Genomic DNA, 115343 nt, shown 5'->3' with positions numbered 1-115343 from the left:
TGTCGCGTACCGAGCGTCTGCAGCACATCGTCTCGCTGGAAGAAAAGGCCGCAAAGCTCGCCCCCAAGATGGTCGTGCCGATGATGCTGTTCATTCTCCCGGCCATTGTCGTGATTGCCGCGGGGCCGGCCGTGCTCCAACTACTGGACGTTATCGCCAAAACCAAATGAAGACCGACTTCTATCTTCGCCGCCTTCCCGTGCTTGCCGGCGCGGTGCTCATCGCGCTCGTCGCGAGCGGCTGCACGACCACTGCCACGACCTCGCATCAGGTGTCCGGCATGCGCTCCGTTTCGCAGGACGGCGCTCCCGGTGCGATGAGCGAATTGCGTATCGCCGAATCCGCGCTCGAATCCGGCAACATGGACATGGCGACCACGATCTACGAAAAGATCCTGCGGGCGAATCCGCGTTCGGTCGAAGCCATGACCGGCCTTGGCAACACGCTCTACTCGGTGGGCGACTTTACGCGCGCCGGCGTCTATTACAGCAAGGCGGCAGCCATCGACGGAAACGCCCCCGCGCCGCTCATCGGCATGGCGCGCGTGGCGATTCATCAGCGCCGTTTCGACGACGCCATCGCGACGTATCGGCATGTGCTCGCCGAAAGCCCGGACGATCCGCTTGCGGCCGCCGGTCTCGGCGCCGCGTACGACATGAAGGGCGACCACGCGACGGCGCAAGCCGTGCTGCGCGATGCGCTCAAGCGCAATCCCGGCGATACCTCGCTTTCCGTGAACCTGGGCACGTCGCTCATCATGGCGGGCAAGCCGCGCGATGGCGCGAACGTGCTGCTCGACGTGACGCGCTTTCCCGCCGCGCCGCCGCAAGCCCGCCAGGATCTCGCGCTTGCTTACGGTCTGCTCGGCAACGATGACGCCGCCGCCGAAATCCTGAGCCGCGATTTGCCGAAGGCGTCGGTGCAGGACAACCTGCGCTTCTACGAACTGCAGCGCCAGCGTATCGGCGCTTCGGGCACTTCGGGCGCGTCGGCCACCAGCGGCTCCAACGCAAGCGTGGCGCCCGTCGCTGCGCCGGCGGTGGCCGCCGTGAGCCTTAGATGAGCGCCGTGCTTCATGCCCGGGCACACCGCAACGTGTCGCGCTTCTTGCGCGATGACGGCGGCAGCTCGCTGATCGAGTTCGCGATACTCGCGCCGCTCTCGTTCATCCTCATTCTGGCGACGATCGAATTCGGTCTCGACATGATGGTGGACGCCACCGTGCAGATCGCCGCGCAGCAAGCGTCGCGCGCCGGGCTCACGACCAGCGCGCCGGCGAGCGGAACGCGCGATCAGCAGGCGCAGAACCTCATCAACAACATGCTCGGCGGCTGGACCAACATCGGCGCGACGATAACGATCAATACGCTGACCTACGGGACTTACAGCAACGTGGGCACGAGCAACTACCAGAGCAGCATGGGCAATTTCGGCGATGTCGTGTCCTACAACATCACCTTGACCATGCCGCCCATCACCGGCATTCCCCGTATCTTCGGCGTCAACCAGTTGACGTTCCAGCGCAATTACATCGTGCAGAACGAAAAATGACCCACGCTCGCTCATCCGCTTCCGGGGCCGCCAGCGCGTCGCGCCGCCGCGGCTTTCTCTCCCGCCTGTGGCGCTCGAAGCGCGGCAGCGTCACGATCGAGTTCGTGATCATCTTCCCGTTGATGGCGCTGATCCTGACCGGCTTCGTCGAAGCGTACATGTATCTGCGCGCGGTGAGCGTGCTGGAACATGCGACCTTCACACTCGCCGATTCGCTCGGTCAGATGCCGCGCGTCATCAACGACAATTCCACCAGCAACGCCAATAACCTCGGTTCGCTGTGGTCGGCGGCCACGCTGCTCGCCGCACCCAATACGATCAACGGGCAGGGCGCGGTCATCATCACCTCGGTGTGCGACACCAATGCCACGACCTGCGTCTTGCCGCCGGGCAAGCCGGGGACGGATCCCGGCAAGGCCGTCGTTCACTGGCGCGCATCGGCGCCGTGGAACTTGTCGGGCCTGACGACCAAGGTGTCGAGCACCGCGCCGTTGCCGTCGACCTGGCCGTTTCGCGCGGGCGACTCGGCGATCATCGTCGAGATCTACTACCAGTTCAACCCGTTTGCCATGACCTCCGCATTCTGGAAGAACTCGGTCGGCACGCAGACGCTTTATCAACGCATCTACGTGCGCTCGCGAACCGGCCAGCCGCTCGACCTGGCGAGCTCCTGATGAAACGCCGACTCTTTCCGACACGCCGCGGCGCTTCCTTCTGCGCGACGCCCGCGCTGCGCGCGCCGTTCTTCGCCAACTTCGGTGGTCCCGCCGCACCCCGCACGCTCGCTCAACTCGTGCGTGGCGACGAGGGCGCGCTGACCGTGCTGTTCGCCGTGACCGCGAGCATGATGATCGGCACGCTGTGCACGGCGATCGACACCATCGACTATGCGCAGACGCAGGGCCGCATGCAGATGGCGCTCGACGTGGCGACGCTTTCGGCCGGTGCCGACCTCTCGCACTATGCAATGACAACGAGCGCGGACCTCGCTGCATGGCAGGCCGACGCGCGCGCCTATTACAACGCGAACATGCCGACGGGCTACATGTCGCTCACCATGCCCGACCAGAATTTCGCGGCGTCGGTGAGCGGGACGCCAGCCACCGGGCAGGTCATCAAGCTGTCGGCATCGGGTTCGGTGCCGCTCTACGCGCCGACCTTCCTCAACACCAAGTCGACATCGTCGAGTGGATCGGGTTCGGGCTCCGGAAGTTCGGGCAGCACCTTGCCCAGCACGCAAACTATCTCGGCGAGCAATACGGCGTTGCGCGTGCCCAAGAGCACGCTCGAACTCGCGTTGATTCTCGACAACACGGGCTCGATGGCTTCCGCCGCCGCCAAGGGCGGCAAGACGAGCAAGCTGAGCGGCCTTCAGGATGCCGCCAACTCGCTCGTGGCGAATATCCTTGGCGTGCAGGGCAACGACTCGTATATCGGGCTCGTGCCGTTCACGACGATGGTGAACGTCGGCTCGGCACTCAGTTCGAGCGGAACCTGGATGACGCAGACCACGAGCAAGCAGTTCGCCTACAACCCCACCAACATGTCGATGTCGAAGTGGGGTGGATGCGCGGTCGAGCCACGCGACACGGCCGGCAACGTCTATCCGAAGGCTTACGCGCCGAAGGATTCGCCGGGCTTCACGCCCTGGTATTTCAACGTGCCGTCTACTGGCTTCACGGTCCAGACTTACGACAACAACTGTAATCTGCAGAAGAACGGCACGACGGTCGTGAAGGGCGTGCCGCTCAGCTACGCGTATTACTACGCATCGCCGGGGCTTTGCCAGTCGAAGACGCCGACCACGGTGCCGACCAACTTCATGGCGCAGTATCCGTATTCGGGTACGGTCACTTATGACCAGAATGGCAGCGACTACGACAGCCGGCCATGCTCCATCCAGCCTGCCGTGTTCCTGACGCAAGACCAGAACGCGCTGACGACGGCCATCAACAACATGGTGGCCAATGGCTCGACTCTGATTCCGACAGGTCTGCTGTGGGGCTGGCGCATGCTTTCATCGGACTGGTCCAAGTCGGTGGCGGGCAGCAACAACGGCTGGATTTCGAACGACGGCACGCTGCCGCGTCCGGAAACGACGCAAGGGTTGCAGCGTGTCGCTATCGTTCTGACCGACGGCGAGAACGATCCCGGCGATCCGTCGGGGACCATGCCGCAGCCGTTCTTCAATCAGCTCGCGCTCGGCAATCAGACGCTCAAGTCGCCGACGGTGTACGACTCCACGGGTAACGCGCTGAACGGTTTGGTGTCCAGCCCGGACGACGTCAATACGTTCCAGCTCGGTATCTGTCAGGCAATGAAGAACAGCGGCATCATCATCTACGCGATCACTTTCGGCACCTACGGGACGGACTCGGCGAGCGTGGCTGCGCAAAACACGATGCAATCCTGCGCGACGAGCGGCAACTACTATCACGCACCCGACAACGCAACGCTCAATCAGATCTTCCAGCAGATCGCGGGCAACCTGGGTGTATTGCGTCTTACTCAGTAAGGGAAAGCGGCAGGCGGGCACGTGCGTTGCTTGCCTCTCCCGGTGCAAGTCAACTTCCCAAGGAGTACCGACATGCCCGAAAAGAAAACCGTCGAAAGCGCCACCAAGGCGAAGCGCGCAGGCAAGTCCGCCAGCACCCAGGCGGGCAATTTCGTGAAAGAACAGATCGATCACATCCGCGAGGGCAAGCATGGCGCGAAGTCCGCGAAGCAGGCCATCGCCATCGGTCTATCCGAAGCCCGCCGCTCCGGCGTAAAGGTCAAGACGCCGAAGAAGGCCACCACGTCCGAGGCCACGCGCAAGAAAGCCGCACAAGACACGAAAGCCGCGCATCGCACGAGAAAGAGTCCGAGCACGGAGTCGAAGGCAAAGCGTTCCGCGACGTCCACGCGCGTGCTGAAGCGCGAAAGCACGAAGGCGGCATCGCACAAGTCGCTGTCGCGGCAGGCGCATGCAAGCGCAAGCCGGCGCTCGGCGGCGGATCGCTCGGCTGCCGCGAAGAAGGGCTGGGCAACGCGGCGCAAGAACGCCAGCGCTGCATCGAAGGGTTCATCTGCGCGTCACTCGGCACGTTGATCCGCCGCGCGCGGGAGCATTCGCGCGAACGATACGGCCATCATCGCGAGTTCTTGCGCCGCGGGCGTGAGCGGCACGCCCGCTCTTCGAAGCAGGCAGACGGGCGTCGGCGCGGCGCGTTCGGCAATCGGGATCACGGTGATGTGTTCCCGAAAAAACGGATGCGCCACGAGGCTCGCCGGTTCGAGCGCGAGGTAGTCGCTTGCGGTAATGCAATGAAGCGTGTCGAAGACCGCTTCGGTGGTTACCGCGACGTCGGGCGGCGTGAGCCGGGCCGTATCGAATAGCGCGGACAGCTTGTTGCCCGCGTGACGCGTGCTCACCCACTCGGCATTGCAGAGACTCGAAAGCTTGCGCGCGCGTGCAAGCGGATGCCCCTTCCGCGCGATCACCGCGACATTGGAATCGAAAAGCCGTGTCGTCTCCATATCATGGATGTCCGCGTCGGGCGCAATGAGTGCGAGGGCAAAATCGAGCCGTCCCTCGCGCACCCATGACGTCAGCACGCGCGACGTCGCGCTCGTCAAATGCACATCGATACGCGGACAGCGCTCTCTAAAGCTCGCGAGCAGCGCGGGAAACAGCCGCATGGTCGCATCGGCTGCCAGACCAAGCGCAACGCTGCCGGTTAATTCGCCGCGCATCTGACGCATCTCTTCTTCGGTCTTCGCACATTCGCCGAGTATTAGATCGGCGCGCACACGCAGGCGTTCGCCGGCGCTCGTCAGCCGCACGCCACGTACATCGCGTTCGAAAAGCGGCCCGCCCGCTAGCGCTTCCAGCTTGCGTAACTGCTGAGTGATGCCGCTCTGCGCAATTGTCAGACGCCGCGCGGCCGCGCGCAGGCTGCCCGCCTCTGCAACGGCCACGAAGATTCGCAATTGGGTCAGCGTCAATTCCATCGGCGATCTCGAAAAGTGATCATGATAATTAAAATGCCTCTTTTTTAAGGGCGCTTTGTCCGCTTAGCATGAGCGCTCCAATCCCGAAAATATCCCGCCGACCCATGTTCAAAACGTTCATGCTCAGCAGCGCTCTTGCCGCCACGCTTGCGATGTCTCCGTTCGTTGCAAGCGCGAAGGACGCCGATACCTTGCGCCTGGGCATCGACCCTGGTTATCCGCCGATGGATGTGAAGACGCCCGACGGCCATGTCGCGGGCTTCGACGTCGATCTCGGCGATGAAATCTGCCGCCGCATCGCGATGCGCTGCCAGTGGGTCGAGCTGGAATTCTCCGGGATGATTCCGGCGCTGCAAGCGCGCAAGATCGACGGGATCATGTCGTCGATGGCGATCACCGACAAGCGCATGAAGCAGATTGCATTTTCGACGAAGCTGTTCCAGTTCCGCTCACGTCTGATCGCAAGGAGCGGAGCGTCGCTCGCGCCGAGCGCGCAGGGTCTCGCCGGCAAGCACGTCGGCGTGCAAAGCGGCAGTCAGTTCGAGACCTACGCCATGAAGAACTGGCAGCCGGGCGGCGTGGAAATCGTTGCGTATCAGAGTCAGGAGGGTGTGTTCAACGATCTCGTCGCGGGCCGGCTCGATGCCGCGTTGCTCGGCTCCGTCGAAGCGGAGCACGGCTTCCTGAAGACCGCGCGCGGCGCGGGCTTCGCGTTCGTCGGCGCGCCGCTTTCCATGGGCGATCACGGCGTGGGCATGGGCATGCGCCAGGACGATGCCGCGCTGAAGACGAAGGTCGACAAGGCCGTGACCGACATGCGCGCGGACGGCACGTATCAGAAGATCGCGCACAAGTACTTCGACTTCGACGTCTACGGCGACTGAGCCCATCTTTCACGGACTTTTTCATTGATGCAAACACGACACACGCCGCTCGTTTCCACGACGCTCGGTACGGCGCGCGAACTCGTCAGCTTTCATTTCGGTGCGGAACGAAGCGGCGAGAAGGTCTACATCCAGGCCTCGCTGCATGCCGACGAAACCCCCGCGATGCTCACGGCGTGGCAGCTGAAGAAGCGTCTGCTGCAACTCGAAGGGGAAGGGCGCTTGCGTGGCGAGATCGTCCTCGTGCCGGTGGCGAATCCTGTCGGCTTGTCGCAGCATGTGCTCGGGCAATTCCTTGGCCGCTTCGATGCGAATAGCGGCCACAACTTCAACCGCGGTTTTCCGATGCCGCCTGCGCAGGCGTTGATCGAACGTATCGGCATGGCGTGGTCGAGCAGCGACGCCGCATACAACGCGCGCCTCTTGCGTCGCGCCGTGCGGGACATGCTCGGCGAAATGCGCGCGAAGAACGAGTTCGAGTCGCTGCGGCTGACGCTGCTGACGCTCGCATCCGATGCCGACATCGTGCTCGATCTGCATTGTTCGCTCGAAGCCACGATGCATCTCTACACGAGCCCGGCAAGCTGGCCCGCGCTGGAACCGCTTGCACATTATCTCGGCGCGAACGGCGTGCTGCTCGCAACGGATTCGGGCGGGCAGTCGTTCGACGAAATCCACGCGCTCTTGTGGAACGAAGTCCGTGCGTTGCTCGGCGGCGACGTGCCGCTCGGTGCGCCGAACATCGCGGCGACGGTGGAGCATCGCGGGCAGCGCGACGTGAGCTACGAGACGGCGCAACACGATGCGGATGCCATCGTTGACTTTCTGATCGCGCGCGGCGTGATCGAAGGCGAGGCGCGCGCGTTGCCGCCGCTCGTACTCGGCGCGACGCCGCTTGCGGGCAGCGAGCAATTGATTGCGCCGGTGAGCGGCATCGTCGTGTATCGCGCGTCGGTCGGGGCGAGGTTGAACGCTGGCGACGCGGTGTTCGATATCGTCGATCCACTGACGGATGCCGTGACCACGGTCGCGACGAAAAACGATGGCGTGTTTTATATGCGGCGTGCGATCCGTTTCGCGCAGGCCGGTGCACCGATGGGGCGGGTGACGGGGCAGACGGCTTTCAGGACGGGGGTGTTGATCGGGGCGTGAGTGGGTTAGGGCAAGAGCGTGTGGTTGACGTGCCTCGCCCAATCCGGAAATTCGCCGCGATAAAGAAGATGCAGGCCTTCGCTGAATGTCGCGGCTTCGAGACCTTTCACTGATGCCAGTAGCGATAGTGCAGACGCCGTATAAAACGACACATGGCCGTTGCGAGGCATGCAATACCACCACTGTCCGATATCATCGCGCAAAGTGCTTTGAGGAACGAACAGCGTACTGATGAGCATTGCGCCGTTGCCGTCGATAAGGCTTGCCAGTGTATCGACGAGTCTAAGCGGCTCGACGTGATGCTCGAAGACTTCGAATGCAAGCACGACGCCGTATCGGTCGATCAGTGACGTATGGTCGGACGCTTCGCCAAAGGGATCGTACGAGCGTATTCGTTCGAACCCGCGAAGCCGAAGTGGCTGTTCGAGAATCCCTGTCCGGCGCCGTAATCGAGAAGCTTTTCCTGCGCGAGGCCGGGAAAAAACTCGGCGATCATCTGTGCGTTGGCATTTGGCCGCGCGAAGGTGTAGTCAAGATCTTGCCGTTCGTAAGCCGCGTTATAGATGTGTTCGCTGAAGTCGTTCGGCGTCCAGTCGTCGAAGGCGGGCGCGTGGATAAATCCGCATTGCTCGCAACGATAGTAGTAGATCGATGTGCCGAAATACGGATCGACTTTATATCCATCCAGATGATCCGCGCCACCGCGCGAGAAGTCGGTGAGTCCACACAGGGCGCTCGGTTTCGCGCAGCATTTGCATGTCGAGTAAGGCGCAGCCTTATTCATGCCGTCGAACAGCATCGTCGTACCAGATGAAAGCGGGCGCGCATTTCAACATGCCGCGAATGGGCACATAACGGCAAGCGGCTGCGGACTCGAAGCCCGCAGCCCAAAGCTTCTTACCGCGCGTCACTCACCGTCTGATTCAACGTCTGCCCCGCGATCACCGTGTTCTTCAACACGATGTCATGCACGTTGTACGCATAGATCGGCCCGGGCGTTGCCGCCGTCGCCGGTCCGGCCGCAACGGGCGTGCCGAAATCGCAATCGGTGATGGTCACCCCGGTGATGGCCGGAATGGCCGGCACCGGCGCGGGGCCGTTGTAATCGAACGCGACCGGTCCTTGCGCGACGATCGCCTGAAAACACGATCCCGTCGCGCCGTTCGCCGTGACGTTGCTCGCCTTCACGTTGGAAATGTTCACGTTCTGCACGAGGGCGGGACGCGTGCGGATGGCGTCTTTCGACGGCTGATAATCGCAATCGAAGGTGATGATGCCGCCCTGCGCCGCCGATGGATTCGCCGCGCTGGCCGTCGCCACGCCGAGCGGCACGGTCGCGTTGATCGGACTGCCCGCGAGCAGGCTGCTGCCGTAACCGGACGGCGTGAGGCTGACGCCGTTGGGCAAGGTCACGTTATCGACGTAGAAGTCCTTCACGAAGCCGCCGCGATTCATGTTCGTCTTCACGCGAATCGCAATGTTCAGCGAGTTGGTCGCCCAGAACTTGTTGAGCATCTGCAGATTGCGCGCATAGATTTTCTGCACGCCGCCGCCCATTTCGCTGCCGAGCGTGATGCCGCCGTGGCCGCTGTTCATCGTGCAGTTTTGAATGACGTGGTTTTGCGCCGGGCCGTATTGCGTGTCGAGATCCTTGCCCGACTTGATGGCGATGCAGTCGTCGCCCGTGTTGAACACGACGCTTTCGCACAGGACCATGTCGCAGGCGTCGGGGTCGAAGCCATCGTTGTTCGGACCGATGCTGTCCACCGTCACGCTGCGCATCACCACGTTCTTGCAGTCGGTCGGATGATGCTGCCAGAACGGCGTATTGATGGTGCGGTAGCTCTCCATCAACACGTTCGTGCAACCGATGAACTCCACCATGCAAGGCCGCAGATAATGCCCGAGACCGAAGATGCGCTTCTCGATGGCGACACCCGCCTCGGACAGCGCGGGCAGATAGTTCTGGTCCTGCTGCCACGGCGTGGCGGGGTTGGTGAGTTCGGCGTAGAGCGCATCGGAGATGCCGGGCGCGGCGGTTTTGAGATCGACGTTCTTCGAGTTGCTCGACGCTTGTGACGGCGTCGACGAACTGACGCAGCCATACACGCCGTTATTGCCCTTCCACGTCCACCAGCTCGTCGCGGTGTTGCCGCTGCCGGCAAAGGGCGTCATTGCCTGGCCATTGAGCACGGACGTGTCGCCTTCGCCCGTGAGCGCGACGTTGGTCTGATTGCGCGCATAGACGGGCGGGCCGTAGTTGAGGCAATCGTTTGCCTGCCAGCGGCTGTAAAACAACTTGCCGTTCGGACCGCAGTCGATCGGGCCGTCTTTCGCGTAATCGGCCGGGTTCGGGCTGAAGAAGATTTCGCAGTTCGCGCTCAGATGAAAGTCGACGTTCGATTGCAGCACGATCGGCCCCGCGCAATACCAGTTGCCCGCTGGCACGACGACGCGTCCGCCGCCCGCCGCGCTGCACGCCGCGATGGCCGCGAAAAAGGCGGGACGCGAATCGAACGAGCCGGGCGCTTGCGTCTGATCGGCGCCGCTGCTCAGGGGCGACTTCGTGGCATCCGTATAAGGATTCGCCGCCGCCACGACAGCGCATGGCTTCGCGCCGTAATCGGTGACGAGGAACTGACGGCTCGGCACCATCGACGTCGATACCCCCTTGAGCGCATTGACGATTTGCGTGGCGGAGCCGGACGGCCCCCAGATCGCGTCTTGCACGGTGGCCGGGGCCGAATCGTCATGACCGCCGCAGGCGCTAAGAAGGCTCATTGCGCTGATTCCGCCGAAAAGTGGGGCGCTTGCCGAGACGCCCGCGAGTTTGACGAAAGAACGTCGTGATAGCGAACCTGCTGACGGTTTTGGGGATTTCATTTGTTGTCTCCTGGATCCGGTCGGGGCCGGTTTTGTGGATTCGGTGAAGTCTTCGTACAACGGTTAACCGGATGCTTGCGCTGCAGCAAATGGATCAAGACGAAGCTTCGGGAAATCGTTTTCCTGACTTACGATATCGAAGTTGTCAGGCATTGGTCAAGTAAAGTCAGGCAGCGTCGGGTTGGGACTTTCCCGCATAGTGCGCAACCCACCCCGGCGCCGACGACGTTCGCCAATGACACTAAGATGTTTGCTCGCAGGCCGAACGCAACCGAACAGCGACCCGCTCTCTTCGTTGATCGCCGGGCGAGAACCTTGCGATACTACCCAACACACCGGCTGACACTTCCGCGACGTTTGGCAGCAAATACTGTATGCGTGTACAGTACTGTTCGCTGCAAGAGGCGCGTTTCGAGCAATCGACGCGCCGCTGCAAGCGGCTCGTGACAGCCGTCCAACTCATTGAACCGGTTGAAAAATTGGCATCGAACAACGCAATCCGCATCCGCGGCGCTCGGCAACACAATCTCAAGAATCTCGATCTCGACCTGCACACCGGCCAGATGACGGTTGTCACCGGCCCTTCCGGTTCGGGTAAATCTAGTCTCGTGTTCGACACGCTTTATGCCGAAGGCCAGCGGCGCTATGTCGAAACCTTCAGCGCCTACGCCCGGCAGTTTCTCGATCGCATGGACCGGCCGCAGGTGGATCGCGTGGATGGAGTGCCGCCCGCCATCGCCATCGACCAGACGAACCCGGTGCGCAGCTCGCGCTCGACCGTCGGCACGATGACCGAACTGAACGATCACCTGAAGCTGTTCTACGCCCGCGCCGCCGAACTGTTCGACAAGAAGTCCGCGCTGCGCGTGCGTCATGACACGCCGGAAACCATTTACGCCGAATTGCTCGAGCGCACGCGCACGGACGACCCGCGTCTCGCGATCACGTTCCCGGTCGAATTGCCGGACAGCGCAAGCGATGACGAAGTTGCTCAATGGCTTTCCGCGAGCGGCTATACGCGCGTTCAGGCGAAACGTCACATCGAAACCGAAAGCGGCAAGCGCCAGTTGCTCGACGTCGTCGCGGACCGTTTTCGCCTGCACAACACCGAACGCTCGCGCGCGCTCGAAGCGATCGAAAGCGCGCTCTTGCGCGGCACCGGTCGCGTGAATGTGTACATGCTGAAGGACGAAGGCGAGCCGGAAATCTGGCGCTTCTCGACCGGTCTGCATAGCCCCGAAAGCGATCTGCGTTACGCGGATCCGCAGCCCGCGCTGTTCTCGTTCAATTCGGCCTACGGCGCGTGCGAAGCGTGCCGTGGTTTCGGCCGCGTGATCGGCGTGGATTTCGGCCTCGTCATTCCCGATGAAAAGAAGACGCTGCGCGAGGGCGCGGTCAAGACGCTGCAAACGCCCGCGTGGAAAGAAAATCAGGACGATCTCGTGCGCTACGGCGCGAAGGCGGGCATTCGTCTCGGCGTGCCATGGAACGAACTCACGCAGAAGGAACGCGACTGGGTCATCCACGGATCGCCCGACTGGACCGGCAAGTGGCAGAACCAGTGGTACGGCGTGCAGCGCTTCTTCGACTATCTAGAGTCGAAGGCGTACAAGATGCATATCCGCGTGCTGCTCTCGAAGTACCGCAGCTATACGACGTGCCCGACATGCGACGGCGCGCGTCTGAAGACCGAATCCATGCTGTGGCGTCTCGGCACGAAGGAGCAGGCCGATGCCGTGCTCGCGCCGGCCAGTCGCTTCATGCCGAAGGGCGTCGACTGGACACGCGAGCAACTCGAAGCGCTGCCCGGTCTCACCGTGCACGATCTCATGCTGATGCCGATAGAGCGCATCCGCCGCTTCTTCGATTCGCTCACGCTGCCCTCGACCTTGCTCGATGAAGCACTCAAGCTCTTGCACGCCGAGGTGCGCACGCGTCTGAAGTATCTCTGCGATGTCGGGCTCGGCTATCTCACGCTGGATCGGCAGAGCCGCACGCTGTCGGGCGGCGAAGTGCAGCGTATCAATCTGACGACCGCACTCGGCACCTCGCTCGTCAATACGCTTTTCGTGCTGGATGAACCGAGCATCGGGCTGCATCCGCGCGATTTGAACCGCATCGTCGAGGCCATGCATCGTCTGCGCGATGCGGGCAATACGCTCGTCGTCGTGGAGCACGATCCATCGGTGATGCTTGCGGCGGATCGTCTCATCGACATGGGTCCGGGGCCGGGTGAACGCGGCGGGCAGATCGTCTATGACGGCACGCCGGGCGATATCGAGTCGAGCGACACGCTCACCGGCGCCTATCTCGGCGGCCGCAAGCAAGTGGCGCACGCGTCGAACTGGAATCGTCGCGCGACCGACGCGAAGACGCCGCGTCTCGTGCTCGAAGGCGCGAGCGATCACAACCTGCAAGACGTCACGGTCGAGATTCCCTTGCAACGTCTCGTCTGCGTGACAGGCGTATCGGGTTCGGGCAAATCGACCTTGATTCAGGACGTGCTCGCGCCCGCGCTCATGCGTCACTTCGGCAAGGCGACCGAGACGCCGGGCGCGTTTCGCGCGTTGAAGGGCGCGGAGCAACTGAGCGATGTGGTCTTCGTCGATCAATCGCCTATCGGCCGCACGGCGCGCTCGAATCCGGCGAGTTACGTCGGCGCGTTCGACGAGTTGCGCAAGCTCTTTGCGAAAGCGCCGCTTGCCGCACAGCGCGGCTATAGCGCAAGCATGTTCAGCTTCAATTCCGGCGATGGCCGCTGCCCGACTTGCGGTGGCTCGGGCTTCGAACACGTCGAGATGCAGTTTCTGAGCGACGTCTATCTGCGGTGTCCCGATTGCGACGGCAGGCGTTATCGCGCGGAAATCCTCGATGTGAAGATCGAGCGCGGCGGCCGCCATCTGAGCGTGGCGGACGTGCTCGAACTCACGGTGAGCGAAGCCGTCGAGCTGTTTGCGAATGATGCGGAAGTATTGCGCGTGTTGCAGCCTATCGTCGATGTCGGCCTCGAATACGTGAAGCTCGGTCAGCCGGTGCCCACGCTTTCGGGCGGCGAAGCGCAGCGCCTGAAACTCGCGGGTTTTCTGGCGGAAACCGCGTCGCCCGCGAGCAAGAGCGAAGCGAAGCACGGCCGCCTCTTCATGTTCGACGAGCCCACCACGGGCCTGCATTTCGACGACATCGCCAAGCTCATGCGTGCGCTCGGCCGTTTGCTCGAACGCGGGCATTCGTTGATCGTCATCGAACACAATCTCGACGTGATTCGCGCGGCCGACTGGATCATCGATCTCGGTCCGGAAGGTGGCGACGGCGGCGGTCAGGTGGTATGTGTCGGCACGCCGGATGAAGTGGCCGCGTGCGAGCATTCGCACACGGGTCGCGCGCTCGTCGATTATGAAGAAGCGATGACGCCCGGCGCCGCCGACAAGCGCGCGGGCGTGCCGCTGCAACTAGCCGCGGAAGTGGCAAGCGCGCGCCGTGCTCTGCAGGGCGAGGACGTGGTGCGTATCGTGAATGCGCGCGAACACAACCTGAAGTCGCTCGATGTCGATATCCCGCACAACAAATTTAACGTGGTCACGGGCGTGTCGGGCTCGGGCAAATCGACGCTCGCCTTCGACATTCTTTTCCACGAAGGTCAGCGTCGTTATCTCGAATCGCTCAATGCGTATGCGCGTTCCATCGTGCAGCCCGCTGGCCGGCCGGAAGTCGATGCGGTCTATGGCATTCCGCCGACCGTGGCAATCGAACAGCGTCTTTCGCGCGGCGGCCGCAAGAGCACGGTCGCGACCACGTCGGAAGTCTGGCACTTCCTTCGGCTGCTCTATGTGAAGCTCGGCATACAGCACTGCGTCAACGACGGCACGCCGGTGCAGGCGCAAAGTTCGGAGTCGATAGCCGCGCAGATTTTGCGCGACTACAAGGGTCAGCACGTCGGCCTGCTCGCGCCGCTCGTCGTGAATCGCAAGGGTGTCTACACCGATCTCGCGAAATGGGCAAAGGCGCGCGGCAACTCGCATCTGCGTGTGGATGGCGAATTCCTCTCCGTCGATCCGTGGCCGAAGCTCGATCGTTTCCGCGAACATACGATCGAACTGCCCGTGGCGGACCTCGTGGTATCGGCGGATAACGAAGCGGAACTGCGCCGCCTGCTGGACGATGCGCTCGAACTCGGCAAGGGCGTGATGCATTTGTGCGCGCCGCTCGACGATCTGCACGGCGCGTTGTCCAATGGCAAGAAGCGCGGCAAGGAAGAGACCATCGTGTTCTCGACCAAACGCGCATGTCCCAGTTGCGGCACGAGTTACCCTGAACTCGATCCGCGTATGTTTTCGTACAACAGCAAGCACGGTTGGTGCAACACATGCGTGGGCACGGGCGTGAAACTCACGCGCGAACAGCGCGCCGCATTCGACGATACAGTCTTCGCGCAGGACGATCGCGGCCGCGAACAGAGCATCGGTTCGGTGGATCAGGAACCGGACGATGTCGTCGATCAACCGTGTCCCGAGTGCGAAGGCACGCGTCTGAACGACGTGGCGCGCGCCGTCACGTTCGGCAATTATCCGATCACGGAGGTCGGTCGCTGGACCGTGACGGACACGCGCGAATGGATCGCGGCGCTCAAGCTGCAAGGCCGCGATGCGGACATCGCGCGCGATGTCATCAGCGAGATCGAAGGGCGTCTGCAATTTCTCGAGGAAGTGGGCCTCGGTTATCTGAGTCTGGATCGCGCCGCGCCCACGCTGTCGGGCGGCGAAGCGCAGCGCATCCGGCTCGCGGCGCAGCTTGGCAGCAACCTGCAAGGCGTGTGTTACGTGCTCGATGAACCGACCATCGGACTGCATCCGCGTGACAATCTGATCCTGCTGTCCGCGCTCAAGAAGCTCAACGACAAGGGCAATACGCTCGTCGTCGTCGAGCACGACGAGGACACCATTCGCCGCGCGGATCACATCATCGATATCGGGCCGGGCGCGGGCAAGCGCGGCGGCACGGTGGTCGCGCAGGGCACGGTGTCGGACCTCGCCGCGCACAAGGACTCGCTCACGGGTCAGATGCTCGCGAACCCGATCGTGCATCCGTTGCAGCCGCGTCGCGAAGTGCGCGCGGCCGCGGGCAAGCGGCCCGCCGTGCCCGAGCAATGGCTCACGGTCGAAAAGGCGACGCTGCACAATCTGCGCAACGTGACGGCGAGCGTGCCGCTCAATCGTCTGGTCGCCATCACGGGCGTTTCCGGTTCGGGCAAGTCCACGCTCGCACGCGACGTGCTGATGACCAACCTGCTCGATGCCGTCGGCCGCTCGGTGCTTTCGTCGCCCGCCGTGCGGCGCGCGCGCCGCGCCGTGCAGACCGATGCACCCGCGAAGTCGCGCGCTTCCGTGCTCGCACGCGAAGCGCCGCGCCCCAAGTTCGATGTCGTGCACGCGTGGCAAGGCTGCGCGGGCGTGACCGGCTTCGAGTCGATCGATCGCGTGCTGGAAGTGGATCAGACGCCCATCGGCAAGACGCCGCGTTCGTGTCCGGCTACGTATATCGGCATGTGGGACACCATCCGCAAGCTTTTCGCCGATACGCTCGAAGCCCGCGCGCGCGGCTACACGCCATCGCGTTTCTCGTTCAACACCGGCGACGGACGCTGCCCGGCGTGCGAAGGCCAGGGCGTGCGCACTATCGCCATGAGCTTCTTGCCGGACGTAAAGGTGCCGTGCGATGTTTGCCACGGCCAGCGCTTCAATCCGGAGACGCTTGCGGTGACTTGGCGCGGCAAGAATATCGGCGAAGTGCTGACCATGGAGATCGACGAAGCCGTGGAGTTCTTCGCGTCGATGAACAGCATTGCGCATCCGTTGCAGTTGATGAAGGACGTGGGCCTCGGTTATCTCACGCTCGGCCAGCCGTCGCCGACGCTCTCGGGCGGCGAGGCGCAGCGCATCAAACTCGTCACCGAGTTGTCGAAGGTGCGCGACGACATCACGCGGCGTGGCCAGAAGCCGCCGCACACGCTCTACGTGCTCGACGAACCGACGGTCGGTCTGCATATGGCCGATGTCGCCAAGCTGATTCGCGTGCTGCATCGGCTGGTGGATGGCGGGCATAGCGTGATCGTCATCGAGCACGATCTCGATGTGATCGCCGAAGCGGACTGGGTGCTCGATCTCGGACCCGAAGGCGGCGTGAACGGCGGCACGATCGTCGCGGCGGCGGACCCGGAAACGCTGGCGAGCCATCCGCGCAGTCACACCGGAACGGCGCTGCGGCCCGTGCTCGGTCGAACGCGCGCGACGGAAGACGCGGCCTGAAAATCGCGATCTGGCGCGGGCTTGCAGTCAAGCCCGCGCCGTCGCATTGGGTGGAGCAATCATGTCTCAAGCCATTTCGGATCTGAACACGCTGCTCGCTTCGATGCGTCCCGAGCTTCAGCCCGGCGTCTATGTGTTCGCGTCCCTGCCGCACGATGCGGTGGTGAGCGGCGCGGGCATCGTCGCCACGTTCCGTGAACGCGAAGGCATGACCGTCGTGATGGAGGAAGCGGCGGCGCAAGCGGCGAACATCGCGCCGTTGTTTCGCGCCGCGTGGATCACGCTCACGGTGCATTCGGACCTCGCCGCAGTCGGGCTGACGGCTGCGTTCGCGCGGGCGCTCGGCGACGCGGGCATCAGTTGCAATGTGCTTGCGGCGGCTTATCACGATCACATCTTCGTGCCGGTGGAGCATGCCGGGCGCGCAATCGACACCCTCTTAGCCTTGCAGCGAAGTGCTGATAAGCTTGCGCCCTCGTCAAACCCGCCAACTCGATAGCACAGCATGGATACGCAGGATAAAACCGTCGCGCTCAAGCGCATGAAGTGGTTCGCAGCCGCGCTGCTCGTCGCGGCGGGCGCGCTTTTCGCGCTCGCCAAAAGTCAGCACGATGCCGGCGCGTGGGCGTGGGTCTCGTCGTTCGCGGAAGCCGCGATGGTCGGCGCGCTCGCGGACTGGTTCGCGGTTGTCGCGCTGTTCCGGCATCCGCTCGGCGTACCGATTCCGCATACCGCCATCCTTCCCGCGAACAAGGCGCGGGTGGCGGACAACCTCGCCGCATTCGTGCGCGACCGCTTTCTCGGCACCGATGCGCTCGTCGCGCGCGTCAACGCCTTCGACCCGGCAAGCCGCCTGTCGCTCTGGCTCGCCGAGCCCAAGAACGCCGCGTTGCTCGGCAACAAGGCAGTGACGGCGGTCGGTCAGTTGCTGTCCCTGATCGACGACGAGCGTGTCAAGTCGATGCTCCACGAAGCCATCCGCCGCCGCGCCGAGCAATTCGATCTCGCGGGCGCGGCGGGCGAAGTACTGTCGACGCTGACGGAAGATCGCCGTCATCAGTTGCTGCTCGACGAAGGCCTGAAGCAGATGGCCGCGTGGCTCGACAAGCCCGAAGTGCAGGAGATGCTGGCGGCGCGCATCGTCGGCGTGGCGGGCGAGGAGTATCCGAAGCTCATCGGCATGCTGGGTTTCGTCGGACTGAACGCGGAGGAACTCGGCGCGAAGTTCGCGGCAGGTCTCGTGCGCGGCGCGAATCAATGGCTGCACGATGTCAGCGAGGACCCGGAACACGAGCGTCGCAAGGCTTTCGACGAAGCCGTCGCGCGCTTCATCGAGCGTCTGAGGAGCGATCCGGCGTTCAAGTCGCGTATCGACGACCACAAACGCGAGTGGCTCGCGCGGCCGGAGTTGCGCGGCTACGTGAGCGGCCTTTGGGACGAGTTCATCGGCTGGCTCGACGCCGATCTCAAGCGCCCGGACTCGACGCTGCACGGGCGCGTCGTGGCGGTGGCCGGCAGCTTTGCGCAGGCGCTGGGCGGCGATCCGGCCTTGCGCGATTCGATCAACGAACACATGCGCGACGCGCTGAAAGCGCTTGCGCCGGAGTTGCGCGAGGGGATCGCGAAACACATCGCCGCGACCGTCAAGCAATGGGACGACGCCACGCTCGTGCGCGATGTCGAGCTGAATATCGGCCGCGATCTGCAGTTCATTCGCGTGAACGGCACGCTCGTGGGCGGCGCGGTCGGGCTGCTGATTCATGCGGTAACGGTTCTTACGGCCTGACGCTTTATCGCCGCTCCACGCTCAGACGCCCGGCGGAGCGCCTGCCGCCGGCGTCATCGATGGTCACGGACAAGCCGGAAGTGAGCGCTATTTCCAGCAACGCGTTGCGGTTCGCGTCGGCGTTCGCGGCGGTCCGCACGCGCCACTCCATGCCGTCGGGTGTCTGGAGCACGTAGCTCGGCTGGTCGCCGGCGCAGTTGGCATCGATCAAGCGCGTGACATTGCCCGTTTTCGTGCCGGCATGGCGTTCGTCACCACAATGAAAACTGGGACTGCCCGCGCGCGGCAGGCCGACCGCGACGCCTGTTACGACGGAATTGACGTCTGCGGTGATACTGACCGGCAACCCCCACGCCAGCGCGCGGACCAACATGTGGTGGCGGTGAGGGCAGATCTTCGCGTTCATTTGCACGCAATATTGGCGGCCGTCCCACGCGCGCAAAAGGTAATTGACTCGATCGAGCGTGTCGTAATCGATTATGCGAGTGAGAAAGCCGGTACGCGTTTCGGTCAGCCTGAGACTGAAACAGATCAGCGGCGGCGTTTCTTCGGCGAGATAAGTGCCGATTGAAAGGCCGGTGACATAATGGTATTCATTGCCATATACGGTAAGTGGCAGGCCGGCACCCACTGCCATTATCATTAACCCGAGTTTTTCAGCGTCCGGTCGCCGTTCCAGACGAGCGTGATAACGCGCGCCGTCCACGCTTTTTAGAACGATGCCGAGCGTGTCGCAGGTTTCGGTATCGATTATCTCTTCGATGAAACCTGTACGCGGAGTATTGCCGAGCGGCTCGGCCGTGCACTCGATATTCGGACCGAAGCGCCGTGAGCCGATCGAAACACCCGTGACGTAATAATCCGCGCTGGCGCGAATAGTCACCGGCAAGCCCGATCTGAACGCCATGAGCATCAGCATATGGCGATTGCGGTTATCATCCGGCGTCATTTGCGCGCAATAATGCGAACCGTCGGGGCAGCGCAGAATATAGCCGAAGGTTCCGAGGCTGTCGGCATCGTCTATCTGCACGATGAGTCCGGTCCTGACGTCGTTCAGCAGGTTCCATTTGAAGAGCGAGGTCTCGGATAACCGCGTGTGTTTCAAGCCTACGGAAACAACGTCAATAAATCGTTGGCAATTAGCATTGATCGATACCGGCAAGCCAAGCGCCATTGAAAGCTGCAGTAATGCGTTTCGGTAGGGGTGATCGAGTTTATTCAATAACGCGCAATAATGTGTGTTCTCGCGGGTTTTAAGCACGTAGGTAACGCAATCCGAATCCGCATTATCGATCGACCGAATAATCGAGCCGCTTCGGGTGTCCATGAGAAAAGACTCGGCCTGCCCATTGATCAGCGCATTTCTTGGTTTTCGGAATCGCATGACTGCCTCGAGAGCGGGCGGTTGTGAAATGATCGGCTTTTGGAAGCGCAAACGGGAAGCTAAACCAAATAAGCGTGTAGACGCGTCACCGCAATTTCATTGCGATGCCGTATCGGCTAGAACGAAGGTTTCTAAAAAGAGTAGAAAGTGACACGAATTTAGATAAACAAATTTTCGGCGTCAATTATGGTTTCGCCTTTTTTCGGGGGGTGTGCATGGGTGGGTATTCATTTGCAAATGCACTTGAAGACAAGTTGGATATCACTCGACTGTAATCCTGCTTTTTCGCATCTATCGCGTTTAAAAGACGCCGGACAAAGCACGCAGTCGCGAAGAATCAGCGCTGCAGCATTGCGCGAGCCGGGAGAGAATGCGAACTTGCACGCGCCAGCGGCCCTTCCGGAAGCTCATGCCCAATTCAAACACCGAACTCATCGAGCGGTTCTACCGCGCCTTTCAGGAGCGCGACGCCGAGGGGATGGCCGCGTGTTACGCGCCCGACATCCGCTTTCAGGACCCCGCGTTCGGCCTGCTGCACGGCCGTGAGGTCGGCGACATGTGGCGCATGTTGCTCGGCCGCGCGGCGGATTTCTCGCTGACGGTGGATGAAATCCGCTCGATCGGGCAGACCGCGAGCGCCGTCGTCATCGCGCGTTATACCTATTCGGCCACGGGCCGGCCGGTCGTCAATCGCATCGAGTCGCGCTTTGCTATCCGCGATGGCTTCATCGTCGAGCACATCGACACCTTCGATCTCTGGCGCTGGAGCCGTCAGGCGCTCGGCGCGAGCGGTTTGCTGCTCGGCTGGACACCGCGAATGCGCGCGACGATCCAGAAGAAGGCGCGGCGCGCGCTCAGCGATTATCGGAACAAGGCGGCGACATGACGCGTATCGAAGCGAATCGGGACGCGCCTTTCGATGCCGCGCGCCTGGAAGACGAATGGCTCGAACCGGATGCCTTCGGCGGCTTCGCGTCGGGCACCGTCGGCACGTTACGCACGCGGCGCTATCAGGCGTTGCTGCTCGCCGCCACCGCGCCGCCCGCCGGGCGCGTCGTGCTGGTGAATGGCGTCGAGGCATGGCTCGATGTAAACGGAAAGCGCCACGCGCTCACGATGCAACGCTACGCGCCCGACGTGCTGTACCCGGACATCTCCGCCAGCCTCCGCTCCTTCGATACTTCGCCGTGGCCCACGTGGCGCTTTCGCATTGGCGACGAAACGGTGGCGAGCGCGGAAGTGTTCGTCGTGAAGGACAGCGGCGAGACGGTGCTGCGCTGGCGGCTCGAAACGCCCGTGCCGAAAGCCACGCTCGAAGTGCGGCCGCTTCTTTCGGGCCGCGACTATCACGCGCTGCATCACGAGAACGGCGCGTTTTCCTTCGATGCAACCGTCGATGTGGAGCGTGTGCATTGGCGTCCGTACGCCGATCTGCCGGCTATCGGCGCGACGTCGAACGGGGCTTATCGGCACGCGCCGGACTGGTATCGCAACTTTAGCTATGCGCGTGAGCGCGACCGCGGTCTCGATTTCACCGAAGACCTCGCCGCACCCGGCGTCTTCAGCTTCGATCTCGTACGCGGCGATGCGGTGCTGATCTTTCATGCCGACACCGGCCGCGAACAGGCGCACGAGGGCAATGCGGTAGCGCTTGCCACCCGACTCGCCACGCGAGAGAGCCAAAGGCGCGCCGCGTTCGGCTCGCGGCTCGCGCGTTCCGCCGACGCGTATATCGTGGATCGCAACGTTGGCAAGACGGTCATCGCGGGCTATCCGTGGTTCACCGACTGGGGCCGCGACACCTTCATCTCGATGCGCGGTCTTCTGCTCGCGGCGGGCCGTTTCGCCGATGCCGAATCGATTCTGCTCGAATGGGCCGATACGCTCTCGGACGGCATGCTGCCCAACCGCTTCCCGGACGGCGGCGGCATGCCCGAATACAACTCGGTCGATGCCTCGCTGTGGTTCGCCGTGGCGGTGCACGATTACCTGGCGACGGGCCACGCCAGCGCCGCGACCGCGAGCCGCCTGCAACACGCGGTCGATTCCATTCTCGAAGGCTATACGCGCGGCACGCGCTTTGGCATCGCGGCGGACGCGGACGGTCTGTTGCGCGCGGGCGTCCCGGGCGTTCAGCTCACGTGGATGGACGCGAAGGCGGGCGACTGGGTGGTGACGCCGCGCATCGGCAAACCGGTGGAAGTCGAGGCGCTGTGGTTCAACGCGCTGTCGATAGCAAGCGCGTGGAATGCGCGCTGGACCGCGCCGCGCGACGCTGCGCGCGCGGCTTTCCTCGCACGCTTCGTCGATCCCGACACACGCGCGCTGTACGATGTCGTCGATGCCGATCACGAAGCTGGCAAGCTCGATCGTTCGATCCGCCCGAATCAGATCTTTGCGCTGGGCGGTCTGCCTTTCGCGCTCGTCGATGGCGACATCGCTCAAGCCGTGCTCGCGCAAGTGGAAACCCAACTGCTGACACCACTCGGCTTGCGCACGCTCGCGCCGGCCGACCCGGCGTATCGTCCGCGTTATGCGGGTGGCGTGCTGGAACGCGACGGCGCCTATCATCAGGGAACCGTGTGGCCCTGGCTCATCGGGCCGTTCATCGAGGCGTGGATTCGTGTGCATGGCGCAGCGGGCGCGCGCGAGCGCTTCATCGCGCCGCTCGAAGCGCATCTGGACCGGTACGGTCTCGATCATCTGTCCGAAGTCGCCGACGGCGATGCACCCCATACGCCTGGCGGCACACCGTTCCAGGCGTGGTCGCTCGGCGAATTGCTGCGCATAGAAAAGCTTCTGACCGAAACACGCTAAATTACGAGTCTTGCCCGCGGCATCGAACGCCGCTCATCAGGAGAAATATCCATGCCGAAATCGCGCGCCGTCAATCAGATCGACACCGTCGAAGGCTCGCGTCTGCATTCGAGCGATTGCCCGCGCTGGCAACGCTGGGGACCGTATCTGAGCGAACGGCAATGGGGCACGGTGCGCGAGGATTACAGCGATAACGGCACCGCGTGGGATTACTTTCCGCACGATCACGCGCGCAGCCGGGCGTATCGCTGGGGCGAGGACGGCATCGCCGGATTCGGCGACGACAAGCTCAACTGGTGCGTCTCGCTCGCCTTGTGGAACGGCGCCGATCCGATCATCAAGGAACGGCTTTTCGGGCTCACCAACGAGCAGGGCAATCATGGCGAGGATGTGAAGGAGTTGTACTTTTACATCGACGGCACGCCGACGCACTCGTACATGCGCATGCTCTACAAGTATCCGCATGCGGCGTTTCCTTATTCCGATCTCATCGAGGAAAACGCGCGGCGCGGCGCGGACAAGCCCGAATACGAAGTGCTCGATACCGGCGTGTTCGACGATGGCCGCTACTTCGACGTGCAGGTGGAATACGCGAAGCACACGGCGGACGACATCGTCATGCGCGTGAAAGTGGAGAATCGCGCGGACTGCGCCGCTACCATCGACGTCATGCCGCAAATGTGGGCGCGCAATACGTGGTCGTGGAAGAAAGTGTCCGATAAACCCTCGCTGAAACTTCAGACGGTGAACGGCGTGACCTATGTCGCGGCGGAACACGGCGGACACGAACAGATGGTACTCACGGCATGGTCGCCGGATACGCCCGATGTCGAATGGCTCTTCTGCGAGAACGAGACCAACGTCAAGCGTCTTTTCAACATGGAGGGTCCGGGTCCGTTCAAGGATGGCGTGAACGACTACATCGTCCAAAAGGACGAACACGCGATTCGCCGCGACACCGGCACGCGCGCGACGGCTCGCGCGCATCTCGAGATCGCGCCATTCGGGACGGCGACAGTGTTCATGCGCTGGCGTCCCGAATCCGCGCCCGACACCGTGCCGCTCGATGCCGACGCGCTCTTCGCGCGCCGTATCGCGGAAGCCGACGAGTTCTACGGCGCGTTGCAGCACGACATCACCGACGCCGATCAGCGGCTCGTGCAACGTCAGGCGCTCGCCGGCATGCTGTGGTCGAAGCAGTATTACCAATTCGACGTTACGCGCTGGCTCGACGGCGATCCGCTGCAGCCTACGCCGCCGCAATCGCGCCGTCGCGGGCGCAATGCGGAGTGGCGGCATCTGTGCAACGCGGACATCGTGTCGATGCCCGACAAGTGGGAATATCCGTGGTACGCGTCGTGGGATCTCGCGTTCCATGCGGCCGCCTTCGCATTGATCGATCCGGAGTTCGCCAAACGCCAGATGCTGCTGCTCGTGAAGGACCGTTATCAGCATCCGAATGGCCAGTTGCCCGCCTACGAATGGGCTTTCGGCGACGCCAATCCGCCCGTGCACGCGTGGGCGACGTGGCGCGTCTACGAGATCGACCGCGCGATCACCGGCAAGGGCGACCGCGACTTCCTGGAACTCGTGTTCCACAAGCTGCTGCTCAACTTCTCGTGGTGGGTCAACCGCAAGGACGCCGACGACCGCAACATCTTCCAGGGCGGCTTTCTCGGGCTGGATAACGTCGGCATCTTCGATCGCTCGTCGCCGCTGCCGACAGGCGGTCATATCGATCAGGCCGATGGCACCGCATGGATGGCCGCGTACGCGCTCGACCTCATGCGTATCGCGCTCGAACTGGCCTACGCGAACAAGGTGTTCGTGGATATCGCGGTGAAGTTCTTCGAGCACTTCCTGTATATCGCGGAAGCCGTGAGCTGCGAGGACGACTGCGACACGGGTTTGTGGGACGGCGAGGACGAGTTCTTCTACGACAAGCTGCGTCTGCCGGACGGCTCGAATGTACCGATGCGCGTACGGTCCATCGTCGGGCTCATTCCCATGTTCGCCGTGCACGTGCTCGAACCGAACGTGCACAAGGCGCTGCCGGGACTGCGCGACCGGCTGCACTGGTTCCTCGAACATCGGCCGGATCTCGCGCGGCTCGTGTCGCGCTGGAATATCGCGGGGCAGGGCAATAGCGTGCTGCTGTCGCTGTTGCGCGGGCATCGCATGAAGGCGCTGCTCAGACGCATGCTCGACGAAAGCGAGTTTCTTTCCGACCACGGCGTGCGCGCGCTGTCGCGGGTGCATCGCGACAATCCGTTCGTGTTCTATCACAACGGTGACAGCTTCTCGGTGCAGTATCTGCCGGCCGAGTCGAACTCGCGCGTGTTTGGCGGCAACTCGAACTGGCGCGGGCCGATCTGGATGCCGGTGAACTATCTGCTCATCGCGTCGCTGCACGAATTTCATCGCTATTACGGCGATGATTTCCGCGTAGAATACCCGACCGGCTCGGGACAAAAGTTTTCGCTGAAACAGATCGCCGACGAACTCGCGCGCCGTCTGACCACGCTCTTCTTGCTCGACAAGAACGGCGAACGTCCGGTGATGGCGGCGTATCCGCAACTCCAGGCGGACTCGCGTTCGCGCGATCTCGTGTTGTTCCACGAATACTTTCACGGCGACAACGGACGCGGCGTGGGCGCATCGCATCAGACCGGCTGGAGCGGGCTCGTCGCGTTGCTGTTGCAGCCCTTGGCGATGGGACCGTCAGGCGTCGTGCCGCTCGCCGGCGAAACCGATGCCGAGGTGCAGGAGTTTGCCGGCGCCAAGTAACGGTCCGTCATCGTCGCTAAAAGTCAACCTCTGCCATCCGGCTGATAGTTAGGAAAAGTCGTATATCGCTTGCGTCTCCATCTGCGTAAGTTTGCGAAAACGCAAACTTGAGGACGGTTTGGAGATAAAAATGAAACAAACTACGCAAGGATATTCTGTCAGCGGCTACCAGACCGAATGGGGCGCCGCAACCCGCCAACGGACCGAGAATCAGGACAGTCCGCCCTACAAAATGGTCGTGGTGGTGTTCGCGGCGGCCATGCTGGGCGGCGCTTATGTGTCGGCCACGCTGCAAAGCATCGCGCTCGGCTGGATGGCGGGCGTCGGCATTCTGGGCGCGCTCGGCGCCGTCATTCACCGCTGGTGCACGGGTCCCGATGCGCTGGAGCGCCGCCTGAACGCACGCGCCCGCGCGCGTCACAACGCGGTGGCCCGGTGCGGCATCAACTTCGATCTCAAGCAGCAGCGCTCTGGCGGATTTCGTTCGCGGAACTCAGCAACACGGGAATGGACTTCGAAGTCGGCGTCCCGGCACCATCAGCAGTGGACGACAACGGCACTAGCGGGTTGGTCTCAGGATAGTATGCGCCCAGGCATCCACGAGGAATGTCGTACGCAACGAGGGTGAAGCCGTCCACCTGGCGCACGACATCGTCATCCCAGACACTCGTGATATCCACGAGGTCGCCCGGTTCGAAGCCGAGCATGTCGATATCCTCGCGGTTCGCAAAGAGCACACGCCGCTGTCCGTACACGCCACGATAGCGGTCGTCGAGTCCGTAGATCGTCGTGTTGTACTGATCGTGCGAGCGCGTGGTCATGAGCGTCATCAGGCGCGCGCCATGCAGGGCGCGGGCGCGGTGAATCGGCGTATCGACGGCAATGGGGTGCACGATGAACTGCGCCTTGCCGCTCGGCGTCTTCCAGACGCGCTCGCGTGAAGCCACGCCCAGATGAAAGCCGCCGGGTTGCTTCAACCGCTCGTTATAGCGCTCGAAGCCCTCGACCACTTTTTCTATACCGTCGCGAATCAGCGCGTAGTCGTTCGCGTGCGCGAGCCAGTCCACCTTGCCCGAACCGAGCGTCGCATGCGCCATGCGCGCGACGATCGCCACCTCGGAAAGCAGATTCGGCGAAGCGGGCTTGTTCATGCCATACGAGATGTGGACCATGCTCATCGAGTCTTCCACGCTCACGCCTTGCGCCACGCCGTTCTGCATGTCGATCTCGGTACGGCCGAGCGTCGGCAGAATGAGCGCGTCGCGGCCATGCACGAGATGGCTGCGATTCAGCTTGGTCGTGATATGCACGGTGAGGTCGCACGAACGCATTGCTTCCCAGGTGCGCGGCGTGTCGGGCGTGGCGATCGAAAAATTGCCGCCCAGCCCGATGAACATCTTCACGCGGCCTTCGAGCATCGCGTGAATGGATTCGACCACGTCGTAACCGTGCTCGCGCGGCGGCTCGAAGTCGTATGCCGCGCCGAGCTTGTCGAGAAACGCCTGCGTCGGCTTTTCCTCGATACCCACCGTGCGATCTCCCTGCACGTTCGAATGGCCGCGCACCGGGCAAAGCCCCGCGCCGCGCCGGCCGATATTGCCGCGCATCATCATCAGGTTGGACAGCAACTGCACGATCGGCACTGAATTCTTGTGCTGCGTGAGGCCCATGCCCCATGTCGAGATGACGGCGCGGCCTTGCGCGTAGATATCGGCGAGCTTCAAGATTTCGTCGATGGCCACGCCCGATTCCGCGACGATCATCTCCCAGTTCTCGGCGCGCAAGTCGGCGGCGAAGCTGTCGAAGCCAACCGTGTGTTGCGCGATGAAATCGACATCGAGCACGCGGGCCTGGCCATTGGCGAGCGCGGCATCGTCGAGTTCGATCACGCGTTTCGCCACGCCCTTGATGAGCGCGAAGTCGCCACCCACTTTCGGGCGGATGAATACGGAGCTGATCTTCACGCCCTTGGGCGAAAGCATGTCGAGTGTGTGCTGCGGGCTCGCGAACCGTTCGAGGCCGCGTTCTTTCAGCGGATTGATCGACACGATGGTCGCGCCGCGTTTCGCGCAGTCGCGCAACTCGCCGAGCATGCGCGGATGGTTGGTCGCCGGATTCTGGCCGAAGAGCAGCAGTGTGTCGGCGTGTTCGAAGTCGTCGAGCGTCACCGTGCCCTTGCCGACGCCCACGGTATGCGGCAGGCCACGGCTCGTTGCCTCGTGGCACATGTTCGAGCAGTCGGGGAAATTGTTCGTGCCGACCATCCGCACGAAGAGCTGGTAAAGGAAAGCGGCTTCGTTGCTTGCGCGGCCGGACGTATAGAACGCGGCCTTGTCCGGATGGTCCAGCTTGTTGATGTGCGATGCGATCAACTCGAACGCCGCGTCCCATTCTATCGGCACATAACGGTCGCGCTTGGCGTCGTAGACAAGCGGGTCGGTTAGGCGGCCATGCTGTTCGAGTTCGTAGTCCGACTGCGCCATCAGCGAAGTCACCGTGTGCTCCTCGAAGAACACGGGCGTGACGCGCTTCGCCGTGGCTTCGGCGGCAACCGCCTTGACGCCGTTTTCGCAGAATTCAAATGTCGATGCATGCGCCCGGTCCGGCCACGCGCACCCGGGGCAGTCGAAGCCATCCGGCTGATTCTGCTTGAAGAGCGTCCGGTAATTGCCGCCCGCGACCTTCTCCTTGACGAGATTGATAGCCACCTGTTTGAGCGCGCCCCAGCCTGCGGCGGGGTGCGTGTACGGTTCGATGCGAGCTTCGGGCTTCTTCATGGTGTGGCGTGTCGACGCACAGGACGATTCGATACGTCGATCCTACTGTTTACCAAATGGCGCGCGGCGCACAGAAAACGTGAAATAGAAGGGATACAGTTGGTAGACTGAACGCCCTCCTTGTTTCGACACGACCGCCGCCGTGACCCTCTACGAAAAGCTCGCCGATGAGATCGAAGCCGCCGTGCGCCGTGGCGTGTTCGCGCCGGGCGAGCGCATTGCGTCGGTGCGGCAGGCGAGCCAGCAGCACGGCGTGAGCATCAAGACCGTGCTGCATGCCTATGCGTTGCTCGAAGGCCGCGGCGTGCTGGAAACGCGTCCGCAATCCGGCTATTTCGTGCGCGCCAGACCCAAGGCCGAAACGCCGCGTGACGAGACGAAGCGCCGCGCGCGTCCCGTGGCGGTGGCTTCCGAAGTGGACGTGAGCCGGCTCGTGCTCGCCACGCTGCGCAGCATCCGCGCGCACGACGCCGTGCCGTTCGGCTCGCCGTATCCCGATCCCGAGCCGTTCCCCTGGCGGCGCATCAACCAGTACGCAAACGCCATCGCGCGGCGGCACACGAGCTGGAATCTCATCGACGATCTGCCGCCCGGCAACCCCGAGCTCATCCGCCAGATCGCGCGGCGCTACGCGGAGAACGGCGTGAGCGTGGACCCGGCCGAAATCGTGATTACGGTCGGCGCGACCGAAGCGATCAATCTGAGTTTGCAGGCGGTCGCGAAGCCGGGCGATACCGTGGCCGTCGAGTCGCCAACGTATTACGCGATGCTGCACGCCATCGAGCGGCTCGGCATGCGCGCAATCGAGGTGCCGACGCATGCCGTCGATGGCATCGACATCAAGGCGCTGGCGCAGATCATCGGCAAAAGAAAGATTGCTGCTTGCATGGTGATGCCGAATTTTCAGAACCCGCTCGGCTTTCTGATGCCGGATGCGCGCAAGCGGCAACTCGTCGAATTGCTGAGCGAGCACGAGATACCGGTGATCGAAAACGACGTGTATCACGAGCTCTATTTCGGCGATGCGCGGCCTACGACACTCAAAAGTTTCGATACCAAGGGGCTCGTGCTTCACTGCGCGTCGTTTTCGAAGAGTCTCACGGCGTCGTATCGAATCGGCTGGGCGATGCCGGGACGTTTCCGCGCGCAAGTCGAGAAGCTCAAGTTCCTCAACACGCTGACCACGCCTTCGGTGCCGCAAGTCGCCGTCGCCGATTATCTTCGTCAGGACGGTTACGACCGGCATCTGCGCGGCGTGCGCAAGCTCTATCAGCAACAGGCGCGCATCATGCGTGCGATGGTCGAGCGCTTCTTTCCGGCGGGCACGCACACGTCCGCGCCACAGGGCGGTTATGTGCTTTGGGTCGAATTGCCGGAGCGCGTCGATTCGATGCAGCTTTATCGCGCGGCGCTCGAATGCGGTATCACGGTCGGGCCGGGCTATATGTTCTCGACGCGCAATGCCTTCAGCCACTTCATTCGCCTGAACTACAGCTATCCGTGGACCGCGCAGAGCGAGGCGGCGTTGCAGCGTTTGGGCGAACTCGTCGGCGAAATCGATCGGCGCGCGGCACGAGACGACATAGAGAAGGAGACATAGATGAGCGATGACATCGATCCCATACTCGTCGCCGTTCTGGCGCAACTCTGGCGCGCGCGTCGGGAGAGCCCGGAGAAACCGCGGTCGCTTGCGAAGTTGGCGAAGCAGTCCGATTTGCCGATGAGCGCGTTGCGGCGGCAGCTTACCGGGCTCGCGGATGCGGGGCTGATCGAGATGACGATCACGGAAGAGGGCGCGGGAAGTGCGTGGTTGAGCGCCGAAGGGGTGACGTTATGTGCGGCGGTGTTTGGGGCGGAAGGGTGAGGCGAACGCGGCGCTGGCCTTGTGAAAGCATCAAAATCCATTCATCCTAGGTAGCCACGCTCAATCGGTGCTTCACCTTGGACATCCACATCACCCTGCACGGCCGTCACGACCTCACGGGCCAGATCTACGGCCAGTTGCGCGCGGGCATCATCGAAGGGCGGCTTGCCGCTCATGCGCGCCTGCCGTCCACGCGCGATCTCGCCGCGCAGCTCGGCGTGTCTCGCAAGACGACGCTCGATGTATTCGATCGCCTGATCGCCGAAGGTTTTCTTCGCACTCGCGCCGGCGATGGGACCTTCGTCGCCGATGGCCTCACGCGTCTGCCCGCCGCCCGCGCCGAGCCGACCTCGGCGCGGGCCCGCGCCACCGGCATCTGGCGCAAGATGCCCGAACGCATGTCGATGCCCATGCCGCCCGCCGACATCACGCTCGACTGCGATTTCAAGGGCGGCGTGACCGACAAGACGCTTTTCCCCTTCGATGCCTGGCGCCGCTGCGTCAACCAGGCGCTGCGCACGCAGGCGCGCACGGGCGGCGGCGTGGCGTCGTATCGCGATCCGGCCGGCGAGCAGGAGCTACGGCTCGGCATTGCGCGCTATCTGGCGTTCAGCCGCGCGGTGGTGTGCAACTGGCAGGACGTCCTCGTGACGCAAGGCGCCCAGCAGGCGCTCGATCTGCTCGCGCGCGTGGTGGTCCAGCCGGGCGATGTCGTCGCGATGGAAGAGCCGGGTTATCCGCCTGCGCGCGCCATCTTCTCGGCGCTGCACGCGCGCATTGCGCACGTTCCCGTCGATGAGCACGGGATCGTCGTGGACAAGTTGCCGCGCAATACACGGCTCGTCTACGTGACGCCGTCGCATCAGTTTCCGCTCGGCATGCCGATGAGTCTCGCGCGCCGGATCGAACTGCTCGAATGGGCAGCCAAACGCGGCGCGGTGATCGTCGAGGATGACTACGACGGCGAGTTTCGCTTCGAAGGGCGGCCGGTCGAGTCGCTGAAGAGCCTGGATCATGCAGGGTTGGTCGCGTATGTCGGCACGTTCTCGAAGACGCTTTTTCCGGATTTAAGGATTGGCTACGTGGTGCCGCCCGCGACGCTTTCCGAGCCGCTCTGGAACGCGCGGCAAGTTTGCGATCTGCACGGCTGCATGCTCACGCAGACAGCGCTCGGCGCCTTCATGCTGGATGGCGAATATGCGAAACATTTGCGCCGCATGCACAAGGCGTATGCGCAACGCCGTGCCGCGTTGATCGCGCATCTGACTGGCGCTCTTGCGCACTGGTTCGAGCCGATGCCATCGACGGCCGGCATCCATCTGGTCGCGCGGCTTTTAGAGCCGTGGCAGGAAGCGCGCGTGGTCGCGGCGGCGCGCGAGGCGCAAGTGGGGTTGTACGGCATCGCGCCGTTTTATGCGGGCAAGCCGCTCTTGCAAGGCGTGTTGCTTGGATATGGCGGGACGAGCGTCCCGGCTATCGAGCGTGGGTTGAAGCGGCTGGCGGGGGTTATGGCGGCGATGGGGGCGTAGGCGCTTGTTTGCGTATCGCGCGACGCGCTGTCGTCATGCAGACAACAGCGCGTGCGTTCACGTCATTGATCGCACAGCAACAACACCTTCTCCTGCGCGGTGCAACTTGCTTTCTTCATTTTTGGCGCGGCGCCATCCGTCGAACGCGCCAATACGGTCTGCGCGCCGCCTTGCGATTGCTGCGCGAGCGCCGCGCGCTTGGCGATGCACGACCGCAAATGCTTTTCAACCGGCGGATAGTATTTCCAGCCCTTCGTCAGCGGCGGCAGTTCGAGATGCACCTGTTTCCACTTCGGATGCCCGCTCGCCTGCAGCGTATCGAAGTTCGTGCAGAGCGAATCGGCGAATTTCGACATCGCGCCGACGGTGCCGCGCAGACCATAGTCATACGTCACGAGGAACGCCTTGACGGTGAGCGTCGGCGTGTCCTCCTGAATCCAGTTCGGATAGCTCGATGTGCGGATCGTCGCCGGGAAATACGTTTGCTTGGCGCGCGCGGTTTCAGGCGCGGCCGGGTCCAGACGCAACAGCTTGATCTGCTGCAGCAGTTCCGGATTCATGTCCTGGAAGAGCTTGGCAGGCTGTCCCGCGACGATCACCGCGACGTCGATCTTGCGCACGATCAGCTTCGCGAGCGCGTCCTCGTTGCTATAGTGCTGCGCGTTCTGATCGGCGATAGGTTCGCCGAACATCAGCCGATACAGCGTCGCCGACGACTGCGCCGTGCCGCTTCCGAGCAGCCCGACGCTAATGTTCTTGTCCTTGATTTCCTGGATGTACTTGAGCGGCGAATCCGAACGCACGACGAAGTAAATCTCTTCGTCGTAAAGCGGCATGATGAGGCGCAGCGGCTTGATGATATTGCCGGCATCGGCGTTACCGGACGCGGCCATATCGACGTAAGCCTGATACACGTCCGACTGAACGAGTGCGAATTTCACGCCGGGTTCATAGCGCATGCGCTGCACGTTTTCCGCAGATCCCTTGGAAGAAAGCACTTCCAGCTCCATGCCGGCTGGGTCGGCCACGTACTTGGACAGGTCCTGACCGATCTGAATATACGTGCCGCGATCCGGCCCGGTAGTGATTTTGTAGGGCACGGCGTCGGCGGCGAAACTCGTCCCCGTGACGCTTGCGAGACCAATTACGGCAAGGAGGGCAAGCGCGCCTCGCGCGGCGTTCCGCATGATTTTCGTGGAGAACATGATTGACCCTCGATTCTTGAGTTGGACGGGTGCTGTGGAACACGCGCGATGCGAGAGCGTCGCATCGTGCGAAATCGGTTATGCGTTTCTGCGCGCGGGCTAGTTCTAGCCGATGCAGTTTGTTCTGGCGACTCTTTCCGTTCGCGAGATGCCGGGTTCTTTCCGGGCACGCTGTGCCAAAAAAGCTTTGTCTCCGTGAATGCTTTTTTCCTGATTTGCTTCGTTCTTTGGATGCTTGTTTCTTGCTCGCACACCCGCCGATTTGCGTCGTCTCTTCCGTCGAGTCTCGTCTCCCGAGACATCGCCGCTGTGGAAGCGATTTGATATTCGAGACCTCGCTCCTTCAAAGGTGCTTCGTTTCCCGAGTCGGGCTTCCTCAGATTCGCGTCGTTACCCGAGACTTTTCTATTTCTGAAGCGCTCTCTTTGGAGCCGCTTCAATTTCGCAAGACGCTTTGCTTGCGTGGTTGCCTTTCACCCGCAGAGCGCCGAATTATCAGTCAATGCGCTCTTCCATGTTTCTATCTCCCCATCTTCACGGCGCCGACTTCGAAGCCCCGCCGCCGCTCGTCCAACCGTATTGCTTGATGGCGCGTTCCAGTTCTTCGGTCTTGTCCGCGTCCATATGCGCCGATACGTTCGATGCGCCAAACGACGCGGCAGCGCGCGGGCTTGCTGCGGGCGGGCTGATCGCGGGCGCGGCGGCGAGTTGAGCTTGCGGCGTGGTATTGCGCACGGCGACAGGCGTCGCGCCAGTCGCCGTCGATGACGTCGATGCATGCGGTGCGGCACCCGACGCCGACGGCGCAACATACATCCCGTTGGACGTGCCGCCGCGATTGGACGTCGCATCGTACATGCCGTTATTCGATGCGCCGCCGCCCGTCGCGGTCGCTCCGCGATTCTGCGGCGCGACGTACATCTCATCGCTTGCGTTGGCGTGATTGGCGGAAGAGGCATCGTACAGGCCGGTCGACGCGGTATTGCGCGTCGCGCCGGTTTGAGGTGCGGGCCGCGTGTTGGCTGCCATGGCGGCGGGCGCGGTGCGACTCGTCCCCGGAGGCGGCGCAGCGGTGGCTGGCGCCGTGCGCGTCGCCGTGGTCGTCACGGGCGCGGGCGTCAGCACAGCAACCGAAGGAGCGGCCGTGCCTGCAACAGCGGAAGGCGCGGGCGTCGTGGAAGAAGGCACGGCAGGCGCTGTCGTCGCTGCCGTTGTCCTTGCGGCAGGCAAGGCATTGCCGGAAGTCGCGGGTGCCACCGTCGCCGTCGCAGCGGACGGTGCGAACATCTTCGCGGCAGGCAATTCAACGGCCGAAGTCGCAGGCGCATTGGCCGGGGCAACGTTAGCCGTAGCAGCAGGCCCAACCGTCGCCGCGGTAATGGCATTCGTAGCCGCCTGAGCCCGCGCGATCTTCTCCGCGCGCGAATCAGTCGATGCATCCCGCGCTTCGTCGATGGCATCCCGCCGTGCCGCCGCTGCCGTTCCGCGCTGCGCGGCGTGCCGCTCAACCACGGTCTTCGGCGCGATGGTCACGGTCTTGACCGGCGGCGTCGCAACTTCCACGTTCGCAGTGGTCGCAGGCTTGCCGACGTTGGCGGCAACCACGCTGGCAGGCGCGGCGGGCGCCGGGGCAGCAGCCGTCACCGCCGATGGCAGCGGCTTCTTCGCGCCCGCAGGCGTCGCGACCATCCAGCCCGCGTGCGAGATGACGCGTTCTAGCATCGCTTGCGACTCGCCGTTGCCTCCATCGATAGCGAGCGCTTCGCCCGCGTTCTGCTGCACACACGACCATGCCGAAGTCCGCTCGCAGGCCCGCGCCAGTTGCAGCGCGGCGTCGCGTTGCAACTCGCGCTTCGCGAGTTCGTCTTTCATCGAATCGTAGTCGGGGCGCGTCTGCAATGACGCGGGAACGGTCTTGAGGCGCGCGCGCGCCAGCGTCAGGTCGTGCTGATCCAGCGCAAGGCGCACGCTGCGCAGCGTATCGCCGGAAACGGACGCACGGGCATCGGCCGAGGCATTGCCCGCGCCTGTCGCCACATTGGGGTTCACGTTCGGCGCGGTACCCGGCACGAGCGAGCTGAATCTGGAATCGATCGCGCCGGAGACACTGTGATCGGCGGACGGCGAGGCGTCGTCATCGTTCGAATCGCCGTATTGCAGATAAGCGGCCGCGCCGAGCGCGAGCACGACCGAACAAACGCCCGCGATGACCGTCTTGCGCTTCGACCAGGATTCGGAGCCGGGCAGCGCGTCGGGATCGCGGCCGGTGTTCGCATAAGCGCTGCGCGCGGATTCCTCCAGGCGCTTCGCCCGATGCTCCGCCGCCTTTTGCGCGATACGTTCGCTCGCGCGTTTCGGGTCCCAACCCGCGGGCCAGCCGCGTTCGGTTGCGGGCTCCTCCGGCAGCGCGCCGGAAGGGGAGGCGCCGGCGCCAGCCGATGCGGCGGCGGGAGCCGTTGCCGAGGTCGACATCGACGGAAGCGGTTTGGAAAGCGTCTGCTCGAACATGTTGACGCGCGGCCGTTCTTGCGGTGCGGCGGCCTGGCGCGGTTGAGCGGACGCGGCGTTACGATCCGCGCCGCAGTTTGGACAACTGTCGGCGTTTTTGCGCATCGTGCTGCCGCAACGCTGGCAGACGACGGAGAACATGGATGCAGGAAACGTCAGACGCGTGGTCATGCTTTTAAGCCCTCGAAGGACATGTGCGATAACGTGGCCGCTTGAGTGCCTATACTGGCTTCGGACCGCTCGCAATCGCGCGCGCGAAGTCCTGCGGCAACAATCCTTCGTATCGTTTGTCGGGCGCGAATGAATGTCGAATGAACATCGACTGCGTGCGTCCGAAAAACGAAAGTCCGAATATCGTTGAAGCGAGTTCGGACGTCAATCGCGTTTCGCACCTACCTCGGGCCGCCTGAATTTAAGCGACTACATCATCGCGCCGGCGGCACGCGAAACTCCGTGCTCCCAGCGCGCCTCGTAACCGCGCCTTTCGATGGCGCTGGCCCTCGTGTCGATACGAAAACGCGGCAGGGACTGGTGCGCCCGCGTTGCCGTTTCAGGGCTTCGCGGCCAAGCGCCACGCATCGCTCTCTCACAATGTTTTTGACATTCTGGGCGCGCGGCGGCGGTTTCGTGACGCCAATCCTTAGCCTATAACCGACAAGGGCGAACGACCGCGCGATAACCCACTGATGCAAAAGCAGTTAGGGCGCGAAATGAAACCCGTTCGCACGTTGCATGGCGGATACGAACTGCCTCGCGCGCGGGCGCGAACGTTTGCGCCGTGCGTGAGCGAAAGTGCGGACAATTTAGCCATCCGAAGCAATTCGCGATAAGCGGAAGGCCGCGACGCGAACCCGGAAGTTCAGCGCCGCGGCCTCGATTTGCAGCTTATGCGACCGGCTTATTCAGCCAGTTGCAACTTGCCGTCGATACGGCGATTCAGACCCAGCGGATTCTCGGTCTTCAGCGCGTCGGGCAGAAGCGCATCCGGCAGGTCCTGATAGCTCACCGGACGCAGGAAGCGGTTGATCGCGAGGCTGCCGACCGAGGTCGAACGGCCATCCGCCGTGGACGGATACGGGCCGCCGTGAACCATCGCGTGGCCCACTTCGACGCCCGTGCCAAAACCGTTCACCAGAATGCGGCCCGTGCGGCGTTCGAGCGCCGGGAGGAAGTCGCGCGCTTCGGCGTAATCGGCTTCGTCGATATGCAGCGCCGACGTCAACTGGCCTTCGAGCGATTCGATCAGGTCCAGCATCGTCTTCTGATCCGGGCAGCGCACCACCAGCGACGACGCGCCGAAAATCTCTTCCTGCAGCGCGTGGTTCTTGAGGAAGTTCGCAGCCGTGGTCGAGAACAGCGCCGACTGGCCTTGATTGTCGCTCTTCGCTTCGACGCCGCGCGCGAGCGTCTTCACGTCCGCCTGGCTCGAAGCCTTGTCGATCGCGCCTTCGTACGCCTTGTGGATGCCCGGCGTGAGCATGGTCTGCGCAGCCGTCTCCGTCAGCGCCGCCGATGCCGCCGCGATGAACTTGTCCAGGTCAGGACTATCGACGGCGAGGATCAGGCCGGGGTTCGTGCAGAACTGGCCCGCGCCGAGCACGAGCGATTGCACGAATGCCTTCGCGATGGCTTCGCCGCGGTTCTTGAGCGCGGCCGGGAACAACACGACCGGGTTGATGCTGCTCATTTCCGCATAGACGGGAATGGGTTCCTTACGCTCGGCGGCGAGCTTCATCAGCGCCGTACCGCCTCCGCGCGAGCCCGTGAAGCCTGCTGCCTTGATGCGGTTGTCCTTGACGAGGCCCTGGCCGATGTCACGACCGCTGTCGAACAGCAGCGAGAACGTGCCTTCGGGCATGCCGCAGTCCTTCACGGCCTTTTGCACCGCGCGGCCGACGAGTTCCGCCGTGCCTGGATGCGCCGAGTGCGCCTTGACGATCACCGGGCAGCCCGCGGCGAGCGCGGAAGCCGTATCGCCGCCCGCGACCGAGAACGCCAGCGGGAAGTTGCTCGCGCCGAACACGGCGACCGGGCCGACGCCGATGTGACGCAGACGCAGATCGACGCGCGGCAGCGGCTTGCGTTCGGGTTGCGCCGGGTCGATGCGCACGCCGAGATAGTCGCCGTTACGCACCACTTCCGCGAACATACGCAGTTGACCGACCGTGCGGCCGCGTTCGCCCTCGATCCGTCCGCGCGGCAATCCGCTTTCGATGATGCAGCGCTCGACCAGATCGTCGCCGATGTCGAGGATATTTTGCGCGATGGTTTCGAGGAATTTCGCGCGCGCTTCGGGCGCGGTTTCGCGATATACGTCGAACGCGGCCCAGGCGAGGGCGGCTGCGCGGTCGAGATCGGCGAGCGTGGCGCCTCCGAATGCCGGTTCGATGGCCGCGCCCGTCGACGCGTTGACGGCCTTGATCGAGCCGTTGCTGCCGAAAATGGATTGCTGGCCGATGAGCAGATTGCCTGTGAGTTGCATGGTGTCTCGTCCTTGACTTGAGTGAGTCGTAGCGACTGCGGCGGATGCGAGCGTCGCGCTGCGCCGACTATACGGCGCGAGAGGCGCCGCTGTATAGTGAATCCTTTCCATCGAGTGATCGCTTTCTGGAATCACCCCGCCTTTTTCTTCCGCATCGTTTGTCGCATGAAAAACACCCTGGATGTCCTGATGTCGCGGCTGCGCATGAAGCAATTGCAGTTGCTGATCGCGCTCGACGACCATAAATCGCTGCATAAAGCATCGAGCGCCATGGCGATAACCCAGTCCGCCGCTTCCAAGGCGCTCGCTGAACTCGAATCGATGCTGGAAGCGCCCTTGTTCGAGCGCGCCAAGAGCGGGGTGATTCCCAACCCGTTCGGCCGCGCCGTGGTGCGCTATGCGCGACTGTTGGCCGCCGATCTGAGCGCGCTCTGCCAGGAAGTCGCGCAGATACGCGCGGGCACGGGCGGGCGGCTGACGGTCGGCACGATCATGGGCGCGGTGCCGGGCGTGGTCGCGCCGATCGTCGGCGAGATGCACGCGAAGCATCCGGACCTTGCCATCGAAATTGTCGAGGACACCAGCGCGCGCATGCTCGGCATGCTGGACGACGGCCATGTCGATCTCGTGATCGGCCGCGCAAGCGTGTCGGACCAGCCGACAAAGTACCACTATCAGCCGCTCGCCGACGAACCGCTTGCCATTGTCGTGGGACAGGACCATCCGCGCGTGGCGGGACGCGAAGTCGGGCTCGCGGAACTGGCGGGTCATCGCTGGGTGACGTACCCGAGTTATCTGCCGATGAGCGCGCTGCTCGAACGCGAACTCGACCTCGCCGGCTTGCCGATGCCGGCGAACCCCATCTCCACCGCGTCGCCGCTCGTGACGGTCACGCTTTTGCAGCAGAGCGCGGATATGGTGGCGATATTGCCGGCGAGCGTCGCGAAACTTTTCGAGCGCTACGGCATGTTGCGCATCTTGCCGATCCGCATGAAATCGAAGTCGCAGACGTATGGCATCGTGACGAGAAAGGGAGGCGCGCTGTCGCCGGCCGCGCGCCAGTTCGTGCAGATGCTGCGTGAAAAAGGTCGCCCGCATTGAGGCGTGCGTCGCGCCCGTCCACCTTGTCAATTAGCGAATGCGTTAGCAATTTTGCCCGTTTACGATAGTCGGGTACTCGAACTTTTTGCCTGAAGCTGGGCCTATACTGGCGTGGCATCGCGGCCTTCGAGCTTCGCGCTCCACGGCGGTTTCACCCCAGCACTTCCTTACCAGCACTTCCATACGAGCACCACGCGCCGCACGAGCGGCAACTGGGCGTTGCAATCGAGGAATCGCAGATGGCCGAAACGGCAGCCAACGGCTTGGACGGTCTCGTGGCTTCGTTGCGCGAGCAGCGGACCGCGCTGACTGAAAAATGGATGAAGCTCGTGTTCGGGGATCAGGAAGTCGAACACTCGGATCAGCTCACGTACCGGCAACTGGCGGACCACTTGCCGGAAGTCTTCGAGGAAATCTGCGTCGTGCTCGAATCGCGTAATTTGCGCGATCAGGAAGGCGTCATCGAACAAAACGCGCGGCAGCACGGGCAATGGCGTTGGCAGCAAGGGTATCGCATCGACGAACTGGTGCGCGAGCTCGACCTGTTCCGCCAGATTTTGCTTCAGGCGATTGGCGATTACGCCGCCGCGCACACGGATCTCTCGCGCACGGACGAAGAACACGCGCGGCTCATGACAGATGAAGTGGTGAGCTTCGTCACGCTGGCCTCGATTCGTGAAGCGGTGGGCGAGCGCGATCGCAAGATCGACGAATACACCGGCATGCTGGAGCGCGCGAATTACGAGCTCACGCTGCGTCAGAAGCTGATCAGCGAACTTTACGAAACGCGCATGCAGGTGACGCGCCGCGTCGCGCACGATCTGCGCAATTTCCTCAACGTATTCTCGACGGCGTTGCAACTGCTCGGCCGCTCGCCCGCGAAACGCGAGACGGCGCTTGGGCTCGCCAACCGGCAAGTGTCCGACATGGCGAGTCTCGTCGATGAAATGGTCGAATATTCGAAGGTCCTCGGCGACGATTCGCTGTTGACAGTCGAAGCGTTCGATCTCGTCGGTCTCTTCGACGAACTAATGCAGTTAAACCGCGTCGGCACCGAAGCAAAGGGCCTGAAGCTCGTTGGGCATCTGGAACCGACGCTCGGCACGGTGACATCGAACCGGCTGAAGGTGAAGCAGGTCGCGATCAACTTGCTCTCGAACGCGATTAAATACACGTCGGCGGGCGAAATCGTGTTGACGATCGACGCCGTGGCGGACGACCGCTGGCGCTTGCGCGTGACGGACACAGGTTCGGGCATCGGTACGGCGGATCAGGAGCGCGTGTTCGAGGAATTCGAGCGCGCGGCCGAGGACGATATTCCCGGCACGGGGCTTGGGCTTGCCATCGTGAAGGAACTGTCGCGTGCGCTCGAGGGCGAGTTGCGTTTCCAGTCGGTGAAAGGACATGGAAGCGTGTTCGAAGTGATCTTTCCGCTGGTGCTCGAGCCGAAAGCGAAGTCGGCAAGCTGAGGGTGGGGCGGTTTTCGGCGTGAGCGGGTTTTTGCTCATGAGCGTCATCCCAACCTCGCCCACTCCTTGCCACAGCCGTCTATTTCGGCAGCGCGCTGGAAAAGCGAGCCGAATTGACGCGTGCTTCAAGCGCCAATTCCACCGCAAGCGCAATACAAAAAAAGGCGAACGAGCAGCGCCCGTTTGCCTTTCTCCTTCGCCGCAAGGCAAGCTTTACGCGGCCACCGTCTCTTCTTCCTCGACCGACGCGCGAATCAGATGATCGAACGCGCCAAGCGATGCCTTCGCGCCTTCGCCGACCGCGATCACGATCTGCTTGAACGGTACCGTCGTCACGTCGCCGGCAGCGAATACGCCGGGGATCGAGGTCGCGCCCTTCGCATCGACGATGATCTCGCCATGCTTCGACAGCTCGATCGTGCCCTTCAGCCATTCGGTGTTCGGCACGAGACCGATCTGCACGAACACGCCTTCGAGTTCCACGCGGTGCGAGACGCCCGTTGCCCGGTCCGTGTAGTTCAGGCCGTCGACCTTCTTGCCGTCGCCGGTGATTTCCGTGGTCTGCGCGCTCGTGACGATGGTCACGTTCGACAGGCTGCGCAGCTTCTTTTGCAACACGGCATCGGCGCGCAACTCGTTGCCGAATTCGATCAGCGTCACCGCCGCAACGACACCCGCGAGGTCGATGGCCGCTTCGACGCCGGAATTGCCGCCGCCGATGACCGCCACGCGCTTGCCCTTGAAGAGCGGGCCGTCGCAGTGCGGGCAGTAGGCCACGCCGCGTCCGCGATATTCACGCTCGCCCGGCACGTTGATTTCGCGCCAGCGCGCGCCCGTCGCCAGAATGATGGTCTTTGCCTTCAGGACCGCGCCGCTTGCCAGATGCACTTCGTTGATGCGGCCCGGGATCAGCTTGTCGGCGCGCTGCACGTCCATCACGTCGACTTCGTAGCTCTTGACGTGCTGTTCGAGCGCCGTCGCGAACTTCGGTCCTTCCGTTTCCTGCACGGAGATGAAGTTTTCGATAGCCATCGTGTCCAGCACCTGGCCGCCGAAGCGCTCGGCGACCACGCCGGTCGCAATGCCCTTGCGCGCCGCGTAGATCGCCGCTGCCGCGCCTGCAGGACCGCCGCCGACGATCAGCACGTCGAATACCGGCTTGGTTTCCAGTTGCTTCGCGGCACGCGCGGCTGAGCCCGTATCCAGCTTGGCGAGAATTTCCTTCACGCTGCTGCGGCCCTGGCCGAAGCTGTCGCCGTTCAGGAACATCGTCGGCACGGCCATGATCTGCCGGTCTTCGACTTCCTTCTGGAACAGCGCGCCGTCGATCGCCACGTGCTTGATACGCGGATTGATGATCGCCATCACGTTCAGCGCCTGCACGACTTCCGGGCAGTTCTGGCACGACAGCGAGAAATACGTTTCGAACCGGTAATCGCCGTCGAGCGCGCGAATCTGCTCGATGGTTTCGTCGTCGAGTTTGATCGGATGGCCGCCGGTTTGCAGCAGCGCCAGCACGAGCGACGTGAATTCGTGACCCATCGGGATGCCAGCGAAGTGAATGCCCGCCGCCTTGCCCGGCTCGCCGATGGTGAACGACGGACGGCGTGCCGCAACGTCCTCTTTCTCGACGACGCTGATCCGCGGGGACAGCGTAGCGATTTCGTCGAGCAGGCCTTTCAGCTCACGCGATTTGTCGCTGTCGTCGAGAAAGGCGACGAGCTCGATGGGCCGCGTGACTTTTTCCAGATAGGCTTTCAACTGAGTCTTGAGATTGGCGTCCAGCATGGCGTGTGTCGTTCCCTGACGAGAGTTTTTGGAATCTTTGGACGTACTCCGTCCAAGCGCCGCCATAAAGCGGCGCCGAAACAGAATGCGTGGGTACAAACTGGGGGTGCAAGGCGCGCAGCGGGCCTGCCGCGCGCCTCGTCAGTCTCTGGAGAACCCGAGACTCAGATCTTGCCGATGAGGTCGAGCGACGGGCTCAGCGTTTCAGCGCCCGGCGTCCACTTGGCGGGGCAAACTTCGCCCGGATGCGATGCGACGTATTGCGCGGCTTGCACCTTGCGCAGCAGTTCGCCGGCGTCACGGCCGATGCCGTTGTCGTGCACTTCGCACAGCTTGATCTCGCCTTCCGGGTTGACCACGAACGTGCCACGCAGCGCCAGGCCTTCTTCTTCGATCAGCACGTCGAAGTTGCGCGAGATGGCGAGCGTCGGATCGGCAATCATCGGATACTTGATCTTTTGGATCGTGTCCGACGTGTCGTGCCATGCCTTGTGCGTGAAGTGCGTGTCGGTCGAAACGCTGTAGATTTCAACGCCCAGCTTCTTGAATTCTTCGTAGCGGTCAGCCAGATCGCCGAGTTCCGTCGGGCACACGAAGGTGAAGTCGGCCGGGTAGAACACGAACACGGACCACTTGCCCTTCAGGCTTTCTTCGGTAACGGTGACGAAATCACCCTTGTGATAGGCGGTTGCTTTGAACGGCTTGACTTGGGTGTTGATGATCGGCATTGATCGGTTCCCTTTAAGTGTGTGTTGAAGAAGTGAACGAAGTATGAACTAAAACTATCAAACCTTGGAAGTGGATTGATTTTATCATTGTAATTGATCTGGACTATCACGTTGATTCGTCGCATCGGGTGCGGGGTTTGCGATGCCGCCAAGATCGATCACGAACCCAGGAGGCACCATGAAAATCGGCATCATTGGAGCGGGAAATATCGGGCAAGTTCTGGCGTTGCGCTTCGGCGAACGCGGCCACGAGGTGCGCATCGCCAATTCGCGCGGGCCGGACACTCTCGGCGAAGTCGAACGCGCGACTGGCGCGCAAGCCGTCGAGGCGCGCGAGGCCGTGCAGGGCGCGGATCTCGTCGTCGTGACCATTCCAGAGTCGAAGGTGCCGCTTCTCCCGAAGGATTTGTTCGCGGGCGCACCGGCGAGTCTCATCGTGATAGATACCGGGAATTACTATCCGCGGCAGCGCGACGGTCGAATCGACGGAATCGAAAACGGTCTGCCGGAAAGCCGCTGGGTGGAAGAGAAGATCGGCCGGCCGGTCATCAAGGCGTTCAACAATATCTACGCGGCGCATCTGCGCAACCACGGCAAGCCGGCGGGAACAGCGGGTCGCATTGCGCTGCCCGTGGCGGGCGACGACCACAAGGCGAAGAAAGTCGTCATGCAACTGGTCGATGAAATTGGCTTCGATCCCGTCGATGCCGGCGAAATCGACGATTCCTGGCGTCAGCAACCCGCCACGCCCGTCTACACGGCGGACCTCGACGCGGCGGGCGTTCGCCACGCGCTGCACGAGGCCAGCCCGCTGCGCAAACCCGAGTGGCGCGCGACAGATGAAAGCCCGGGAGACTTCGACAATCCACGCTAACGGCCGAATACGCGCGCCATGCGACAATCTGCAAACTTTCACGATGCGCTTTAACATGACGTGCCGGGCTCCCGCGCTCGACTCCGACAGCGCGAACGCCCGCATCAAGACTTGCAGATTGCCCTATGAAAACCGCATCTCCCGCGTTTGACCAGTTGAAACCTCGCCCCGGCTTTGGCGAATGCCCCGAATGCGACGACGTCGAACTGGCCGCCACGGCCACCATTCCGACACGCTACGGCACGTTCGCGTCGTATGTGTATCGCGTGAAGGAAACGGATGTCGAGCACATCGCTTTCGTCATGGGCGACGTGAGCAACGGCGAATCCGTGCTTACGCGCCTGCATTCCGAATGCGTGACGGGCGACGTCTTCGGCTCGTACCGGTGCGATTGCGGCGAGCAGCTCGATCTCGCGCTGCGCTATATCGCCGCCGAGAATCGCGGAATTCTGCTGTACTTGCGCGGACACGAGGGACGCGGCATTGGGCTCGCCAACAAGATCCGCGCTTACGCGTTGCAGGAGCAGGGTCTCGATACGGTCGATGCCAACCTGCATCTCGGCCTGCCCGACGACGCCCGCGAGTACGATTCCGCCGCCGCCATCCTGCGCTCGATGGACGTCAAATCAGTGCGCCTGATGAGCAACAATCCGTCGAAGTTCGACACGCTGCTCAGGCACGACATCCCCGTGAAGGAACGCGTCGCGCTCGCCATCCCCATGCGCGAGGAAAACGAACGCTACATCAAGACGAAGCAGGCGCGCTTCGGACATTACTTCGACGAGAACGAATAAGCGCGTCTTCCGCGATCTAGCTTGCGTCGTGGAAGATCACGCCTAGCATGTGGCGCCGCCCGGAGCGTAGGCGGCTCACGCCATGCCGCATGTTCACGCGATACGGCCCGCGCGATCCCTGCACCGGCCGCTGGTGTACAGCGAAGAACGCCGCGTCGCCTTGCGCGAGCGGTACGACTTCGGCGCGCGATTGCATGCGCGGACGCTGTTCCGTCATCACGAATTCGCCGCCGGTGAAGTCTTGTTCGGGCGCAGAAAGTAGAACTGCCATCTGGATCGGAAAAACGTGTTCGCCGTACAGATCCTGATGCAGACAGTTGTAGTCGCCGGGAACGTAGCGTAGGAGAAGCGGCGTCGGCCGCGTCTGTCCGGCGTGACGACAACGCTCGATGAACTCTCCATGCACCGGTGGAAAGCGCGTTTCGATCCCCATTACCTCGTGCCATTTATTCGCAATGGGCGCGAGATGCGGATACACCGTGCTGCGCACCGTTTGCAGCGTCTCGGGCAACGGATACGCGAAGTATTTGTACTCGCCGCGCCCGAACGAGTAACGTTCCATCACGATACGGCTGCGAAAGATTGCGTCGTCGTCGTACAGCGCGGCGAGCGTCACGCACTCCTCACGCGAAAAAAGGCCCGGCGCAATGGCCGAGCCTTGGGAATCGAGTTGATGCTCGATATCCGTCCAGTCGAGTGCATCGACGCGCGCGTTGATGTCTCTGTCAGGCACCTTCATCTGCAGTTCTCCGGATTGGCGTGATTGCCGCACAGTGTGCGTCCTGAACCGCGCTCACGCACTCCGGGAATTGCTGCGCAATTCAATGCGCGGTCGCGACTTCGGTGATGCGGTTCTGCAAGGCTTCCTTACGCGCTTCGATCTTCTTGCCGAGCGCGATGAGATCGACACTCTTCGTCTTGCGGATTTCCGGAAACAGCTCGGTTTCTTCTTCTTCCACGTGATGCTTGACGTTCTCCGACAGTACCTTGAAGGTCGCGTCGAAACCTTCGTCGCCGGCCTTGATCTGCGAAAACTTTTCGATCAGCGTCTTGACCAGAAAGTGTTCGACGTAGGCTTCGTCGACATCGATTTTCTCGTCCGTGCCGAGTGCGGTGCGGGCGGCGGGATAAAGCAACTCTTCCTCGACGATCGAATGGATCGACAACAACTCGCACGCGCGCTGAACCAGTGTGGTCTTGCGTTCGAGATCGTCTTTTTCGGCGCGTTCGAAGGCGTCGAATAGCTGCTCGACAGCGCGATGGTCGGCTTCGAGAATGGCAAGTGCGTCTTGCGGATGCTGTGCTTGCGCGGCGGTCATATCGTTTCTCCTGTGGGGGCGGGGCGAAACCTTTGGGGCGTCTGTTGCGCCTTGGGGGTGCCTTCGGGTCGCTTTTAGTTGCCTCTGGGCAGGTTGTCTAGAGCAAACCCGGTGCCCGCGCTCGAAGCAGGCAAAGATAAGGTTGGCATGGCTTTAAGCGGATAGGAGCGCGTCATGCCGGCTCGCGTGTTGCGCGAACAAAACCGGAGCGCGGAGCGACTTGAATGAACGTCCGCTTCAACGCCGCATCATGCCGACGACGAAAGCGCCGACAGGTCCCGCTCGCGCATGACATTGATCCGCCACCACGCCGGCAACAGACGCCGCACTTCCGAGCGCGCAAAGCGGTCGTCGATAAGGTAGAGCACGCCACGGTCTTGCGGCCCGCGAATTACGCGTCCGGCCGCCTGCACGACCTTTTGCAAGCCCGGAAAAAGATAAGCGTAGTCATAGCCGGCGCCGAAAGCGTCCTGCATCCGCACTTTCATCTGCTCATTGACAGGATTGAGTTGCGGCAGGCCGAGCGTCGCGACGAATGCGCCAATGAGCCGCGTGCCCGGCAGATCGATCGCCTCGCCAAACGCGCCGCCCAGCACCGCAAAACCGACGCCGCGTCCATCCGGAACGAAGCGCGCGAGAAAGTCGTGCTGCGCGGCTTCGCTCATCGCGCGTGACTGCTGCCAACTCGGAATTCCGGGATGACGTACCGCGAATTCCGTCGCGACTTGCGCCAGATATTCGAAGCTGCTGAAAAAGCTCAGATAGTTGCCTTCCGCGCGACCGTACTGCGCCGCGATCATGTCGGCGATGCGCGCAACGGATTGCAGGCGGTCGCGATAGCGCGTCGAGACATCGGCGATGGCGCGTACATCGAGTTGATCCGCTGAGAACGGCGACTCCACGTCGATGAACGCGCTCGTTTCCGGCAAGCCGAGCGTGTCGGCGTAGAAGTGCGTGGGCGTGAGCGTCGCGGAAAACAACGCGACGCTGTGGGCGCTCGCGAAACGCCCGGCGAGATGCGGCGCGGGAATCACGTTGCGCAGGTACAGCACGACATTGCGCTTCTTCGCCGACGCGTGGCCAGCAAGCGATATATCGAAGATCGAATGCGAACCAAAGCGCTCCGCGATGCGCGTGAAGTGCACGGCATCGAAATAAAAGCGCATGGTGTCGGGCGAGAAGAGGTCGGCTTGCTCGCCGAGCATTTCCGTCATCAGCGAAACCGCCTGGCCGAGCGCGGTCAGCAACTGGGCGGGCGGTTCGGCGAGCGGCGCGTAGTCGATGCCCGCGGTTTCCTGTTCGCGGCTCGTGTCGCCGAAGGTTCGGGCGACGCGCGCAAGCGTTTTTTTCAGAAGCGGCGGCGCGGCGCGGCGCATTGCATCGAACGAGGCGCGATCGAGCGATGCGGAATACATGCCGCGCGCCCGATCGATCAGGTTGTGCGCTTCATCGACGAGTACCGACACGCGCCAGCGGTTCGTTTCAGCTAGGGCGAAAAGCATTGCGCTGGTGTCGAAGTAATAGTTGTAGTCGCCGACGATGACATCGGCCCAGCGCGAGAGCTCCTGGCTCAGATAGTACGGACAGACTTCGTGGTGTCGCGCGACTTCGGCTGTCGACGCGCGGTCCAGGCGTGCACGCGCGAGGGCATCGGCGCGCGCGGCGGGAAGGCGGTCGTAGAAGCCGCGCGCGAGCGGGCACGAATCGCCGTGACACGCGCGGTCGGGATATTCGCAGGCTTTGTCGCGGGCGACGAGTTCGATTACACGTAAGGGAAAGGGCGCGGCGATTGCTTTGGCTTTTGCCGTTGCCGCGTCCGCTGGCGCCGCTGTTTTTTCCGCCGCCCCGACAATCGTTCCGAGCGCATCGAGCGCAAGCTGCCGCCCCGCGCTTTTCGCCGTGAGAAAGTAGATCTTGTCCAACTGCTGCTTCGGCCAAGCCTTGAGCAGCGGAAACAACGTGCCGACCGTCTTGCCAATACCCGTCGGCGCCTGCGCGAGCAAACATCGGCTCGATGCGGCCGCGCGATAGACCGCCTCGGCAAGGGCCCGCTGCCCAGGCCGAAACTCCGTGTGCGGAAACACCAGCGCGGTAAGCGACGCCTCGCGCGCCGCACGGTGCCGCATCTCCTGTTCGGCCCACGCGATGAACCGCGTGCATTGATCCTCGAAATGCGCCTTTAGCGCCAGCGCGGTTTGCGTCTCCACGAGCACGCTTTCAGTCTGTTCGACGATATCGAAATAAACGAGCGCGACTTCGATCTCATCGAGACCGAGCTTCTTGCACATGAGATGCGCATACACGCGCGCCTGCGCCCAATGCAGATGTCGATGATTCTGCGGCATCGATTCCAGCTTGCCGCGATACGTTTTGACCTCTTCCAGCCGATTGCGCACCGGATCGAAACCATCCGCGCGGCCGCGCACGCGCAACGGACCGAAATCTTCGGCGAGCGAAATTTCCTTGAGATAACCAGCTGGCCGCCGGCTTGCAACCGTCACATGTCCCGCGATGCCTTCCTGCGCGCTTGGCGCTGGCGTGAAGCGCAAATCGAGATCGCCCTGTTTCGCCGTGAATTCGCAAAGCGCGCGCACAGCGACGGTGTAAGCAGGATCGCCGCACGCCGGATTGGCGGCCGAGTCGGAGGCTGTATGCATGTACAGTAGTCTAGCATCGCCGTCGTTCGCGGCAACACATGCGTTGCTGCCTTTAAGGCATGAAATGTCGTGGCGATTGGCATTTCGCTAGAATGAACGACATCTCAATATTGCCGCGCGCAACCGAAACAATGCATGCAATCGACACATCCGCAATCAAAGGCTGGCACGCGCATATTTATTTCGATGCCGCGAGCCGCGACGCGGCCTGGGCAATCCGGGAAGTCATCTCGACGCACTTTGCGGCGGACCTTAAAACCGGCAAGCTTATGTTGGGACGCTTTCATGAACGTCCGGTCGGACCGCACCCGATGTGGTCGTTTCAACTCGGCTTTGGTCGCGAAGATCTCGTGCCGATTTTCGAATGGCTCACCTTGAATCACGGCGCGCTCGATGTTTTCATGCATCCGAATACCGAGGACGAATTGCGCGATCATCGCGATTCCGCGGTGTGGATTGGCCGATCGCATGAATTGCGGCTGGAAGGCTGGAAATAAATGAAAAAAGGGCGGAGTGGTCCGCCCTTTCTCGTTGCTTGGAAACGCTCAAGTCTTTTTGACGCTCGTTCCCTTCGACGATACAACCCGCACTGCGCCCTGCGTCGCCACGCTCGCATCGGTTTCTGCCGCTTCCACCACCTGACGCGCGGACTTTCTCGCCGCTTCGTAAGCCGAATTTGCAGATTCCGTTGCGGCGTCGATAGCCGACTTCCACGCATTCACCACCGCTTCGCTGCCGGCTGGCGCGTTGCTCGCAAGCGTGCTGACAAGCGCCTGCGCGTTGCGCTGCGACTTCTCCAACTGGTCCTGCGCCGCTTCCACATAAACGCCGCGCACGCCTGCCGCGATTTCGTGGAAGCTCTGCCAGTAAGCCGCGACGCGTTGAGCGCTGGCCTGCGATTGCTGGCTTTGCAAAGCAAAGAACTCTTTCGGATCGCGTACGGAAAACACACGAGCAACGAAGTTCTGATGTTCATCCAGCGCCGTCTTGAACGTGCGCGTGTTCAGGTCGATTAGTTTCTCGAAACCTTCCACGGCTCGTGTAGCGAGACCGAAGCTGGCGTCGAATCCTGCTTTCTGTGACGCGATGAGGTTTTCAGGCGCAAGACTGCTCATGCTGGACTCCATTGGACATTGCGTTTTGAAAGACGATCGATTTGTGCGGTGCAGCGAACGCTCTATTGTAGGGATAGCGCGAGGCGTGTCAATTGCCTTTTTTATTAACCGATGGCGATTTGAATTCGTATCCGAAGAAAGTCAAGTTTCAATCGCGTCTGATTATCTCGCCGATTTTGAACTAGGCGGATAATACGAACGGACCACTTAATCGCGGGAAAACAAGAACGAACGGGCGTGCTTAAGATATCTCCCGTATGCCTGCTCAAGGTAAACCACGAGTAACAACCCGCGCATAACGTTGTTTCCCCTACTTGACGCTCTGAGGCTATCTTGAAAAAATCTCGCACTGCAACAAACGGCGTCCGCGCGTGAACATCGAATGGACTTTTTTCGTGTCACCGTCGCGTCACCGTGATTATCTAGCATGCGAACTTGCGCTAAAGAGCCGGCGCTGAACGGCATTAGTTATAAATCGAGAGAACGGACAGAAAATGGGGCGACATTCCCAAACCATCGGACACCTTGAACGTAGTCACGAAGATAACGCGCTGCGCCGCGCCATTGCCGCGCGGCTCGATCGGGCGATGCAGAAAGCCAACGTCAGTTCCGCCAAGGCCGCGGACTGGCTCGACGTAACCGAGCACGACGTGCATTTCTGGCGGCGCGGCATCACGGTGCCGCCGCTGCATGCGTTCAACCGTATTGCCAGGCAACTGGACATCGACGTGCACTGGCTTTGCACAGGCCAGGCGCAGCAAATACAGCAAGCGCAAGTCGCGGGCTAAGCGTTTAGGGCGTCGAATCCGGCAACACTGCCGGTTTGCGCCCATGCATGAGCACGGTTCCAATACCGCTCGCGGCGATCACGCACATGCCGATAGCCATCCATCGGTCAGGCACCTGACCGAATAACACCCAGCTGAAAAAGGCCGCGAAAGCAAGTTGGGAATAGGAGAAGGGCGTCAGCACCGACAGTGCCGCGCGCCTGAGCGCCTGCAACATCAAAAGCTGGCCGATGGTCGCCATCGTTGCCATGAGCGCGACGAGCAGCCAGCTTTTCCATTCCACGAGCGCTAGTTCCGGCAGCATTTGCGACTGATCCATCCACATCAACGTGCACAGCACGATGGTTGCGACGAGCGCCGTCAGAAAGTTGGTGGTGACGGCGTCATCGACGCGCGACAGATGGCTCGATACTACCTGAAAGCACGCAAACGTCGTGGCCGCACCGATCGGAAAGACAACGGTCCACGTGAATTGGCTGCCACCCGGCCGCACCACCAGCAACATGCCGATGAACCCGAGCACGACCATTGCCCATTTGCTGCGCGGGACATGGTCCTTGAGCACGAGTGCGGCGAGCAGGGTGGAGATGAGCGGCGCGAGCATCGCAAGGGATGTCGTCACGGGAAGCGGCAGATGCCGCAAGCCAGCGAAAGTACACGCCGAGTTGGTGAGCAGCAGTAAAGCGCGAACGATCTGCAGCTTCAGGCTGTCGGTGCGAAAGAGCTTGAGCGTGCCGAGCCGCGCTTGCCACACGCCGAGCACGATCATCTGGAATAGATAGCGCACCCAAAGAAGCGCCAGTATGGGAACCGCCGTGCCGATGACCTTGACGGTGGAATCGCTCGCGGCGAAGGTAGCGGTCGTCAAGACCATGATCGCGATGCCGGCTACCGTGTTATCGGTATCAATGCGGAAACGCGCTTTGCCCTCAATGGTTGCCATGGGTGTCCGTTGTTCGCCTGATCGCGGCGCACCTCGAAAAAGGCTGCGCTCCGTCGGGCGGTCTCTTATGGATGACGGCGTTTTAAGCCGTTGCTTCCATTTTGCGGACGTCGACCGCTCGTGGCAAGCCGACAGTAATCTTCTTTTCCGTCGTGTTGTGCTCAGGTCACGGCGCGTCGACAATTGAACTAGACGGTTCGAACAAAGCACGCGCGCACTTTTTCGCGACGCGAAGGCGCTCGGTGCGCGTGGCCGTCGTTTCTCAAAAGTCTCGCCGATATGTCTCGAAATCGAATCTGGTCCGTCTATAAACTCATCCAGCAAAGTTCAAGAAAGCGAACCGCTGAATTTCGGCAATCTCGAATTGTCCGGTCGCCGCGTCTCTTATTCTGAGGGTGAAGCTTTATTGAGTTAGCTCCGAAAAAAATGGATGGCGTTTTTGAGAATCAGATTAGATCAATCCTAGCTCTGCCTGCTTATTATTCTCTCAACGCCACGCACCTTGAACGACGCAAGCAGCAACTTGTCGATGGCCGCGTCAAGCGTCAGACATTCATTATTCGTTTCCCGGAGTTCCTTCATGCAGAAAGCTATTTCCCTCAGCGCCGCACTCTTCTCGATGATGGTCGCCCTTGCGTCGATGAACGCCAACGCCGCCGACGGCACGATCACCATCAACGGCGCGGTGTCGGATACGACCTGCTCGATCAATGGCACGGCTGCCGGTTCGTCGGCAAACGTGACGGCTACGTTGCCGACCGTTTCCGCAAGCGCGCTTGCGTCGGCTGGCGCCACGGCGGGCGTTTCCAAGCTCGGCGACATCCAGTTGCAATTGACCGGCTGCACGGGCTCGGCTACCAAGGCAGTGGCGCACTTCGAGAACGGTTCCACCGTTGACCAAAGCAGCGGCAATCTGATCAATCAGGCGCTGACGCAGCCGGCGACCAACGTGCAAGTGCGTCTTTTGAACTCGCAAATGCAGCCGATCAATATCCTCACCAACGCCAATAACGATGTCGCGGTCAACGGCGCATCGATCTCGGCCGGCGCGGGCAACCTCAACTACTTCGCGCAGTACTATGCGACGGGTCAGGCTCAGCCGGGCGCGGTCAACACGATGGTCCAGTACTCCATTCAGTATCAGTAAAGCCATCGATGCAGGGTCCGGGCGCGCGACACGTTTTGATTCGGCAAGCGTCCGGTTGCAGTGAATGACATCAACCGTCGAGTGATGGCCGCAATGAAATCGATGAAACGATCGCTCGCCATGGCAGGTCTCCTTGCCGCGATGGTCGCGGGCTCCGCGCACGCCAGTGTGACAATCGGCGCGACGCGCGTGGTGTATCCGCTGGATCAGCGTGAAGTCACCGTGAAGCTGAACAACGACAGCTCGCACCCGGCGCTCGTGCAGGTCTGGATGGATAGCGGCAACGCCGACACCAAGCCCGCCGACAGCAAGACGCCCTTCGTGATCACGCCACCCATCTTTCGGATGGATGCGGGCAAGTCGCAGACATTGCGCGTCATGTATGGCGGCGAAGCGTTGCCGCAGGATCGCGAGTCGGTGTTCTGGCTCAACGTGCTCGACGTGCCGCCCAAGGCGGAGGTGAAAGCCGATGTCAACACGCTGCAACTGGCGTATCGCACGCGCATCAAGATGTTCGTGCGCCCGGCGAAGCTGTCCGGCAAGCCCGAGGATTCACCGCGCATGCTCAAGTGGAAAGTAGTGCCCGCGCGGCAAGGCGGTGGCGACGCGCTCTCCATTACGAATCCGAGCGCATATCACGTTTCGTTCAGCGAGATCGGCGTGACGTCGAACGGACGCACCTTCAAGAATGAAACCGGCGGCATGGTTCCGCCGCGTGGCGATGCAGTCATCCCCGTGCCGAAGATGAGCGACGTGCATGGCGGCAAGATCCATTACATCGCCATCAGCGATTACGGCGGCGCCATCGAAGGCGATGCCGAACTCGCGCCTTGATCGGAAGCCCATTCGGGCAGACCTCCAGCGACCTATCGCAACGTCTCGAAATTTACAGCGCGCATCTTGTTCGATGCGCGCTTTTCTTTTGTTTACATGGTGTTTCGCGTCTCAAAAATAGAACTCGTCCTAGCTACTTTCATCTCGTTAATTCGTAGCATCGGTGGATCGGCAAATGTCTCGCGCCTCATGCACCAGGCTATCTCCATGCAATCGTCGCAATCATGTCAGCAGCGGATTTCCAACGGCTTTACAGCATCTTCGTTCGTGCTGCGACCGGTTGCGGCGATCGTGTTATGCGCCTTTGGCATGGCTGCCTGGATGCATCCGGTAAGCGCGCTCGCGAACGAACCGAAGAAGGCAGCCGAATTCGATACGACCTTCCTGCAAATGGATTCGACAAGCGGCGTCGACGTCGCGCGTTTCTCGCGCGGTAACGTGGTATCGCCGGGCGCGTATGCAGTCGACATCGTGGTCAACGGCAACCGTGTCGCGCGCGAGGACGTGCGCTTCAATGCCTCGCATGTTGGGGAAAACGCGACGCCGTGCCTCACGCGCAAGATGCTCGAAGTCTATGGTCTGGACTTCACGAAGCTCGCAGCCGATCATGCCGCCGACACTGCATCGGCCGATGCGAATGCATGCGTCGAGCTGACCTCGCTCGTACCCGATGCCTCCGTCAGCTTCGACTTCGCCGAGCAGACGCTAACGTTGTCGATCCCGCAAAAGTATCTGCGCAATGCGGCTCGCGGCTATGTGTCGCCCGAATTGTGGGACAACGGCGTGAACGCCGGCTTTCTCAGCTACAACGCCAATGCGTACCGCAGCGACAGCGGCGGCATGCACGCCACGCAGGAATACCTCGGCCTCAACGCGGGCGTGAACATCGGCGGATGGCACTTTCGGCATCAATCGTCGATCACGTCCGGCACAGGCCAGGCGACCCAGTTCGACGACATCGCGACCTATGTCCAGCACGACGTGCCGAAGTTCAAGGCGCAAGCGACGCTCGGCGACGCGCAGACCACCGGCGAGGTGTTCGACAGCATTGCGTTTCGCGGCGCGCAGATCGCCACCGACGACCGCATGTTGCCTGAATCGCTGCGCGGCTATGCGCCTGTGGTGCGCGGCACGGCGGAATCGAATGCGCGCGTGACGGTGCGTCAGAACGGCCAGGTGATCTATGAGACGAGCGTGTCGCCGGGACCGTTCGAGATTCGCGATCTGTACGCCACCGGTTACGGCGGCAATCTGGACGTCACCGTTACCGAAGCCGATGGCCGCGCGAAACATTTCGAAGTGCCGTACGCATCGGTGGCACAGTCGCTGCGCGCGGGCACGACGCGCTTCGCCGTCACAGCCGGTCAGTTGCGCGATGAGTCGTTGCACACGAAACCGGGCTTTGCGCAATTCACGTTGCAACGCGGGCTGACCAATCAGGTCACGCTGTACGGCGGCGCGATTGCATCGGAAGGCTATGTCGCGGCTAATTTCGGCGCCGCGCTCAACACGAAGTTCGGCGCTTTCGCGACCGACATTACTTCCGCGCGCACGCAAGTCCCGGGCGCTTCCATGCAGAAAGGGCGCAGTCTGCACGTGGGCTACAACAAGTTTATCGATCCGACCGGCACCAACGTCACCTTTGGCGCGTATCGCTACTCGGACGCGGGCTATCTCAATCTGAGCGATGCCGCCCGCGTCCGCGACGAAGCCATGTTCGGCGGCACGCCCACCGATCGTAACCGCGGCCGCCTGCAGGTGAGCATCAATCAGCCGTTGAAGGATCACGGTTCGGTGTTTCTGACGACATCGGCGCAAAGCTACTGGAATCGGCCGGGGCGCGATGTGTTCTATCAGGCGGGTTACTCGAACAGTTTCAAGTACGGCACTTACAGCATTACGGCGGGCCGCTCGACCGACGCGGACGGCACGCCTTCGAACCAGATCATGGTCAGCACGACGATCCCGCTCGGTCATTCGCAACACTCGCCACAACTGACGACGAATCTGAGCGCGAGCAACGGCTCGGCTAGCGTGCAGACGAGTCTAAGCGGCAACGCGGGCGCCGAGAATCAGTATTCATACAACGTCTACGGCTCAGGCGGTCAGAGCGCGAGTTCATCGGCGAACATGAACGCTGGCGCGAGCGGCGCGTATCACGGCGCGCATGGACAGGTCACGGCATCCGCGAGTGCGGGAGCCAATTCTTCGCAGGTGTCGGCGGGCGTGAGCGGTTCGATCGTCGCGCACCCCGGCGGCGTGACGTTTTCGCAGACGGTCGGCGACACGTTCGGAATCGTCGAGGCAAAGGGCGCGGAAGGCGCGAGCGTGTCGAGCGCGAGTGGCGTGAAGGTCGATTCGCATGGCTACGCGGTCGTGCCGTATCTCACGCCGTACGACATGAACAGCGTCGATATCGATCCGAAGGGCACGTCGACCGATGTCGAGTTTGCATCGACATCCGAGAAGTCGGCGCCGCATCTCGGTTCCATCGTCATGTTGAAATACAAGACGGTGACGGGACGCGCAGCGCTGATTCGCGCGCCGCGTCTGAACGGCGATGCGTTGCCATTCGGCGCGGAAGTCGTGGATGGCGAAGGCCGCGTCGCGGGCGTCGTCGCGCAGGACAGCCGCATTTTCGCGCGCGGTATTGACGAGAAAGGCACGCTCGTAGTGAAGTGGGGCGATCACGCGGGCGAACAATGCAGCGTCGATTATTCGTTGCCTGCGAAGAGCGGCAAGGCGGACACGGGGTATGCATCGATCGAAGCGCATTGCTTGCCACGCACGGTGATGGCGGCAAACGCGTTCTGAAATGAACGTGCAGATTGAAGGAGCTTGCAACTGCGACCGGGCCTCCGAGAGTCCGGCGCGCCTGAAAGCCCGAGCCGTTTGAAGTTGCCAACCCGAACCCGTCTTAATTTCAATTCGCACCTTTGCACGCGGGCATTTACCGCCTAGAGTTAAAGTAGATTCTCAACTCTCTGGGAGGTGGGCATGAGAACCGGACCAAGGCAAATGGTGCGCTTGCTGGCGACGCTCCGGCATGCCGCGCACTGCAGGGCGTTACGCGCGGCGGCCGCGCACGAAGCTCAAGGTCGGGAAGAAGCCGATAAAGAGGCCAAGGAGGCCGAAGACAAAGAGCGCAATGCGGTCGCGCCGGATTCCTCGAAACTCCATCGGCGAATACATTGATTTGGTTCAGACGCGCGCCGCGTTTCGATAGGGCGAAAAGCGCCAATGGCCCGCCGGGTCTTTCACCGCGACGGCCCCATGTTCGTGCAGAACTTCGCTGACCGAAGCAGGTTTGATGTCATCCGAGATGCGGATCACAAGTAGCGTGCGCTCGCGCATTTCGGGCAATCGCGGCACATCATCGATCTTTCTCGCCGCAGGCTCGTTCGGCACGAAGCGGTTGTGCGCGCCGACTACACCCTGATGTTCACCGTGCGCGACGTATTCCGCGTCGTCTTCACTGTGGGCAGGAAGCGGGAAGGCACCGATTTCAACGTCGTCGTGGCCTGAACGATATAAGTGCGTATCGTCGCGGCTCAGTCCCGCAAGTTGCAAGGCGCGCAGTGCTTCGTGCCCATCACGATAACAAGCGAACACACCAACTATGACTTGATTCATCGTCGCTTCCTCCAAAGGCATGCGGTTGAGCAAGCCTCAAGCAACTGATTGTTGGACATGCAATGCCGCATTTGATTCGAATTCGATTTGCCGGCGTGCACGAGACTCATTCTTCATATGAAGTCAGCAATGGGCATTCCCGCATGACAAATCGAAAGCCTCACGGGCGGGCATACTCGGGACCGTCCGGGTTGCGACCCTAAGCGTCATCGCATAAAGTGTGTGGGCTTTGAGAGCGGTACTCATGCGTCACGCGACGCGCCCTTGACGAGGTTTGATGATGGCGAATGCCCGCGTATGCATGCTTCTGCTGTGCGCGATTGCTGCTGGTCCGGTTTGCGCGGCGTCTTGTTATAGCGATGGCGACGTCGTGACGCTCGAAGGCACGGCCGCACGCCAGGCGCCACGACAAGCCGAAGCCGACGCCAAGCCGGCATGGGTGCTTACGCTCGCGCGCCCCATATGCGTGCTGGGCCAGGCTTCGGGACAAGCCGCGCCACAACAGTCGAATGTATCGACGGTGCAGGTCATCGACGCCATACCGACGGAGAATGCACGCATCCGTCTAACCGGCAAGCTCGTTACCGGCAATGTGAGCGCCTATTACGCGGTGCCGACCGCCATCTGGGTGCTGAAAGAACGCGTGATATCCAACGGCGAGTGAAGCGCCTCAAGCGGCTTTTGCGAGGCAGCGCGAATATTCGGCGACGACGAACTGCAACGGCAGGTTGTCGAGCTTGCGTTCTTCGGCAAAGCGCACGATGGCATCGAGTTGCTGGCCGGTGCATCGAAATGCCTGGCGGCGCGGCGCGCAATACGTCTTATTGTTCGTGGTCATGGCAATCCTCTTTCCTGGTTTCTTGAACCTGGACCTTCCCCCGACAGGGGCAGGTCGTCCGACGGTTTAACCGTGGGTGCGCCTGCTCTTTGGTCGCTACGCGTATTTAGCCGCAGCGCCGCCTGGACCACCGCCTGTTGGCGCACATAGTCATCGATGGTCGTTGTGTCTAGCGCAAACGGTGGGCCCGAGCAGTTACGCTGGGTGGGTTTGCGCACAGAGAAAGCGCGCTGAAGGGAAGAGAGAGGGTTGCCTTGCCGTAAGCTGCAACATGGCGGGCGGCGCCGGTTCGCCGCCCGCGGACCTTCGTTTAGCCGTGTTGCTCGACGGGCGTAACATCGAGTTCGAGTTTCTGCGTGTTGCGCAGTACCGATACCTTGACCGCTTTGTCGATACGCGACGCATCGAGCGTGCGTTGAAGTCCATCGACGCTATCGACGCCGACATCGTCCACCGCGACGATCCGGTCGCCCACCTGCAAACCGCCGAGCGCAGCCGGGCTGCCCTTGACGATCTCCATCACATGCACGCCGCTCGTCACCGTCAGCGCGAAGAAGCGTTGCACGCGCCGCGAGATGGGCGTCGTCGTCCCCGCCACGCCGATATAAGCGCGCCGCACGCGGCCATGCGCGAAGATCTGCATGATCGCCCACTTGGCCGTATCGATTGCGGTGGCAAAGGAAATGGCCTGCGCGCCGGAAATGATCGCCGTGTTGACGCCGATCACCTGTCCCGCCGAATTGATGAGTGGTCCGCCCGAATTGCCGGGGTTGAGCGCCGCGTCCGTCTGAATGACGTCGTAGATCATGCGGCCTGAAGTGGAGCGCAACGAACGCCCGAGCGCGGATACCACGCCCGTGGTGACGGTCTGCGCAAGCCCGAGCGGATTGCCGACCGCGATGGCGATCTGCCCGACGCGCAAGCTGCCCGAATCGCCGAGCTCGACATGCGGCAGCGGCTCCGGCGAACCGATACGCAGCACCGCGAGATCGCTGCCCGGATCATCGCCGACGAGATCGGCGTGAAAGCGGCCGCCATCGGCGAGCGTGACGGTGATCCGCGTCGCGCCATGCACGACGTGGCTATTGGTCAGCAAATAGCCATCCGGCGTGAAGATGAAGCCCGAACCGGTACCGCCGGCCACGCGCCGCGCGCCGTTATGGTCGATATCGCGCTCGACCGAAATGAAAACCACCGCCTGCTGCACGCGTTCGAGCGCGCCGATCACGGTGCGCGAATAGGCATCGAGCAGAGCGGTATCGTCGAGCGTCAGGGCGTTCGGCGAAGGTGTGGCGTCCTGCGCACCGCGCGCAAGATCGTCGATGAATTGAGGTCGGCTTCCCATTGCTGGACTCCAGATGAACGTCTGGAAGCGGACATGCGGGGCAAGCCCGCGCTTTTCAAGATGGCGTTGCTCAGGGCGCGCGCGTGGCTCGTGCAAGCAAGGCCATCGGGCCGAGCGATTCGACGATCAGGCGCTGTGCGTCGTCGCGCACGAATAGCGAGCCCGCGAAGCCGAGCGCGTTCACCGCGACGCCTTCGACGTGCGACACGCCGCGCGGCACGACGAGCATCCAGCGCCGCGTGACGAGCAGGTTGTAAGGCGCCGATTGATGCGTGCTGCCGGCGACATCGAGCGCTTTCACGCCGATGGCATCGAGTAGTTCGAGATAGATTTCGTGGATGCGTGCCGGCCCGGTTTGAACACCGAGGTCGAGCCACGCGGCGGCATGCATAAAACCAAGACCCGGCGCACGAAAGACGCCTTCGCCGCGCGCCGCTTCGATGAGTGCTTCGATTGGCAACGCGTGACCATCGAGCGGAAGCGGCACCATCTGCAGATGCTTATGCGGCTGACTCGATCCCGCGACCGAGCCGCCGTTATAGAAACCCAGGCCATCGAACTGCGCAAGGCATGCAAAGAGCGCGGCGAAGTCGTCGGCGCAAAGCAGCGCTTCCTGAGGTTCGAACGCGCTCGTCACGACGAGCAGATGATGCGCGAGCACGTTGAATTTATTGAGCAAGAGAAAGTGCCGCTCGCCTATATCGCCGACGAAGAGCGCTTCCTCGCACGGCGAAAAGGGATCGCGCCACGGGCCTGCGGCATCGGCGATGGATTTTGCGGCGAGCTTCGACTGTTCTTCCTTGCGGGCGAGATTCGCGACTTGCCGGACGAGAAAGCGCACGCCGCCGTCTTCAATGACGTGCTGCACGGTATCGAAGGAACGCAACGCGCCGCATGACAGTGCTTGAGCGGTGCGCGCCACGACGGTTTGCCAAGAAGGCGCATTTGAAGGAAAGAGAGTTTTCATTGGCACTTGGAAGTCGCTTCGATGATTTTCTAATTGCCTGTTAGCAGTTGAATAGAACGCTTTATGCAAATAGGCAGTTAAACATTCTTGAAGGCAATTAAAATAAAAAAACTCGAATTGTTAGGATTATTCGGCGTGTATTTTTGCTGTTTTACTCTATAAAATTTCCTTACCTTGTTCACCAACATTCGAACTGAGTTCACAACTCAAGTTGAATGTGGGGGCAAGTAGGGGTTCATCTATTTCAGAAGATATCGGATCACTTTGGTGCTCCGTAATTTTCGAGTGGGTGATTAATTTTAATCTTGTGTTTTGAAGAGGTATACAAATGCAAAAGATCGATCGCGCCATGCTCGTTCAGGCCAACATCGCTGGCGGTGCCGCCAAGGGTGGGGCTGATTCGTCGTCGAGCACCTCGGTGACTATCAACATTAGCGCCGGCCAATAAGTACTGAGCCTGGCGAGACCAATGCCGCAAATTGTTGCAATAGCGGGACAATCTGCACATTGATCAAGTCGGCTTCATTCATCTCGTAATTCAGTTTTATTCATCCTGTATCAAGGAATCATCATGCAAAAGATCGATCGCGCAGCACTCGTGTACTCCAACATCGCCGGCGGCGACGCTAAGGGTTCGACGTCGTCCAGTTCGACCTCGACGGTCAACATCACGATCACGGCATAAGCGTTAACGCTTACTGCTTCTGATTGTGACGCAGCAAGGGCTGCGCTGTAAGCGCGCCCTTGCTGTAATGATTCAACTTCACGGTTACCACCTGCGCGGTACTACTCGCGCCACGCCTCACCCTTGCCGAATTCAAATCGTTCAAGCGTAGCCGCGTGCATTTCAATGCTGTACCCCGGCTTTTGAGGCGGCATATATCGGCCGTTTTTGATTACGACAGGATCAAGAAAATGCTCATGCAAATGATCGACATATTCGAGCACCCGGTTAGAAAGCGAAGCCGACACGCAGATGTAATCGAAGATCGAAATATGCTGCACGTATTCGCAGAGGCCGACACCACCTGCATGCGGACAAACCGGCACCCCGGCCTTCGCGGCCATCAGCAGCACCACGAGCACTTCGTTCAGGCCGCCTAGCCGGCAACTGTCGATCTGGCAGAAGTCGATAGCCTGCGCTTGCAACAACTGCTTGAAGATCACGCGGTTCTGACAATGTTCGCCGGTTGCAACGCCAATCGGCGCGACACGGCGACGAATGGCGGCGTGACCGAGCACGTCGTCGGGGCTGGTCGGTTCTTCGATCCACCACGGGTCGAACTCCGCGAGCCGGCGCATGTTCGCAATGGCTTCATCCACTTCCCAGACCTGATTGGCATCCATCATCAGTTTGCGGTGCGGACCAATCTCCTCACGGAGAATGCGCGCGCGTCGAATGTCTTCGTCGATACTGCCACCCACTTTCTGCTTGAAGTGAGTCCAACCTTCGGCAACGCCTTCGCGTGCCAAACGGCGAATCTTGTCGTCGTCGTAACCGAGCCATCCTGCGGACGTGGTGTACGCCGGAAATCCCTGCGCGAGCATTTCCTGTTCGCGTTGGCCTCGCGTTTCTTGATTGCGCTTGAGCAAGGCGAGCGCTTCGGAAGGCGTGATCGCGTCGGTGACATAGCGGAAGTCGAGGCATCGCACGAGTTCTTCCGGGCTCATGTCCGCGAGCAGCTTCCACACCGGCTTCTTTTCCGACTTGGCCCACAAGTCCCAGACGGCATTGACCACCGCCGCGGTCGCGAGATGAATAGCGCCCTTGTCCGGACCGATCCAGCGAAGTTGGCTATCGCCCGTGAAGGTTCGCCAGAAGCCGCCCATGTCCGCGGCGATGTCTTCGAGCCGCTTGCCGACGACGAGCGGCGCCAGCGCATGCACCGCCGCGACGACGATTTCCGTGCCGCGTCCGATGGTGAAGGTGAGGCCATGACCGGCTAAGTCCGGCGTATCGGTTTCGAGGATCACATAGGCGGCCGAATAGTCGGGCGCGGCGTTCATCGCGTCGGAGCCGTCGAGCGAGCGCGAGGTGGGAAAGCGAATGTCTCGTACCGTGAGATTCTTGATCGTGGTCATGCGTGTCTCCTCAAAAGTTGTTGTGACGGCCAACGGAGCGTTCGCGCGGGAAGCTAGGCGTATGCCGAAGCCACCCGGTCCGCTAGCATGTTAGAGGCAAATCGCGCGCGACGTGAGAAGGCCGCGTTACAGCAAAGGACGAATCGGTCTCGGGCGGCGCGTGCGCGAGTTCAAAAATCCCGATGCGCTAAGATCAACGCCTAGGCTTCATCCGCAAACTCCGCCGCCCGGCGAAAGCAAACGACCGTTCACAATCCCGAGGAAAAATCCCTGATGCTGCGCCGTGTCGTCTTCAATCAGAAAGGTGGCGTAGGCAAGTCCACCATCGTCTGCAATCTGGCAGCCATCAGCGCATCACGCGGTCTGCGCACGCTCGTGATCGACCTCGATCCGCAAGGCAACGCGAGCCAATACTTGCTTGGCGCCGACGCCAAGGATGCCAGCCCGAATCTGGCGACGTTTTTCGAATCCGCGCTCAGTTACAGCTTTCGCGAGCCGACCTTCGACTCGTTCGTCCACTCGACGCCGTTCGAAAATCTCGACATCGTGCCGTCGCATCCGAACCTGGACGCGCTGCAGAGCAAGCTCGAGTCGCGCTACAAGATCTACAAGTTGCGCGATGCGCTCAAAGGGCTCGAAAACTACGACGCCGTTTATATCGACACGCCGCCCGCGCTGAACTTCTTCACGCGCTCGGCGCTGATCGCCGTGGACCGCTGCCTCATTCCCTTTGATTGCGACGACTTCTCGCGCCGCGCGCTGTATTCCGTGCTCGAAAACGTGCAGGAGATCAAGCACGACCACAATCCGGAACTGATGGTGGAAGGCATCGTGATCAATCAGTTTCAGCCGCGCGCCAGCCTGCCGCAACAACTCGTGGACGAATTGCGCGGCGAAAATCTGCCGGTGCTGGATTCGCACTTGTCGCTCTCGGTGAAGATTCGCGAGAGCCACCAGCACGCGCGGCCCATGATCTATTTCGAACCGCGTCACAAGCTCGCGCAGGAGTATCTGGCGTTGCATACGGAGTTAAGCGGTTAGGATCATGTCCATTCGGCTTCGTCGTCGCCGGATTGAGGCAGCGTCAGTCCCGATGCCGGCAACGGTAACGCCGTCTTGTAGCGCACCTGCTTGAGCGCGAAGCTCGAACGGATGTTGGCCACGCCCGGCATCTTCGTCAGGCGTTCGAGAATGAAGCGTTCGAGCGCGGCCACGTCGGGCAAGACGACGCGCAAGAGATAGTCGGCGTCGCCCGTCATCAGATAGCACTCCATCACCTCCGGCCGCTCGCTGATTGCCTGCTCGAAGCGCGCGAGCGCGTCCTTTATTTGCTTTTCCAGACTCACCTGAATGAACACGTTGATGCTGAGGCCGAGCGCTTCCGGGCTCAACAACGTGACGTGCTGGCGAAACAGCCCGGCCTTTTCCAGCGCGCGGACGCGGTTGAAGCACGGCGTGGCCGAAAGATTAACCGCGCGCGCCAGTTCCGCGTTCGTGATGCGCGCGTTTTGCTGCAACTGATTCAATATGCCGATATCGATACGATCCAGCCGCTGCCGTGTCTGCGAACTCATGGTCGAAATATTCCGTTATTGAGCGCTTTCGAAGAATATCTACACTACAGGAAAGCGCGAAGCCAGCCAAATGAGACGCACATTTTGCGAAGCACTGGATATGCTGTGTGAAACCTCTCTTTGCGCACGCAACGACCCTGGAGTCGCGCCATGACCGATTTATCGAGCGGAACCAACCAGCTTCTTTCTCTTGCCAAGGGCCGTGAAGACACGGACCCCGACGAAACCGCCGAATGGCTGGACGCGCTCGATGCCGTCGTCAAGCACGTGGGAAAGGAGCGGGCGCAGTATCTCTTCGACCGGCTCGCCGAACATGCGCGGTCGGTCGGCGTGGAGTCGGCGCGGGCGCGGGCCACGCCGTATCGCAATACCATTGCGCTCGCGCAGCAGCCGCAGTATCCCGGCAACCTGGATGTCGAGGAACGCCTTGCCGCCGTGCTGCGCTGGAACGCGCTCGCCATGGTGGTTCGCGCCAACCGCGCTTATGGCGAACTCGGCGGGCATATCGCGAGTTATGCGTCGGCGGCGGATCTGTTCGAAGTCGGCTTCAATCATTTCTTCCGCGCGGCGGATGCGCAAAACGGCGGCGATCTCGTTTATTTTCAGCCGCATTCGTCGCCGGGCGTTTATGCGCGCGCCTATCTCGAAGGCTTTCTCAGCGAAGACCATTTGCGCCATTACCGGCAAGAGATCGCGGGGCCGGGCTTGTGCTCGTATCCGCATCCGTGGCTGATGCCCGACTTCTGGCAATTTCCCACGGGCTCCATGGGCATCGGTCCGATCAACTCGATCTACCAAGCGCGTTTCATGCGCTACCTGCAGAACCGCAATCTGCTGCAAACGGAAGGCCGCAAGGTCTGGGGCTTTTTCGGCGATGGCGAAATGGACGAGCCCGAGTCGATCGGCGCGCTGTCGCTCGCGGCGCGCGAGCAGCTCGACAACCTCGTCTTCGTCATCAATTGCAATCTGCAGCGGCTCGATGGACCGGTCCGCAGTAACGGCCGTATCGTCGATGAACTCGAAGCGCAATTCACGGGCGCGGGCTGGAACGTCATCAAGGTGCTGTGGGGATCGGACTGGGACGCGCTCTTCGAACGCGACCGCACCGGCGCCTTGCTGCGCGCCTTCGCCCATACCGTCGACGGCCAGTTCCAGACTTTCTCCGCCAACGACGGCCGTTACAACCGCGAACGCTTCTTCGGGCAGAACCCGGAACTCGCGTCACTCGTCGCGCATATGTCGGACGAGGACATCGACCGCTTGCGGCGCGGCGGTCACGATGTCCGCAAACTCCACGCGGCCTACGCCAAAGCGCTCGCGCACAAAGGTCAGCCGACCGTGATTCTCGCCAAGACGATGAAGGGCTTTGGCATGGGAACGGTCGGTCAGGGCCGCATGACGACGCATCAGCAGAAGAAGCTCGATCTCGAGGAGTTGAAGGCGTTTCGCGACCGCTTTCGGCTGCCTTTGTCCGATGCCGACGTCGAGCACGTCAAGTTCTACAAGCCCGCCGACGATGCGCCGGAAATGCGCTATCTCCACGAACGCCGTAAAGCGCTCGGCGGTTACTTGCCGCGCCGGCGCGCACGCGCGACGCAGGCGCTCACGCCACCCGCGTTGAACACCTGGGCGCAGTTCGCGGTCGATGCCAAGGGCAAGGAAATGTCCACGACAATGGCCTTCGTGCGCATGCTCGGAAGCCTCATGAAAGACGCCGCGATCGGCCCGCGCGTGGTTCCGGTGGTCGCCGACGAAGCGCGCACGTTCGGCATGGCGAACCTTTTCAGGCAGGTTGGCATCTATTCGCCGCTCGGGCAGTTGTACGAGCCGGAAGACATGGGCTCGATGCTTTATTACCGCGAAGACACGCGCGGGCAGATTCTCGAGGAAGGCATTTCGGAGGCGGGCGCGATCTCGTCATGGATCGCGGCGGCGACGTCCTACAGCGTGCACGATCTGCCGATGCTGCCGTTCTACATCTACTACTCGATGTTCGGTTTTCAGCGCATTGGCGACATCATCTTCGCCGCGGCGGATCAGCGTTCGCGCGGCTTTCTCATCGGCGCGACGGCGGGGCGCACGACGCTCGGCGGCGAAGGCTTGCAGCATCAGGACGGTACGAGCCATCTGAGCGCATCGACCATTCCGAACTGCCGCGCCTACGATCCCGCGTTCGCCTACGAAGTCGCCGCGATCGTCGATGAAGGCATGCAGGAAATGATGGTCCGGCAAAACGACGTCTTCTATTACGTCACCGTGACGAACGAAAACTACGCGCAACCGTCCGCGCCCAACGGCGCGCTCGACGACGCGACGCGCGACGGCATCTTGCGCGGCATGTATTGCATCGGCGGTAAAGAAAGCGCGGCGCAGGTCCAGTTGCTGGGCTCAGGCGCGATCCTCAACGAAGCCATCGCCGCGCGCGCCATGCTCAAGGACGACTGGAACATAGAAGCCGCCGTGTGGAGCGTGACGAGCTATACCGAGTTGCACCGCGATGGCGCGTCGGCCGAGCGCATCGCGCGCCTTTCCGATGTCGAGGACAACGCGCTCGAGCCCTACGTCACGCGCGCGCTCGCGGCATCCAATGGACCCGTGATCGCGGCCACCGATTACGTGCGCGCCGTGCCAGAACTCATCCGTGCTTACGTGCCGCGCCGTTACGCGACGCTCGGCACGGACGGCTTCGGCCGCAGCGATACGCGCCAGGCGTTGCGCGCGTTCTTCGAAGTGGACCGCGTGGCTATCGTGATCGCGGCGCTCAAGGCGCTTGCCGATGACGGAACCGTCGACCGCTCCGTGCTTGCACAGGCGCGTGCGAAGTACGAACTTAGTGCGGAAGTGAGCGATGCGCCCTGGTTACGTTGAGCGCGCGGCGGCAAGCAGGGCGCGCACTTCGTCGTCGCTGGTTTGATCGAAATCGGCGTAGAACTGGCCGACGCCCAAAAAGTGCGGCGGACGCAGCACACACACGAAGTCGTCGACGGCCTCCTCGAAACGCGCTTCCGATCTCAGTGGCGCGACGGGCAACGCCGCCACGATGCGTGCGGGCCGTGCGGCGCCCGCATGACGTAACGACAGCGCCGCCGCTTTCATGGTCGCGCCGGTGGCAAGGCCGTCATCCACGATGATCGCCACGCGTCCATTCATATCGAGCGGCGGCCGTTCGCCGCGATAAAGCGTCTCGCGCCGCTCGAGTTCGGCGCGCTCCTGGGCGATCACGCCGTCGAGCGCGTCTTCGGTGACGCCGGCGGCGGCGACTATGCGTTCGTCGAGATAGAAGGCATTGCCGGACGCGATGGCGCCCATCGCGAGTTCGGGCTGCACGGGCACGCCGAGCTTGCGCACGACCAGCACGTCGAGTGCGGCGCGCAAGGCATCCGCGACTTCGAAGGCGACCGGCACGCCGCCGCGAGGCAGCGCGAGCACGGTGACATCGTCGCGGTCGGCATAGTCGCGAAGATACGCGGCCAGTACACGGCCTGCGTCGCGACGGCTTTTGAAGACGGAATCCATGGCAATGGGTGCTGCGGGCTGCTTACTTGTCGTTCTAGCATAGTCGTTAAAACCGCTTGCGTAGCCCGTCAAACGCGTGCCGATGTGATAAAACTCAAGGCGGAGCCGGGCGCATGAGCGCGTGTTCCAAAGGGACAGCAGGACAGCAAACTTTCCGGGCCGCGAATATGACCAACGATTCCGATTACGCCGCGCGACAGCAATCGATCATCGAGGAACTCAAGGTTTCGCCGTCGTTCGATGAAGCCGCCGAAACCGAATTCCGCATCGCGTTTCTCGCCGACTATCTGGAAGCGCAGAAGCTCAAGACCTATGTGCTCGGCATCAGCGGCGGCGTGGATTCGTCGACGGCGGGGCGTCTTGCGCAACTCGCGGTCGAACGCTTGCGCGCGCGCGGCGCCAATGCGCGTTTCATCGCCATGCGCCTTCCTTACGGTGAGCAGCGCGACGAAGCCGACGCCCAGCGCGCGCTTGCGTTCATCCGGCCCGACGAGACGCTCGTGGTCAACGTAAAGCCCGCAGCCGACGCCATGCTCGCTTCGCTCAACCTCTCGGGCGCGCGCTACATGGACGAGAAGCACGAGGACTTCGTGCTCGGCAACATCAAGGCGCGCCAGCGGATGATCGCGCAATACGCGGTGGCGAGCGCGCGCGTGGGCGTGGTGATCGGCACGGATCACGCGGCGGAGTCCGTGATGGGCTTCTTTACCAAATACGGCGATGGCGGCGCGGATGTCCTGCCGCTTTACGGCCTCGACAAACGCCGCGTGCGCGCGCTTGCCAGATCGCTTGGCGCAAGCGATGAAATCGCCATGAAGGTGCCGACCGCCGATCTCGAAACGCTCACGCCGCAAAAGCCCGACGAAGACAGCTACGGCATCTCTTACGAAGACATCGACGACTTCCTCGAAGGCAAGCGCGTATCCGACGAAGTCTACAAGACCATCTATCGCTTTCACGACGCGACGCATCACAAACGCGTACTGCCAATAACACCTCAGGACGACTGGCGCAAGGGCGCGCTTCGCCACGCCTGAACCGCGTTCGCTTGGACGGCGGGCGCGCACCGGTTACGATATACCCGTCGATTTCATCGCAGGGCGAAACGCTTGAACTCAACAGAGACCGCGACATTCGATCTGCCGCTACCCACGCGTAACTTCGCCCTGACGCGCCGGGTGCTGATGCTCGTGCTGGCCGGCTCGGTCGTCATTCCGTTAGTCTGCCTCAGTATTTATGGCTACTACGACTACGAGCGCCGCTTTTCGGACGCCGAAGAACTTACCGAGCGCCTCTCGCGCGTTGCGAACGAACATGCCATTAAGGTGGTCGATCTCAACCAGCAACTGGAAACGCGCATCGTCGATTTACTGGGCGACAGCGACGACGCCAATATTCAGGGCCGCCAGGAAGCGCTGCATCGCACGCTCGATAGCATGAGCGGGACGCTCGCCCAAGTGGCGGCCATCTCCGTGTTCGGCGCGAATGGCGTTCTGCTGGCCAGCAGCCGCTTCTATCCCGCGCCCGCCGTATCGATTGCAGATCGTGACGACTTTCTGTCCGCCCGCGAAGTCGCGCCCGTTGCGTATTTCTCGCTGCCGCTGCGCGGCAAGGTCGCGAAGTCCGATGTCTTCACCACGACCATGGGCCGCATCAGTCGAGACGGACGCTTTCTCGGCGTCGTGTCGATCGCCCTGAAACGCGCTTATTTCGTCGACTTCTATCGCGAACTCGCGGCGAGCGACAGCGCGCTCGTCATCGGCTTGTACCGGCGCGATGGCGGCATTCTCGCGCGTTATCCCTTGAGCGACGTCGACGCGCAGCCTGCCAACAACACGCCCTTCACCAACGCCTTTCGCAATAACGAAGTCTATGGACAAGCGCGCATGAGTTCGACGGTCGATAACGTCGAGCGGCTCATTGCCTATCGGCGCGTCGGCGACTTTCCGCTCTACGTGGCGACGGGTTACGCGGCTTCCGCCTTGCAAATGCGCTGGCGTCAGCACCTCGGGCTCGTGGCCGCCATCGCGGCGCTGCCTTGCATCGCCGTGTGGCTCTTGATTGCGTTCTCCATTCGCCGTCTGAACGCCGAACAGGTGGCGTGGGAGCAATGGCAGTCGGAAGTCGCTTCGCGGCTGTCGATAGAGGCGTCGAGCAGGCAATTGCAGCGCATGGGCGCGCTTGGCAATCTCGTCGCCAACGTCGCGCACGACTTCAATAACTTGCTGATGGTCGTCGGCTCGAACATGGAACTCGCGCGGCGCAAGCACTTCAACGGCGTGGAAAGCGAAGTCATCGCGGTGGAGCGTGCGACGGCGGGCGCGGAATCGCTTGCGCGCCGCCTGATGAGCGTGGCGCGCAAGCATCCGCAAAAGCAGGAGCTGCTCGATCCATCCAACTGGCTCAAGACCACGCTCGATCTCGTCAAGAGTGCGGTGCCGCCGTCCGTTTCGGTAAAGGTGGAATTGTCGCCGGACTTGTGGCGGGTAAGGGCCGATCCGGTCGAACTGGAGCTGGCGCTGGTCAACATCGCCGTCAATGCAAGCGAGGCCATGTTGCATAGCGGGCGTCTCGTCATCCGTTGCCAGAACGCGCGCGTGCGCAACGGCGAAAGCGACTTGCCCGAAGGCGAATACGTGCTCATTTCCGTGACCGATAACGGCGAAGGAATGAACGAAGAGGTATTGCGTCGCGCCTTCGAGCCGCTGTTCACGACGAAAGAGCGCGGCGCGGGCACGGGCCTCGGCTTGACGCAGGTGCTCGCGGCTTGCGAGCAGGCGGGGGGCACCGCGCGTATCACGAGCGTGCCAGGCTCGGGCACGACCGTGCGGCTTTATCTGCCGCGTCATCATGCAGCGGCATCGGTGGCGGTGCCCGTTCCGGTTCACAATCCGCCTGTGAGCGTGGCGCCCGTGCCGAAGGCCGAAGCGCCGCGCCCGGCGCCATCGTTCAACGACGAAGAGCATCCGCTGCGTGGCTTGACCGTGCTGGTTGTCGAAGACAACGTCGATGTCGCTGCCGGCGTGATGGCCGTGCTCGAAGTGCTGGGCTGTGTCGTTCATCACGAAGAGAGCGCGGATGCCGCTTTTGCGCTGCTCGGCGAAGGCTACAGCTTCGACCTGATTCTCTCCGATGTGCAAATGCCCGGTCGCATGAACGGCGTCGATCTGGCCGAGCAGATCACGCAGCGACTGCCCGCGCAAAAGCTCATTCTCATGACAGGCTATGCGGACGAACTGGACCGTGCGAGGCATCTCAATGTGCCGATTCTCGCGAAACCTTTCGACATGGACGATCTCGTCGATGTGGTCGCACCGGGCGTGCCGCACTGAAGACGCCGGGCTGGCGTCTTAGCCCTTGTCGTGAGTGGAGAACCCGCGCGCGCCGACGAGCGGATTGAAGCCGGCGGACTTGCGTTGGCTTGATTCATCGCTTGCCTTCGATGAACGCGATGCCGTCCCGCTCGAGCTTTTGCTTTTGCCACCGAGCTGATCGAGCAGCGCTTCGTCGTCTTCGGGCGCTTCGTCGGATGACGCCGCGGCCTTGGCGCTCGCGCCAGCGCCCGCCGCGAGATGCTCCACCACCGACATGAAGTCTTTTTGCGCCGATCGCAGCGGGCGGCCCAGCATCATGGTGAGCACCACGACCTCGTGCACCGAGCGATCGTCGACGGTACGCAGGGAAGCGGCTTCGCTCCAGTCGATCGCGCTGTTCGCGTAAGCCGCGATCACCTGATGCAACACGGCAGGCGAAAGCACGCCGGCGTCGTAAAGGCCGACGATCTGCCGTTCGGCGAGCGCGAACAAGCTCGATGTGACGGCCTTCGCCTTGGGCTTGCGCGCGGCCATTTACTTCGCAGCCGGCGCAACGCGCCATACGCTATTGCCGACATCATCCGCGACGAGCAACGCGCCGCTGTGGTCCACCGCGACGCCGACGGGACGGCCGAGCGCGTGGCCATCGGTGGAGAGAAAGCCTGTCAGTATGTCTTCGGGCGGACCGGACGGCTTGCCGTCATCGAACGGAACGAACACGACCTTATAGCCGCTCCTCGGCTTGCGATTCCACGAGCCATGCTGACCGATGAACGCGCCGCTCCAGTAATGCTGCGGGAACGCTTTGGCATCGTAAAACGTGAGTCCGAGCGATGCCGTATGCGCACCGAGTGCATAGTCCGGCGGGATTGCCGATAGCACGAGCTCATCGCGCTGCGGCTTCACGCGGTCATCCACATGCTGGCCGTAATAGCTGTACGGCCAGCCGTAGAAGGCGCCGTCTTTGACCGAGGTCATATAGTCGGGCACGAGGTCGTCGCCGAGTTCGTCGCGCTCGTTGACCACGGTCCATAGCGCGCCGCTTTGCGGTTGCCACGACATGCCGTTCGGGTTGCGCAAGCCCGTGGCGAAGAGGCGTGTCTGCTTCGATTCGATATCGACTTCCATGATCGCCGCGCGGCCGCTTTCGGCATCGATACCGTTTTCAGCGGCGTTGCTGTTCGAGCCGACCGTCACGTAAAGCCGCTTGCCGTCCTGACTCGCGATGATGTTTTTGGTCCAGTGATGGTTGATCGGGCCAGCAGGCAAGTCGATGAACTTCTCTCCCGGTGTCGTGATCTGCGTGGCGCCCGTTTCGTACTTGTAGCGCATGACGGCGTCCGTGTCGGCGACGTAGAGATCGTCACCGACTAGCACCATGCCGAACGGAGAATGCAGCTTGTCGATGAACACCGTGCGCGTTTCCGCTATGCCGTCCCCGTCCGAGTCACGCAAGAGGACGATGCGATCAGGACTCGGCACCGCCGCGCCCGCGCGCTTCATCACCTTCTTCATCACGAGGCCTTTGATGCCCGCGTTTGTATCGTGCTGCGCGGGCGCATTGCTTTCCGCGACGAGCACATCGCCGTTGGGAAGCGTGGCGAGCCAGCGCGGATGATCTAGACCGGTTGCATAAGGCGTAACGTTGAACCCTGCGGCCGCAATAGGCATTTGTCCTTGCTGCCAGGGCTTGGCAGGCGCGATGTTCACGGTTGGCAACATCGACTTATGCGGCGCGGGCAGGGAAGGGTCCGGGCCGAAGCCAGGCGCGTAGTCGTCGGCCATTGCAGCAGTATTCGTGGCCGCAAGCGCCACGAGCAGCGCAGCGGTACGCGTGAGAGGGTGCAGGTTCAAGCTGGTCTCCAGGAGATTGGCAGGGACTGCAACGCTGAGAGTCGTCTCAGCCGCCGCCAATACCTTGCGTCACCTTGCCCGTGCCGCCGCATGTGTCGCACTTCTCGCCGTCGAGCTTGCCCGAGCCGTTGCAGGCCGGACACAGGTCTTCGCCGGTTCCGGGCACGCCGGGTTCGGCTTCGTCGCCGGGGCTGAGCGGTGGGTCTTCAATCATGGTGTCTCCTGTCTGCTGCGGTAGGTAATCCACGAGCGAGCAAGAGTCGTTCCCTCGATAGGACGGTCTCCCGCTCAGGTGCGCCCCGATGCTCAGACGAATACGCAGCACTAGCCGTTGATATAACGGCGGACAACGTCAGCCTTGATCGATCGTGTTGCAGTGGCTCGCATTGCGCGAGCCCGTGTTTCAAGGCTTGCGTCCGAATGCTTCGCGCAGCCGCTTCTTGGCGCGCTCCAGCGTGCTGCGGCGTGACTTCGGCAAATTGCGCCCGGCGCGGTTGATATAAAAATTCAGCATCGCCATGGCCGATTGAAACGGCGAGCCCTTGCGACGCTTGCTTCTGGTGGACGAGCGCTTCAACGAATCCGCGATCTCGTCCGCGTTACCGGTCTTGAAGATACTTCCCTCGATATCCATTGCGTCGCTGGTCTCCATCACATGATGCGACCAGCGTTTGGGCGAGGGTTTCGCTGTCGACTTTTTACCGGTGGTAGCGAGGCCGTGTCGCTGACGCGTGCTGTTCGACTTGCCGCAGGGCTTCGCCTTGCTCGTCCTCGTCTTGGTCTTTCGAGTTGCCATAGCCTATTCCTCTTAAGCCAAATAATTTCTGCGTTGTGTCGAGCAATGGGGCGGCGCGCCATCGACCGTTTAGCTACTCGCAACGCGCCGTGCGGCTTCGAGCGTGATCGGCTCGCGCATGGCTTCGGCAAGCCGGCCTATGGCGGCTTCATGCCCGCATCCGACCACCGCGCGAACCTCGCCGTCTTTCAGCAGGTAAGCGATGAACTGCTGCTGATCGAGATCGCCATCTATTTCGACGTGCTCGGGTTCTCTGACGTGGCCGAGATACTCGAAGTTCTTGTCGTAATGAAAGGTCCAGAAAAAAGGCACGCCGATGTAATCGCGTGCGATGCCCGCCATGTTGTACGCCGCCACGCGCGCATGTTGCTGGGCGACGCGCCAATGTTCGATGCGACCCATTGCACCGGCACGCGGCAACGGAAAGCGCGCGATGTCGCCCGCTGCGTAGAGACTCGGCGCGGCAAGCATCGACGCATCGACTTCCATGCCTTCGTCGTCGCCCATCGTGACGCCAGTGATGAAGTCCGTAGCCGGCGTCACGCCCGTTCCCGCAATCACGACATTGGCCTGTAGCCGTTCGCCGGATTCGAGCAGCACTTCGCGCACGGCGTCGTCGCCTTCGAACGCGCTGACATGCGTATCCATATGGAACGTCACGCCGTTTTGTTCATGCATGCGCTTGAACATCTCGCCGATGCGCGTACCGAACTGCTTCGCGAATGGCACCTTGCCGGGCGCGACGACAGTGACTTCAATTTTGCGCTTACGAAGACACGAAGCCACTTCCAGACCGATGAAACTCGCCCCGACGATCACGACGCGCACAGGTGATTGCACTGCATCGAGCGATGCAAGAATCTCTTTTGCATGTTCGCGATTGCGCAGCAGATGGATATGCTTCAGATTCGAGCCCGGCGCCTTGAGCGGCTTGGGCGTGCCGCCCGTGCAAACGAGCGCGGCGTCGTAATCGACTGTCCGACCGCTGGCGAATTCGGCTTGCTTGTTGCTCGCGTCGAGTCGCACGGCGCGTGTCAATTCGCGTTCGATCTTATGAGCGTCGAAGAAATCGTCGTCAAGAAGGGGCGGAACATCGTCTGGCGGCATGTCGCCGGACAGCACGAACTTGCTTAGCGAAGTGCGATCGTAAGGCTCGCGTGCATCGTCGCCAGCGAGCACGATACGCCCGCTGAAGCCGGCTTCGCGCAGCGCCGCGCATGCCGCGGCGCCTGCGGCGCCCGCGCCGACGATGAGCATGGTTTTATCCGCGCCATGCTCGTCTTGCATCCTCGGCGCTTCGGCATCAAGCGAGACAAATACATCGCCATTCGAAACGGTGACTGGATAACGCGTCAGACCTTTGAGCGCCGGCGGCTCGACGAGACTGCCATCACTGACTTCAAACGTGCCCTTGTGCCACGGGCAAACGATGCGGCCGTTGCAGATCGCGCCTTCTTCGAGCGGCGCGCCTGCATGCGGACAGTCGGGTGAAAAGGCGTGCACGGCCTGACCGTCGCGCACGAGAAGAATCGGTGTTTCGCTCGCATCGTGCTTGATGCACACACGCGTGCCGTGCCCGGTGGGCAAGTCGTCCACGCGAGCGACCTTATGCTGGGAAGGGGACATTGCACTCTCCGGTGTCTATCCCCGGAGCAGGAAGCAATTCCCGGACCGCTTGCCAACTAAATGCTTGGATTAGAGCGCCTCCGTGACCGCGCGCAAAAACTGCTTGGTGCGTTCATGTTGCGGCGCGGTGAAGAACTGCTGCGGCGCGGCCTGCTCGATGATCTTTCCTTCTGAGAAGAAGCAGACGCGATCCGCGAAGTCTTTTGCAAAGCCCATCTGATGTGTGACCATCAACATGGTGAGGTTATGTTCGGAGCCTAAGCGCCGAATGACATTGAGGACCTCACCGCAGAGTTCGGGATCGAGCGCGGAGGTCACTTCGTCGAAGAGCATGATTTTAGGGCGCATGGCAAGCGCCCGCGCGATGGCTACGCGTTGTTGCTGTCCACCCGACAATTGCGAAGGATAGTGACCGCATTTTTCCGACAAGCCGACCATGGATAGCAACTCGCGTCCACGTTCGATTGCTTCCTTCTTCGAAAGACCTAGCACGCTCGTAGGCGCTTCAATGACGTTCGTGAGCGCGGTCATGTGCGGGAACAGGTTGAAGCTCTGAAACACCATGCCGATCTTGCTGCGCACTTGCCGCACATGTCGTTGCGACGCGGGTACGAGCTTGCCGCCGCGCATCTCGTGCGTGAGAGACTCGCCATCGACTTCGATCACGCCGTCGGTCAAGGGATCGAGCGTCATCAACACGCGCAGCAGCGTGGATTTCCCCGAGCCGCTCGGCCCGATGATCGCGACCTTCTCGTTACGCGCGATATCCAGATCGAGTCCATCGAGTACGGTAAGCGCGCCGTAGCGCTTCGTCACGTTGCGAAAGCGCACCATCGGCGTATTGGCTTGCGCGTCGGCGGCTTCGCCTAACGACGGGTCGAGGTCTCGTTTCATCGGTTGCTCCTTGATTTCCATTACCGTGCGCCATCCGCCGGGTTAGCCATCGTGTCTCCGCGCGAAATCATGGCAACCTGACCCGCCGTTCGAGGTGGCGCACGCCCGAAGCGAAAGTCACGCTGATGATCAGAAAGAAGACGCCCGTCATGGTGATCGGTTCGAGATAGCGGAAGGTTTCCGAGCCGATGTTCTTCGCCTGCTGCATCAATTCGACCACGGTAATGGCTGACAACACGGGCGTGTCCTTGAACATGGCGACGAGGTAATTGCCGAGCGCGGGAATCACGGGACGAATGGCCTGTGGCAGAATCACGCCGCCATACGTGCGCCAGGGCGACAACGACAGCGCACAGGCCGCTTCCCATTGTCCACGTGCGACGCCGTTGAGTCCTGCGCGATAAACCTCCGACACGTAACACGCATAGTGCACGGCAATGCCGATGGTGCCCGCCATCAACGCCGACATGGTGAGTCCATAAAGCGGCGCAACGTAAAAGAGCACATACACCTGAATCAAAAGCGGCGTGCTGCGAATAAACTCGATGAAGAAAGCCGTCGCCTTCGAGACGAAAGCGATCTCGCTGCGTCGCAGTATTGCGAGCACGAGGCCCAGCACCAGCGCGATGGCAAACCCCACTAGCGTGATGCCGATGGTGTATATCGCGGCGTGCAGCAGTTCCGGCAGGATATGCAGCGCGTATTTCACATCGAAGAGTTGACCGAATGTCGTCATGATGCGGCCCTCGGCACGACGCGACGAACGGCGACGTGACTGCTTACACGGCGCTCGAAGTGACGCATCACCGTGACGATGACCTGCGCCAGTACGAAGTAGATCAGCAGCGTCAGCCCGAAGATTTCCGCTGTCTTGAAGGTCGCTTCATCGAGTTGTCGCGCGCGGAACGTCAGGTCCGAAAGCGTGATCAGCGACACAAGGGACGTCCCTTTGAGTAATTCGATCATGAGGTTCGTGGCGGGCGGCAGTGCGTTGATCATGGCTTGAGGCAACACGACGCGGCGCAGCCTGACCCATGCCGGCATGTTGAGTGCCAGTGCTGCTTCGTATTGTCCGCCTGCCACCGAGTGCAATGCGCCGCGCAGAATCTCGGAGCCATAAGCGCCGTAATGCAAGCCCAAACCAACGATGGCCACGGTAAAGGGCGTCAACTGAATATTGAAGGGCGGCAAGGGCAGCACGAAGAACAGCCAGAACAATTGCACCAGCAAGGACGTGCCGCGAAAGACTTCGACATAGACATTGCCAAGCCAGCGCAGGGCACGATAAGGCGCTTCGCGCAGCGTCGTTGCGATGCCCGCCATGACGATCGCAAGCATGATGCTGAGCACGGCGATCTGGATCGTGACGAGCGTGCCTTTCCACATCAGCGGCAATAGCTCATTGAGATCACTCATGATGGTTCCTCGCTAAATGAACGACGCGACGCGCGCCTGTACCGAATGTATCTCTGCTCAACCGCCGCAAAGTTCAGGCGCTTTCTTCGTGGTCAGATTCGTCTTGTCAAAGCCGAACGGTCCCACCGTTTTCAGATGATCGTCCGTGCCGAGCCAGGCATGGAGTTCCTTGTTGACCGCATCGCGCAGATCGGTATCTTCGGGGCGAAAGGCGAGTGCGCCATAGCCCGTATGCTTCGGGTCGTCGTTGAACTGGCTCGTTGCTTCGACTAGCGGGCCGCCCTTCGTCGCAAGCCCCTTCATGGTGAGCGAGGTGCCAACGGCTGCATCGGCGCGGCGTGCGCGCACGGCCTGCAATTGCGCGGTGGTATCGGGCACCTGAAGAATCTGATCGTCCTTGATGCCCGCCTCGCGTGCATAACCGAGTTCCGCCGTGCCGGCCATTACTGCGAGTTTCGTGTCGCCTTGCTTGGCGACATCGGCGTAACTGTGAAGGTTTTTGGGGTTGCCCTTGAGCGTCAGCAACGTGTCGGGAATCTGATATTGCGGATCGGCGAAAGCAACCTGCTTGCAGCGCTCGGGCGTAATGTACATGCCCGCTGCAATCACATCGAAACGGCCTGCCTTGAGGCCCGGAATGAGCGCGCCCCATTCGGTCAGCACCGCATCGACTTTCTTGACGCCCAGTTTGGCGAATACTTTCTTGGCGATTTCCGGCGATTCGCCCGTCACGGTGCCGTCGGCCGTCGTATAGGCGAAGGGCGTTTCGTTCGCATAGCCGATGCGCACCTCGCCGGTGCGTTGAATTCGTTGCAAGGTGGTTTCCGCAGCAGCGCCCGCGCTGAAGGCACTCAAGCTCGCTGCGGCGACGCATGCGGCCACCAGCATTCCAGACAGTCGTTTGGTCTTCATAGCGTTTTCCGTTTATAGCGTTGGTAGCGTTCGTATGGTCTATTGCGCGCGTTCCTTGAAGGCTGCGGCTAGATCGGTCATGGAGAAAACCCTTATAGGAAGCGGTCTTCACAGGCTTTACCGCGCAGCCACCGATGCAGAATACAAAGCCATATATTTGTTCCGATTGCTCTAGGACAATTATTTTTCAAGGAGCTTTTGCGCCACTATTGCGCATGAGTCAAGCGCACGAGGAGTGGAAATTGAATCAGCGATGGCGCGAGGCCGTACGCACCGTGCAAGGCGTACAGTCGAAATACAAGCGGCTCGTCAAGGCGATGGCGCTGGATATCGAGAACGGCACACTGGCTTCAGGCGCACGCTTGCCGCCGCAACGCGAGGTCGCGGCGGATCTGGAAATCAGCGTGCAGACGGTCACCAATGCCTATAAAGAACTCGAGCGCCAGGGGCTGATTCGCTGCGAAGTCGGGCGCGGCAGCTTCGTCGCGGCGCGCGTCACGGAAACCATGTCCAACTACATGCTCGATACGGCCGAGCGCTCCGTGGTCGACTTTTCGATTGCGCGTATCGTCCATACGCCCGAACACGATGCAATGTGGCGCAAGGTCTGCGCGACGCTTGCAACCATCGAGGATCAGCCCTGGATACGCGCGTTTCGTCCGATTGCGGGTTTCGAGCATCATCGGCAAGCGGGTGTTGCTTGGCTCGAATCGCTCAACATGCCTGCGACCGCTGAGACGCTCCTAGTCACGAATGGTGCTGCGCACGGCATCTTTCTGGCGCTTGCTTCCATTGTCGGACCGGGCGATACCGTGCTCTGCGAGAGCCTGACCGATCACGGCGTCATAGGCTCCGCGAACGTGCTCGGCTTCACGCTCAAGGGACTGGAAATCGACGAACATGGCATACGTCCCGAACATTTCGAGGAAATGTGCGACAGCGAGCGCGTAAGCGCACTGGTCTGCACACCGACGCTCAATAATCCCACGGTCGCCATCTTGACCGACTCGCGCCGGCGCGCGATTGCGCGCATTGCAGAGCGATACGGCGTGTATGTCATCGAAGACGATGTCTACGGCGCGTTGCCCGCCAAGGCGCAGACGCCGATAGCAAGCCTGATCCCCGAACTGGCGTTCTATTGCACGAGCATGACGAAGTCAGTGTTAAGCGGCTTGCGCACGGGCTTCATGACCGTGCCACGGCGTCTTGCCTTGCGCGCGGAAAGCGTGTTGCGCGTATCGAGTTGGATGGCGACCTCGCCGATAGCCGAAGTCACCGCGCGCTGGATCATGGACGGCACGGCGCAACGTCTCGTGCAGATACAACGCGAGCGGCTTTCGATGCGTCAGAGTGTCGTGCGTGAAGTGCTGGGAGAATATGTGCTCGGCAGCCATCCGAACGCGCTCTCTGCGTGGCTGCGCGTGCCGGATGAATGGGAAGCGGAACGTATCACGCGCGAACTGCGCAACCGCAATATCGCGGTGACATCGCCCGATCCGTTTCTCGTGCGCGGCGCTGAGCGGCCCAATGCGGTGCGTCTGTGCGTGGGCGCCGAAGTGGGCGAGGCGAGCTTTCGCACGGCCATAGAGACCATTCGCGAAGTCTTCGAGCAATTTCCGCACGTGCACGACTTCAACTAATCTCGCATGCGCGGAAATGAACTAGGACAATTCAAAACGATTTTTTAGGACATTAGACTCGGTTGCATCGACACTTGCTCAATGCAATCGCGCCATGTCCGCACTCACGCTCGACGATGTTTATCGCGCACGCCAACGCATCGAAGGGCGTGTGCTCGTCACGCCGCTCGTGCAGTCGGCGACACTCTCGCGCGTTGTAGACGCACCTGTCTACCTCAAACTCGAAACGCTTCAGCCTACCGGCAGCTTCAAGTTGCGCGGCGCGACCAACGCATTGGCGCAACTCGCGGAAGCAGGGTGCAAGCGTGTCGTGACGGCATCGACGGGTAATCATGGCCGTGCGATCGCGCATGCGGCGCGCGCGCTGGGAATCGAGGCCGCAGTGTGCATGTCATCGCTTGTGCCAGCGAACAAGGTGGATGCGGTCGCGGCGCTCGGCGCGCGCGTCGTGATTGCAGGCAAGAGCCAGGACGATGCACAAGTCGAAGCGCAGCGCCTGGTGCGCGAAGAAGGCTATGCGTTCGTACCGCCTTTCGACGATGCGCGCGTCATTGCGGGGCAGAGCACCATTGGTCTGGAGATTATCGAAGCGCTTCCCGACGCATCCGCTATCGTCGTGCCCCTGTCGGGCGGCGGTCTTTTCAGCGGCGTGGCATTCGCGGCAAAAGGCATGAGGCCAGGCATCGAAATGATCGGCGTATCCATGCAACGCGGCGCCGCCATGCATGCGAGCCTCGAGGCGGGCAAACCCGTTCTCGTCGATGAACTCGAGACGCTGGCGGATTCGCTCGGCGGCGGCATTGGTCTCGACAACCAGCATACGTTCGCGATGACACGTGAATTGATCGATCGCATGGTGCTCCTCGATGAGCGTTCGATTGCTCGCGGCATTGCACATGCGTATAGCGAAGAGCGGCTCGTAGTGGAGGGCGCAGCGGCCGTTGGCATCGCAGCTGTGCTGGATGGTGCCATCAGGCCGCGAGAAGGTGGGCCAGTGGTTATCGTCGTGAGCGGTTGCAACATCGATATCGATACGCACCGCCGCCTGATTGGAGCGCTTTGATGACGTCTTCAATCGATCGTTCCACCATTTTGCTAGGCGAAGCGGAGCTGCGCGAACTCGTGCCGCTCGACCTCGATGCGATCGCACAGATTGAAGCTGCCTTCCGTTCGCTTGCGACAGAAGCGGTGGCGATGCCGCCGATTCTTCGCCTCGACATTCCCGAACACGCTGGCGAAGTCGACGTAAAAACCGCTTATTTGCCGGGTCTTCTGAGTTTTGCGATCAAGGTCAGTCCTGGCTTCTTCAACAATCCCTCCCTGGGTTTGCCGAGCTTGAACGGTCTCATGCTCGTGCTTTCGGCGCGCACGGGACTGACGCAGGCCGTGCTGCTCGACAACGGCTATCTCACGGCGGTACGCACGGCGGCAGCGGGTGCTGTCGCCGCACGCTGGCTCGCAAGACATGGCGCCAAACGCGTGGCGATCATCGGTGCGGGCGAACAGGCGCGCCTTCAACTCAAAGCGTTGCGACTGGTACGCGACATCGATCACGTGACCGTGTGGGCACGCGAAGGCGAGCGCGCGTTGCACTACGCGCGCGATTGTGAAGCGGCGGGCCTTGAATGCGCTGTCGCCGATAGCGTGAGCCACGCGCTCAGGCATGCGGATATCGCCATCACCACGACACCCAGCCGCGAGCCGTTGATTCACGCCCGCGATCTTCATGCGGGCTTGCATATCACCGCGATGGGTTCGGATGCCGAGCACAAGAACGAGATTGCGCCAGACGTGTTCAAGGCGGCGCGCTACGTGTGCGACCGCTTGCAGCAAACGCGCGTACTTGGCGAACTGCACCACGCGATAAGCGCAGGGGTTATCGCCGCCGATGCATCGTTCGCCGAATTGGGACAGATCATCGCGCAGCAAGTGCAAGGCCGCATGAGCGATGACGACATCACCGTATGCGATCTCACCGGCACCGGCGCGCAGGACACGGCCATTGCAGCACTTGCGCTTGCAAGAGCACGCGCGACGCGTGCAGGAAGCATCTTTCACAACGACGTGACGCTTTGACAGAGGGGACGATGTCCGAAATCAAGCAAGAGAAGCGAGGCGAAGCGCCGGTCGTGCGCTTGCCGTTCGATCGCGGCGAGTACGACGCGCGCATGGCGAAGACGCGACGCGCAATGGAGAAGGCAGGTATCGACCTGATGATCGTGACGGATCCGACCAACATGGCATGGCTCACCGGTTACGACGGCTGGTCATTCTATGTGCATCAATGCGTGCTGCTTGCCATGGAAGGCGAGCCGGTATGGTTCGGTCGCGGGCAAGATGCGAACGGCGCGAAGCGCACGGTGTTCATGGCGCACGAGAATATCGTCGGATATCCGGATCACTACGTGCAGTCTCAGGTTCGTCATCCGATGGACTATCTCTCGATTGAAGTCATCGTCGCGCGCGGATGGGACAAGAAGCATATCGGTGTGGAGATGGACAATTACTACTTCAGTGCGAAGGCGTATGCGTCGCTCGTTCAGCACTTGCCCAACGCGAAGTTCAAGGATGCGACCGCGCTCGTCAACTGGCAGCGTGCGGTGAAATCGCCGCGCGAGATCGAATACATGCGTGTGGCGGCGCGCATCGTCGAGAAGATGCACGCGCGCATTCTCGACAAGGTCGAGCCTGGCATGAGGAAGTGCGACCTCGTCGCGCAAATCTATGACGCTGGCATCACGGGCGTCGAAGGCTATGGCGGCGACTATCCGGCTATCGTGCCGCTCTTGCCTACTGGCTCGGATGCAGCGGCGCCACATCTCACATGGGACGACTCCGCGTTCACTGCGAATGCCGGGACGTTTTTCGAAATCGCCGGATGTTTCAAGCGCTATCACTGTCCGCAATCGCGCACGGTTTATCTCGGCAAACCGCCGCAGCATTTCATCGATGCCGAGAAGGCGGTAGTCGAAGGCATTGAAGCAGGACTCGCCGCTGCGAAGCCGGGCAACAAGACCGAGGACATCGCCAATGCGTTCTTCGCGGTGCTGCGCAAGTCGGGTATCGAGAAGGATAGCCGCTGCGGTTATCCCATCGGCGCGAGTTATCCACCCGACTGGGGCGAGCGCACCATGAGCTTGCGGCCGGGGGACAAGACGGTCCTCGAACCCGGCATGACGTTTCATTTCATGCCGGGACTGTGGCTCGATGACTGGGGTCTCGAGATCACGGAAAGCATCCTGATTACCGATACCGGCGTCGAGACTTTCTGCAATACGCCTCGCAAATTGTTCGTGAAGGAGTAGTACGATGCGCGCGTCACCGATCAGTCCGACCGTCGACTTCGAAGCCGACGGCGAACAACACGGCTTCCTGAAGCTGCCGTATTCGCGCAACGATTCGGCGTGGGGTGCGGTAATGATTCCGGTCACGGTCATCAAGCGCGGCGACGGACCGACCGTGTTGCTCACGGGCGGCAATCACGGTGACGAGTATGAAGGGCCGATCGCGTTGTCGAAGCTCGCATCGACGTTGAAGGCCGGCGATATCAATGGCCGCGTGATCGTAGTGCCGTTCATGAATTACCCGGCGTTTCGCGCGGGTACGCGCACGTCGCCCATCGACGCGGGTAATCTCAATCGCAGCTTTCCGGGCCATCCCGATGGCACGGTGACGCAGAAGATAGCCGATTACTTTCAGCGTCATTTGCTGCCCTTGGCGGACTACGTTCTCGACATTCATGCAGGCGGGCGTACGCTCGATTTTCTTCCGTTCGCGGCGACTCACGTGTTGGCGGATGCACGGCAACAGGCTCGCTGCGAAGCCGCCATGCGCGCGTTCGGCGCACCTTATTCAATGCGCATGCTCGAACTCGACAGCGTCGGTTTATACGACAGCGCAGCCGAAGAGGCGGGCAAGGTGTTCGTCTCCACCGAACTCGGTGGCGGCGGTTCATCCACTGCTGCTAGCGTCGCCATCGCGGAACGCGGCGTGTATGGCTTCCTCGCCCATGCGGGCATCATCGACAAAGAAAGCGTGATTGGCGAAGCGCGCACGACCACGCTGCTCGATATGCCCGATGGCGCGTGCTATACGACGAGCGAACATGCGGGCTTGCTGGAAATGTGCCGCGATCTTGGCGATATGGTGGCCGAGGGCGACGTGCTCGCGCGTGTTCATGACATCACGCGCTCTGGCGCGACGCCGGTCGAATATCGCGCAAAGCGTGCGGGACTGCTTGCGGCAAGGCACTTTCCTGGCCTCGTACAGACAGGTGACACGGTGGCTGTCGTGGCCGACATCATCGAACGCAACATACCGGTGACGATCTGACTTGACCAAACTCGACCGATACGATCTGGCTATCTTGCGCATCCTCGCGGGCGACGGACGCATTACGAAGTCGCGTCTGGCGGAGAAGGTGAACCTGTCGATCTCACCTGCATGGGAGCGCGTGAAGCGGCTCGAAGAAAGCGGGATAGTAAAGGGATATCGGGCGGATATCGACTGGACGTCGGCGTTCAAGGGAAGCCGTATTGTCGTGGAGGTTACGCTCTCGCGGCATACCGCGTCCGACATGAGACGCTTCGAAGACCGCGTGCAACAAGCGTCCGAGATCGTACAGTGCGTGGCGACAGGTGGTGGTGTCGATTACGTGCTGCATGTAGTCGCGCGGGACATAGACCACTATCAGCGCTTCATCGACTCGTTGCTGGTCGAGGAACTCGGCATCGAAAAGTACTTCACGTATATCGTGACCAAGGTCATCAAGGACGATTGCGGTGGTCCGCCCGAGTGGGCGCAAGTTTGAGTCGCGAACATCGAAACAGAAAAAACACCAGGCGTGGCAAGCGATAACGAAAAATTTCGCGGCGGCATGAGCTTAAAGTGACTCCATCGAATCAGACTCAAGAGCGAATCAATCGATAGGAGCGAACATCATGCTGTTAGGACATCCGGTTCTCTTCAAGTCGCTGTGCTATGTGGACGGCCGTTGGGTACATAGCAACAATGCCGCGTCGATCCCGGTGGTCAATCCCGCCGACCGGCAAGTCATCGGGCATGTGCCGATGCTCGAACGCGAACAGATCGTCAGCGCCGTCGGAGCCGCCGACCGCGCGTTTCAAGCTTGGCGCTGGACACCCCAGCAAAAGCGCAGCGCGTTTCTCATGCGCTGGCATGAACTGATCTTGCGTCATCAGTCCGACCTCGCCGGCATTTTATCGCTGGAGCAAGGCAAGCCGCTCGCCGAAGCGAAGGGCGAGATCGCATATGCCGCGAGCTTTATCGAATGGTTTGCCGACGAAGCAAAACGCCTTGCAGGACGCACCATTCCAACGCATATCGATGGCGCGCATCTCGGCACGGTCATGGAGCCAGTCGGCGTTGCGGCGCTCATCACGCCATGGAATTTTCCCGTGGCGATGATCACGCGCAAAGCCGCGGCCGCTATCGCGTCGGGCTGCACGGTTGTCATCAAGCCTGCGCACGAAACGCCTTTTTCAGCGATGGCGCTTGCACAACTCGCGGAAGAGGCGGGCTTTCCCGCAGGCGTGTTCAACGTCGTGATCGGCGAGCCGCAGATGACCATGGAAGCGCTCGTGAGCGACACTCGCGTGCGTGCGGTGAGCTTCACCGGTTCGACGCGCGTTGGAGGTCTGGTGGCAAAGGCTGTGGCGCAGGCAGGCATCAAGAAGCTTGCGCTCGAGCTTGGCGGCAATGCGCCGTTCATCGTGACCGAGGACGCAGACCTCGAACATTCGGTGCGCGTTGCGATTGGGGCGAAGTTTCAGACATCGGGCCAGGATTGTTGCGCCGCGAATCGCATCTTCGTGGCGCGCCCTTTGTACGAAGCGTTCGTGCAACGTTATACCGAAGCGGTCAAGGCACTGAAGGTAGGCAGCGCGTTCGAAGCGAATGTCGATGTCGGTCCGCTCATGCATCAGGCCGCTTTCGATGCGACCGTTGCGCGTATAGAAGACGCAAAGGCGCAAGGCGCGCGCATCACTGTCGGCGGCAACGCGCATGAGCTCGGTGGATGGTTCTATGAGCCGACCGTTGTCGCGGATGCTAGAGCTGGCATGCGTATCTACGATGAAGAGAACTTCGCGCCCATCTCCGCGATCTCTCCGTTCGATACGCTCGACGAAGCCGTGACACGCGCCAACGATACGGAATACGGCCTTGCCGCCTATATCTGCGCCACGCGCATCGACACGATCTTCCAGTTAGTGCGACGGCTTGACTTCGCAATGGTCTCGGTGAACGGCGTCAAGTTCACGGGCGCGCCCATTCCCTTTGGCGGCATAAAGGCATCGGGTCTCGGCCGCGAAGGTGGCGCGGAGGGCTTCGAACCCTTCGTCGAAACGAAATATTTTTGCTTAGGGAATCTGGGTCTGCCGCTTTCGAGCGCAGCCTGATTCAACCCACGTTAAGTACACGCATAGCGCTTCAAGGAGAAGCACATGAGCCAGCAACAGCAATCGATTGCACACTTGTTCGCGGAAGATCGCGCGCACTTCATGCATCCGTCCACGCACGCGCACGATCATGCAAGCGGCGCGTTGCCGGGCAAGATCGTGACGGGCGCCAAGGGCATTCGTATCGAAGATCATCAGGGCCGGACTTATATCGATGCATTCGCAGGACTGTATTGCGTGAACATCGGCTACGGTCGAACCGAAGTGGCCGAAGCCATTTATGAGCAGGCAAAGAAGCTCGCTTACTATCACACTTATGTCGGCCACTCGACCGATGCGATCATCGAGTTGTCGTCGCGCATCGTCGCGTGGTCACCGGAAGGCATGAAGAAGGTGTACTACGGCATGTCCGGGTCCGATGCCAACGAAACGCAGGTCAAGATCGTCTGGTACTACAACAACGTACTGGGTCGCCCGAACAAGAAGAAGATCATCTCGCGCGAACGGGGCTATCATGGCTCGGGCATCGTCACGGGCAGCCTCACTGGCTTGCCGAGCTTTCATCAGCACTTCGACTTGCCGATCGATCGTGTGAAGCATACGGTTTGTCCGCATTGGTATCGAAAGGCACCGGCTGGTATGAGTGAAGCGCAGTTCACCGCATACTGCGTGGAAGAACTCGAGAAGCTGATCGCGAAGGAAGGCGCGGATACCATCGCTGCGTTCATCGCCGAACCGGTCATGGGCACGGGCGGCATCATCGCGCCGCCGGAAGGTTACTGGGATGCTATCCAGCAAGTGCTCAGGAAGCACGACATCCTCTTGATCTCCGATGAAGTCGTGTGCGGCTTCGGACGTCTCGGCTCGAAGATGGGCGCGCAGCATTACGGCATCAAGCCGGATCTCATCACCGTGGCTAAGGGCCTCACGAGCGCTTATGCGCCGCTGTCGGGCGTGATCGTGGGCGAACGTGTATGGGATGTGATCGACAAGGGCTCGCGAGAGCATGGTCCGATGGGACACGGCTGGACCTATTCGGGTCATCCCATTTGCGCGGCTGCTGCACTGGCCAACCTCGACATTCTCGAACGTGAAAACCTCACGCAGAATGCGGCGGAAACGGGAGCGTATCTGCATGCGCAGCTTCGCGCGGCATTCGATTCGCATCCGTTAGTGGGCGAAGTGCGTGGCGCGGGTATGCTTGCCGCGCTCGAATTCATGGCCGATAAAGACGCGCGCAAACCTTTCGATGCGGCGCTCAAGGTCGGGCCGAAGGTATCGGCAGCGGCTCTGGAGCGCGGTGTGATTGCGCGAGCCATGCCGCACGGCGATATTCTCGGCTTTGCGCCACCGCTCGTCACGACGCGTGCCGAAGTGGATGAGATAGTCGGCATCGTCAAGCAGGCGGTCGACGCGGTGGCTAATGACGTGATCGGATCGACTGTCGCGAGCTGAGGTTCGAAGTGGAATGCGCGTTGCTCGTGTTGTTGGCACCGACAGCCTTTAACGGGAGCAAGCAATGACGATTAACGACAGCGAACAGAAGAGCACGGATAAGCCGCTTGGCGATGCTGGCAGCGGAGCAAGCGGTGGCGGTTCTATCGGCAATCTGCCGGGTCCCGGTTCAGCGACAGGAGGCGATCCAAAGCAAGGAGTGCGTCAGCCTAATGCGGGAGAGATCGAGCCTGAAAACAGGCGGCTTGACGAAGATCCGCATCAAACGGCGGAAGTGCCTTTGGGTTCAGGCAGCCGACCTGAACCGGCAGGAAAGGGTGGACTTGGCCCACAAAAAAGCGAAGGTGACGGTGCAACGTAGCACGAGCCGCTCAAGCCTTGAAAAGAAAGCGGCCGCTTTGTGCGGCCGTTTTCTGCTTGGCGATTAACGCGTGGCGATGTACATCGTAATTTCAAAGCCAAAGCGCATATCGTTAAAGCTAGGGGTTTCCCATTTCATAAAGCCTCCTTTTGCTAAAGCGGCCAAGCGGTTGCAAGACCGATGCGCGGTTCTAAGCTTGATTTAGCGCCGTGCGAATCCGCGCCCAAAATTCGACGCGCTTTAATCCTAACGCGTCTTAGGCGTCTGCATCATTGGAAATTGCCCGCAAGATCATTTAATTTATTTATAGCGGTCTTGGCCGGTTTCCTGAATTGTCAGGGGATGTACCTACTTTGTCAGGGTCCGTGGCGGGATTCTGTTCCAGCGCTTCGCCGGGACGAGGGATCACCCTGTCTGCTTCGGACGGCTCGATTTCGTTCAGACGATTGCCGCCGGGTGTACGCGGCTCTTCATGCAGGTCGTTATTTGCTCGTGCGGATGTCATTACGGTTTCCTTAAGTCGCCTTGTCATTCGATGAACCAGGCCGACGAACCAGCAACCGTTGTACCTAAGGTCAGCGTGCGCCAGGCGCACTTGATGCTAGCCGATTGATATGTCTATCCACTCGAAGGAGCGAGCATGTCAATCGAAGCGGACCGTATTTCCGATCTCGAAGTGAAAGTCGAAGACACGTTGTACATGTTCGACACGAAGGATCGCGCTGACGCGTTCCTGCAGTGCCTTGGCAACGACTCGTTGCAGACGTGCACCACTAATCATGCGCCTGTATCGATGCGCGCTGTGACGACCGACACCGGCGTGCCGGAAGGTGAACCGGGCAGCATCATCTCGCCCTCGCTTGGCGGCATGCCCTGATCCAATGCTCAAGAATCAAAGAATGGCGCTTGAAGTAGTGCGTGGCGCAAGCGCGCTGCGCGTCAGCGACTCTAGTGGCAAAGGCTTGTCGAAGAAGTAGCCTTGCGCCTGCGCTGCACCCATGTCGCGTAGTACTGCAAGCGTGGCCGCGTCCTCGACGCCTTCGGCCACAAGCGTGAGATCGAGCGACTCGGCCATTCGCACGATAGCTCGCACGATCGCGCGACTGCGAGGGCTTTCGGTCAGTTCGAGAATAAACGACTTGTCGATCTTGAGGCCGCTGAACTGATACTGATGCACATAGCTCAGGGACGAAAAGCCCGCGCCGAAGTCATCCAGTACGACGGACATGCCGTTATCCGCGAGTCTTTGCATGGTGCGGCGCGCAAGATCCGGCTCGGCTACGAGCGCGCCTTCCGTCAGTTCGAGACATACACGCGATGGCGACACGCGATAACGCCTGAGCAGCGCAAGGACATCGTCGGCGAACTCGGGGCGCGTCATGCTATAGCTCGAACAATTGACATGCACGGGCGGCCAGTGCGCAAAGCTGGCATTGGAAAGTATCGCGGCGACGCGTTCCAGCATGTATAAGTCGAGCCGACCGATGAGACGCAGCCCTTCCACTGCAGGCAGAAATTCGCCGGGTGCCACGATACGTCCATCGGGTTGGCGCCAGCGAATCAACGCTTCGAGCGCGACCACTTGGCCACTCCCTACATCGACGATAGGCTGAAAATACGGCAGCAACTCGTCGTCGCGCTTGATCGCGTTACGCAATGCGCCCTCGCGTTCGACCTGATCGGAGACCTGTCGGCGAAGCTCCTGATTGAACACGACGAAGCTGTCGCGGCCCGCGTTCTTGACGCGATACATCGCGGTATCGGCATCGCGCAAAAGATCGGCGGGCTCGGTATGAAACTGCGTGTCCGCGCTCACGATGCCAATGCTGCACGAAGAAAACACCACATGTTCTTCGATATGAAACGGCAGATCGAAAGCCGCGAGGATGCGCTTGGCAATCGCCACCGCGTCGCGTACCGGCGCCTTGGGCGACAGCACTGCGAATTCGTCGCCGCCCAAGCGAGCGAGCAGATCGGTGGAGCGCAGACAATCGCGCAGGCGCGCGGCGGCCTGCACCAGCAACATGTCTCCGAAATGATGACCCAGGCTGTCGTTCACCACCTTGAAGCGATCGAGGTCGATGAACATCACCGAGAGCTCATCGCCGCGTGTCTGGTAGTCGTGCCATGCACCACGCAGCCGATGCATCAGATGACTGCGGTTGGGCAGGCCGGTCAATGCATCGTGCGAATTCTCGTACAGCAGACGCGCGTTGACATCGTCGAGTTCACGCGTACGGGCCTGCACACGGGCTTCGAGCTCGAGGTTGGCTGCATGCAATGCTTCGGCATCGCGGCGGCGCGAGAGGGCGGTATCGATATGGCGCGATACGAAGGTCAGCAACTCCTGATCGCGCTGCGAATAGCGCACGAGCGGCGAGTAACTTTGCACCGCGAGCACGCCGCGCACGACATCGCCATCGAATAGCGGAATGCCGAGCCACGAGCGCAGGCGCACGTCGTCGTGATCGGTTTCGAACGCCCCCTCCGCGATGAGACGCAGCGCTTCCTGATGATCGATGAGACGCGCGCGGCGTTCGCGAATCACATACTCGGTGAGCCCACGCTGGCCGCGACGCGGCTCGGGCCGCTCCTGCACGATCTCATCGACGTAATAGGGAAACGAGACTTCGCATGTTTCGGTTTCGAAGAGCGCCACATAGAAATTGCGCGCATAGAGCAGCTCGCCGACGATGCCATGCAGACTGCGAAAGAACTCCATCATGTCGCCGGGCCGGCTCGACAATTCCGCGATTTGATAGAGCGCTGCTTGCAGATGTTCGGAACGCTCGCGCTCGGCAATGCCATGTCGCAAAGCAGCGTTGAGCTTCGACAACTCGGAGGTGCGGCGGGCGACCTGTTCTTCCAGATCCGCGCGATGCAGGATACGGTCGAGCGCCATCGCGACGTGACGCGCCACGACTAAAAACAGCGCGCGGTCCTCGGCGGTGTACATGCGCGAGACGTCATAGACCTGCATGGCCAGCATGCCGAAGACTTCGTCGGACGCATTCTTGAGCGGCGCGCCCATCCAGAACTCGGGGCGATCGCCGATGCAATAGAAACGCTCCGCGCGTTCGGCGGCGCAGATGTCGGCTGCGGTCACGAAGAGCGGCTGCTCGCTCGTGAGCACTTGCCCTGTCATCGAAAGACGCTTGGGATCGAGAATGTCGTAGTTCTCGGCGGCGACCACGTCCGTGTCGATCACATCGACGTAATACGGATAGGTGATCTTGCCGGTCTTGCGGTCGTAGAGCGCGAGGTAGAAGTTCTCGGCGTCGATGAGCGTGCCGAGACGCTCGTGCACGCAACGCAGAAAGTCCGCGCGCTCGGGCACCGAACTGGCGAGATACGCGATCTCATACAACACGCGTTGCGTGAGTTGCGCCCGCGCGAGGACATCGGCTTGCACGCGTTCACCAAGTGCGCGCGCGAGTTCAGCGAGATGTGCATTGTCGCTGTATGCCACCGGCGCGAGCAGCCAGCCGAGCACGCTTTCGCCGCGGCCGGTCGGCCAGGCATGCCAGCCGTGCGCGGCGCAGGCTTTCGCGAGGCGGTCCTCAGCGATGTCGCTTGGCCACGCTGGTATGCAAAATTCATTGCCCTGGCGTTCAAGATGCAATTGCTCCCCCGCGCGATACCAAGCCCATGTGTTGGGGCAAGCGGACGCGGCAGTGTCCCGCAGCAAGGCGTCGATGGACGGTGCGATGTTCGCCGGCGCGGCATCGTCCGCGCCAGCGTCGGTCACGTCTTCCTGTGCGGCCTGAGCCGCCTGCAGTGGCGCGTTATACGCGGAAAACACACTCATCGGCGCTCCAGGCCCTCAGGCCGCCTCGTCGGACGGTTGGTTAAGCAAAGCGGCTCGCGCACGGTTGCCCGAAGCGCCTCATGCAATCGCTCTTACTCTGGTATCGGCAGCGAGCATACAGCCTTGAGCATGGATGACAAAAAAAGCAGCAGGATTGGCTTTTGCATGCACTTTATGCCGATACCGCCGCGCGGGCGAAGCGTTCGCGGTAAGTCTGAGGCGCAACCCCGAGTGCGCGCACGAAGCCGCGTCGCATGGTTTCTTCCGAGCCGAAGCCGCAGCGTGCCGCAATGCGCTTGACCGGCAGGTCCGTGTCGCCCAGCATACGGCGCGCGGCTTCCAGCCGCATTTGTTCGATGGCGCGAGCAGGCGTTGTGCCGGTCTGCGCCCGGTAATGACGCACGAAGCTGCGCTCGCTCATGCCGACGCGCGCCGCCAGCGTTCCAATGGATAGATTGCATGCAAGATTCTCCGCGATCCATGCATGCAATTCGCCGAAGCGTTCGCCCGAGTCCTTCTGCAGCGAAAGCGCGGCGCTGAACTGCGCCTGCCCGCCGGGGCGCTTTAGAAACACGACGAGATGACGCGCGACATCGAGCGCGAGCGCGCGTCCGAGATCATCTTCGACGAGCGCAAGCGCCAGGTCGATTCCCGCTGTCACGCCTGCGGAGGTCCAGAGATCGCCGTCGCGGATGAAGATGGGATCGGATTCGACCCGCACCGCCGGAAAGCGGCTCGCCAGTTCGGCGCAGCGCGTCCAGTGCGTGACGGCGCGGCGTTCGTCCAGCAGGCCGGTCGCCGCAAGCAGAAAGGCGCCGGTACACACCGATGCCGTGCGGCGTGCATGAGCGGACCGCGCGCGCACCCAGTCGACCAGCGTGCGGTCGCGCAGCGCTTCATGCACGCCCCAGCCGCCCGCGATGACGAGCGTGTCGCACGGCTCGCGCGCATCGGGCAGCGCTTCGCCGATCAGCCCAAGTCCCGCCGATGTTGTCACCGTGCCGCCCGGCGCGACGACTCTCGGGCGATAAGGGCGTGGCATGCCGGCCTCGCGCGCCAGTTCGTTCGCGGACGCAAACACCTGCAAGGGACCGGCGACATCGAGCAACTGAACGTCGGGAAAGGCGAGTATGTCGATGATGCGTGGCTTCGGCGATGACATGATAGCTAGGGCGCTTGGCGTAAAAAGTGGGGCGATCGACCATCTCGCCATAGCGTAGCGGCGTAGGATGCATTCGTCCACCGTCATTCTTCAACCTGCCACGAGAGAGAAAGCGATGACCCTTCAAATCGGCCTGCTGCTTTTCCCGCGCGTTCAACAACTCGACCTCACCGGTCCGTACGAAGTCTTTGCGCATCTGTCGGACGCTAAAGTGCATCTTGTATGCAAAACGCTTGCGCCTGTTCCTTCCAGTACAGGGATGCAACTCGCACCCGACACATCGTTCGCGGAATGCCCCACGCTCGACGTGCTCTGTGTTCCCGGAGGCGAAGGCGTCGGCGCTCTGATGGAAGACGAGGAAACGCTTGCGTTCATCCGCCAGCAGGCGAAGGGCGCTCGCTTCATCACTTCGGTATGCACCGGTTCACTCGTTCTCGGCGCGGCCGGTTTGCTGCGCGGCAAGCGTGCGACGACGCATTGGGCTTTTCACGAGCTGCTGGGCGAATTCGATGCGACGCCCGTGCACGCCCGCGTGGTGCGTGACGGCGCCTTGTTCACGGGCGGTGGAATCACGGCGGGCATCGACTTCGCGCTGACGCTCGCGGCTGAACTCGTCGGCGAGCACGAGGCGCAGGCCATTCAACTGCAAATGGAGTACGCGCCCGCGCCGCCGTTCGATGCCGGGGATCCGAATCACGCGCCTGCCGCTGTAGTGGCGGACGTGCGGGAGCGCTCGGCGGCTTCGCTCGCAAAGCGCAGGGAAATCACGAAGCGCGCGGTGCATCGGCTCGGATTGAATGCTTGATGCAAAATGCCGGCATGCCGCATTTTGAATGCCAAATGCCGGTATTCAGAACCGCTTTTGCATGAAGTATCGCGCACGTCCTGCATGGAAATCCGCCAGTTCGCCGAAGACTTCGAAACCGTGGCGAACATAAAGATCGCGGGCTGCGGGATTGAGCGTATCGAGCCACGCGGCGCGGCAGCCGCGCTTGCGTGCCTCGACTTCGGCGGCGTCGAGCGCGTGAGCGCCAAGTCCGCGACCGCGCGCATCTTCGCGAACCCAGAGCCATTTGACGAAAAGCCATTCCCACGCGGTGAAGCCCGCGAGGCCGCCTACAAAGTCGTCGCCTTGATGAAGCGAAACGGCCAGATCGCGATGATCGCTTGGTCCGAGTTGACCGGCATTGAACGCGGCGAGACCGCCTGCCACATCGGCCTCGAACGATGCGTCGATCCAGTCGGTCACGGATACCGTCACTTGGATACGCTCGCCCTGCATCAAAGCTGCTCCGGCGGCGCAAGCGAGACGCCGGTAATGCCGTGTCGCGCGAACGCATCCCGAATAAAGCCCGACCGTTTGATGTCCTCGATGAAGTCGCGAAGATACTGCGTGGCCGCATCGCCGCGAGTCTTCGGCAAGCCCATTGCCTGCCTGATCACCATGAAGCGCCCGTCGATCAGCCGTACCCCGGGCGTGCGAGCGGCGTCGGCCTCGAGTTGCTGCTTCACGCCCGCGGCGACCTCGATCCCGTCGCGCAGAAAAGTGTCGACCACCGCCTCCGACAGTCCAGTGCGCACGAGTTGAGCATGCTGCAACTCGCGCGTCAGGAAGAGGTCGTATGCGCTCCCTTTGCCCACCATGATGCGATTGCCCTCGCGATCCACATCCTCGATGCGAGAAAGCGGCGAGTCGTTGCGCACCAGATAGCACCCTTCGATCAACACATACGGTGCAGTGAACGCGATGCCCGCGCCACGCAGCGGATCGATCGCGAAGAAGCCGACATCGGCCTGTTCCGCCGTCACCGTCTCCACCGATTGCGCGGCGTTGGGAAAGGAATTGAATGCAATCTCGACGCCGAGCCGCGAGGCCAGTTCGCGGGCAATATCCACGGAGACGCCGCTGGGCTCGCTGCTCGCCGAATCGCGATGCACGAGCACGGGGTTTCCAAGGTTGAGCGCCGCGCGAAGCGTGCCGGTTGGAGCAAGAGCGTTTTTCGTGGTCGCGGTTAGCGTCATGGTCTTCCTTCGATGAGAGACGTTGGCATCTTGCGTTCTGCATGCAAACCGATCCGATGCAGAATACGCGATGCGCCAACCACCTGGCAAAGGAGAACGCATGCAGATACCCCGCATAGACAGTCGCGAGTTGATCGATCGCCTCAAGCTCGAACCGCATCCCGAGGGCGGCTACTTTCGTGAGACCTATCGCGCGAATTCAGGAGTCACGCGCAAGGGCGAGGACGATCTCCGTTCGGCATCGACAGCCATCTATTTCCTCCTTTGCGATGGCGCTTACTCCGCCTGGCACCGTATTCGGTCGGATGAAGTCTGGCATTTCTATGCGGGTGACTCGATCGATGTCCATGTCCTCCATTCGAACGGAGGACTGACGACGCATCGACTCGGCAATGCGCTTGAAGATCCGCAGGCGGCGTTTCAGGCGGTCGTCAACGCGGGTGACTGGTTTGCCGCCGAATGCCATGAACCAGGCGGTGCCGCGCTCGTCGGCTGCACGGTGGCGCCAGGGTTCGAGTTCAGCGAATTCGAATTGGCCGCGCCCGGCGCGCTCGGGGCGCGTTATCCACAACATCGCCAGTTGATCGAGCGGCTAGAGCCTAAGCGTCTGTGAGCCAAATGAAAGTCAGGCGCGCGGTTTGCTGTAAATCGGCTAAGAAATGAAAAGCAACTTAGCAAACGAGCAAACCGAAAAGCGCCATGGACGATTCCCTTATCCGCCTGCGGGCGAAGATTGCAAGGCAAATCGCCGAGCGAGAAGCAACCCTACAACCGATGCGCGACTACGCAGTTCTTGGAGGCAACGCCACCCCCGAACGAACTTACTGCCCTGTTACCCTCGCGGCATTGGAGCAAGACCTTTGCGGCTGGAAGCGCATGGCCGCAAAATTGGAGACGACTGTTTTGTTCGAGCCGCGCGAACATCGCGCGTTACGCATGCCGCGTCTGCGTTAAGCAAGCATCGGCCTTTGCGGTCAAAATGATTAGCGCAATGCTAACCATGGAGACCCGCAATGTCAGCATCGAAGCAAGACACGCCTGTCTGGTTCATCACCGGCTGTTCCACCGGCTTTGGCCGTGAACTCGCATCCGCTGTGCTTGCGCGCGGCTGGCGTGCTGTCGTTGCCGCTCGCGATCCCGCCCGCGTCGCCGACATCGTCGAGCCTGCAGGCGACAGAGCCATTGCGGTTCGGCTCGACGTCACGCGCCCGGACGACATCACCGCTTCGGTAAAAGCGACGCACGATGCGTTCGGTCAGATCGACGTATTGGTCAATAATGCCGGCTTCGGCTATTTGGCCGCAGTCGAGGAAGGCGAGGACGACGAGGTGCGCGCGATGTTCGAAACCAATTTCTTCGGCGCGGCTGCAATGATTCGCGCGGTACTGCCAGGCATGCGGGAGCGTCGCGCGGGGCACGTGGTCAACATCACATCCGTGGGCGGCCTGGTTGGTAATCCGGGCAGCGGGTATTACGCTGCGACCAAGTTTGCGCTCGAAGGCCTCGGCGAAGCGCTCGCGCGCGAGACCGAGGGCCTTGGCATCAAGGTCACGGCCGTCGAACCAGGACCTTTTCGCACGGATTGGGCGGGCCGCTCGCTTAAGCAGACCCAGCGTTCGATTGACGATTACGATGCCGTCGCCGGTCGCCGTCGCGCGGGGATTGCCGAGCTTAGCGGCAGACAAGCGGGCGATCCGGTGCGCGCGGTGCAGGTCATCATCGAAGCCGTGGAAGCGAAAAATCCGCCCGCGCATCTCGTGCTTGGCAACATTGGGCTTCAAGCCGTGCGGGCCAAGCTTGCAGCGCTTAACGCGGATATCGATACCTGGCAAGAACGCAGCGCCTGGAGCGACAACCCGCTCGATTAAAAGCATCAGCTTCGAACCTCAGGCCCGCTTATTGCGCTATTGGTTATTGCGCTCGATCTTCGACGCTTGTGCTATTTACGCTTCGGGAAAAATCCATCATGCGCGTGCTTTTCGTTGAAGATGACGTTGGTCTTTGCGACGCTTTCAGCGCGCTTGCCCGCGCCTCCGGGCATATCGCAGATGTCGCATACGATGGACACCGGGCGCTTCAACTCGCGTCGGAAAATCGCTACGACACGATATTTATCGACATAGGTCTGCCGGATTTCGATGGTCGCGATCTTTGCAGACGGTTGCGCGCTGCCGGGCCGAGCCAGCTTGCTTGCGTCGTCGCGGTAACGGGTGACGACCGGCACCGTGACAGCGAACAGGAACAATTCGACGGCTACTACCTCAAGCCCTTCACTGAAGAAGGCTTTATGGCGGTCTTAGCGGCTTGCTAAAGAAAGCAATTAAAGACGCAATAAAAACGTCCGTTCATTTAGAACGGACGTTCTTTTTTTGTGCTTAAGGGAAATACAGGAAAAAACGTAGCCGCACAGAAAAGTCCGTTTGTACAATGCCCTTAACGGAGATTTGAGGTCTGCCCAAAGAGGCAATAGCAGGAGACAACCCAAAAACGACATGGTCCGCTTTGCTTACAAGCGAGCACCGGAACACGACACCGCCGAGTCCCCGGTCTATCCGGTGGTCGTGACCGGCGCGGGGCCGGTCGGTCTTGCGACTGCAGTCGATCTTGCGCAACACGGCGTTTATACCGTGCTCGTCGATAGCGACGACACCGTATCGGCCGGTTCGCGCGCCATCTGTTTTGCGAAGCGCACGCTTGAAATCTACGAACGTCTCGGCTGCGTCGACAAGATGATCGAAAAAGGTGTGCGCTGGAATGTCGGGAAGGTGTTCCTGCATGACGATCTGATTTATGCATTCGACTTGCTGCCCGAAGCAGGCCATGCGCATCCCGCGTTCATCAATCTCCAGCAATATTACGTCGAGCGCTATCTCGTCGAACGCGCGGCACAACTCGATAACTTGCATATGTGCTGGAAGAGCCGTGTAGTCGGTGTAACGCAGCATCGGGATCATGTCGAACTGCAAGTGGATACGCCCGATGGACGATACGCCTTACGTACACGCTATGTCGTAGCGGCCGACGGCTCACGCAGCTTCATTCGTCAGGCTCTCGATCTCGATAGTCACGGCCGGGTATTCAAGGACCGCTTTCTCATTGCGGACGTCAAGATGAAAGCGCCGTTTCCGGCGGAACGCTGGTTCTGGTTCGATCCACCGTTTCATCGCAACCAGTCTGTGCTGCTGCATCGCCAGCCGGACAACGTATGGCGCATCGACTTTCAGCTCGGCTGGGAAGCTGACCCTGTCACGGAAAAAGCACCCGAACGTGTCATTCCGCGCGTCAAGGCATTGCTTGGCGAAGACGCGGAATTCGAACTCGAATGGGTGAGCATCTATACGTTTGCATGTCAGCGCATGGAGCATTTCAGGCACGGTCGAATTCTGTTCGCAGGCGATGCGGCGCACGGCGTCTCACCTTTCGGCGCGCGCGGCGCGAATAGCGGTGTGCAAGATGCAGACAATCTCGCATGGAAGCTCAGTCTCGTCGTTCATGGCGACGCTCCGCCCGCTTTACTCGACACGTATGCATCCGAACGGGAATACGCCGCGGATGAAAACATTCGTCATTCCACGCGATCGACCGATTTCATCACGCCGAAGAGTACGGCCTCGCGTCTCTTTCGGGACGCGGTGTTGAAGCTATCGAAGGACTGTGCTTTTGCGCGACGCCTCGTCAATAGCGGGCGACTCTCGGTGCCGACCGTGCTGCAAGACTCGCCGCTCAATACGCCCGATCAGCCCGATGACAGCTTCGCATGTTCGATGACGCCAGGGACGGCATGCGTGGATGCGCCCATACGCGTAAATGGCCGCGCTGCATGGCTCTTGCAACAAACGCATGGCAAAGGCTTCATAGGAATCTACTTCTGCGGCAGCGATGACGGGGAGGAAGTGCGCAGGGCTCTTTTACAAAGGCTAACGTCGTTTCGTCTATTGCTGGTTGCGCCGAAGGGCATGGCCGCGTCGTTCGAAGATATCGAAGACGTCGATGGCATCGTGGCGCATCGATTCGATGCTCGCCCCGGCACGTTCTACTTGTTGCGCCCCGACCAGCACGTATGCGCGCGCTGGCGTGCGTTCAACGCCGATGCGATATTTAACGCCGTACAACGCGCTACTTGCAATGGATAAGCCAGCATGAAGCTCAAGCTCGAAGCCAATCTTGCCGATCCGGATGCGTTCTATGAACGGCTCATCGGCACACACGATGGACTAAGCGACGAAGAAAGCCACATGCTCAACGCCAAGCTCGTGCTGCTTCTCGCGAATCATATTGGCGATGACGATGTAATCGGAGAAGCATTGGACATCGCGCGCAACGGCGTCAAAGCAGATTAAACGGCAATGCGCAGTGTCTCGCAGATAAAGGCGCCAATGCGGTCTAGATCGTCTAGCGGCAGCAGAGGCAGCGCGCTGTCGACTGCCGAGGCATCGTCGGTTGCAATGGCAAGAATTGCGACGTCGGTCTTATAAAGCGGCTCCCGGCCAACCGATGGCCGAACCACCTCCAGTCGCGGAATGGCTTCGCGTGCAAATCCTTCGACAATCGTGAGGTCCGCATGTGTCAGCCGCGCAGCGAGTTCCGTAAGCGAAGGCTCGTTCCCCTCGCGCAACTCGCGCACGATTGCATAGCGGTAAGGCGATGCAATCACCACTTCGCCCGCGCCTGCACGCCTGAAGCGCGCGCTGTCTTTGCCCGGCGGTTCGAGTTCGATTGAATGATGACTGTGCTTGATGACGTTGACTACAAGACCGCGTTCCCGAAACCAGGGCAACAACGCCTCGATCAGCGTGGTCTTGCCCTGACCCGAGCGGCCCGAGATACCGAAGAGCGGCGCATTCATGCGATAGATCGTCTCAAGGAAAAGTGCTGGATCGATCGAGGGAGTTTAACGGTTCATTAGCAGCCAGGGAGAATTCGCGCTATCGTCGTGCATTGCGTTTGGCGGCGCCCCACGGTTCGCGTCATGGCCCCGTCAAGCATTAGCGGACAAAGCATTCAACAGGATCAAACATGGCAGAAGACAATCCCAGCACAGGCGTCGCTCCGCAGCAATTTTCCATCGACGTAATGCTTGAAAAATATGCCAAGGGCGACGAGACGCGCGTCGAAGATATTTATCTGCGCGTGGCGCGTGGTGTCGCAATGGCCGAGCCCAAAGCGTTACGCGCGAAGATCGAAGCGGAGTTCGTCGATAACTTCCGGCGCGGTGCATTGGGCGCCGGGCGCATCATGAGCGCGGCGGGCGCGGGTATCGATGCCACGCTCATCAACTGCTTCGTTCAGCCCGTGGGCGATGCCATTCAAGGCGTCGACGATAACGGTTTGCCCGGCATTTACGTTGCGCTGCTGCAAGCGGCCGAGACGATGCGGCGCGGCGGAGGCGTGGGCTATAACTTTTCCGCCATTCGTCCTCGCGGTGCGCGCGTGCATTCCACGGGTTCAGCTGCATCCGGACCATGCAGTTATATGGATGTGTTCGATGCATCATGCCGCACGGTGGAGAGCGCAGGATCACGCCGTGGCGCACAGATGGGCATACTCGACTGCACGCACCCCGATTTGCTCGAATTCATCGCGGCTAAACACACGAAGGGACGCTGGAACAACTTCAACGTGTCCGTCGCGGTAACGGACGAATTCATGCAGGCCGTTGCCGACGACGCCGTCTGGCAACTCGTGCATAAGGCCGAGCCTTCGCCTGCACAGCGGGCATCGGCGGACATCCGGAAGCGTGACGACGGCTTGTGGGTGTATCGGGAAGTGCGTGCGCGTGACGTATGGAACACGATCATGCGATCGACCTACGATGTCGCCGAGCCAGGCGTCGTTTTCATGTCGCGCATGAATGACGATAACAATCTGCGCGCCGTCGAAACGATTCGCGCGACGAACCCTTGCGGTGAACAACCCTTGCCCGCATACGGTTGCTGCAACCTGGGCCCGCTCAATCTGACTCGCTTCGTGCGCGACCCTTTTGCGCAAGCGCGCGGCGGCGTCCCTGGTTTCGATTGGGACGGTCTCATGCGTACCACGCGCACGCAAGTGCGCTTTCTCGATGACGTTCTCGATGTCACGTTATGGCCGCTCGAAGAACAAGCACGTGAAGCGGCTGCCAAGCGACGTATCGGCGTCGGCTTTACGGGGTTAGGCGACACGCTCGTAATGCTTGGTCTTCGTTATAACTCGAACGAAGGGCGCGAATTTGCCATGCGCGTCGCACGCACCATGCGCGATGAAGCGTATCGCGCGTCGGTCGAACTTGCACGCGAACGCGGCGCATTTCCGCTCTTCGATGCAGCGCGTTATCTGGAAGAGGGCACTTTCGCATCGCGCTTGCCTGATGATCTCAAGAGCGAGATTCGCGCGCATGGCATCCGCAATAGCCATCTGCTTTCCATCGCGCCCACGGGCACCGTGAGTCTCGCGTTTGCGGACAATGCATCGAATGGTATCGAGCCCGCGTTCTCGTGGACCTATCAGCGCACCAAGCGCATGGCCGATGGCTCCAGCCAGACCTTCGCTGTCGAAGACCACGCGTACAGGCTTTATCGCGAGATGGGCGGAGACGTCAAGGCGCTACCCGATTACTTCGTGAGTGCGCTCGATATGTCCGCGCAAGATCATCTGGAAATGATGACGGCCGTGCAGCCTTTCGTCGATACATCGATTTCGAAGACCGTCAACGTACCCGCGGATTATCCGTTTGATGCATTCCAGGACCTTTACTTCGAAGCATGGCGACGCGGCTTGAAGGGACTCGCGACCTATCGGCCTAACGACACCTTGGGCGCGGTGTTGTCAGTCACGCCACAGGAAGAGAAGACACCGAGCGACTCGCCCGATCCCGAACTGGATCTCGATCCTTTGCGTATTGCGATCGATCACCGTCCACGTGGAGAGCTGCCCGCGATTATCGAGAAGGTCGAGTATCTGACGCAGGCTGGAAAGAAGTCGCTCTATCTTGCGGTGTCGTTCATCGAAGTGACAGGGCGTATTGCAGGCGATGACGTGACCATCGAGCGGCCCATCGAATTCTTTATCCCGACGGGGCAGAGCGACGAATCGCAGCAATGGATCACGGCGACCATGCGTTCATTGTCGCTTGCGGCGCGTGGAGGCTTTGCCGCGCGTACGCTGCAGGACATGCGCAAGGTATCGTGGGATCGCGGTCAGGTGCGTCTCGGCGATGTCGAGCGTTTAGATGGACACCGCAGTCCACGCTGGCATGACTCGGAAGTCGCCGCGCTTGCCTTTGCGATTCAGCAAATTCTTCATCGACGCGGTTTTCTCGATGCCGAAGGCAGTCAGGTGCCGTCACGCGTACTTGCCCGCAAGCATATCGACGTGACCCATACACGCGCTCTAGTGACTGAAGACGAGACCGTGGCACACGCGGACGTGACGGATTTTTCGTCCGACGATGCCTTGTCGAACGACCCGCATACACTCACGCAGATGCATGGGCGCAAATGCCCGACATGTGGCGCGAATGCGGTGATCCGGAAAGACGGTTGCGACTTCTGCACTGCTTGCGGTGAAATAGGCGCTTGCGGCTGAAGCTCAAACGCGTGTGCCCGGCAGGCACACGCGTTTGATTGATTTGCTACTCGCCGTGCTCGCTCGTGTCCTGCTCGGTCTCTTGCGAGCGAGATTCGACAAACGGGCGCCACACCGGCGTCACAGAGGCTAGCTCTTCAAGAACCGAATATTGTTCAAGCGATGTATTTTCGAACATGATGACCTCTGCAATTCTTTAGCGCGTGACCGAACCGTTCGCATATTCCACGATACGGCGATTGCGCGCTTCCGCTTGAGCGGCATCGCGAGCATGCGCTTCGCTTTGAGCAGCGACCGCATCGCCCCACATGCTGCGATCAGGATACGTATTGCGATTCAACGCTGGCAACGAACCGTTCGAATAGGCAGCGGCAAGTTCAGCGCGCACTTGCGCACGCGTCTTGGGCGTTTCACTCGTAGTCGTTTGCGTCTGATACGTTCCCGCGCGACCAATGCCTTCACCGCCGTCGGCAAATGCCGTGCTCGAAACCACGGCTGAGATAGCCGCGAGCGAGAAACCCGTGATGAGATAGCTTTTCATGCGTGCAACTCCTTTCGATCCGTTTCCTGTGCTTCGGATGCGACGCGGATGCAATCGGCTAAGAAGAGGATTGCATGCGCTTCGCGACAGGTCGAAATGTAGTCGCCACGCTAGGGGCAGATAAATGCCGGATGCGCGAATAGATTTGTCGATTCCGGCGAATAATCGCTAAGAGCCTTAGCCACCGGACATTTGGCGACGCTTGCATGTGCTGGCATTTTTCCCTATCGCATCGATAGGGACGAAAAAAAGCGTGTCGCCCAAGACACGCCTTTGCTTTGCCAGCGAAATAGCTAGCCAATAGTTAGCTATACAACGACATCCTCAGTACCCGAAACTTCCGGTGTACCGTGACGCACGACCGTGGGCGCGGCAGTGCTGGTGGGCAGGCAACGCTCCTCCGCGTCCTTCTGACCTTGCAGCAACGGGCAACGCTCGAACAGCTCCGCGACCCAGTCCACGAACACGCGCACCTTTGGCGAAAGATGGCGATTGTGCGGATAGACGGCGGAAATAGGCATCGGCAAAGGGCTCCATTGCGGCAGCACTTCGACGAGCTCGCCTGAACGCAAGTACGGCAACGCCATGAAGCGCGGCGCTTGAATCAGACCCACGCCCTTGAGACCGCAACTGAGATAGGCCTCGGCGTCGTTCACCGCGATCATGCCGCGCATCTTCACTTCGATGGATTCGTCGTTGACGACGAAGTCCATATCCATCACACGCCCCGTGCGGCTCGAAAAATAATTCACGGCCACATGGTCCTGAAGGTCTTCAAGCGTTTGCGGCTTGCCATGACGTTCGAGATATTGGGGACTTGCGACCGTCACGCCCTGAAACACGCCAATGCGTCGCGCGACCAGACTCGAATCCTGCAGCGTTCCGACGCGAATCACGCAGTCGACGCCTTCCTGGATGAGGTCGACTGGCTTGTCGCCGAAGCCGAGCATGAGTTCGATTTCCGGATAGCGTGTGTGAAAGTCGCAAAGCTGCGGCATCACGATGAGCCTGCCGATGGCCCCCGGCATGTCTACCCGCAATTTGCCGTGCGGACCCTTGCCGTTGTTCGAGAATGTGCCCTCGGCTTCCTCGATGTCGGCAAGGATGCGCACGCAGCGCTCGTAGTAGGCCGCGCCATCAGGCGTCAGATTGAGCCTGCGTGTCGTGCGCTGAAGCAGTCGCACGTTGAGAAACGCTTCCAGGTTTTGAATGATCGTCGTGACCGACGCGCGCGGCAAATTGAGCGTATCCGCTGCGCGCGAAAAACTGTTGGTGTCGACAACCCGTGTGAAGACCTGCATTGCTTGTAGCCGATCCATGTTTCCTCACCTTCGATGCTTAGGGCACCAGCATAGCGGCGCACGGAATTAAGCGCCTGGCTAAGAACAGTCATGTGCGTATTAACGATGATTGTTCGGTGCGTCCGAATTGTGTTGCCGGATTATAGGCATTTATTAAAAAAGGCGTGGCATCCAGAATTCGCAGCATCGCAACTTATGCGTGACGGCCTTATTTCTCAGGCCGCGCACGAAAAATAACCATGGCAACATTGTTGGATCTGGAGGCGCGTCCGAGATTGTGCATCGAAGATGTGCGTATCGCCGGACACGTACAGCCGATCACGCTGCGCAGTTACCGCCCCGCGTCGGATGGCAACGTGTTGCCTATCGTTCTTTATTTCCACGGCGGCGGTTTCGTGCGTGGAAGTCTGGACGGAGCCGATGTGGCTGCAAGCGTCATTGCGCGAGATACGCCCGCTTGGGTCATCTCGGTCGGCTATTCGCTTGCGCCTGAATTTCCATTTCCCGCCGCGCCTGAAGACGGATATCGCGCGGCACAGTGGGCGGTTGCGCATGCTCGTGCGCAACGCGCAGACCCTTTGCGCATCGGCGTGGCGGGGCATGACGCAGGCGGCAACCTCGCGACGTGCGTTGCAGCCATAGCGCGCGATCGCGGCGATTTGCGCCTGTCCGCTCAAGTGCTGCTTGCGCCATTGCTCGATCCGAGCATGACGCGCCTCGCCGATGAACGCAAAGTGCTGTGCCCCGATCTGGAAATGAGCGATTGCGCGCGTTGCTATCGCGCGTATCTGCCCGTGCCTTCGCAACGTTTGCATCCCTATGCGGCGCCGCTCGAATCGCGGCGACTCAATGGGTTGCCGCCGGCGCTGATCGCGAGCGCGGAGCATGACCTCCTGCATATCGAGGCGGAAAAATACGCGGCGGAATTGATCAACGCAGGCGTGCCGACCGAAATGACGCGTCATTGCAAGACCTCGCATCAAGCGCTGGCCGCGCACCCCGACGCGCTTGCCGATGTCGTCGCGTTCTTCAAGAAACGCCTCGCGCGCCCCAAATAAGCGCGCCACGCACCATAAAAAAACAATCTCAACGCAACCGGAGCTTCACCATGTTCTTCACTCGCAAACGTATTTACGCGGCGCTAGGCGCGGTGATCGTCATTGCTGGCGCGGGCGGCTATACCGCCTGGCGCGGTCACGGCGACGCCATCAACCAGGCGCAAGCCGCCGCGCATAGCCCGACCGCCACCGAAGTGGACGTGGCCGCGGTGGTCTCGAAGACCATCACGGACTGGCAGAGCTATTCGGGCCGTCTCGAAGCGGTGGACCATGTCGACATTCGCCCGCTCGTGCCCGGCACGATCGTCGCGGTGCACTTCAAGGACGGCGCGCTCGTGAAGAAGGGTGACGCGCTCTTTACCATCGACCCGCGTCCGTACGAAGCGGAAGTCGCACGCGCCGCGGCGCAAGTTGCATCGGCGCAAGCGCGTAACGGCTATACGTCCACCGACGCTGCGCGTGCAGAGCGCTTGCTTACCGATAACGCCATCGCCAAGCGCGATTACGACGAGAAACAGAACGCCGCGCGCGAGGCCGTCGCCAATCTGAAGGCCGCGCAGGCTGCGCTCGAAACGGCGAAGATCAACCTTGCCTACACGCATATCGTGGCGCCCGTATCGGGGCGCGTATCGCGTGCAGAGCTCACGGTGGGCAACATCGTCTCGACGGGTGCGAATGCGCCGCTTTTGACCACGTTGGTCTCGGTCTCGCCGATCTATGCCTCGTTCGATGTCGACGAACAGACGTACTTGCGCTATCTCGGCCGCGATACGGGCAGCAGCGTGCCTGTTTCGCTGGGTCTTGCAAACGAAGACGGTTACTCGCGCGAAGGCTTGGTCGATTCCGTCGATAACCGCCTCGATACGACCTCGGGCACGATCCGCGTGCGGGCGCGCTTCAACAATCCGGATGGCTCGCTCTTGCCGGGACTTTATGCACGCATCAAGGTCGGCGGTGGCACGCCGCATCCGGCCGTGCTCGTGGATGACGCGGCTGTCGGCACCGATCAGGACAAGAAGTACGTCATGGTGGTGGACAAAGACAACCGCGTGCAGTACCGCGAAGTCACGTTAGGCGCCACGCATGAAGGCCTGCGCGTGATTACGAAGGGATTGCAGCCGGGCGAACGCATCGTCGTCAATGGCTTGCAGCGCGTGCGTCCCAACGATGTGATCAAGGCCAATAACGTCGCAATGGACAGCAACGCCAGTGCGGCGCCCGTGAAAACGGCATCGGCTTCGTAAGCATCTCGAACAGACAGAACTCGTCATGAACATATCCAAATTTTTCATCGACCGTCCGATCTTTGCGGGCGTGCTGTCGGTGATCGTGTTGCTGGCTGGCGTCATCGCCATGTTCAAGCTGCCGATCTCCGAGTACCCGGAAGTCGTACCGCCTTCGGTCGTGGTGCACGCGCAGTATCCGGGCGCGAATCCGAAGGTGATCGCGGAGACCGTAGCCTCGCCGATCGAAGAGCAGATCAACGGCGTCGAGGACATGCTCTACATGCAGTCGCAGGCGAATAGCGACGGCAACCTCACGACCACGGTCACGTTCAAGCTCGGCACCGATCCGGACAAGAACACGCAACTCGTTCAGAACCGCGTGAATCAGGCTTTGCCGCGCTTGCCGCAAGACGTGCAGCGGCTTGGCGTGACCACCATCAAATCCTCGCCGACGCTGACGATGGTGGTTCACCTGAACTCGCCGAACAACCGTTACGACATGACGTATCTGCGCAACTATGCGCTGATCAACGTGAAGGATCGGCTCGAACGCATCTCGGGTGTGGGTGAAGTGCAACTGTGGGGTTCGGGCGATTATTCGATGCGCGTATGGCTCGATCCGCAAAAGGTCGCGCAACGCGGCATGACGGCGACCGACGTGGTCAACGCCATTCGTGAACAGAACGTGCAGGTGGCGGCAGGCGTGATCGGTGGTTCGCCCACGCTGCCGAATACGCCCTTGCAACTGAACGTGAATGCACGCGGCCGCTTGCAGAACGAGTCCGAGTTCCGCGACATCGTGCTGAAGACATCGGCCGATGGTGCGGTCACGCATCTGAGCGATGTGGCGCGCGTCGAACTCGCGGCATCGGAATATGGCTTGCGTTCGTTGCTCGACAACAAGTCGGCGGTTGCAATTGCAATCAATCAGCAGCCGGGTGCAAACTCGCTGCAAATCTCCGATGAAGTGCGCAAGACGATGAAGGAACTGCAGGCGGATATGCCTGCGGGTCTCGAGTATCAGATCGTCTATGACCCGACGCAGTTTGTGCGCTCCAGTATCGAAGCGGTGATTCATACGCTCGCTGAAGCCATCGCCTTGGTCGTGCTCGTGGTGATCGTGTTCCTGCAAACCTGGCGTGCTTCGATCATTCCGTTGCTGGCGGTGCCGGTGTCGATTGTCGGCACGTTCTCGCTGCTGCTTGCGTTCGGCTTCTCGATCAACGCGCTGTCATTGTTCGGGATGGTCCTCGCGATTGGCATCGTGGTGGACGATGCAATCGTCGTCGTGGAGAACGTCGAACGTAATATCGAAGCGGGGTTATCTGCCCGAGAGGCGACGTACCAGGCCATGCGCGAAGTGAGCGGGCCGATCATCGCAATTGCCTTGACGCTCGTGGCCGTGTTCGTGCCGCTCGCGTTCATGTCGGGCCTCACGGGTCAGTTCTACAAGCAGTTCGCGATGACCATCGCTATCTCAACGGTGATCTCCGCATTCAACTCGTTGACCTTGTCGCCCGCGCTGGCTGCGATGTTGCTCAAGGGTCACGATGAACCGAAGGACTGGCTCACGCGTGGCATGGACCGTGTGTTCGGCGGTTTCTTCCGTCAGTTCAACAAGGTCTTTCATCGCGGTTCGGATGCCTACGGCAAGGGCGTGAAGAGCGTCATCAACCGCAAGGCCGTAATGATGGTGCTGTATGCCGTGCTTCTTGCAGGTGCGGTTCTGATGGGCAAGATTGTGCCGGGCGGTTTCGTGCCCGCGCAGGACAAGGAGTATCTGATCAGCTTCGCGCAATTGCCCAATGGCGCATCGCTCGACCGTACCGAAGGCGTGATTCGGCAGATGAGCGACATCGCGCTCAAGCAACCGGGCGTGGAAAGCGCGGTGGAATTTCCGGGCTTGTCGGTGAACGGCTTTACGAACTCATCGAGCGCGGGGATCGTGTTCGTGACGTTAAAGCCCTTCAAGAACCGCGTGCATGACAAGGCACTTTCCGCCAATGCGATCGCGGGTGCGCTGAATCAGAAGTATGCGGGTATCAAGGGGTCGTTCATCGCCGTGTTCCCACCGCCGCCGGTTCTCGGGCTGGGTACGCTCGGTGGTTTCAAGATGCAACTGGAGGACCGTGGTGCGCTCGGTTATGCAGCGCTCGCGGATGCGACGCAGGCGTTCATCAAGCGTGCCTCGCAGACGCCTGAACTCGGACCGACGTTCTCGAGCTATCAGATCAACGTGCCGCAGCTGAACGTCGATCTGGATCGCGTCAAGGCCAAGCAGCTTGGCGTATCCGTGACAGATGTTTTCGACACGATGCAGGTGTATCTTGGCTCGCTCTACGTGAACGACTTCAACCGCTTCGGACGCGTGTATCAAGTGCGCGTGCAGGCCGATGCCCCGTTCCGCGCGAACCCTGAAGATATCGGCTTGCTGAAGACGCGCAACGCGAATGGCGACATGGTGCCGCTCTCGTCGCTCGTCAGGGTGACGCCGACCTATGGTCCGGAAATGGTGGTGCGCTACAACGGCTACACGGCGGCAGACATCAACGGCGGTCCGGCTCCTGGCTATTCATCGGGTCAGGCGCAGGCAGCGGCGGAGCGAATCGCCGCGGAAGTGTTGCCGCGCGGGATCAAGTTCGAATGGACCGATCTCACGTATCAGCAGATTCTCGCGGGCAATGCGGCTTTGTGGGTGTTCCCGATCAGCGTGCTGCTCGTGTTCCTCGTGCTTGCAGCGTTGTATGAAAGTCTGACTCTGCCGCTCGCGGTGATCCTGATCGTACCGATGAGCATTCTGTCGGCGCTGCTCGGTGTTTGGCTTACGGATGGCGACAACAACATCTTCACGCAGATTGGTTTGATGGTGCTGGTGGGCTTGTCGGCGAAGAACGCGATTCTGATCGTGGAGTTCGCCCGCGAACTGGAGATGCAGGGACGCTCGATCGTGCAGGCCGCGATCGAAGCAAGCCGCTTGCGCTTGCGCCCGATTCTCATGACATCTATCGCCTTCATCATGGGCGTGGTGCCGCTCGTACTGTCTTCGGGTGCGGGTTCGGAGATGCGTCATGCAATGGGCGTTGCGGTGTTCTTCGGCATGCTGGGTGTCACGCTCTTCGGTCTGATGCTGACGCCGGTCTTCTACGTGATCCTGCGCAAGCTCTCGCGCACGGAGCATGTGACGGACAAGCACGGCTCGCATCCGCAGATGCGGGGTATCGGCGGCTCTTACGAGGCGCAATGAGGTCAAACATGAACAAGTTGCATATGAAACGATGGCTGGGCCTTCCGGGTTTGATGGCGGCGCTGCTGGTGGTCGCGGGCTGCTCGCTCGCGCCCACTTACGAAAAGCCGGATGTGCATGCGCCTTCCGCTTACAAGGAAACGCCGCAACGAACCAGCGATACGAGCGCGCTTGCTCCTTCGGAAACGGGCACCTGGAAAACGGCTCAACCTTCCGAAGAAATGATGCGCGGCGAGTGGTGGACCTTGTTCGATGATCCCGCGCTCAACGACCTCGAACGTCAGGCGCAGGAAGCGAACCAGAACCTCAAGGCAGCAGCGGCACGCGTGAAGGAAGCGCGCGCAATCAACCAGACTGCGCGTGCGGGTCTGTTCCCGACGCTCGATGCAGGCTTCGGTCCGACGCGTGAGAAGTTCTCGCCGGCATCGCAGTTCCTGCCGGCCGATGCCAACGTGCCTGCACAAACTTTGTGGCGCGCCCAGGCGAGCGCATCGTATGAAGTCGATCTGTTCGGCCGCGTTTCGGATTCCGTCAAAGCCGCCAACGCCGACACGCAACAAGGCGAAGCGCTTTTCCGCTCGGTGCAGTTGGCCTTGCAAGCGGACGTCGCGCAGAACTACTTCAATTTGCGCGAGCTCGATGCGGAGAACGATGTCTTCACGCGCACGGTGACGTTGCGTGAGCAAGCGTTGAAACTCGTGCAGCGCCGTTTCGATGAAGGCGACATCAGTGAGCTCGATGTGGCGCGCGCCAAGTCCGAGCTCGCGACCGCGCGCTCGGATGCGATGACCGTGCAACGTCTGCGCGCATCGTCCGAGCATAGTCTTGCGGTTCTGCTCGGCAAGACGCCGGCTGAATTCAGCGTGGCGGCGAATCCGCTTAAGCCAGTGACGGTTCGCGTGCCGCCAGGCTTGCCTTCAACCTTACTCGAACGTCGTCCTGACATTGCTGCTGCTGAACGTTCGATGGCCGCAGCAAATGCACGCATAGGCGTAGCGAAGGCTGCATTCTTCCCTTCGCTCACGTTGACGGGCGCAGGCGGCTTCGAGTCGGCAACGCTTGGCGATCTCTTCAAATGGTCGAGCAGAACATTCCTGCTGGGTCCTTTCGCGGGAACGGCGCTGAATATTCCAATCTTCGATGGCGGCCGTCGCAAGGGCAATCTCGCGAATGCACGTGCAATCTATGAAGAGGACGCCGCGAATTATCGGCAACAAGTGCTCGTTGCATTTCGTGAGGTAGAAGACAATTTGTCCGACTTGCGCATTCTCGAAGATCAGACGGCTACGCAATCGGATGCAGTCAAGGCTTCGGTGCGCGCGGCACAACTCTCGCGAACGCAGTACACGGAAGGTGCGGTCAATTATCTCGATGTGATCGATGCGGAGCGCACTGTGCTGCAATCGCAGCGTACTTCGGTGCAGCTTGCGGGAACGCAGGCGGTATCCACAGTCAACTTGATACGTGCATTAGGCGGCGGCTGGGGCGATGCGATGCCCGCGCCGGTGCCTGAGCCGAGTCTCGCGCAGAAGTAATGTGCCTTCAAGGCCCTGCAGCATGCAGGGCCTTATTGTTCGTATCGGGGAACATATGTCTTCATCCGCGGGCCATTTATCCCGGGCCTGCAAATCCCTAAAATTCTTATATGGAAATGGGAGCTAAAGATGAAAGCATTAATTGCCCGACAACTGTATCAACCAGCCGTGGTGCTGCCACTGCTGCTACTCATGCGCCTGATGGTCACCCTTGACTTCAACCTCGCGCAAGTCATGTTCGTGATGGTGTTCAAGGGTTCGCAGCAAGCGTATCAGTTTGCCATTCGCCGCACGCTGCACCGTCAGGAACACATCGGGTGCAGTCACTGCTGCTAAAGCGCTTTAGTAAATCTCCGGGACGTACATGGTCTCCGGCACGGGCTGCCGCAAATAATCCGGATTGAATACGCGCTCGGGCAGCGTGATCGCAGAGTGCTCGATCTCGTGATACGGCACCTGACTCAACAGATGATGCATGCAGTTCAGCCGCGCACGCTTCTTGTCGACGGCCTGAACCACCCACCACGGCGCTTCGGGAATGTGCGAACGCTGCAGCATGACTTCCTTAGCGGCTGTATAGGCTTCCCAGCGGCGTCGGCTTTCGAGGTCCATCGGACTCAGCTTCCACTGCTTTAGCGGATCTTCAATACGCGCCTCGAAGCGCACTTCCTGTTCGTCATCGGTAATAGAAAACCAGTACTTGATGATCTGAACGCCGCTACGCACGAGCATCTTTTCGAACTCGGGCACGGAACGGAAGAACTCTTCGTATTCGGCGTCAGTACAGAAGTTCATCACGCGTTCTACTCCCGCGCGGTTATACCAGCTTCGATCGAACAGAACGATTTCGCCGCCTGCCGGAAGATGCGATACGTAACGCTGGAAATACCATTGCGTGCGTTCACGATTATTCGGCGCAGGCAGAGCAGCGACGCGGCACACGCGTGGGTTCAGCCGCTGCGTGATGCGCTTGATCGCACCGCCTTTACCGGCCGCATCGCGGCCTTCAAAAATCACCACGAGTCTATGGCCCGTATGCACGACCCAATCCTGCAACTTCACCAGTTCGCCCTGCAAGCGAAATAGCTCGCGGAAATAGGTCTTACGAAGCTGCCGTTCCTCGTCGGAGAACGCTGCCTCGCCATCCAGGAAGCGGTCGTCGATCTCCATTTCGAACTCTTCGTCGTAGCTGTCGATCAGGTCGGCATGGAAGCGGCGCTGCTTGTCCATCTCGTTCATTGGGGGCTCCGTGGGCGGCTTGCCGCTGCAATTTTTGCGGCGCAGATTGCTTGATTATGACTGTATTCGAAGGCAATCATATGACGGCGTACGCAACGCTTTGCGCGTTTAGCGCATCAAGGGCAAATTGTCGAGGTCGCTTACGCCGTTAGAATGTTGCGATATTTCAGTGGCATTGCGATGGCAACTTTCCCTTCCGAGGTCAAGACACGATGAATCAAACCTCAAGCGCGATTCCAATTTTCGACGCCGAACGCACCGCGCAGCTCGTTCCTTATGACCGCCTGGTCGACACGCTCGCCGCCACCATGCTCGATTACGCGGCGGGCCGTATCGTGAGTCCGGAGCGCATGGTGGTGCCGCTTGCACAAGGAGGGATCATGTTGTCGATGCCTGCAAGCGCGGCGGACTTGGCCATGCACAAGCTCGTCAACGTGTGCGCGGGTAACGGTGCGCTTGGTTTGCCCACGATTCACGGACAGGTCACCGCATTCGATGCCGTCACCGGCGTGCCGCAATTCATGCTCGACGGCCCAACTTTAACGGGGCGCAGAACGGCGGCGGTATCGATGCTCGCTATCCGCGCTCTAAGCGCGCAGCCGCCGAAACAAGTGCTGGTGATCGGTACGGGCAAGCAGGCGGCCTACCATGCGGAGGCGATCGCAAGCGTTTATCCCGATGCATCGATCATCGTCCAGGGGTCGCGAGCCGAGCGTGCGAATGCCTTTTGCAAGGCCTACGCAGCGGCTTTGCCAAAGCTCGCGGCGCTTGAAAGCTCAAACATTCCCGAAGCTGTCGATGTCGTCATCACCGCGACTACCAGCAAGCAGCCTGTCTATACGCTGCCGGCGCGAGCAGATCGGTTGGTCATCGGTGTTGGCGCCTTTACGCCTGATGCGGCAGAAATAGCGTCGGGCATTATCGATTCAAGCGCTTTGTATGTCGATGACCCGGCAGGCGCGCGCCATGAAGCGGGGGATTTCATCCTTGCCGGTGTGAAATGGGAGAACGTCAATTCACTTGCACAAGCAATCACGGCAAGGGTGAAAAACGAACGCCCGGTCGTATTTAAATCCGTCGGATGCGCGGCATGGGATCTCGCTGCATGTCGAGTTGCTAGAGCTTTATTGTTAGACAAAAACAACCGCGCTATTTAAGGCGCTAGCTGGCTTGGAACGTTCCTTGCTGAATGTCTGTTCAATCGAAAGCTGGCGCAAGCGCCTTTGCACCCAAATGAACAGACCCATGAATAGCCGATACGACACCAGATGGACGCCCGGTTTTCCCGCGCGCAACGACGGGAATGATGGATCAGGCGGTGCGTCCGCACAGCCTAACGCGGCGCCGCCGGCTGCTTACTTTATCTCCGTGCTGGAGCTTGCGACTGGCGAGAAGCTGGGCAATGACGAACGCTTACGCGCCGTCGCCATGCTTGAATCGCAGTTTGGCGAGGGACGTCCACGTACGCTTAAGGAGGCCGTGCGCATTTGTGCCGGAGCCATCGATTCATCGACATTGCAGCGAATGGCGCGTGGCGCTAAGGCTTAGGAAGGCCTTAGCGAGCGACGCAATTCGTTCACGGTCTTGTAAGACAGGCGGCTCTTATTTAACCGTCTGAATCACTTCGAAGCCTTCGAATTCCGGGTGGCCTAAGTAAAGCTGCCTGGTTTCTCCGCCCGCATTGCGATGCGCGGCGCGAAATGCATCCGACTGAGTCCACTGTTCGAACGCAGCATGGTTTGTCCAGATCGTGTGACTCGAATAGAGGACATGGTCATCCCGCGTCGGTCCCTTTAGCAGATGGAACTCCACGAAGCCCGGCACTTCCTTGAGATGCGTGTCGCGGCTTGTCCAGAGATGTTCGAAATCGGCTTCCGCGCCTGGAACAATCTTGAAGCGGTTCATGGCAATGTACATGTCGATATGGCTCCTTGGTTTTAGGCATTCGAAAAATAATCAGGCCTTTGACAGTTCGACCAGCGTCCTGAAGCCGCCGAAGAACATGCGTTTGGGATCGAACGGCGGTTCGCCGTTTTCCATCATGCTCTTAAGACGCGAGTCTTCCATTACTTTGGCGTTGACGGCGTCACGCTGTTCGCGCGATTCATAGACGATCCACGAGAACACCACCGTTTCGCCTTCCTTGAGCTGTACGCTTCGAGGGAACGAGGTGAGCTCGCCTGGCTTAACATCGTCGGCAATACATTCGACAAACTGCAGCGCGCCATACTCCAGCCATATTTTGCCCGCTGCATCGGCCATGCTGCGATACGCGTCGACCTTGTCGATCGGCACTGGTACGACGAAACCATCCACATAGTGCGCCATTGCTGTCTCCTTTGAGCGAACCAGTCGCTGCTTGCTTTGAGCACCGGGCGGCCATCTAAGTTCAGGAGGGCACGTACGTCCATTTGCCTTCCGCGAACTTGAGCAAGACGGACGACAGCGGCGCGAGATCCATCTTGAGTATCGACGACAACGGTTCGTCGCGCACGATACAGAGCGCCGCCTTCATGACGATGGCGTGCGTTACGACTATGC

100 protein-coding genes (2 of these 100 only partly in view) are annotated in these 115343 nt (G+C 61.2%); 56 read left to right on the top strand and 44 right to left on the bottom strand.

Annotated features, from left to right (window positions below; all coding sequences use genetic code 11):
* The 6 genes from ACYQ47_RS04480 to ACYQ47_RS04455 form a co-directional block, all read left to right on the top strand.
* On the top strand, window positions 1-170 hold the end of the coding sequence (locus tag ACYQ47_RS04480; protein WP_244829399.1) for a type II secretion system F family protein. 790 nt of this gene lie to the left of the window's left edge; the window shows 170 of its 960 coding nt (coding positions 791-960); its start codon lies off the left edge, out of view; its stop codon occupies window positions 168-170.
* Complete coding sequence (locus ACYQ47_RS04475; RefSeq protein ID WP_310393528.1) at window positions 167-1063, top strand: tetratricopeptide repeat protein; 897 nt, start codon at window positions 167-169, stop codon at window positions 1061-1063. Before ACYQ47_RS04480 ends, ACYQ47_RS04475 begins: the two co-directional genes overlap by 4 nt.
* Window positions 1060-1551, top strand: coding sequence for a TadE/TadG family type IV pilus assembly protein (locus tag ACYQ47_RS04470; RefSeq protein WP_250510183.1), 492 nt, complete (start codon window positions 1060-1062; stop codon window positions 1549-1551). Before ACYQ47_RS04475 ends, ACYQ47_RS04470 begins: the two co-directional genes overlap by 4 nt.
* Complete coding sequence (locus ACYQ47_RS04465; RefSeq protein WP_250493554.1) at window positions 1548-2225, top strand: TadE/TadG family type IV pilus assembly protein; 678 nt, start codon at window positions 1548-1550, stop codon at window positions 2223-2225. Before ACYQ47_RS04470 ends, ACYQ47_RS04465 begins: the two co-directional genes overlap by 4 nt.
* Window positions 2225-4066: a TadE/TadG family type IV pilus assembly protein gene (locus tag ACYQ47_RS04460; RefSeq protein ID WP_250493553.1), complete on the top strand. Its 1842-nt coding sequence runs from the start codon at window positions 2225-2227 to the stop codon at window positions 4064-4066. Before ACYQ47_RS04465 ends, ACYQ47_RS04460 begins: the two co-directional genes overlap by 1 nt.
* A 72-nt stretch (window positions 4067-4138) precedes the next feature.
* Entirely contained in the window at window positions 4139-4642 is a 504-nt protein-coding gene (locus ACYQ47_RS04455) for a DUF6496 domain-containing protein (protein WP_250467337.1), read from the top strand.
* Here the strand turns inward: ACYQ47_RS04455 and ACYQ47_RS04450 are convergent.
* Complete coding sequence (locus ACYQ47_RS04450) at window positions 4627-5544, bottom strand: LysR family transcriptional regulator (RefSeq protein ID WP_459904598.1); 918 nt, start codon at window positions 5542-5544, stop codon at window positions 4627-4629. The two genes, ACYQ47_RS04455 and ACYQ47_RS04450, sit on opposite strands and share 16 nt — an antisense overlap.
* Before the next feature lie 119 nt (window positions 5545-5663).
* Here ACYQ47_RS04450 and ACYQ47_RS04445 point away from each other — a divergent pair, with 119 nt between their 5' ends.
* Entirely contained in the window at window positions 5664-6428 is a 765-nt protein-coding gene (locus ACYQ47_RS04445) for a transporter substrate-binding domain-containing protein (protein ID WP_459904597.1), read from the top strand.
* 27 nt (window positions 6429-6455) lie between these two features.
* Window positions 6456-7580, top strand: coding sequence for a succinylglutamate desuccinylase/aspartoacylase family protein (locus ACYQ47_RS04440; protein WP_459904596.1), 1125 nt, complete (start codon window positions 6456-6458; stop codon window positions 7578-7580).
* Between the two features lie 5 nt (window positions 7581-7585).
* On the opposite strand, the gene ACYQ47_RS04435 is transcribed toward ACYQ47_RS04440, so the two are convergent.
* From ACYQ47_RS04435 to ACYQ47_RS04425, 3 genes are all read right to left on the bottom strand, one after another.
* Entirely contained in the window at window positions 7586-7972 is a 387-nt protein-coding gene (locus tag ACYQ47_RS04435) for a methyltransferase domain-containing protein (RefSeq protein ID WP_459904830.1), read from the bottom strand.
* A complete protein-coding gene (locus ACYQ47_RS04430; RefSeq protein ID WP_459904595.1) occupies window positions 7924-8364 on the bottom strand; it encodes a hypothetical protein in 441 nt (146 codons plus the stop codon). Before ACYQ47_RS04430 ends, ACYQ47_RS04435 begins: the two co-directional genes overlap by 49 nt.
* A 113-nt stretch (window positions 8365-8477) precedes the next feature.
* Window positions 8478-10463, bottom strand: coding sequence for a glycoside hydrolase family 28 protein (locus ACYQ47_RS04425; protein ID WP_244829408.1), 1986 nt, complete (start codon window positions 10461-10463; stop codon window positions 8478-8480).
* Between the two features lie 479 nt (window positions 10464-10942).
* Between ACYQ47_RS04425 and uvrA the strand changes: the two genes are divergently transcribed.
* From uvrA to ACYQ47_RS04410, 3 genes are all read left to right on the top strand, one after another.
* A complete protein-coding gene (gene uvrA / locus ACYQ47_RS04420; RefSeq protein WP_459904829.1) occupies window positions 10943-16765 on the top strand; it encodes an excinuclease ABC subunit UvrA in 5823 nt (1940 codons plus the stop codon).
* Window positions 16766-16826: 61 nt separating this feature from the next.
* Entirely contained in the window at window positions 16827-17264 is a 438-nt protein-coding gene (locus ACYQ47_RS04415; protein ID WP_250493547.1) for an ACT domain-containing protein, read from the top strand.
* A 6-nt stretch (window positions 17265-17270) separates the two neighbouring features.
* On the top strand, window positions 17271-18551 hold the full coding sequence (locus ACYQ47_RS04410) for a DUF445 domain-containing protein (RefSeq protein WP_459904594.1): 1281 nt from the start codon (window positions 17271-17273) through the stop codon (window positions 18549-18551).
* 4 nt (window positions 18552-18555) lie between these two features.
* Here the strand turns inward: ACYQ47_RS04410 and ACYQ47_RS04405 are convergent, their stop codons facing one another.
* Window positions 18556-19935: a hypothetical protein gene (locus ACYQ47_RS04405; protein ID WP_459904593.1), complete on the bottom strand. Its 1380-nt coding sequence runs from the start codon at window positions 19933-19935 to the stop codon at window positions 18556-18558.
* Window positions 19936-20344: 409 nt separating this feature from the next.
* Between ACYQ47_RS04405 and ACYQ47_RS04400 the strand changes: the two genes are divergently transcribed.
* The 3 genes from ACYQ47_RS04400 to ACYQ47_RS04390 are packed head-to-tail and all read left to right on the top strand — an operon-like array spanning window position 20345 to window position 25539.
* Window positions 20345-20821, top strand: coding sequence for a nuclear transport factor 2 family protein (locus tag ACYQ47_RS04400; RefSeq protein WP_310393503.1), 477 nt, complete (start codon window positions 20345-20347; stop codon window positions 20819-20821).
* The gene (locus ACYQ47_RS04395; protein WP_459904592.1) at window positions 20818-22752 is read left to right on the top strand and encodes an amylo-alpha-1,6-glucosidase; all 1935 of its coding nucleotides are present in this window, start codon (window positions 20818-20820) and stop codon (window positions 22750-22752) included. Before ACYQ47_RS04400 ends, ACYQ47_RS04395 begins: the two co-directional genes overlap by 4 nt.
* 51 nt (window positions 22753-22803) lie before the next feature.
* A complete protein-coding gene (locus tag ACYQ47_RS04390) occupies window positions 22804-25539 on the top strand; it encodes an MGH1-like glycoside hydrolase domain-containing protein (RefSeq protein WP_459904591.1) in 2736 nt (911 codons plus the stop codon).
* A 455-nt stretch (window positions 25540-25994) separates the two neighbouring features.
* Here the strand turns inward: ACYQ47_RS04390 and ACYQ47_RS04385 are convergent, their stop codons facing one another.
* Window positions 25995-28316, bottom strand: coding sequence for an FdhF/YdeP family oxidoreductase (locus tag ACYQ47_RS04385; protein WP_459904590.1), 2322 nt, complete (start codon window positions 28314-28316; stop codon window positions 25995-25997).
* A gap of 142 nt (window positions 28317-28458) precedes the next feature.
* Here ACYQ47_RS04385 and ACYQ47_RS04380 point away from each other — a divergent pair, with 142 nt between their 5' ends.
* From ACYQ47_RS04380 to pdxR, 3 genes are all read left to right on the top strand, one after another.
* Window positions 28459-29916: an aminotransferase-like domain-containing protein gene (locus tag ACYQ47_RS04380; RefSeq protein WP_459904589.1), complete on the top strand. Its 1458-nt coding sequence runs from the start codon at window positions 28459-28461 to the stop codon at window positions 29914-29916.
* On the top strand, window positions 29917-30180 hold the full coding sequence (locus tag ACYQ47_RS04375) for a helix-turn-helix domain-containing protein (protein WP_459904587.1): 264 nt from the start codon (window positions 29917-29919) through the stop codon (window positions 30178-30180).
* A 77-nt stretch (window positions 30181-30257) separates the two neighbouring features.
* Entirely contained in the window at window positions 30258-31709 is a 1452-nt protein-coding gene (pdxR, locus tag ACYQ47_RS04370) for a MocR-like pyridoxine biosynthesis transcription factor PdxR (protein ID WP_310393492.1), read from the top strand.
* Window positions 31710-31771: 62 nt separating this feature from the next.
* On the opposite strand, the gene ACYQ47_RS04365 is transcribed toward pdxR, so the two are convergent.
* The 3 genes from ACYQ47_RS04365 to ACYQ47_RS04355 form a co-directional block, all read right to left on the bottom strand.
* On the bottom strand, window positions 31772-32914 hold the full coding sequence (locus tag ACYQ47_RS04365) for a TAXI family TRAP transporter solute-binding subunit (protein ID WP_310393490.1): 1143 nt from the start codon (window positions 32912-32914) through the stop codon (window positions 31772-31774).
* 534 nt (window positions 32915-33448) lie between these two features.
* The gene (locus ACYQ47_RS04360; RefSeq protein WP_459904586.1) at window positions 33449-35593 is read right to left on the bottom strand and encodes a zinc ribbon domain-containing protein; all 2145 of its coding nucleotides are present in this window, start codon (window positions 35591-35593) and stop codon (window positions 33449-33451) included.
* A 727-nt stretch (window positions 35594-36320) separates the two neighbouring features.
* A complete protein-coding gene (locus tag ACYQ47_RS04355; RefSeq protein WP_244829421.1) occupies window positions 36321-37904 on the bottom strand; it encodes an aldehyde dehydrogenase (NADP(+)) in 1584 nt (527 codons plus the stop codon).
* A 165-nt stretch (window positions 37905-38069) separates the two neighbouring features.
* On the opposite strand from ACYQ47_RS04355, the gene ACYQ47_RS04350 reads away from it, so the two are divergent.
* Both ACYQ47_RS04350 and ACYQ47_RS04345 read left to right on the top strand, forming a co-directional pair.
* The gene (locus ACYQ47_RS04350) at window positions 38070-39005 is read left to right on the top strand and encodes a LysR family transcriptional regulator (RefSeq protein ID WP_459904585.1); all 936 of its coding nucleotides are present in this window, start codon (window positions 38070-38072) and stop codon (window positions 39003-39005) included.
* A gap of 239 nt (window positions 39006-39244) precedes the next feature.
* Window positions 39245-40474, top strand: a complete 1230-nt coding sequence (locus ACYQ47_RS04345; RefSeq protein ID WP_250467321.1) for a sensor histidine kinase — start codon at window positions 39245-39247, stop codon at window positions 40472-40474.
* A gap of 213 nt (window positions 40475-40687) precedes the next feature.
* On the opposite strand, the gene ahpF is transcribed toward ACYQ47_RS04345, so the two are convergent.
* Complete coding sequence (gene ahpF, locus ACYQ47_RS04340) at window positions 40688-42262, bottom strand: alkyl hydroperoxide reductase subunit F (protein WP_250510166.1); 1575 nt, start codon at window positions 42260-42262, stop codon at window positions 40688-40690.
* Window positions 42263-42426: 164 nt separating this feature from the next.
* Complete coding sequence (gene ahpC, locus ACYQ47_RS04335) at window positions 42427-42990, bottom strand: alkyl hydroperoxide reductase subunit C (protein ID WP_244829425.1); 564 nt, start codon at window positions 42988-42990, stop codon at window positions 42427-42429.
* 178 nt (window positions 42991-43168) lie between these two features.
* Here ahpC and ACYQ47_RS04330 point away from each other — a divergent pair, with 178 nt between their 5' ends.
* Entirely contained in the window at window positions 43169-43864 is a 696-nt protein-coding gene (locus ACYQ47_RS04330) for an NADPH-dependent F420 reductase (protein ID WP_250526816.1), read from the top strand.
* Between the two features lie 125 nt (window positions 43865-43989).
* Window positions 43990-44658, top strand: coding sequence for a GTP cyclohydrolase II (gene ribA / locus ACYQ47_RS04325; protein WP_244829427.1), 669 nt, complete (start codon window positions 43990-43992; stop codon window positions 44656-44658).
* A gap of 16 nt (window positions 44659-44674) precedes the next feature.
* Here ribA and ACYQ47_RS04320 read toward each other — a convergent pair whose 3' ends face one another.
* The 3 genes from ACYQ47_RS04320 to ACYQ47_RS04310 all read right to left on the bottom strand — a co-directional run bounded on the left by ACYQ47_RS04320 (window position 44675) and on the right by ACYQ47_RS04310 (window position 48634).
* Window positions 44675-45397: a 2OG-Fe(II) oxygenase gene (locus tag ACYQ47_RS04320; protein WP_459904583.1), complete on the bottom strand. Its 723-nt coding sequence runs from the start codon at window positions 45395-45397 to the stop codon at window positions 44675-44677.
* Between the two features lie 82 nt (window positions 45398-45479).
* Window positions 45480-45977 (bottom strand): hemerythrin domain-containing protein, encoded by a 498-nt coding sequence (locus ACYQ47_RS04315; RefSeq protein WP_250493533.1) that lies wholly within the window; start codon window positions 45975-45977, stop codon window positions 45480-45482.
* Window positions 45978-46225: 248 nt separating this feature from the next.
* Entirely contained in the window at window positions 46226-48634 is a 2409-nt protein-coding gene (locus ACYQ47_RS04310) for an ATP-dependent DNA helicase (RefSeq protein ID WP_459904582.1), read from the bottom strand.
* 131 nt (window positions 48635-48765) lie between these two features.
* Between ACYQ47_RS04310 and ACYQ47_RS04305 the strand changes: the two genes are divergently transcribed.
* The gene (locus tag ACYQ47_RS04305) at window positions 48766-49131 is read left to right on the top strand and encodes a DOPA 4,5-dioxygenase family protein (protein WP_459904580.1); all 366 of its coding nucleotides are present in this window, start codon (window positions 48766-48768) and stop codon (window positions 49129-49131) included.
* Window positions 49132-49179: 48 nt separating this feature from the next.
* Here ACYQ47_RS04305 and phaP read toward each other — a convergent pair whose 3' ends face one another.
* The gene (phaP, locus tag ACYQ47_RS04300) at window positions 49180-49749 is read right to left on the bottom strand and encodes a TIGR01841 family phasin (RefSeq protein ID WP_459904578.1); all 570 of its coding nucleotides are present in this window, start codon (window positions 49747-49749) and stop codon (window positions 49180-49182) included.
* Window positions 49750-50243: 494 nt separating this feature from the next.
* On the opposite strand from phaP, the gene ACYQ47_RS04295 reads away from it, so the two are divergent.
* Window positions 50244-50537 (top strand): helix-turn-helix domain-containing protein, encoded by a 294-nt coding sequence (locus tag ACYQ47_RS04295; protein ID WP_250493529.1) that lies wholly within the window; start codon window positions 50244-50246, stop codon window positions 50535-50537.
* Window positions 50538-50541: 4 nt separating this feature from the next.
* Here ACYQ47_RS04295 and ACYQ47_RS04290 read toward each other — a convergent pair whose 3' ends face one another.
* A complete protein-coding gene (locus ACYQ47_RS04290) occupies window positions 50542-51480 on the bottom strand; it encodes a DMT family transporter (protein ID WP_244829434.1) in 939 nt (312 codons plus the stop codon).
* A gap of 580 nt (window positions 51481-52060) precedes the next feature.
* Here ACYQ47_RS04290 and ACYQ47_RS04285 point away from each other — a divergent pair.
* From ACYQ47_RS04285 to ACYQ47_RS04275, 3 genes are all read left to right on the top strand, one after another.
* Window positions 52061-52627 carry a fimbrial protein gene (locus ACYQ47_RS04285; RefSeq protein WP_250493527.1) on the top strand — a complete coding sequence of 189 codons (567 nt, stop codon included), beginning with the start codon at window positions 52061-52063 and terminating at the stop codon, window positions 52625-52627.
* Between the two features lie 120 nt (window positions 52628-52747).
* Window positions 52748-53461 carry a fimbrial biogenesis chaperone gene (locus tag ACYQ47_RS04280; protein WP_250467309.1) on the top strand — a complete coding sequence of 238 codons (714 nt, stop codon included), beginning with the start codon at window positions 52748-52750 and terminating at the stop codon, window positions 53459-53461.
* A 309-nt stretch (window positions 53462-53770) separates the two neighbouring features.
* Window positions 53771-56275, top strand: a complete 2505-nt coding sequence (locus ACYQ47_RS04275) for a fimbria/pilus outer membrane usher protein (protein WP_459904577.1) — start codon at window positions 53771-53773, stop codon at window positions 56273-56275.
* Window positions 56276-56662: 387 nt separating this feature from the next.
* Here the strand turns inward: ACYQ47_RS04275 and ACYQ47_RS04270 are convergent, their stop codons facing one another.
* The gene (locus tag ACYQ47_RS04270; RefSeq protein ID WP_250510157.1) at window positions 56663-57127 is read right to left on the bottom strand and encodes a hypothetical protein; all 465 of its coding nucleotides are present in this window, start codon (window positions 57125-57127) and stop codon (window positions 56663-56665) included.
* Between the two features lie 244 nt (window positions 57128-57371).
* Here ACYQ47_RS04270 and ACYQ47_RS04265 point away from each other — a divergent pair, with 244 nt between their 5' ends.
* On the top strand, window positions 57372-57758 hold the full coding sequence (locus ACYQ47_RS04265; protein ID WP_250493524.1) for a hypothetical protein: 387 nt from the start codon (window positions 57372-57374) through the stop codon (window positions 57756-57758).
* A gap of 6 nt (window positions 57759-57764) precedes the next feature.
* On the opposite strand, the gene ACYQ47_RS04260 is transcribed toward ACYQ47_RS04265, so the two are convergent.
* From ACYQ47_RS04260 to ACYQ47_RS04245, 4 genes are all read right to left on the bottom strand, one after another.
* A complete protein-coding gene (locus ACYQ47_RS04260) occupies window positions 57765-57932 on the bottom strand; it encodes a hypothetical protein (RefSeq protein ID WP_244829441.1) in 168 nt (55 codons plus the stop codon).
* Between the two features lie 310 nt (window positions 57933-58242).
* On the bottom strand, window positions 58243-59277 hold the full coding sequence (locus ACYQ47_RS04255; RefSeq protein ID WP_244829442.1) for a S1C family serine protease: 1035 nt from the start codon (window positions 59275-59277) through the stop codon (window positions 58243-58245).
* A 70-nt stretch (window positions 59278-59347) separates the two neighbouring features.
* Window positions 59348-60244, bottom strand: a complete 897-nt coding sequence (locus tag ACYQ47_RS04250) for an ATP adenylyltransferase family protein (protein WP_459904576.1) — start codon at window positions 60242-60244, stop codon at window positions 59348-59350.
* A 786-nt stretch (window positions 60245-61030) separates the two neighbouring features.
* Entirely contained in the window at window positions 61031-62326 is a 1296-nt protein-coding gene (locus tag ACYQ47_RS04245) for an L-fuconate dehydratase (protein WP_250467303.1), read from the bottom strand.
* A gap of 276 nt (window positions 62327-62602) precedes the next feature.
* On the opposite strand from ACYQ47_RS04245, the gene ACYQ47_RS04240 reads away from it, so the two are divergent.
* Window positions 62603-63367, top strand: coding sequence for a ParA family protein (locus ACYQ47_RS04240; protein WP_250510297.1), 765 nt, complete (start codon window positions 62603-62605; stop codon window positions 63365-63367).
* A 2-nt stretch (window positions 63368-63369) separates the two neighbouring features.
* On the opposite strand, the gene ACYQ47_RS04235 is transcribed toward ACYQ47_RS04240, so the two are convergent.
* Window positions 63370-63900, bottom strand: coding sequence for an Lrp/AsnC family transcriptional regulator (locus ACYQ47_RS04235; protein ID WP_244829445.1), 531 nt, complete (start codon window positions 63898-63900; stop codon window positions 63370-63372).
* Window positions 63901-64050: 150 nt separating this feature from the next.
* Between ACYQ47_RS04235 and mdeB the strand changes: the two genes are divergently transcribed.
* Entirely contained in the window at window positions 64051-66768 is a 2718-nt protein-coding gene (mdeB, locus tag ACYQ47_RS04230) for an alpha-ketoglutarate dehydrogenase (protein ID WP_459904575.1), read from the top strand.
* Here the strand turns inward: mdeB and ACYQ47_RS04225 are convergent.
* A complete protein-coding gene (locus ACYQ47_RS04225; RefSeq protein WP_309960089.1) occupies window positions 66760-67416 on the bottom strand; it encodes a phosphoribosyltransferase in 657 nt (218 codons plus the stop codon). The genes mdeB and ACYQ47_RS04225 overlap by 9 nt on opposite strands.
* Window positions 67417-67583: 167 nt before the next feature.
* Between ACYQ47_RS04225 and nadE the strand changes: the two genes are divergently transcribed.
* Together nadE and ACYQ47_RS04215 are read left to right on the top strand one after the other, a co-directional pair.
* Entirely contained in the window at window positions 67584-68453 is an 870-nt protein-coding gene (gene nadE / locus ACYQ47_RS04220; protein WP_250510150.1) for an ammonia-dependent NAD(+) synthetase, read from the top strand.
* A gap of 72 nt (window positions 68454-68525) precedes the next feature.
* Window positions 68526-70748, top strand: a complete 2223-nt coding sequence (locus ACYQ47_RS04215; protein ID WP_310393458.1) for an ATP-binding protein — start codon at window positions 68526-68528, stop codon at window positions 70746-70748.
* Between the two features lie 18 nt (window positions 70749-70766).
* Here the strand turns inward: ACYQ47_RS04215 and ACYQ47_RS04210 are convergent, their stop codons facing one another.
* From ACYQ47_RS04210 to ehuB, 9 genes are all read right to left on the bottom strand, one after another.
* On the bottom strand, window positions 70767-71264 hold the full coding sequence (locus ACYQ47_RS04210) for a hypothetical protein (RefSeq protein WP_459904574.1): 498 nt from the start codon (window positions 71262-71264) through the stop codon (window positions 70767-70769).
* Window positions 71265-72515, bottom strand: coding sequence for a PQQ-dependent sugar dehydrogenase (locus ACYQ47_RS04205; RefSeq protein ID WP_250467462.1), 1251 nt, complete (start codon window positions 72513-72515; stop codon window positions 71265-71267).
* A 115-nt stretch (window positions 72516-72630) separates the two neighbouring features.
* The gene (locus ACYQ47_RS04200; protein ID WP_244829451.1) at window positions 72631-72798 is read right to left on the bottom strand and encodes a hypothetical protein; all 168 of its coding nucleotides are present in this window, start codon (window positions 72796-72798) and stop codon (window positions 72631-72633) included.
* A 189-nt stretch (window positions 72799-72987) separates the two neighbouring features.
* Window positions 72988-73380: a DUF3175 domain-containing protein gene (locus tag ACYQ47_RS04195; protein WP_459904573.1), complete on the bottom strand. Its 393-nt coding sequence runs from the start codon at window positions 73378-73380 to the stop codon at window positions 72988-72990.
* 69 nt (window positions 73381-73449) lie between these two features.
* Window positions 73450-75006: an FAD-dependent oxidoreductase gene (locus ACYQ47_RS04190; protein ID WP_250526800.1), complete on the bottom strand. Its 1557-nt coding sequence runs from the start codon at window positions 75004-75006 to the stop codon at window positions 73450-73452.
* A gap of 69 nt (window positions 75007-75075) precedes the next feature.
* Entirely contained in the window at window positions 75076-75900 is an 825-nt protein-coding gene (gene ehuA, locus ACYQ47_RS04185; RefSeq protein WP_284503357.1) for an ectoine/hydroxyectoine ABC transporter ATP-binding protein EhuA, read from the bottom strand.
* 67 nt (window positions 75901-75967) lie between these two features.
* Complete coding sequence (gene ehuD, locus ACYQ47_RS04180; protein WP_459904572.1) at window positions 75968-76636, bottom strand: ectoine/hydroxyectoine ABC transporter permease subunit EhuD; 669 nt, start codon at window positions 76634-76636, stop codon at window positions 75968-75970.
* Window positions 76633-77316, bottom strand: coding sequence for an ectoine/hydroxyectoine ABC transporter permease subunit EhuC (gene ehuC / locus ACYQ47_RS04175; RefSeq protein ID WP_459904571.1), 684 nt, complete (start codon window positions 77314-77316; stop codon window positions 76633-76635). The genes ehuD and ehuC overlap by 4 nt, the downstream gene beginning before the upstream one ends.
* 57 nt (window positions 77317-77373) lie before the next feature.
* The gene (ehuB, locus tag ACYQ47_RS04170) at window positions 77374-78228 is read right to left on the bottom strand and encodes an ectoine/hydroxyectoine ABC transporter substrate-binding protein EhuB (protein WP_250467293.1); all 855 of its coding nucleotides are present in this window, start codon (window positions 78226-78228) and stop codon (window positions 77374-77376) included.
* Between the two features lie 215 nt (window positions 78229-78443).
* Here ehuB and ehuR point away from each other — a divergent pair, with 215 nt between their 5' ends.
* The 9 genes from ehuR (at window position 78444) to ACYQ47_RS04125 (ending at window position 88103) form a co-directional block, all read left to right on the top strand.
* Complete coding sequence (ehuR, locus tag ACYQ47_RS04165) at window positions 78444-79868, top strand: MocR-like ectoine utilization transcription factor EhuR (RefSeq protein WP_250467292.1); 1425 nt, start codon at window positions 78444-78446, stop codon at window positions 79866-79868.
* 94 nt (window positions 79869-79962) lie between these two features.
* Complete coding sequence (eutB, locus tag ACYQ47_RS04160; protein WP_250493515.1) at window positions 79963-80931, top strand: hydroxyectoine utilization dehydratase EutB; 969 nt, start codon at window positions 79963-79965, stop codon at window positions 80929-80931.
* Window positions 80931-81944 (top strand): cyclodeaminase, encoded by a 1014-nt coding sequence (locus ACYQ47_RS04155; RefSeq protein ID WP_309848893.1) that lies wholly within the window; start codon window positions 80931-80933, stop codon window positions 81942-81944. Before eutB ends, ACYQ47_RS04155 begins: the two co-directional genes overlap by 1 nt.
* A gap of 11 nt (window positions 81945-81955) precedes the next feature.
* The gene (gene doeA / locus ACYQ47_RS04150) at window positions 81956-83173 is read left to right on the top strand and encodes an ectoine hydrolase DoeA (RefSeq protein WP_459904569.1); all 1218 of its coding nucleotides are present in this window, start codon (window positions 81956-81958) and stop codon (window positions 83171-83173) included.
* A 4-nt stretch (window positions 83174-83177) separates the two neighbouring features.
* On the top strand, window positions 83178-84200 hold the full coding sequence (gene doeB / locus ACYQ47_RS04145; protein ID WP_310393445.1) for a N(2)-acetyl-L-2,4-diaminobutanoate deacetylase DoeB: 1023 nt from the start codon (window positions 83178-83180) through the stop codon (window positions 84198-84200).
* Between the two features lies 1 nt (window position 84201).
* Window positions 84202-84678, top strand: a complete 477-nt coding sequence (locus ACYQ47_RS04140) for an Lrp/AsnC family transcriptional regulator (protein WP_459904568.1) — start codon at window positions 84202-84204, stop codon at window positions 84676-84678.
* Between the two features lie 130 nt (window positions 84679-84808).
* Window positions 84809-86287, top strand: a complete 1479-nt coding sequence (locus ACYQ47_RS04135) for an NAD-dependent succinate-semialdehyde dehydrogenase (RefSeq protein ID WP_459904567.1) — start codon at window positions 84809-84811, stop codon at window positions 86285-86287.
* 45 nt (window positions 86288-86332) lie between these two features.
* Window positions 86333-87742, top strand: coding sequence for an aminotransferase (locus ACYQ47_RS04130; protein ID WP_459904566.1), 1410 nt, complete (start codon window positions 86333-86335; stop codon window positions 87740-87742).
* Between the two features lie 64 nt (window positions 87743-87806).
* On the top strand, window positions 87807-88103 hold the full coding sequence (locus ACYQ47_RS04125) for a hypothetical protein (RefSeq protein WP_250467282.1): 297 nt from the start codon (window positions 87807-87809) through the stop codon (window positions 88101-88103).
* A 63-nt stretch (window positions 88104-88166) separates the two neighbouring features.
* Here ACYQ47_RS04125 and pqqA read toward each other — a convergent pair whose 3' ends face one another.
* The gene (gene pqqA, locus ACYQ47_RS04120; protein WP_459904827.1) at window positions 88167-88241 is read right to left on the bottom strand and encodes a pyrroloquinoline quinone precursor peptide PqqA; all 75 of its coding nucleotides are present in this window, start codon (window positions 88239-88241) and stop codon (window positions 88167-88169) included.
* A gap of 502 nt (window positions 88242-88743) precedes the next feature.
* Between pqqA and ACYQ47_RS04115 the strand changes: the two genes are divergently transcribed.
* The gene (locus ACYQ47_RS04115; protein ID WP_250467280.1) at window positions 88744-88980 is read left to right on the top strand and encodes a hypothetical protein; all 237 of its coding nucleotides are present in this window, start codon (window positions 88744-88746) and stop codon (window positions 88978-88980) included.
* 15 nt (window positions 88981-88995) lie between these two features.
* Here the strand turns inward: ACYQ47_RS04115 and ACYQ47_RS04110 are convergent, their stop codons facing one another.
* Together ACYQ47_RS04110 and ACYQ47_RS04105 are read right to left on the bottom strand one after the other, a co-directional pair.
* A complete protein-coding gene (locus ACYQ47_RS04110) occupies window positions 88996-91911 on the bottom strand; it encodes a bifunctional diguanylate cyclase/phosphodiesterase (protein WP_244829467.1) in 2916 nt (971 codons plus the stop codon).
* Window positions 91912-92083: 172 nt separating this feature from the next.
* Window positions 92084-93073 carry a GlxA family transcriptional regulator gene (locus ACYQ47_RS04105; RefSeq protein WP_459904565.1) on the bottom strand — a complete coding sequence of 330 codons (990 nt, stop codon included), beginning with the start codon at window positions 93071-93073 and terminating at the stop codon, window positions 92084-92086.
* Between the two features lie 115 nt (window positions 93074-93188).
* On the opposite strand from ACYQ47_RS04105, the gene ACYQ47_RS04100 reads away from it, so the two are divergent.
* The gene (locus ACYQ47_RS04100; protein ID WP_459904564.1) at window positions 93189-93878 is read left to right on the top strand and encodes a DJ-1/PfpI family protein; all 690 of its coding nucleotides are present in this window, start codon (window positions 93189-93191) and stop codon (window positions 93876-93878) included.
* A 45-nt stretch (window positions 93879-93923) separates the two neighbouring features.
* Here the strand turns inward: ACYQ47_RS04100 and ACYQ47_RS04095 are convergent, their stop codons facing one another.
* Both ACYQ47_RS04095 and ACYQ47_RS04090 read right to left on the bottom strand, forming a co-directional pair.
* Window positions 93924-94355: a GNAT family N-acetyltransferase gene (locus tag ACYQ47_RS04095; protein ID WP_459904563.1), complete on the bottom strand. Its 432-nt coding sequence runs from the start codon at window positions 94353-94355 to the stop codon at window positions 93924-93926.
* The gene (locus tag ACYQ47_RS04090) at window positions 94355-95095 is read right to left on the bottom strand and encodes an ABC transporter substrate-binding protein (protein WP_459904562.1); all 741 of its coding nucleotides are present in this window, start codon (window positions 95093-95095) and stop codon (window positions 94355-94357) included. Before ACYQ47_RS04090 ends, ACYQ47_RS04095 begins: the two co-directional genes overlap by 1 nt.
* A gap of 100 nt (window positions 95096-95195) precedes the next feature.
* Here ACYQ47_RS04090 and ACYQ47_RS04085 point away from each other — a divergent pair, with 100 nt between their 5' ends.
* The 6 genes from ACYQ47_RS04085 (at window position 95196) to ACYQ47_RS04060 (ending at window position 99435) form a co-directional block, all read left to right on the top strand.
* Window positions 95196-95708 (top strand): cupin domain-containing protein, encoded by a 513-nt coding sequence (locus ACYQ47_RS04085; protein ID WP_459904561.1) that lies wholly within the window; start codon window positions 95196-95198, stop codon window positions 95706-95708.
* An 86-nt stretch (window positions 95709-95794) separates the two neighbouring features.
* Entirely contained in the window at window positions 95795-96049 is a 255-nt protein-coding gene (locus ACYQ47_RS04080) for a hypothetical protein (RefSeq protein WP_244829473.1), read from the top strand.
* A gap of 59 nt (window positions 96050-96108) precedes the next feature.
* Window positions 96109-96963: an oxidoreductase gene (locus tag ACYQ47_RS04075; RefSeq protein WP_459904560.1), complete on the top strand. Its 855-nt coding sequence runs from the start codon at window positions 96109-96111 to the stop codon at window positions 96961-96963.
* A 98-nt stretch (window positions 96964-97061) separates the two neighbouring features.
* The gene (locus ACYQ47_RS04070) at window positions 97062-97406 is read left to right on the top strand and encodes a response regulator (RefSeq protein WP_459904559.1); all 345 of its coding nucleotides are present in this window, start codon (window positions 97062-97064) and stop codon (window positions 97404-97406) included.
* Between the two features lie 181 nt (window positions 97407-97587).
* Window positions 97588-99228, top strand: coding sequence for an FAD-dependent oxidoreductase (locus ACYQ47_RS04065; RefSeq protein ID WP_459904558.1), 1641 nt, complete (start codon window positions 97588-97590; stop codon window positions 99226-99228).
* Window positions 99229-99234: 6 nt separating this feature from the next.
* A complete protein-coding gene (locus ACYQ47_RS04060) occupies window positions 99235-99435 on the top strand; it encodes a DUF2783 domain-containing protein (RefSeq protein ID WP_250493498.1) in 201 nt (66 codons plus the stop codon).
* On the opposite strand, the gene mobB is transcribed toward ACYQ47_RS04060, so the two are convergent.
* Window positions 99432-99941: a molybdopterin-guanine dinucleotide biosynthesis protein B gene (mobB, locus tag ACYQ47_RS04055; RefSeq protein ID WP_250526785.1), complete on the bottom strand. Its 510-nt coding sequence runs from the start codon at window positions 99939-99941 to the stop codon at window positions 99432-99434. The genes ACYQ47_RS04060 and mobB overlap by 4 nt on opposite strands.
* Window positions 99942-100111: 170 nt before the next feature.
* On the opposite strand from mobB, the gene ACYQ47_RS04050 reads away from it, so the two are divergent.
* Window positions 100112-102658 carry an adenosylcobalamin-dependent ribonucleoside-diphosphate reductase gene (locus tag ACYQ47_RS04050; RefSeq protein ID WP_250493496.1) on the top strand — a complete coding sequence of 849 codons (2547 nt, stop codon included), beginning with the start codon at window positions 100112-100114 and terminating at the stop codon, window positions 102656-102658.
* A 196-nt stretch (window positions 102659-102854) separates the two neighbouring features.
* Here the strand turns inward: ACYQ47_RS04050 and ACYQ47_RS04045 are convergent, their stop codons facing one another.
* Both ACYQ47_RS04045 and ACYQ47_RS04040 read right to left on the bottom strand, forming a co-directional pair.
* On the bottom strand, window positions 102855-103199 hold the full coding sequence (locus ACYQ47_RS04045) for a DUF4148 domain-containing protein (RefSeq protein ID WP_250467255.1): 345 nt from the start codon (window positions 103197-103199) through the stop codon (window positions 102855-102857).
* A 308-nt stretch (window positions 103200-103507) separates the two neighbouring features.
* Window positions 103508-104518, bottom strand: a complete 1011-nt coding sequence (locus ACYQ47_RS04040) for a LysR family transcriptional regulator (protein ID WP_244829480.1) — start codon at window positions 104516-104518, stop codon at window positions 103508-103510.
* Window positions 104519-104739: 221 nt separating this feature from the next.
* Here ACYQ47_RS04040 and ACYQ47_RS04035 point away from each other — a divergent pair, with 221 nt between their 5' ends.
* The 5 genes from ACYQ47_RS04035 to ACYQ47_RS04015 all read left to right on the top strand — a co-directional run bounded on the left by ACYQ47_RS04035 (window position 104740) and on the right by ACYQ47_RS04015 (window position 111899).
* The gene (locus ACYQ47_RS04035) at window positions 104740-105558 is read left to right on the top strand and encodes an alpha/beta hydrolase (RefSeq protein WP_459904555.1); all 819 of its coding nucleotides are present in this window, start codon (window positions 104740-104742) and stop codon (window positions 105556-105558) included.
* 50 nt (window positions 105559-105608) lie between these two features.
* Window positions 105609-106802, top strand: a complete 1194-nt coding sequence (locus ACYQ47_RS04030) for an efflux RND transporter periplasmic adaptor subunit (protein ID WP_459904553.1) — start codon at window positions 105609-105611, stop codon at window positions 106800-106802.
* Window positions 106803-106827: 25 nt separating this feature from the next.
* Window positions 106828-110028: an efflux RND transporter permease subunit gene (locus ACYQ47_RS04025; protein WP_459904552.1), complete on the top strand. Its 3201-nt coding sequence runs from the start codon at window positions 106828-106830 to the stop codon at window positions 110026-110028.
* An 8-nt stretch (window positions 110029-110036) separates the two neighbouring features.
* Window positions 110037-111563 (top strand): efflux transporter outer membrane subunit, encoded by a 1527-nt coding sequence (locus ACYQ47_RS04020; protein ID WP_250526782.1) that lies wholly within the window; start codon window positions 110037-110039, stop codon window positions 111561-111563.
* A gap of 129 nt (window positions 111564-111692) precedes the next feature.
* Complete coding sequence (locus ACYQ47_RS04015; protein WP_244829485.1) at window positions 111693-111899, top strand: hypothetical protein; 207 nt, start codon at window positions 111693-111695, stop codon at window positions 111897-111899.
* Between the two features lie 6 nt (window positions 111900-111905).
* Here the strand turns inward: ACYQ47_RS04015 and ppk2 are convergent, their stop codons facing one another.
* Entirely contained in the window at window positions 111906-112802 is an 897-nt protein-coding gene (ppk2, locus tag ACYQ47_RS04010) for a polyphosphate kinase 2 (protein ID WP_244829486.1), read from the bottom strand.
* A 212-nt stretch (window positions 112803-113014) separates the two neighbouring features.
* Between ppk2 and lhpI the strand changes: the two genes are divergently transcribed.
* On the top strand, window positions 113015-113959 hold the full coding sequence (gene lhpI / locus ACYQ47_RS04005) for a bifunctional Delta(1)-pyrroline-2-carboxylate/Delta(1)-piperideine-2-carboxylate reductase (RefSeq protein WP_459904549.1): 945 nt from the start codon (window positions 113015-113017) through the stop codon (window positions 113957-113959).
* A gap of 13 nt (window positions 113960-113972) precedes the next feature.
* Window positions 113973-114350 (top strand): hypothetical protein, encoded by a 378-nt coding sequence (locus ACYQ47_RS04000; protein ID WP_309960173.1) that lies wholly within the window; start codon window positions 113973-113975, stop codon window positions 114348-114350.
* Between the two features lie 54 nt (window positions 114351-114404).
* On the opposite strand, the gene ACYQ47_RS03995 is transcribed toward ACYQ47_RS04000, so the two are convergent.
* The 3 genes from ACYQ47_RS03995 to ACYQ47_RS03985 form a co-directional block, all read right to left on the bottom strand.
* Window positions 114405-114719, bottom strand: a complete 315-nt coding sequence (locus ACYQ47_RS03995; RefSeq protein WP_250467245.1) for an antibiotic biosynthesis monooxygenase family protein — start codon at window positions 114717-114719, stop codon at window positions 114405-114407.
* Between the two features lie 39 nt (window positions 114720-114758).
* A complete protein-coding gene (locus ACYQ47_RS03990) occupies window positions 114759-115130 on the bottom strand; it encodes a DUF1428 domain-containing protein (protein WP_250467237.1) in 372 nt (123 codons plus the stop codon).
* A 61-nt stretch (window positions 115131-115191) separates the two neighbouring features.
* Window positions 115192-115343: the final stretch of a histidine phosphatase family protein gene (locus ACYQ47_RS03985; protein ID WP_459904547.1), read on the bottom strand. 397 nt of this gene lie beyond the right edge of the window; only the last 152 of its 549 coding nucleotides appear in the window; its start codon lies beyond the right edge, outside the window — the gene reads right to left on this strand; its stop codon occupies window positions 115192-115194.

It is taken from the genome of Caballeronia sp. HLA56 (assembly GCF_054655155.1).
The sequence above is the reverse complement of the archived record's forward strand: the minus strand, read 5'-3'. Positions and strand labels throughout refer to the sequence as shown.

Coding starts and splice junctions, on each gene's coding strand:
- ACYQ47_RS04470 (WP_250510183.1), top strand. CDS start 1,060: ATGAGCGCCGTGCTTCATGCCCGGGCACACCGCAACGTGTCGCGCTTC.
- ACYQ47_RS04210 (WP_459904574.1), bottom strand. CDS start 71,264: ATGGCCGCGCGCAAGCCCAAGGCGAAGGCCGTCACATCGAGCTTGTTC.
- doeB (WP_310393445.1), top strand. CDS start 83,178: ATGCGCGCGTCACCGATCAGTCCGACCGTCGACTTCGAAGCCGACGGC.
- ACYQ47_RS04275 (WP_459904577.1), top strand. CDS start 53,771: ATGGCTGCCTGGATGCATCCGGTAAGCGCGCTCGCGAACGAACCGAAG.
- nadE (WP_250510150.1), top strand. CDS start 67,584: ATGACCAACGATTCCGATTACGCCGCGCGACAGCAATCGATCATCGAG.
- ehuC (WP_459904571.1), bottom strand. CDS start 77,316: ATGAGTGATCTCAATGAGCTATTGCCGCTGATGTGGAAAGGCACGCTC.
- ACYQ47_RS04310 (WP_459904582.1), bottom strand. CDS start 48,634: ATGCATACAGCCTCCGACTCGGCCGCCAATCCGGCGTGCGGCGATCCT.
- ACYQ47_RS04135 (WP_459904567.1), top strand. CDS start 84,809: ATGCTGTTAGGACATCCGGTTCTCTTCAAGTCGCTGTGCTATGTGGAC.
- ACYQ47_RS04385 (WP_459904590.1), bottom strand. CDS start 28,316: ATGAAGAAGCCCGAAGCTCGCATCGAACCGTACACGCACCCCGCCGCA.
- ACYQ47_RS04360 (WP_459904586.1), bottom strand. CDS start 35,593: ATGACCACGCGTCTGACGTTTCCTGCATCCATGTTCTCCGTCGTCTGC.
- ACYQ47_RS04100 (WP_459904564.1), top strand. CDS start 93,189: ATGACCCTTCAAATCGGCCTGCTGCTTTTCCCGCGCGTTCAACAACTC.
- ACYQ47_RS04105 (WP_459904565.1), bottom strand. CDS start 93,073: ATGTCATCGCCGAAGCCACGCATCATCGACATACTCGCCTTTCCCGAC.
- ACYQ47_RS04065 (WP_459904558.1), top strand. CDS start 97,588: ATGGTCCGCTTTGCTTACAAGCGAGCACCGGAACACGACACCGCCGAG.
- lhpI (WP_459904549.1), top strand. CDS start 113,015: ATGAATCAAACCTCAAGCGCGATTCCAATTTTCGACGCCGAACGCACC.
- ACYQ47_RS04345 (WP_250467321.1), top strand. CDS start 39,245: ATGGCCGAAACGGCAGCCAACGGCTTGGACGGTCTCGTGGCTTCGTTG.
- ribA (WP_244829427.1), top strand. CDS start 43,990: ATGAAAACCGCATCTCCCGCGTTTGACCAGTTGAAACCTCGCCCCGGC.
- ACYQ47_RS04205 (WP_250467462.1), bottom strand. CDS start 72,515: ATGGCCGACGACTACGCGCCTGGCTTCGGCCCGGACCCTTCCCTGCCC.
- ACYQ47_RS04355 (WP_244829421.1), bottom strand. CDS start 37,904: ATGCAACTCACAGGCAATCTGCTCATCGGCCAGCAATCCATTTTCGGC.
- ACYQ47_RS04020 (WP_250526782.1), top strand. CDS start 110,037: ATGAACAAGTTGCATATGAAACGATGGCTGGGCCTTCCGGGTTTGATG.
- ACYQ47_RS04365 (WP_310393490.1), bottom strand. CDS start 32,914: ATGTTCTCCACGAAAATCATGCGGAACGCCGCGCGAGGCGCGCTTGCC.
- ACYQ47_RS04315 (WP_250493533.1), bottom strand. CDS start 45,977: ATGACCGCCGCGCAAGCACAGCATCCGCAAGACGCACTTGCCATTCTC.
- ACYQ47_RS04280 (WP_250467309.1), top strand. CDS start 52,748: ATGGCAGGTCTCCTTGCCGCGATGGTCGCGGGCTCCGCGCACGCCAGT.
- ACYQ47_RS04035 (WP_459904555.1), top strand. CDS start 104,740: ATGGCAACATTGTTGGATCTGGAGGCGCGTCCGAGATTGTGCATCGAA.
- ACYQ47_RS04040 (WP_244829480.1), bottom strand. CDS start 104,518: ATGGATCGGCTACAAGCAATGCAGGTCTTCACACGGGTTGTCGACACC.
- ACYQ47_RS04425 (WP_244829408.1), bottom strand. CDS start 10,463: ATGAAATCCCCAAAACCGTCAGCAGGTTCGCTATCACGACGTTCTTTC.
- ACYQ47_RS04245 (WP_250467303.1), bottom strand. CDS start 62,326: ATGACCACGATCAAGAATCTCACGGTACGAGACATTCGCTTTCCCACC.
- mobB (WP_250526785.1), bottom strand. CDS start 99,941: ATGAATGCGCCGCTCTTCGGTATCTCGGGCCGCTCGGGTCAGGGCAAG.
- ACYQ47_RS04350 (WP_459904585.1), top strand. CDS start 38,070: ATGAAAAACACCCTGGATGTCCTGATGTCGCGGCTGCGCATGAAGCAA.
- ahpF (WP_250510166.1), bottom strand. CDS start 42,262: ATGCTGGACGCCAATCTCAAGACTCAGTTGAAAGCCTATCTGGAAAAA.
- ACYQ47_RS04440 (WP_459904596.1), top strand. CDS start 6,456: ATGCAAACACGACACACGCCGCTCGTTTCCACGACGCTCGGTACGGCG.
- ACYQ47_RS04075 (WP_459904560.1), top strand. CDS start 96,109: ATGTCAGCATCGAAGCAAGACACGCCTGTCTGGTTCATCACCGGCTGT.
- ACYQ47_RS04405 (WP_459904593.1), bottom strand. CDS start 19,935: ATGCGATTCCGAAAACCAAGAAATGCGCTGATCAATGGGCAGGCCGAG.
- ACYQ47_RS04130 (WP_459904566.1), top strand. CDS start 86,333: ATGAGCCAGCAACAGCAATCGATTGCACACTTGTTCGCGGAAGATCGC.
- ACYQ47_RS04125 (WP_250467282.1), top strand. CDS start 87,807: ATGACGATTAACGACAGCGAACAGAAGAGCACGGATAAGCCGCTTGGC.
- ACYQ47_RS04295 (WP_250493529.1), top strand. CDS start 50,244: ATGGGGCGACATTCCCAAACCATCGGACACCTTGAACGTAGTCACGAA.
- ACYQ47_RS04305 (WP_459904580.1), top strand. CDS start 48,766: ATGCATGCAATCGACACATCCGCAATCAAAGGCTGGCACGCGCATATT.
- ACYQ47_RS04395 (WP_459904592.1), top strand. CDS start 20,818: ATGACGCGTATCGAAGCGAATCGGGACGCGCCTTTCGATGCCGCGCGC.
- ACYQ47_RS04330 (WP_250526816.1), top strand. CDS start 43,169: ATGAAAATCGGCATCATTGGAGCGGGAAATATCGGGCAAGTTCTGGCG.
- ACYQ47_RS04080 (WP_244829473.1), top strand. CDS start 95,795: ATGGACGATTCCCTTATCCGCCTGCGGGCGAAGATTGCAAGGCAAATC.
- ACYQ47_RS04085 (WP_459904561.1), top strand. CDS start 95,196: ATGCAGATACCCCGCATAGACAGTCGCGAGTTGATCGATCGCCTCAAG.
- ACYQ47_RS04200 (WP_244829451.1), bottom strand. CDS start 72,798: ATGATTGAAGACCCACCGCTCAGCCCCGGCGACGAAGCCGAACCCGGC.
- ACYQ47_RS04455 (WP_250467337.1), top strand. CDS start 4,139: ATGCCCGAAAAGAAAACCGTCGAAAGCGCCACCAAGGCGAAGCGCGCA.
- doeA (WP_459904569.1), top strand. CDS start 81,956: ATGTCCGAAATCAAGCAAGAGAAGCGAGGCGAAGCGCCGGTCGTGCGC.
- ACYQ47_RS04060 (WP_250493498.1), top strand. CDS start 99,235: ATGAAGCTCAAGCTCGAAGCCAATCTTGCCGATCCGGATGCGTTCTAT.
- ACYQ47_RS04285 (WP_250493527.1), top strand. CDS start 52,061: ATGCAGAAAGCTATTTCCCTCAGCGCCGCACTCTTCTCGATGATGGTC.
- ACYQ47_RS04390 (WP_459904591.1), top strand. CDS start 22,804: ATGCCGAAATCGCGCGCCGTCAATCAGATCGACACCGTCGAAGGCTCG.
- ehuD (WP_459904572.1), bottom strand. CDS start 76,636: ATGACGACATTCGGTCAACTCTTCGATGTGAAATACGCGCTGCATATC.
- ACYQ47_RS04095 (WP_459904563.1), bottom strand. CDS start 94,355: ATGCAGGGCGAGCGTATCCAAGTGACGGTATCCGTGACCGACTGGATC.
- ACYQ47_RS04375 (WP_459904587.1), top strand. CDS start 29,917: ATGAGCGATGACATCGATCCCATACTCGTCGCCGTTCTGGCGCAACTC.
- ehuR (WP_250467292.1), top strand. CDS start 78,444: ATGAGTCAAGCGCACGAGGAGTGGAAATTGAATCAGCGATGGCGCGAG.
- ACYQ47_RS04415 (WP_250493547.1), top strand. CDS start 16,827: ATGTCTCAAGCCATTTCGGATCTGAACACGCTGCTCGCTTCGATGCGT.
- ACYQ47_RS04290 (WP_244829434.1), bottom strand. CDS start 51,480: ATGGCAACCATTGAGGGCAAAGCGCGTTTCCGCATTGATACCGATAAC.
- ACYQ47_RS04110 (WP_244829467.1), bottom strand. CDS start 91,911: ATGAGTGTGTTTTCCGCGTATAACGCGCCACTGCAGGCGGCTCAGGCC.
- ACYQ47_RS04460 (WP_250493553.1), top strand. CDS start 2,225: ATGAAACGCCGACTCTTTCCGACACGCCGCGGCGCTTCCTTCTGCGCG.
- ACYQ47_RS04410 (WP_459904594.1), top strand. CDS start 17,271: ATGGATACGCAGGATAAAACCGTCGCGCTCAAGCGCATGAAGTGGTTC.
- ACYQ47_RS04450 (WP_459904598.1), bottom strand. CDS start 5,544: ATGGAATTGACGCTGACCCAATTGCGAATCTTCGTGGCCGTTGCAGAG.
- ACYQ47_RS04235 (WP_244829445.1), bottom strand. CDS start 63,900: ATGAGTTCGCAGACACGGCAGCGGCTGGATCGTATCGATATCGGCATA.
- ppk2 (WP_244829486.1), bottom strand. CDS start 112,802: ATGAACGAGATGGACAAGCAGCGCCGCTTCCATGCCGACCTGATCGAC.
- ACYQ47_RS04430 (WP_459904595.1), bottom strand. CDS start 8,364: ATGAATAAGGCTGCGCCTTACTCGACATGCAAATGCTGCGCGAAACCG.
- ACYQ47_RS04250 (WP_459904576.1), bottom strand. CDS start 60,244: ATGAAAACTCTCTTTCCTTCAAATGCGCCTTCTTGGCAAACCGTCGTG.
- phaP (WP_459904578.1), bottom strand. CDS start 49,749: ATGAGCAGTCTTGCGCCTGAAAACCTCATCGCGTCACAGAAAGCAGGA.
- ACYQ47_RS04445 (WP_459904597.1), top strand. CDS start 5,664: ATGCTCAGCAGCGCTCTTGCCGCCACGCTTGCGATGTCTCCGTTCGTT.
- ACYQ47_RS04465 (WP_250493554.1), top strand. CDS start 1,548: ATGACCCACGCTCGCTCATCCGCTTCCGGGGCCGCCAGCGCGTCGCGC.
- ACYQ47_RS04025 (WP_459904552.1), top strand. CDS start 106,828: ATGAACATATCCAAATTTTTCATCGACCGTCCGATCTTTGCGGGCGTG.
- ahpC (WP_244829425.1), bottom strand. CDS start 42,990: ATGCCGATCATCAACACCCAAGTCAAGCCGTTCAAAGCAACCGCCTAT.
- ACYQ47_RS04090 (WP_459904562.1), bottom strand. CDS start 95,095: ATGACGCTAACCGCGACCACGAAAAACGCTCTTGCTCCAACCGGCACG.
- ACYQ47_RS04475 (WP_310393528.1), top strand. CDS start 167: ATGAAGACCGACTTCTATCTTCGCCGCCTTCCCGTGCTTGCCGGCGCG.
- ACYQ47_RS04190 (WP_250526800.1), bottom strand. CDS start 75,006: ATGTCCCCTTCCCAGCATAAGGTCGCTCGCGTGGACGACTTGCCCACC.
- eutB (WP_250493515.1), top strand. CDS start 79,963: ATGTCCGCACTCACGCTCGACGATGTTTATCGCGCACGCCAACGCATC.
- ACYQ47_RS04255 (WP_244829442.1), bottom strand. CDS start 59,277: ATGGGAAGCCGACCTCAATTCATCGACGATCTTGCGCGCGGTGCGCAG.
- ACYQ47_RS04260 (WP_244829441.1), bottom strand. CDS start 57,932: ATGACCACGAACAATAAGACGTATTGCGCGCCGCGCCGCCAGGCATTT.
- ACYQ47_RS03990 (WP_250467237.1), bottom strand. CDS start 115,130: ATGGCGCACTATGTGGATGGTTTCGTCGTACCAGTGCCGATCGACAAG.
- ACYQ47_RS04015 (WP_244829485.1), top strand. CDS start 111,693: ATGAAAGCATTAATTGCCCGACAACTGTATCAACCAGCCGTGGTGCTG.
- ACYQ47_RS04045 (WP_250467255.1), bottom strand. CDS start 103,199: ATGAAAAGCTATCTCATCACGGGTTTCTCGCTCGCGGCTATCTCAGCC.
- ACYQ47_RS04195 (WP_459904573.1), bottom strand. CDS start 73,380: ATGGCAACTCGAAAGACCAAGACGAGGACGAGCAAGGCGAAGCCCTGC.
- ehuA (WP_284503357.1), bottom strand. CDS start 75,900: ATGAAACGAGACCTCGACCCGTCGTTAGGCGAAGCCGCCGACGCGCAA.
- mdeB (WP_459904575.1), top strand. CDS start 64,051: ATGACCGATTTATCGAGCGGAACCAACCAGCTTCTTTCTCTTGCCAAG.
- ACYQ47_RS03995 (WP_250467245.1), bottom strand. CDS start 114,719: ATGTACATTGCCATGAACCGCTTCAAGATTGTTCCAGGCGCGGAAGCC.
- ACYQ47_RS04265 (WP_250493524.1), top strand. CDS start 57,372: ATGATGGCGAATGCCCGCGTATGCATGCTTCTGCTGTGCGCGATTGCT.
- ACYQ47_RS04115 (WP_250467280.1), top strand. CDS start 88,744: ATGTCAATCGAAGCGGACCGTATTTCCGATCTCGAAGTGAAAGTCGAA.
- ACYQ47_RS04225 (WP_309960089.1), bottom strand. CDS start 67,416: ATGGATTCCGTCTTCAAAAGCCGTCGCGACGCAGGCCGTGTACTGGCC.
- ACYQ47_RS04400 (WP_310393503.1), top strand. CDS start 20,345: ATGCCCAATTCAAACACCGAACTCATCGAGCGGTTCTACCGCGCCTTT.
- ehuB (WP_250467293.1), bottom strand. CDS start 78,228: ATGAAGACCAAACGACTGTCTGGAATGCTGGTGGCCGCATGCGTCGCC.
- ACYQ47_RS04050 (WP_250493496.1), top strand. CDS start 100,112: ATGGCAGAAGACAATCCCAGCACAGGCGTCGCTCCGCAGCAATTTTCC.
- ACYQ47_RS04155 (WP_309848893.1), top strand. CDS start 80,931: ATGACGTCTTCAATCGATCGTTCCACCATTTTGCTAGGCGAAGCGGAG.
- ACYQ47_RS04070 (WP_459904559.1), top strand. CDS start 97,062: ATGCGCGTGCTTTTCGTTGAAGATGACGTTGGTCTTTGCGACGCTTTC.
- ACYQ47_RS04320 (WP_459904583.1), bottom strand. CDS start 45,397: ATGAAGGTGCCTGACAGAGACATCAACGCGCGCGTCGATGCACTCGAC.
- ACYQ47_RS04030 (WP_459904553.1), top strand. CDS start 105,609: ATGTTCTTCACTCGCAAACGTATTTACGCGGCGCTAGGCGCGGTGATC.